Origin of the sequence: Serratia sp. CY33525 (genome assembly GCF_052169115.1) — a bacterium.
Lineage (GTDB): Bacteria > Pseudomonadota > Gammaproteobacteria > Enterobacterales > Enterobacteriaceae > Serratia > Serratia sarumanii.
In genome coordinates, this window is record NZ_JBJNLK010000001.1 from 735,430 (window position 1) to 850,047 (window position 114,618).

Below are 114,618 nucleotides of genomic sequence, written 5' to 3' on the forward strand. Positions count from 1 at the left end.
TGCTCACCTGATCGTCGCACATGGCGCTGACCGCCAACGCCAACGGCGCGCCGGTCAATTCCGCCAGCGAGCGGGCGCGCGCCAGCGTGGTTTCCAGCGTTTCGATGCAGTGCGCCGGCAGCAGTTCTCCCCCTGCCAGCGGCGCCCCTTCGCTCTGCAACTGCAGATTGATCAACCCGGCGCTGAACTGCTCGCTCAACGCCAGCTTCAGCCCTTGCTGATTCAGGCGCTGTGTCAGCGTCGCCGGCAACCCGATAGTGCCTTCAAAGATGCAGTTGTCCCCCGCCACCTCGCGCACGCGCCGCCAGGCCAGTTCCATTTCCGCACGCCGGCTTTCCGGCCCGGTCAGTTTCAGCTCGATGATCGGGCTGGAGGAACGGTAACCCAGCACCACATCCGGCGGCAGCGGCATACCGTCCAGCTCGGCGGCCAGATCGCTCTCGGAGGTGCCGAAGGTGGTCAGGCGCAGGCAGAGCGGCGGCGTCGGCAAGGTGAAGCGCTGGCGCAGACGCGGCACGATCTGCTGTTCGACCATCACTTTGAATTCCGACGGCACGCCGGGGGTGAAGAACATCTGACATCGGTTCAGCTGCAGCGCGAACCCGCAGGCGGTGCCCACCGGGTTATCCAGCATTTCCGCGTTGGCCGGGATCTGCGCCTGCTTGCGGTTGGAAGGAGCCATCGGCCGCCCGCGCTCGGCGAAATAGGCTTCCATGCGCGCCAGCCAGTCGGCCCGTTCAACCAATTCGACGCCACAGGCTTTGGCGGCGGCCAGCGCGCTGAGATCGTCGCTGGTCGGCCCCAGGCCGCCGTTGACGATCAGCACATCGGCGATATGGCTTCGTTCCTGCAGGATCTCGATCAACGCAGAGAGGCTGTCCCCGACCGTTTCCCGCCCGCTCATCGGCACTCCCTGCCGGAACAGGTAGTCCGCCAGCCAGGCGGCGTTGGTATCAATAATTTGCCCGTGCAGCACCTCATCGCCGGTGCTGAGCATCTCCACCCTTAACATTGATCTCTCCCACATTTTTTGGTCATTCCACTATAGAAGCCCGTAAATAACTTTTCACTAGCCGCCTGCGGATAATTTCAGCCATGGGTCCGTTCCTCATGTGCCATGCAGCTCGCCGCAATGTAAACATTACTGTACATCATGCGTAACGTCGGTTTGACACAAATTAGGGCTTCCACTATCCTGCCATCCTCATAAATCGTTACCTATAATTTTCAAAATCTTTCGGCTGGTAGAGAAAAAACGTGAAGAATCGCACTCTTGGCAGTGTTTTTATCGTGGCGGGCACCACCATTGGCGCCGGGATGCTGGCGATGCCGCTGGCGGCGGCCGGCGTCGGCTTCGGCGTCACGCTGGCCTTACTGGTCGGGCTGTGGCTGTTGATGTGTTACACCGCGCTGCTGCTGGTAGAGGTTTACCAGCATGAGCAGGCGGATACCGGTCTGGGCACCCTCGCCAAACGTTATCTCGGCGGCGGCGGCCAGTGGCTGACCAGCTTTAGCATGATGTTCCTGATGTACGCCCTCACCGCCGCCTACATCAGCGGCGCCGGCGAACTGCTCGCCACCAGCATCAGCCAGTGGACGTCGCAGGACTTCCCGGTGTCGCTCGGCGTTCTGCTGTTCACCCTGGTGGCCGGCGGCGTGGTATGCATCGGCACCCACTCGGTCGATTTGTTCAACCGCATCCTGTTCAGCGCCAAAGTGGTATTTCTGGTGGTGATGCTAGGCCTGATGTTGCCGAATATCCACCAAACCAACCTGATGACGCTGCCGCTGGAGCAAGGCCTGGCGCTGTCGGCTATTCCGGTGATCTTCACCTCTTTCGGCTTCCACGGCAGCGTGCCGAGCATCGTCAACTATATGGGCGGCAACATTCGCAAACTGCGCTGGGTGTTTATCATCGGCAGCGCTATCCCGCTGATGGCCTACATCTTCTGGCAGTTGGCAACGCTGGGCAGCATCAGCTCCGACACCTTCGTCGGCATTCTGGCGCAGCAGGCCGGGCTGAACGGTCTGTTGCAGGCGGTGCGCGACGCGGTGGCTTCGCCGCACGTTGAACTGGCGGTGCACCTGTTCGCCGATCTGGCGCTGGCGACCTCGTTCCTCGGCGTCGCGCTCGGGCTGTTCGATTTCCTGGCCGACCTGTTCAAGCGGCAAGACAACGTGCGTGGCCGCCTGCAAACAGGCGCCATCACCTTCTTGCCGCCGCTGGCCTTTGCGCTGTTCTACCCGCGCGGCTTCGTGCTGGCGCTAGGATTCGCCGCCATTGCCTTGTCGGTGTTGGCGCTGCTGTTGCCTTCACTGCTGGTGTGGAAAACGCGCAAAAAACATCAGGCGCAGTATCGCGTCTGGGGCGGTACGCCGGCGCTGGCGTTGGTGTTTGTCTGCGGGGTGACGGTGATCGCCATTCAACTGGGCATCGCCAGCGGCATGCTGCCGGCGGTAGGGTAAGCGGAACAGAAAGAACAAAGGGGCCTGAAGGCCCCTTTTTCACAGCGTCAGAAGCTCAGACCCACGCCGACGTAAGGGCCATCGGCCAGCGTGTTGTCGCGACGCCCGTCTTTGCCTTCCATCTGCATGTAACGGTAGCCCACGTCCACGCTCAGCGGACGGAACTTCCAGCGCAGGCCGCCGCTGGCTTCGTTATAGGCTTTCACGCCGCTGGTGAAGGATTCAGGCGCAAAGTACCCTTCGCCGTGCAGGCTGAAGTAACGGTTGATCTCCCACTCCAGGCCGCCGCCCAGCGCCACCGCCCCGCCGCTCTTCCCGTCTTTCGGGCTGAGGTACAGCGCTTTGGCACCCACGGTCGCCGTCAACGGCCCCAGCGGCACGCCGAAGTTCAGCCCCACGCTGCCGACGTTACCGTCGTGGTCGCTGCGCGCCCAGTTGCCGGTCAGGCCCAGACCAGAAGAGCCGGTGCTCATGCCAACGCCCAGGTTGGTGTAGTGCTGCCCGGCTTCGCCCGACACGCTGATGGCGTTCGCCGCGCCGGTCACCAACAGCAATCCTGCCGCGCACGCGACCCAAGTCTTTTTCATCATCTTTCCCTCTGGTTTGTCATCCGTACCGAATGATCGAATCAACGCATAATAATAACGTCACGAGTCTATACCAAAGCGCAATGAGTATTTAAGGGATAAAAGCGAAAAAATTCTTCAATAATCAAATAAATGTAAATATTTGCAAACAAGATTCTATATTCGTCAAGGCAATGCCAACGATAACCGAGACCTATTTGCCGTCGCTCGGCAATAGGGCTACAACTAGTAGTGGCTTTGACCAAGGTCAGGGGAAGAAGCCCCGCCAAAGGACTATGCTGATGAACGCTTAAACCGCCCGAGTCTTTACTTAACTGCACTACGATAAGGAGCAAGTGATGAGCAAGAAAGGACTGACCACCGCAGCCGGCGCCCCGGTTGTCGATAACAATAACGTGATCACCGCAGGCAAACGCGGCCCGATGCTGTTGCAGGACGTGTGGTTCCTGGAAAAATTGGCCCACTTCGACCGTGAAGTCATCCCCGAGCGCCGCATGCACGCCAAGGGATCCGGCGCTTACGGCACCTTTACCGTCACCCACGACATCACCCGCTACACCCGCGCCAAGATCTTCTCCGAGGTCGGCAAACAGACCGACATGTTCATCCGCTTCTCCACCGTCGCCGGTGAACGCGGCGCCGCCGACGCCGAACGCGACATTCGCGGCTTCGCCATGAAGTTCTATACCGAAGAAGGCAACTGGGATTTGGTGGGTAACGATACGCCAGTGTTCTACCTGCGCGATCCGCTGAAATTCCCCGATCTCAACCACGTGGTGAAACGCGATCCGCATACCAACCTGCGCAACCCCGTCTACAAGTGGGACTTTTTCTCCCACCTGCCGGAATCGCTACACCAGCTGACCATCGACTTCAGCGATCGCGGCATTCCGAAGTCCTATCGCCACATGCACGGCTTCGGCAGCCACACCTTCAGCTTTATCAATGCCGCCAACGAGCGTTTCTGGGTGAAATTCCACTTCCGCTGCCAGCAAGGCATTGAAAACCTGATGGATGAAGAAGCGGAAGCGATCATCGCCAAGGATCGCGAAAGCTCACAGCGCGATCTGTTCGACGCGATCAAACGCGGCGACTTCCCGCGCTGGAAGCTGCAAATTCAGATCATGCCGGAACACGAAGCCTCGCAGACGCCATACAACCCGTTCGATCTGACCAAGGTGTGGCCGCACGGCGACTATCCGCTGATCGACGTCGGCTATTTCGAGCTGAACCGCAACCCCGACAACTACTTCTCCGAGGTTGAGCAGGTGGCGATGAACCCCGCCAACGTGGTGCCGGGCATCAGTTTCTCGCCGGATAAAATGCTGCAGGGCCGTCTGTTCTCCTATGGCGATGCGCACCGCTATCGCCTGGGCGTCAACCACCACCAGATCCCGGTGAACGGCGCCAAATGCCCGTTCCACAACTACCATCGCGACGGCGCGATGCGCGTGGACGGCAACAGCGGCAACGGCGCCACCTACGAACCAAACAGCTTCGGCCTGTTCCAGGAGCAGCCGGACTTCAGCGAGCCGCCGCTGAGCATTGAGGGCGCGGCCGACCACTGGAATCATCGTGAAGACGACGATTACTACAGCCAGCCGCGCGCGCTGTTCAACCTGCTGAGCGCCGAAGAGCACCAGCGCATGTTCACCCGCATCGCCGGCGAACTGTCGCAGGTGCCGGAGCAAATCCAGCGCCGTCAGGTCGAGCTGTTCACCAAGGTGCATCCGGACTACGGCGCCGGCGTCGCCAAGGCGCTGGGGCTGCAATAACCCCCTGCCGTCATCCACTCAGCCGCCCTTTCGGGCGGCTTTTTTATGCCTGAGAGAGGCGCTGCGCCACCCATTGCTGCAACTGGCGGCGCGAAATCTTGATGCCGCCGTTTTTCAGTTCCTCAGGCAGCGGGAGCAGCGCCGCCGGGCGTTGGAAATTAGCCAGCTTGTCCTGCGACCAGGCGAGCAACGCCGCCAGCGACAGCGACGGATCGCCGTCGATTACCGCCACCGGCCGCTGGCCGAACTCGGCGTCCGCCACCGGCACCACAAACGCCTGCGAGATCTGCGGGTGCGCCGCCAACACGCGTTCGATATCCTCCGGCTGCACCCCTTCGCCGCCGCTGAAAAACAGGTTGTCCAGCCGGCCGAGAATGCGCAGTTCCCCCTCGGCCATCGCGCCGCGATCGCGGGTCGCGAACCAGCCCTGTGCATCCGCCAGCGGCTGCAGCTGGCCATGACGCCAGTAGCCGAGCGCCAGGCTGTCGGCGCGGATCCAGACCTCTTCGTCCACCAGTTTTACCTCGCGGCCGCTGAGCGGCAGGCCGACGCCCGGCCGCGCATCGGCGCGCTTGGCGCACACCGTGGAAGCCAGTTCGGTCAGCCCATAGCCGCACCAGCAGCGGATCCCCGCCGCTTCCGCCCGTTCGGTCAGCGCCACCGGGATCATGGCGCCACCGAGCAGCACCTCTTTCAGCGTCATGCCCGTCAGCGGTTGCGCCAGCAGCCGCCAGAGCTGTGTCGGCACCAGCGAGGCGTGCGTGCATCCCGCCAACGCCTCGGCCAGCGGATGCATCTCGCGCACCGCCAGCCGCGCCCCCGCCGCCAGCCAGCGCCAGACGATGCCCTGGCCGGAGACGTGAAACAGCGGCAATGACAGCAGCCAGCAATCCTCGCGCTGAAAATCCATCAGCCGCAACACCCCGGCGGCGCTGGCCAGATGATTGGCGTAGCTGTGCGCCGCCGCTTTCGGCAGGCCGCTGGAGCCCGAGGTCAGCGTCAGCGTCGCCAGACGTTGCGCATCCCACCTCGGCAGGTTCGGCCAGCGCGGCTCGGTCGAGGGCGGCGTCAATCGAATCACCTCTTCCGGCAGCGCCGGCAACGGATCCGGGCCGAAGGCAAAGGTGATGTCCAATTCGGGTAACAGCTGTGCCAGCAGCGGCGTCGGCAAGGCAGGATTGAGCGGCAACAGGCGCGCGCCGCATTGCAGCAGCGCCAGATAGGCCAACAGCAGCGGGTAGCTGTTTTTACCGCACAGTGCCACGCCACAGCCCGGCTCCACGCCCTGGTGCTGAAAATCCGCCGCCAGCTCATCCACCTGGCCTTGCAACGCCAGCCAACTCAGCGGCCGCTCGCCAAGCAGCAGCGCCGTCGCCTGCGGCTGAAGGCGCGCCCATTGTCGCCACGGCCAATCGCTTAACGGCGCCATAGGCACTCCAGCGCCGAGGCATCCAGCAGCGGCAATGCGCTACCCGGCCAAGGCCGCAGCACCTGCGCCTGCATCAACCCCAGGGTATCCAGCCCCGGCACGGTGTCCGGCGTCAGCCAGCGGGCGATGCGCGCCAGCTGGGTTAACCCCAGGCTGGACTCGATGCTGGAGCTGATCACCGCCGTCAGCCCCGCCGCGTGCGCCTGCGCCACCAGCGCCTGGCAGCGCGCCAGGCTGCCGACCAGCGTCGGCTTGATCACGATAGCCGCCACGCCCGGCTCGGCCTGCACCACAAAGTCCGCCTCGCGCACGCTCTCATCCCAGGCGATGGCGATGCCGGTCGCCCGGGCGAAATCGCGCGATTCATCACGAGTCTTGCAGGGCTCTTCCAAAAAGGCGATGCGATCGCGCCACGCCGGGTTGACGTATTTGGCGAAGCCGTCGGCTTTGGCGCGGGTCCAGCTGCGGTTGGCGTCCAGCCGCAGCCGCAGATCCGGCAGCGCCTCCAGCAGCACGTTGACGATCATGCCGTCGCGCACCGCCTCATACAGCCCCACCTTCACCTTGGCGACTTTCTCGCCCGGCAAGGCGCTCAATGTCTCGAACAGCTCATCCGGATCGCCGGTACACAGCGGCGCCTTGCGGAAATCCGCCTGCGTCGGCAAGCGCTGCTCCAGCTCGGCCTGCGCGCAGCTGAGCCCAAAGGCCACCGAAGGCAGCGCGCTGTCATCCGGTTCGTTGCCCGCCAACCAGGCCTGCAGCCAGTCCAACGCGGCCTGTTCGGCCTGCGCCAGCGTTTCCCGGCTGAATTCCGGCAGCGGCGCGATCTCGCCCCAGCCTTCACGCTCACCCTGACGCAGCTGCACCACCCATCCGTCACGCGTTTTCAACCGCTGATTGCGCAGCACCACGCCCGCCTCCATCGGCAGGCTGTAACGGTAAAGCGCCGCGCTGCGGTTTACCCCGTTCATTACGGGTTACGCTTGAATTTGCTGAAGTCCGGCTGACGCTTCTCGTTGAACGCGTTGCGCCCTTCCTGCCCTTCGTCGGTCATGTAGAACAGCATGGTGGCGTTGCCCGCCAGCTCCTGCAAACCGGCCTGGCCGTCGCAGTCGGCGTTCAGCGCCGCCTTCAGGCAGCGCAGCGCCATCGGGCTGTTCTGCAGCATTTCGCGGCACCAGCGCACCGTCTCTTTTTCCAGATCGGCCAGCGGCACCACGGTATTGACCAGCCCCATGTCCAGCGCGGCGGCGGCATCGTACTGGCGGCACAGGAACCAGATTTCGCGCGCCTTCTTCTGGCCGACGATGCGTGCCATGTAAGACGCGCCCCAACCGCCGTCGAACGAGCCCACTTTCGGGCCGGTCTGGCCGAAGATGGCGTTATCCGCCGCGATGGTCAGATCGCACATCATGTGCAGCACGTGGCCGCCGCCGATCGAATAACCGGCCACCATCGCCACCACCGGTTTCGGGCAGGTGCGGATCTGGCGCTGGAAGTCCAGCACGTTGAGGTGATGCACGCCGCTGTCGTCGCGATAGCCGCCGTAATCGCCGCGCACTTTCTGATCGCCGCCGGAGCAGAAGGCCTTATCGCCGGCGCCGGTCAGAATAATGACGCCGATGCCGTCGTCGTAACGGGCGTTGGCCAGCGCGTCGATCATCTCTTTAACCGTTTGCGGGCGAAACGCGTTGCGCACCTGCGGCCGGTTAATGGTGATTTTGGCGATGCCGTCGGCGGACTTGTGATACAGAATGTCTTCGAAATCGCCGGTGCAATCCTGCCAGGCGATAGCGGCATACAGCTGTTCTTCATTCGGATAAAGCATGTTCGGTTCCTTTAACCAAGGTTAACGAGAAAGGTCTGCAGCTCGGCGACGAAATCCTGCGGATTGGCCAGGTGCGCGTTGTGGCCGGCCTGCGGCACGATGCGCAACGGCAACCCGGCGTCGCGCGCCAGCCGTTGAAATTTGGGGTCGTTCTCACCGCACAGCACCCGCAGCGGCACGGTCAGTTGACGTAGCTGCGGCGCCAGATAGGGCTGCCGCCCGAGCGACGTGGCTTCGAGCATGTCGGCGATCGCCGGGCCGCTGTTGACCGAGCGCGCGGCGATCAGCGCCTGGCGGTGCACATGGCTAAGCTCTTTGAACACCGGCTGCTGATACCAGTCCGCCAGGACTTCGGCAATCGGCTCACTGCGAAAACGCGCCGCCCACAGCGCATCCTGCTCGCAACGATCGCGGCGCTGTTGTTCGTCCTCAAGCCCCGGATTGCCGCCCTCGACGATCACGCCTTGCAGGCCGTCATGGCGACCGTGGCAAGCGTGATACATGGCGATGCGCCCGCCGAGCGAGTAGCCCACCAGCCAATAACGTTCAATATTGCGCAGTTGCAGGGTCGCGGCGATTTGCGCGCTGATGTCGTCAAAGCCGCGGCAGCTCACCGCCACGGAATCGCCGTGGCCGGGCAGATCGATGGCCAGCGACGGCCATTCCGGGCAACGCGCGGCGATCACCCGCCATTCATTGTTGTTGCCCAGCAGGCCGTGCAGCCATACCAGCCACGGACGCCCCGCTTCGCCCTGTTGCAAAATTCGCGTCGCCAGCATCATTGCACCGCCATCTGTTGCACCAGGTATTGCAGGCTTTCGGCCCCTGCGCTCGGCGACACCTGCAGTTCTATCAGCGTGGCGCCGCCGCGCCGCCAGCCTTGCTCAACCGCCTGTTGCAGCTGGCTCCAGTTTTCCGGCCGCGCGTACTCCAGCTGGAACATCGCCGCCGCGTGGCTGAACTCGACGTTCTGCGGCATGCAGTAAAAGCGTTGGCGCTCCTCGTCCGGCGTCGGCAGCAGCGAGAAAATTTGGCCGCCGTTGTTGTTGACGACGATCAGCACCGTCGGCGCCGAACAGTGGCGTAAAAGCGCCAGCGCATTGAGGTCATACAACGCGGAAAGGTCGCCCACCACCGCCAACGTCGGCCGGGCGGTGGCGCGCTGTACGCCGGCGGCGGTGGAGATCAGGCCGTCGATGCCGCTGGCGCCGCGGTTACTGAATACCGGGTAAGCGACAGGCAGCGTGGTTAACGCGTCGATCAGTCGCACCACCAGGCTGTTGCCGAGAAACAGCTGGCCGTTCTCCGGCAGCAGCTCCGGCAGGCGGTGCGCCAGCTGCGCTTCGCCAAAGTTATCGTGCAGATGCGTGGATGCCGCCGTCAGCGCTTTATCCGCCAGCACGGCCAGCCCGGCGGCCCAAGGCTGGCGCGGCTGCGCCGGGTGCTGCGCCAACCACTGCGCCACGCCGGCGCGCAGGCGCCGCCCCCGGTGCTGGGCCGGATCGAGCCGCCCCGGCAGCTCGTCGATGATCCAATACTCTTCAGGCCGGCACTGCGCCTGCCACTGCAGCAGGCGTTTGCCGGTCAGGCTGCCGCCGAACTGCACCACCAGCTGCGCATCTTGCAGTACGCGCTGCGCCTGCGGATGAGCGAGCCACAAATCGGCGCAGGGCAGCGGTTGCCCGGTCTGCGACAGCACGTCGCCGATCAGCGGCCAGCCCAGCGTTGCGGCCCATTCGGCCACCTGCGCGCCCTCTTGCGCGCTCATGCGCCCGGCCAGCACCACGCCGCGCTTTTGCCGCCAGAAGAACCAGTCCGGCTGCGGCACCGGCGCCGTACGCGTCTCGCTTTCCTGCAGCCACGGGCGATCGCTCTGCCACCAGTCGCCCAGCGCGGCGGACCAGTCGGCATAGTGACGTTCGTCGCCGCCGTACAGCGGCTCGGCGAACGGGCAGTTGATGTGCAAAGCGCCGTGCTGCAGGCGCGCCATCGCGCTGTCGACGCTGGAGGCCAGCCACGCGGCCGGAATATCCGGCGTAGGACGCGGCAGATCGATCGCCAGCGTCGGGTGGCTGCTGTAGAGGCCGTTTTGACGGATCGCCTGATTGGCGCCGCAGTCGATCAACTCCGGCGGCCGATCGGCGGTGAGAAACACCAGCCGCTCACCGGTCAGGCCGGCTTCAATCAACGCGGGATAAAGGTTGGCCGCCGCGGTGCCGGACGTGACGATCACCGCCACCGGCTCACGCGCCGCCTTCGCCAGCCCAAGCGCCAGATGGCCGAGCCCGCGCTCATCAAAATGGGTATGACAGATAAACGATCGGTTAGCCGCGGCGGCCAGCGTCAGCGGCGTGGAGCGCGATCCCGGAGCGATACAAACATGCCGCACCCCATGGCGGGCCAGCGCCTCGAGCAGCACAGCCGCCCACCGGCGATTAAAAACACTTGTCGACATAGTTCGCTCACAAGTCAGTTAGCAGAGATCGTCTCCGGCGCAGCCGACGGACGCCGCGCCTGTAGTTACGCTCTGTATTATATGAGGTGTTATTTTCACGGCTTTTGCGCCAGCGCAAGAACGCCGTATATCCCTGGGCGTTTACACCAGATAATTATTTGATTTAGAACAAAAAATAAACAATAAAAACACAAATACTTTACACTTGCGGCGGCGCCGGCTCAATCCGTCCATACAAAAATCAGGGAAATACCCAGTGAGTTTATCCTGACGTATCTTCCCGCCACAGCAAGTCAACCTCCATGACATACCGTTGCTGATCGGGCATAGGTCAGAACGCCCCGCCTCGACAAATGTTTATTAAAATTAAACAATACGATTAAAAAACAGACACATCTCATTCTGAACAGCTATACTGGAAAGGTCTGTTCCTTCCTGCAACAAATCCACGCCATATGTTCCCGGCGCCAGATACAGGATGTTCACGCACTCCCAGCGGGTTTACCGGCTGCCCTTTTGGTCAGAAGTGAGGAGCTTTTGTGTGAAAGAAAAACTTATCAATTGGTTAAGAAGTCAACGCAAAAACAGCAAAATAAAGCCGCTCGCCGCCAGAAGCGCTAAAGGCGAACCGGAACCGCTCGGCGGCACCATCAAGGCCGAGCTGTTTTCCGTCGATCAGATGGAACGCTACGGCCAGCGTCTGGCACGCTCTCACAAACTGGCGACGCGTAAGACCCCCTACTATTTGCTGAAGCGGCTGGATCACAACGAACGGGTGCTGGCTGAGAGCTGCCGCCAGCTCAGCAACGGCAAAAAAAGCAGCATGACGCCCGCCGGGGAGTGGTTGCTCGATAATTACTATTTGATCGAAGAGCAAATCCGCGTGGTGCGACATCACTTGCCTAAGACCTTTGGCCGCGGCTTGCCGCAGCTGACTGCACCGCACAACTGCCCGCGCATTTACGACATCGCCGCCGAAGCCATCACCCACGGCGACGGGCGCTGGGACGCAGAGAGCCTGACGCGCTATATCGCCGCCTATCAAAAGGAAACCAATCTGACGCTGGGTGAACTGTGGGCGCTGCCGGGCATGCTGCGTCTGGCGCTGATAGACAACCTGCGCCGCGTCAGCGTCGAGGTAGCGCAGGCTCAGCGTGAACGCAACCTGGCCGATGACTGGGTCAATAAAATGCTCGAATCGGCGGAAAACGATCCGGCCAATTTGATCATCGTTATCGCCGACATGGCGCGATCCAATCCGCCGCGCACCAGCGCCTTCGTCGCCGAGCTGGTGCGCCGTCTGCAGGGCCACGGCACCATGCTGGCGCTGCCGCTCACCTGGGTGGAACAGCGTCTGGCGGAGGTCAGCATGACCTCCGATGAACTGATCCACCGCTTCAACCAACAGTTGGCGGTCAGCCAACTGTCGGTCAGCAACAGCATCGCCGGCCTGCGCCAGCTGAGCGAAATGGATTGGGCGGAATTTGTGGAAACCATGAGCCTGGTAGATCAAACGCTGCGTCAGGATCCGGCTGGGGTGTACCCGATGATGCACTTCGACACCCGCGATCACTATCGCCACGTGATCGAAATGCTGGCCCGCCACAGCCCGCACGACGAGGTACAGGTTGCGCGACACGTGCTCAACATGGCGCGAGTGGCGGCGGAAGATCCCGTCGGCGATGCGCGCAACCATCACATCGGCTACTACCTGATCGACGACGGCAGACCGGCGCTGGAACAGCAGTTGGCGGTACGCCTCAGCCGCATTACCCGGGTGCGCCACGCGCTGAACCAGGCGCCGCTGCTGTCCTGGCTCGGCAGCCTCAGCCTGCTCACCACCGCCAGCTGTGCGGAACTGTTGCGCCACGCGGCGGGCAGCGGCATCAGCTGGTGGGGATTGGCGCTGCTGTTTTTTCCGTTGGCGATCGTCGTCAGCCAATTCGTGCTTAACCTGCTCAGCGAAGTTACGACCCGCAGTCGGGAACCCCGACCTTTGCCGAGGCTCGATTTCTCCTGCGGCATTCCGGCCGAGTTCCGCACATTGGTGGTGATCCCCACCCTGCTCGACGAGAAAACCGGCATCGACCGGCTGCTCAACGCGCTGGAGGTCTGTTATCTGGGTAATGCGATGAAGCACCTGCATTTCGCGCTGCTCACCGACTTTAACGACGCCCCGCATCAGCGGCAGGCTGACGACGCCGCGTTGCTGGCTTACGTCAGTGAAAAAATCGGCGCGCTGAATGCACGCTATCCCTGTGAAGGGCCGGGCCACTTTTTCCTGTTCCACCGCGATCGGCAGTGGAATGACAAACAGGGCGTGTGGATGGGGCTGGAGCGCAAACGCGGCAAGCTGAATGCGCTTAACGACTGGCTACGCAACCGCGACAACGCCTTCTCCAGCCTGGTTGGCGCCGGCCTTGAGGCTCTGAAAAACGTCAAATACGTCATCACCCTCGACAGCGATACCGTATTGCCGCGCGACACCGCTCACCAGCTGATCGCCGCCATGGCGCATCCGCTCAACCAGCCGCAGTATGACGAAAACAGACAGCGCGTGGTGGAAGGCTACACCATTTTGCAGCCGCGCATGGCCGAAGAGATCCCGCGTTTTGGTCAGGGACGTTACGCCGCCTTATGCAGCAGCACGCCGGGCAACGATCCCTATACGCGCATGGCGTCGGACATTTATCAGGATCTGTTTGGCGAAGGCTCATTCATCGGCAAAGGCATTTACGACGTGGACGTGTTTGCGCGCAGCCTGCAAGGCACCTGCCCGGAGAATTTAGTGCTGAGCCACGATCTGCTGGAAGGTTGCTATGCCCGCTCGGGGCTGTTGAGCGATGTGCTGTTGTATGAGCAATATCCCAGCAACTATCTGGTCGACGTGGCGCGCCGTTCGCGCTGGATCCGCGGCGACTGGCAGTTGCTTAACTGGCTGCTGCCGCGGGTGAAAAAAGCGGACGGCTCACGCTGCGCCAACCCGCTGAGCGCGCTGTCGCAGTGGAAGCTGTTCGACAACCTGCGCCGCAGCCTGGTGGCCCCCAGCCTGTTGCTGCTTTTATTCTGCTGCCTGACAGGGTTGCCCAACACCGGTTACTGGCTGGCGGTGGTCTTTATGCTTCTGCTGCTGCCTTCCGCACTGGCGCTGCTGCAGGACATCGCGCGCAAACCGCCACGCCGCCCGTTTCTCCAGCATGTGCGGCTGGCGCTGAAGGGCACGCTGCACCGGTTGGCACAAATCGGCCTGCGCCTCGCGGCACTCCCGCACGAAGCGCTGTACAGCCTGAAAGCGATCGCCGTTACCCTATGGCGCCTGCTGTTCAGCCAACGCAATCTGCAAGAGTGGACCAGCTACGCCCAGAGCAAAACGCGCCTGCGGGTGACGCCGACCAATTTCTATCGCGCCATGTGGGTCAATCCGCTGGCCGGGGCGGGGTTGCTGCTGCTCACCGCGTGGCATAACCCGATGGCGCTCGTCGTCGCCTTGCCGCTTTCCGCGCTGTGGGTATTCGCGCCGTTCTTGCTCTACTACCTGAGCCGCGAGCCGCAGCGCAGCAAAACGGCGATCGATGAGGAGCAACGGCGTTTCCTGCGCCATACCAGCCGCCAGACCTGGGACTTTTTCAACACCTTCGTCAATGCTCAGGAGAACTGGCTGCCGCCGGACAACTATCAGGAAATACCGGAACCGGTGATAGCGCACCGCACCTCGCCGACCAATATCGGTTTGTCGCTATTGGCCAACCTCACCGCCTGCGATTTCGGCTACCTGACGCTGTGCGAGGCGCTGCGCCGCATTGAACTGACGCTCGATACGCTGGATCGCATGGAGCACTATCGCGGCCATCTGTACAACTGGTACGACACGCGCACCTTAGAGCCGTTAAACCCGCGCTATATTTCCAGCGTCGACAGCGGCAACCTGGCCGGGCATCTGCTGACGCTCTGCGCCGGGCTGCCGGCGCTGGCCCAACAGCCGGTCATCGATCCGCAGCGGATAGTGGCCGGTCTGGGAGACAGCCTGGAACTGCTGGAACAGCAGTGGGGAAACGCAGCGCCGAAAAACCTGGCCAAACTGCGCCAACATTGGCAACAGGCGCAAAACAGCCCGTACGCCGCGCTGCTGCTTGAATTGGACGCCATGCGCAACTACAGCAACGGGTTGCAGGAGCCGGCGTTAAACCACGGCGAAGAAACTAAACGCTGGGCCGGCGCGCTCCATCAGCAGCTTAATGAACTCTGTGCGGAATGGGCGCAATGGTATGGCTGGCTGAGCGATGCGCCGCCGGATCTGGCGCAGCCGCCCAGCCTGCGCTGGTTGGCCGACGCCCCGGCGAACCTGGGGCTTTCGGCCGAGCAACAAAGCCGGCTCGATGCCGCCGCCGCGCTGGCGCAACAGCGCCTGGCGCAACTCGGCAACCTGCGGCAGCGGCTGGAAAAAATGGCGCAGATGGACTTCCACTTCCTGTATGACGAATCGACCCACCTGCTGAGCGTCGGCTTCAACTGCGACCATAACCGCATGGACAGCAGCAAATACGATCTGCTGGCGTCGGAAATCCGTCTGACCAACTACGTGGCCATCGCGACCAATCAGGTGCCGCAGCGCAGCTGGTTCGCCCTTGGCCGGCTGTTCACCGTCATCGACAAGGAGCCTGCGCTGATGTCGTGGAGCGGGTCGATGTTCGAATACCTGATGCCGCAGTTGGTCATGCCCGCCTATCCCGATTCGCTGCTGGTGCAGATGTGCCGCGCGGCGGTGGCGCGCCAAATCGCCTGGGGTAAGGAGCGCGGCGTCCCCTGGGGCGTTTCCGAATCCGGCTATTTCGGCTTCGACGCGCAGCAAAATTATCAATATCACGCCTTTGGGGTGCCCGGTTTGGGGCTGCGGCGCGGCCTGGCCGACGATATGGTGATCGCCCCTTACGCGACGCTGATGGCACTGATCGTTGAGCCCGTCGCCGCTTGCAATAACCTGCTGACGCTGGAACACAACGGCGCCAAAGGGCGATACGGTTTTTACGAAGCGCTCGATTACACCACCGCACGCCTGAGCCGCGGGCAACTGTACACGATCGTCCGCTCCTACATGGCACACCACCAGGGCATGGGGTTCCTGGCGCTGTCGCACCTGCTGCTGGATGCGCCGATGGTGGCGCGTTTCGCCCGCTATCCCGCCTTCCAGTCAGCGCGCCTGCTGCTGCAGGAACGCGTGCCGGACGCAGTCGAGCTCTATAGCCCGCGTCGTCATTTCGAAACCCACGAAGGCACCATCCAGCCGGCCAGCTTCAGCGCGCGTGAATTCACCCGCGTCGATACGCCGATACCCGAAGTGCAACTGTTGTCCAACGCCAACTATCATCTGATGCTGTCGCAGGCCGGCGGCAGTTACAGCCGGTGGCAAAACCTGGCGCTGACCCGTTGGCGCGAGGACGCCACCCGTGATAACTGGGGCGCTTTCTGCTACCTGCGCGATCCGCAAACCGGCGAAGTGTGGAGCAATACCTGGCAACCGATCGGCGGCGGCGGCGCCAAAGACTATCGCGCGGTGTTCAACGACGCCGGCGCCGAATTCCAGCGCCATCTGGGCACGCTTTCGGTCAAAACGCAGGTGGTGGTTTCGCCGGAAGATGATATCGAACTGCGCCGCCTGACGCTCATCAACCGCGGTAAACAGCCGCGCATCCTTGAGATCACCAGCTATGCCGAAGTGGTGCTGGCACCGGCCGGGAACGATCTGGCGCACCCGGCCTTTAGCAATCTGTTCGTGCAAACAGAGCTACTGCCAGACCAGGAAGCGATCCTGTGTCATCGCAGACCGCGCGAGCCCAAAGAGACGTGCCCGTGGCTGCTGCACATGATGACGGTACAGGGAAACAGCGCGCAAACCTCGTTCGAAACCGATCGCGGCATATTTATCGGCCGCGGCCGCACGCCGGCCAATCCGCAGGCGTTGTACCACAATGCGCCGCTGACCAACAGCGCCGGGCCGGTTATCGATCCGATCATCGCCATCCGCCAGCGCGTGGTGCTGGAACCCAACGTTCCGCTGACGCTGGATGTGTTTTACGGCGTTTGCGAGGATCGCGCCTCCTGTCTGGCGATGCTGGAAAAGTATCGCGATCGCCACTTGGCGGATCGCGTCTTCGAACTGGCCTGGTCACACAGCCAGGTGGTGTTGCGCCAACTGAACGCCAATGAGGAAGACGCCAATCTGTTCAACCGTCTGGTCGGCGCCGTGGTGTTCCCGGCGCAGGAAATGCGCGCCGGCGGCGGTGAAATCATCAGCAACCGCCGCGGCCAGTCCGGGTTATGGGGGCATTCGATCTCAGGCGATCTGCCGATCGTGCTGCTGACGGTCAGCGACGCGGAGAATATCGCGTTGGTGCAGCAGCTGATCCAGGCACACAACTATTGGCGCCTTAAGGGGCTGCAGGTGGATCTGGTGATCCTCAACGAAGACGTCGGCGGCTACCGCCAGGATCTGCAAAATCAGATCATGGGCTTGATCGCCGCCGGCATGGAATCCACCCTGACCGACAAGCCTGGGGGCATTTTCGTGCGGACCAGCGAACATATGTCGCCGGAAGACCATCGTCTGCTGCTCAGCGTGGCGCGCATCTATCTCGACGACCGACGCGGCGGTTTGGCGGAGCAGCTCAACCAACGCCTGCAGCTGCCGCAAACCCTGCAACAGCCGCTGTCTCCGCTCACCGCGTCGTCGAAGCTGGCGACGGTAGACAACCTGCCGCGCAACCTGCATTCGCCGCAGTTGCCCGCCATCGAAGACCTGCAATTCTTTAACGGGCTGGGCGGATTCTCCAGCGACGGACGCGAATATGTCATTGCGATGAACGAGAACAAGATCACTCCGGCACCCTGGTCAAACGTTATCGCCAACCCGCTGTTTGGCACGGTTATCTCAGAAAGCGGTCAGGCCTATAGCTGGTACGAAAACGCTCACGAGTACCGGCTGACGCCGTGGGATAACGATCCCATCAGCGATCGCGGTGGCGAAGCGTTTTATCTGCGCGACGAGGAAAGCGGCCACGTCTGGTCCCCCACGCCGCTGCCGGCCCGCGGTCGCGGCCACTATTTGACGCGCCACGGCTTTGGCTACAGCGTGTTCGAGCACCGCGAAGGCGGCATCGACAGCCAGCTGACGATGCTGGTGGCGCAGGACGCGCCGGTGAAGCTGTTTTTGCTGACGCTGACCAACGGTTCAGGCCGCACGCGCAAACTCTCCGCCACCGGCTACATGGAATTCATCCTCGGCGATTTGCGCAGTAAAACCGCCATGCACGTCGTGACACAGGCCGCGACGACGACGGGCGGCTGCGGCATTCTGGCCACCAACCATTACGGCGGCAACGGTTCCGAGCGCACCGCCTTTTTCGGCGTTACCGGCGCCCACTGTTCCATCAGCGGCGATCGGCGTGAATTCCTCGGCCGCAACGGCACGCTGGCCAATCCGGCGGTGCTGAAACTGCGCCGGCTTTCCGGCAGGGTCGGCGCCGGGCTGGATCCGTGCGGCGCGGTACAGTCGGCGCTCAGCCTGATCGACGGCGATCAGCGCAGCCTGGTGTTCGTCCTGGGACTGGGACAAAACGCCGACGAGGCCGACATGCTGCTGCAGCGCTACCTGGATGAAGATCGCCTGCAAGACGAACGGCAACAGGTCGCCGCCTATTGGGACGGCATCCTGAATAAGGTGCAGATCGGCACGCCGCATCCGGCGGTCGATCTGCTGGCTAACGGCTGGCTGCTGTACCAAACTCTCTCCTGCCGCATTCAGGCACGCAGCGGCTACTACCAATCCGGCGGCGCCTTTGGCTTCCGCGATCAGCTGCAGGACACGCTGGCACTGACCCACGCCGCGCCGCAACGGCTGCGCGAACAGATCCTGCTGTGCGCCTCACGCCAGTTTATCGAGGGCGATGTGCAGCACTGGTGGCATCCGCCGCAGGGCAACGGCGTGCGCACCCGCTGTTCCGACGACTATCTGTGGCTGCCGCTGGCGATGTGTCATTATTTGGACGCCACCGGCGACGAGAGCATTTTGACCGAACAGGTGGGCTATCTGGAGGCGCGCCAGCTGGCGCCCGGCGAAGAGTCCGCCTATGAACAGCCGGCGCAGAGCGCAGTGCGGGAAAGCCTGTACCAGCACGGCGCGCGCGCGCTGAAACACGGCCTGACCTTCGGCGAGCACGGGTTGCCGCTGATGGGGGCCGGCGACTGGAACGACGGCATGAACAGGGTCGGGCTGGAAGGCCGCGGCGAAAGCGTCTGGCTCGGCTTCTTCCTGTTTTCCATCCTGCAGCGCTACGGCGATCTGGCGGAACGCCACCACGATGACGACCTGGCCGCACAGTGCCGCCGCCAGGCCGCCGCCCTGAGGGACAACCTGCACAACCATGCCTGGGATGGCGAATGGTACCGCCGCGGCTATTTCGACAACGGCGAACCGCTCGGCTCACACCTGGCCGCGGAGTGCCGCATCGACGCCATTGCGCAAAGCTGGTCGGTGCTGTCCGGCGCCGGCGATCCGCAGCGCAGTCGGCAGGCGATGCAGTCATTGGATACACATCTGGTCGACCCGCAGGCCAGGCTGATCAGACTGTTGACGCCGCCGTTCGACGGCAACGGCCCCGATCCCGGCTATATCCGCGGCTATCTGCCCGGCGTGCGGGAAAACGGCGGCCAATACACCCACGGCGCGGTATGGGCGGTGATGGCCTTCGCCGAAATGGGTGACATCGAACGCGCCTGGCAGCTGATGGCGCTGATCAACCCCATCAACCACAGCCTGGACAGCGCCGCCGCCGAACGTTACAAAGTCGAACCTTACGTGGCGACCGCTGATGTCTACGCAGTTGAGCCGCATATCGGCCGGGGTGGCTGGAGTTGGTATACCGGCTCGGCAGGCTGGATGTATCGCTTGATTCTCGAGTCGCTGCTGGGCCTGAAACGCCGCGGCGATCGGCTGACGATCGATACGCGTCTGCCGGCCGACTGGCCGCAATTCACGATCAACTACCGCGAAGGCGCCAGCGAATATCAGCTGGTCGTGCGCCAGGGAGAAGGCGAAACGCAGATCATCGTTGACGGCATCCCTCAGTCGGAGCCGACGATCGCGCTGCGGGACGACGGCAGGATCCATCAGGTGGAAGTGATTTTGGGGAAAGAAGATACGTAGCTGTCGGGCGGCGGCGCAGGCCGCCGCCCGACGTCGTTATTTTCTGGCCAGCAGCAGCCCCAGCACCAGCCCGACGGTGGCGCCGATGCCTACGCTGTGCCAGGGTTTATCCCGCACGTAGTCGTCGGTGCGGTGTACCGCTTCTTTGGCGCGCGCATAGTAGGATTCGCCGGTGTTCGCCCAGCGCGCCTTAACCTCACTCAGCGCCTGCTCGGCGTGCGACTTGATGTCGATGTAGGCCTGATCCGCGCGATCGCCGGTATATTGCAGCACTTCTTCCAGCGTCTCGGTCAGCATTCTCAGATCGTCATCCAGCGTAGTTTGCTCAGCATCCGTATGTCTTGCCATAGTGAGATCTCCGTGGTTGAAAAATTAAGCGTTCCTACACTATAGACAAGGATCGCCGCCTGCGGCCATCGGACTTTTACCCTAAAACACCAATTGCACCTTGGCGGCCTGGCGCTTATCGCCGGCAAACTCCAGCGCCTGCGCCAGTTGCCCGCTGGCGAACTCCGCCGACAGCAACGGCAGCGGATCGACCACGTCGTCGGCCAGCCACGCCACCGCCAGCGCAAACTCCGCCACGAAGCGGAAGGATCCGAGCAGGTTCAACTCCTTGGCGATCAACAACATCAGCGGAAAATCGGGGAAGCTGGCGCCCATGCCCACCTGCACCACGGTGCCTTTGGCGCGGGTGATCTCCAGGCAGCGCTGCAGCGACTGCGGATGCCCCGCCACTTCGAAGGCGACGTCGAAATATCCTTTGTCCTGCTGATAACCGCTAACATCGTCGTCCGCGGCATGCAGGCACCGATCGGCCCCCATTTGCCTGGCGATCGCCAGGCAGCGCGGGCTGAGATCGGCACAGACAATTTCGGCGGCGCCCAGCGCTTTCAGCGCCGCCACCAGCAGGCAGCCGATCGGGCCGACGCCGGACACAAAGATCTTTTTCCCCGTCACGTCGCCGGGCTGCTTCGCCGCGTGGATCGCCACCGCCAGCGGTTCAGCGAACACCATCACCCTGTCGTCGCGATCGGCGCCGTAAGGGATACACTGCGCGCTATCCACCACTTTGTATTGGGTAAAGGCCCCGTCGACGTGCGGAAAATACATCGCGCTGCCGAAAAAGCGCATCTCGACGCATTGATTGCTTTGCTGCGCCAGACAGTATTTGCACTGCCCACAGGGTTTGCTGGGATTGAGCGCCACCTTCTGCCCGACCGGCAGCTGCGGCGAATCGCTGGCGACCACTTCGCCGATCACCTCATGGCCCAGCACCATCGGCTGGCGCACCTGAAAATTGCCGACCCTGCCTTCCTGAAAGTAATGCAGATCCGAGCCGCAGATGCCGCCGCGGCTGATTTTCACCAGCGTTCCCTGCCCCCGGTAATCCACTTCTTGCGCAATCACCGCCACGTCGCGTTTGCCATTGACCACGCAGGACTGGGTTTGAATTTTCATCTCAACACTCCACGAAAAAAGGTTACACCGCCGCCGACATGCCGCCATCGACAAACAGCAGTTGCCCGTTGACGAAGGCGGAGGCGTCGGCGGCCAGGAACACCGCCGCGCCGATCAACTCCTGCGGATCGCCCCAGCGTGCGGCGGGCGTGCGTTGGGTCAGCCAGGCGGTGAAGGCCGGATCGTCGGCCAGCGCCTGCGTCATCTCGGTTTTGAAGTAGCCGGGGGCGATGCCGTTGACCTGAATGTTGTAGCGCGCCAGCTCCACGCACATGCCGCGCGTCAGCATTTTCACCGCGCCCTTGGAGGCCGCATAAGGGGTGATGGTGTCCCGCCCCAGCTCGCTTTGCATCGAGCCGATGTTGACTATCTTGCCGCGCCGGCGCGGCACCATATAACGCGCCACGGTTTGCGACACGATGAAAACCGCCTTCTGGTTGACGGCGATGATGTCGTCCCAGTCTTGCTCCGGAAACTCGGTGAACGGGTGGCGGCGCTGGATGCCGGCGTTGTTGATCAAGACGTCTATCGCGCCGATATCCGCTTCGATACGATCGATGGCAGCATGCACCGCCTGGGAATCGGTAACGTCGAACGCCGCCGCATCGGCGCGCAAGCCCTCTTCGCGCAGGCGATCGGCGGCGTGTCGGGCATGTTCGTCGGTGGTGGCGTTGACCAGAATATGCGCGCCTTGCTGCGCCAGGCCGCGCGCCAGCAGAAAACCGATGCCGCGCGAGGCGCCGGTGATCAAGACAATTTTGTTATCCAGTGAAAACAGGTTGTTCATGGTGATTCCCGGCCATCAGGCCTCCAATCGGACAGGCCTCTATCTCAGCCGATTGTTACCGGTAAAAACGTGATGGAAATCACTGAACATCATGTTACGAAACCCTGTTACCCTTAACGTGATCTCACGCAGGCAGCAAGCGGGCAAAATCAGTTATCCAATTGAAAAATAGCTATTTTCAATAGGAGCGCATTCATTGTTATCGCCAAATCGATTTGTTAACATACCGCTATCCACCCTTGCCGCGCCGCCCGTGAAGGCCACCGAATGAAACACCCTCGCGTTACGCTACAGGACATCGCACAATTGGCCGGCGTGACCAAAATGACCGTCAGCCGCTTCCTGCGCACGCCGGAAAAAGTGGCGGCCAACACCGCCGAACGCATTGCGCAGGTCATGCGGGAGCTGAACATCACTGACGCCGATACCGCACAGGCCGGCAGAAAACCGCGCATCGGCGTACTGATCCCCTCCTTCAACAACCAGATCTTCGCCGATCTGCTGGCCGGCATCGAATCCGTTACCCAAGCGCGGGGTTACCAAACGCTGGTGGTGAACTACGATTACAGCCCGCAGCGGGAAGAAGAGCAGATCGCACAGCTGTTGAGCTACCCGATCGCCGGGCTGATCCTCACCGACTCTGCGCATACCTTGCGCGCAGAGACCTACCTCGGCGCCGCCAAAATCCCCCTCGCGCAGGTGATGGATCTCGACGCGCCGCCGGGGCGGATTGCGGTGGGGTTTGATAATGAACAGGCGGGGTATGACATGACCGAAGCGCTGCTCGCCAGCGGCAAACGGCATATCGTTTACTTTGGCGCCATGTCGGACGCCCGCGACAATAAACGCTATCGGGGGTACTGCCGCGCCATGGCGGCTCAGGGGCAAACGCCGCGCCAGATCACGCCGCATCGGGTCTCTTCGGTTTCGATCGGCGCCGACATGCTGGCGATGGCGCGCGAACGCTACCCGCAGTTGGACGGTATCCTGTGCACCAACGACGATCTGGCGGTGGGCGTGTTGCAGACCTGCCTGCGTCTCGGCGTGCGCGTGCCGCAGGAGATTGCGCTATCGGGTTTTCACGGCCTGGATATTGGCCAGGCGACCACGCCGGGCATCGCCAGCGTGATCACGCCGCGCTTTGACATGGGGAAAACCGCCGCTGAAATGCTGCTGCTGCGGATCGCGGGCGAACCCTGCGCCGAGCGCCACGATCTGCACTACCGCCTCTCACTCGGCGGCACCGTTTGAGCCGGCATTCGGGCTGACCGGCTGTGCGGCACGGGCTTTTTCGCTGCGCGCCGCCCACCACAGACCGCTGTTTTTCATCGCATAGCCAAACAGCAAGCCCACCAACAGAGAAAGCGTCACCAGCGGCCAATCTCCGCCGCCGGCGAAGGTCGCACAGGCGCCGATAAAGGTGCCGGGCACAAACCCCAGCCACTGCTGTTTGGCCTGAATGCACATCAGGAACGCAACGACGCCGGTCAGCAGATACCCCAGCAGCTCCCACTGCGGCGCCAGTTCGCTGCCGTGGATGATCGCCATTGCCCAGAAGACGCCGCTGCAGCAGGTCAACACGCCGATCAACAGCCCTTTCAGCCCGCCCTGCGGGCAGGCGAAATACGCCGTGCAGCCGAGAAAACCGGCCCAACCGATCAGCCCCAGGCTGACGGCAACCCAGCCCCACACGCCGGAGAGGATCCCGGTAGTAACGGCAATGGCGAAAAGAACGTTCATAAAGTGACCCGCGGCAAAAAGAAAGCGCGCAGTTTACCCGAAAGCCGGTTATTTCATGTGATTAAAATCACAATATAAATGCAATTGAAGAATGATTAATTAAATAAAAGAGACTTAAATCACAAAATTATTAACGTGGGAACCCTACACGTACCGTCATCCATGCCAACAACAGGCATACCGTGGTGCTGCTCAGGAACAGCAGATGGGTTGCCTGCTGCAGATCGACACGGTCGACCACGATCCCCAGCAAGATCGGCACCCAGTTGGCGATATAAGCGATAACGTAAAACAGTGAAAGCAAACGCGCATGGCTGGCCGGCGGCGAAATCAGGTTTACCAGGGTCGCGCTGCCGACGAAAATGGCGCCGTAAGCATAGCCGGCCACCACCAGGCCCGCAGCCGCCAGCCACAGTGAATGCCATTGGATCGCCGCAGCGAATACCACCGCCGCCAGCACCTGCGCCAGGCAACCGAACAACAGCGAATGACGGGCGTTAAGGCGGCGGCTCAGGATCTGGCTAATACCGGCGATCAACAGATACACCGCAATCGCATAGCCAAAGACGCCCCGCTGGTGCATGCCTAACAGCGTTTCCGCCACGCTGGGGCCAATAGCCAAAATGCTGGCGGCCAGGGCCCAACAGATAAACAGCGCCCCGGCACAGACAAAGAATTTACCGCCGGTGATACGCAGGCCATCGAGCAGCGTGCTTTTTTCTGTCGCCGTCGGCGCAGCGCGGGTCGGCGCCGCGACCACGCCACGCGGCCACGAGAACATCACGCCCAACGCCGCCACGGCGGCAATGATCATGATGAAAGCGAACGGCAGCGTCGTGGGATGAAAACCGGTCTGCAAAGCGATGCCGCTGAAGATCGGGCCCAGCGCCAACCCTGTGGTAAAGGACAGCGTGGCGATCAGCGCGGCGTTTTTACCGCCGTCTTGTGGCCCAAAACGCACCAGGGCGATGTTTGCCGCCCCGGTCAATGCCCCGGTGCCCACCCCGGCCAGCAGTCGCGCCATGAGCATCATGACAAAGGTATCCGCCAGCGCAAACAGCAGCGCACCGCTCAACACCACCAGCAATGCCGGCACGATCACGCTGCGCAAATCCTTTACTTTGCCGGCCAGATTGCCGACGCCGAACAAAGAGATCAGTACGCCGGCGGCGTAGGCACCGTAAACGACGGTCAGGCTGACGGAACTCAGCGCAAACTGCTGCTGATACAGCGGATAAAGCGGCGTCGGCGCACTGCTGTTCAGCAATGCCGACATCAAAGCCAGCGCCAGGAACAATAAAATGGTCCTGCGCGACGCCTGAGCTTTTTGCGGCGCCGCGATCTGGCTGGCGGTATTTTCTGACATGTTTCAACTCCCAAAGTCGGCAGACGGCGGCCTGCCATCGACATCTTTCTCACCCGGCGGGCCGGGAACGGCGCTTATCATAGCGTTACGGCGGCGGGCGAAGTATCGTCAAGAATGAATCACCCTGATGCATTCTTGCATCACCGGAGAAATAACCGCCGATGTGCAGGCCGCTAGCCGTCTTTCTCTCCCCCAGGGCAGAGCAACGCTTTATGATATAACCCGTTATCATTCGTCCGGCCCGGCCTGTTTCCTACGGCGCCGACAAATCTGTAGAGAGGAAATGGCATGATAAATTGGGACGACGCGCGCTTCTTTTTGGCCGTCGCGCGCTGCGGCACGCTACGCAAAGCCGCCAGCCAGCTGCATGTCGATCAGGCGACCGTCGGTCGACGGCTGTCCGCTTTCGAGGATGCGCTCGGCTCCAAGCTGTTTATCCGCACGCCGAAATCCTTCGCCCTCAGCCCGCTGGGGGAGCAAATGCTGGCGGACGTGATGAAGATGGAAAATGCGGTGCAGGCGATCAACCGCAAAGCCGCCAGCGGTGACGAAAGCCTGTGTGGCAACGTGCGCATCGCCACCACCGATACCCTGGCCGAAGCCTTCGTGATGCCGGCGCTGCAAGATCTGCGGGAACGCTACCCCGCCATCACCGTCACGCTGTTGACGGCGGTCAACATCGCCGATATTTCTTACCACGGCGCGGATCTGGCGATCCGTGGCGCCCGCCCCGATGACGATGAGCTGATCATCAAACGCTTAGCCACCATCGAAATGGGTCTGTACGCCAGCCCACACTATCTGGCACGGCGCGGCATGCCGCTCAGGGGCGAGCAGCTGCGCGGCCACGATCTGCTGATGTTCCCGCGCGATCTGGTGCCGCGCCACTGGAACAATTTCTGCGGCGAGGCCCTGCACGAGCCCAACGTGGTGCTGCAATGCAATTCGCAGCTGCTGCTGCGTTCCGCCACCCGCAGCGGGCTGGGCATCGGCCTGCTCTCCGCGTTTTTGGCGGACAAAGACCCGGAACTGGTGCGCCTGTTGCCGGAGAACAAAGACTGGGTGGATATCTGGCTGGTGTTGCATCCCGATTTGCAACGCGCCGCCCGCGTGCGCGCGGTAGTGCAGGCGCTGGAAACCTCGTTTAGCGCCCATTACGGCTGAGTGCCGTTTCCCCATAAAAAAAGGCCGCCGAAGCGACCTTTTTATCGTTTGAAGCGTTGTCAGAATGTCGGCTGCGCCATCTGCACCAGCGAAATCAGCGGCTGCGGGTAGACGCCCAGCAGCAGCACCAGCGCGGCGGAGATCAGCACCACGACGCCACCGGCGGTCAACGCCCAGTTGTTCGGGGTATCGCGCTGCAGCGATTCCGGCGCGCTGAGGAACAGGCTGACGGTCACGCGCAGGTAGTAGTACAGGCCGATGGCGCTGCCTACCACAACCGCGCCGGTCAACCACCACAGGTGTGCGCTGACGCCCATCGCGATCACGAAGAACTTACCGATAAAGCCCAGCGTCATCGGGATACCGGCCAGCGACAGCATCATCACCGTCATCACCGCGGACAAGATTGGCTTATGCCAGAACAGACCGCGATAAGAGAACAGTGAATCCGCATCCGGGCCGCGGTACGGGCTGGACATCAGGCTGACCACGCCGAAGGCGCCCAGGCTGCTGAACAGGTAACCGGCCAGGTAAACGCCGGCGGTTTCCAGCGACAGCTGATGGGTTTGCACCGCAATCAGCGCCACCAGCAGGTAGCCCAGGTGAGCGATCGACGAGTAGCCCAGCAGACGCTTGATGTTGGTCTGGCTGATGGCCATCAGGTTACCGAACAAGATAGAGCAGAACGCGATGATCGACAGCACCATGCGCAGCGCTTCGTTGTCGGCGGCCGGGGCATACAGGAACAGACGCATCACGACCGCGAAGATCGCGATCTTGCTGGCGGTCGCCAGGAAGGTCGAGACCGGCGCAGGCGCGCCCTGATACACGTCCGGCGTCCACAGTTGGAACGGCACCAGCGACAGCTTGAAGCCCAGACCGACGATCATCATGCCCATACCGGCCAGGATCAGCGGTTGGTGCATCATGTTTTCCTGCAGGCTCTTGCCGAGGCCGGCCAGCGACAGATCGCCGGATTCGGCATACAGCAGCGCCATGCCGAACAGCAGGAACGACGACGCGGCGGCGGACAGCAGCATGTACTTGATGGCGGCTTCCAGCGGGCGCTTCTGGCGGTAGGCGTAGCCCACCAGGCCGAACAGCGGCAGCGAGATCAGCTCGATACCGATGAACAGCGAAGCCAGATGGTTGGCGCTCGCCAGCAGGATGCCGCCCATGGCGGCGATCAGCACCAGCAGGTAGAACTCTTCGCGGTTATCCGGATAGCCGACCAGCCACGGATAGGCGAAGGTGCAGGTCGCCAGACTCGCCAGCAGCACCAGCCCGGTGTAGAACATCGAGTAACCGTCAACCCGCAGCAGCGGGGTGACGTCCATTGGGCCTGCCTGGCCGACAAAGTACAGCGAAAGCAGCGCCAGGTTGAGACCGATCACGGTCAGGGTGGCGTTGATAAAGTGGTCGCGTCGCCACGCAATGCCTAGCATCACAACCACCACCGTCAATCCGACGATCAACAGCGGCAGCAGTGCGATCAGTTGTTGAGGAGTTATTGTCATGGCGAATTACGGCCTTGTTGTTGAAATTGCTGAAACTGACGAACCAAACCAGTGTTGCACGTTGCTCATCGCCGCGTTGGAAGTATCCAGAATCGGCTGCGGGTAAACCCCCAGCAGAACCAGCAACACCACCAGCAGCAGAATGATGAACAGTTCGCGCGCGGTCATGCCCTGCAGCGGCTGGTCGGATTTAGGCGCACCGTAGTAAGCGCGCTGCATCATGATCAGCGAGTAAACCGAAGCGAACACCAGACCGAAGGTAGAAATCACGGTGATCACCGGCACCACCTGGTAGCTGCCGAACAGAATCATGAATTCGCCGACGAAGTTACCGGTACCCGGCATCCCCAGCGTAGCCACGGCGAAGAACAGCGACAGCGCAGGGATGAACTTGATACGCCCCCACAGGCCGCCCATCTGACGCATGTCGCGGGTATGCAGGCGCTCATACAGCTGGCCGCAGATGATAAACATACCGGCGGCGGACAGGCCGTGCGCGATCATCTGGATCACCGCGCCCTGATAAGCCAACTGGCTGCCGGTGTAGATGGCGATCAGCACGAAGCCCATGTGCGAAACCGAGGTGTAGGCGATCAGACGCTTGATGTCGGTCTGCGCGAACGCCATCCAGGCGCCGTAGAAGATGCCGATCACGCCCAGCCACATGGCGATTGGCGCAAACTCGTGCGAAGCCTCAGGGAACAGCGGCAGGCTGAAACGCAGCAGGCCGTAGGCCGCGGTTTTCAGCAAGATGCCCGCCAGATCGACGGAACCTGCGGTCGGCGCCTGGCTGTGCGCGTCCGGCAACCAGCCGTGCAGCGGCACTACCGGCATTTTCACCGCGAAGGCGATGAAGAAGCCCAGCATCAACAGATATTGCACGTTGTGGGACATCGGCGTTTGCAGCAGGTCTTCGTAATCGAAGGTCCACACGCCGGTGGCGTTGTAGTGCACGAACACCAGGCCCAGGATCGCAATCAGCATCACCAGACCGCTGGCCTGGGTGTAGATGAAGAACTTGGTCGCCGCGGTGATGCGGGTTTTACCGTCCGACGCCTTGTGGCCCCACAGCGCGATCAGGAAGTACATCGGCACCAACATCATTTCCCAGAAGAAGAAGAACAGGAACATGTCGATGGCGAGGAACACGCCGATAACGCCGCCCAGGATCCACAGCAGGTTGAGGTGGAAGAAGCCCTGATACTTCTGGATTTCACGCCAGGAACAGAGGATCGCCAGCACGCCCAGCAGACCGGTCAACACCACCATCAGCAGCGACAGGCCGTCCAGCGCCAGGTGGATGGAGATACCGAAGCGCGGGATCCACGGCAGCAGGAATTCGCTCTGCCACTGCGGAATGCCTTTCGGCGTGGTCAAGGTATAGCCGCCCTGCAGCCACAGCTGCAGAGAGAGCGCCAACGTCAGCCCCATTGCGATCAGCGCTATCCAGCGCGGCACCTTAGTACCGAAGCGCTCAAGCTGCCAGCACAGCAGACCGCCGATAAAGGGGATAAGAATTAGCCAAGGTAATAGCATGGCGTTTTGTGTCCCTTATACGAATAATTTCAAACTTTGTACGTAGCGCCTGCCCGGCGCTACGCCCGAAAAATGCGTCTGTTTAAATTATTCAATTAAACCAAAATCAACAGAGCCAATACGACCACTGCACCCACACCCATAGACGCTATATACCAACGCACCTGACCATTCTCGCTCACCGTCAGACCGCGGTTCCCCCAGCGGGAGAAGACGGCCGGCAGGTTCATCAGCGAGTTCAGCGGATCGCGCTGCAGCAGCTTCGCAATGCCCAGGTACGGCTTGACGAACACTTTGTCATACAGCCAGTCGAAGCCCCAGGCATGGAACCACCAGGTCGAGAAGAAACGCCCCGGCGCGCTGTTGGCGATGCTGTTGACCAGGCTGCGTTTGCCCAGCCACAGCGCGGCCGCCAGCAGAATGCCGACGATAGCCACCACGCCGGAGGTGATTTCCAGCGTCAGCACGCTGCCGTGCGCCAGCTCGGTCGTCTCCGGCAGCACGCCCTGCAACGGCGGCACGATCATCGCGCCGACGAAGGTGGACAGCACCAGCAGAACCAGCAGCGGCAGGTGGTGAGTGATGCCTTTACCGGCATGCGCTTTGATTTTCTCTTCGCCGTGGAACACGATGAAAATCATACGGAAGGTGTACAGCGAGGTCATGAACGCGCCGACCAGGCCGGCCACCATCAGGTTGATGTGGCCATTGGCCATCGCGCCCGCCAGGATCTCGTCCTTACTGAAGAAGCCGGCCGTGACCAGCGGCAACGCAGACAGCGCCGCGCCACCCACCAGGAAGCAGACGTACACCAGCGGGATGCTCTTGCGCAGGCCGCCCATCTTGAAGATGTTTTGCTCGTGGTGGCAAGCCAGGATCACCGAACCGGACGACAGGAACAGCAGCGCCTTGAAGAACGCGTGGGTCATCAGGTGGAAGATCGCCGCGTCCCATGCCTGCACGCCCAGCGCCAGGAACATGTAACCGATCTGGCTCATGGTGGAGTAAGCGAGCACGCGCTTGATGTCGGTCTGCACCAGCGCGGCGAAGCCGGCCAGCAGCAGGGTGACCGCACCGACGATGCCCACCAGGTGCAGCACTTCCGGCGCCATCAGGAACAGGCCGTGCGTACGGGCGATCAGATAGACGCCCGCGGTCACCATGGTCGCCGCGTGGATCAGTGCGGAAACCGGGGTTGGGCCCGCCATCGCGTCCGCCAACCAGGTTTGCAACGGCAGCTGCGCCGATTTACCGACCGCGCCGCCCAGCAGCATCAGGGTTGCCCAGGTGATGGCCGTATCGCCCACCGCCAGTTTCTGCGGTGCCAGGATCATCAGCTCGCGGATGTTCAGCGTGCCCAGCTCGTTGTAGAGGATGAACAGCGCGAACGCCAGGAACACGTCGCCCACGCGGGTCACGATGAAGGCTTTCATCGCCGCCGCGCCGTTGGCCGGATCTTTGTAGTAGAAGCCGATCAACAGGTAGCTGCACAGGCCCACGCCTTCCCAACCCAGATACATCAGCAGCAGGTTGTCCGCCAGCACCAAGACCACCATGCTGGCGATAAACAGGTTGGTGTAAGCGAAGAAGCGCGAGTAGCCCTCTTCACCGCGCATGTACCAGGAGGCGAACATGTGGATGAAGAAGCCGACGCCGGTGACCACCGACAGCATGGTCAGCGACAGGCCGTCCAGCACCAGGGTCACGCCGATATTGAAGTTGCCGACGGCCATCCAGGTCCAGAGGCTTTGCTCAAACAGCTGCACGCCGGCGGCTTTCTGGGCGAAGAAATCCATCGCCACATACACCGTGACCAGCGCAGCCAGGCCGATAGAGCCCACGCCGACGGTAGCCGCCGTGTTCTCAGACCAACGACCGCGGGAAAATGCCAACAGCAGGAACCCGATCAGCGGTAGCAGAATTGTTAAATATAATAGGTTCATCCGCGCATCTCACTGACAGTATCAATATTCAGGGTATGACGACGACGGTAGAGCTGCAGCAGCAGCGCCAGGCCGATACTGGCCTCGGCTGCCGCCAGGCTGATCGCCAGGATGTACATCACCTGCCCGTCCGCCTGGCCCCAGTAGCTTCCCGCCACGATAAACGCCAACGCCGCAGCGTTGATCATCACTTCCAGGCTGATCAGCATAAACAGCAGGTTGCGGCGCACCAGCAGCCCGGTCAGCCCGAGCACAAACAGGATAGCCGCCAGGATCAGGCCGTGTTGAAGAGGGATCATGCTTGCTCCTCCGATTTTCTTCTCGCCATTTCGCCACTCGCCGGCGCGTTGCTCAGCACCTCGCCAGGCTTGTGCTCGCGGCCGATATGGAAGGCGACAACCAGACCCGCCAACAGCAGCATTGAAGCCAGCTCAACCGCCAATACGTAAGGCCCGAACAGGCTGATGCCCACCGCCTTCGCGTCGACCATCTCGCCGCTGATACCCTGGTCGGATACGCTGCGGATCGCGACGATCAATACCACCAGCAGCGCCAGCGACAACAGGCCAGGCCCGATCCACACCGTCGGCTTCATCCAGTCGCGCTCTTGCTGCTGCACGTTGCCGAGGTTCAGCATCATCACCACGAACACGAACAGCACCATGATGGCGCCCGCATAGACGATGATTTCCAACGCGGCGGCAAAGTAGGCGCCGAGCGAGAAGAAGACTGCCGAGATCGCCAATAACGAGACGATCAGATACAGCAGCGCATGCACAGGGTTGGTATGGGTGATCACGCGAATCGTCGCGGCCACCGCAATCAAACCTGCCAGGTAAAATGCAATTTCCATGCTTGCTGGCTCCTTAGGGCAACAGACCTTTGACGTCGATCGGTTTGGCTTCGTTTTCGGCTTCGCCTTTGGCTTTGCCGTCAATCGCCATACCGGCCATCCGGTAGAAGTTATATTCCGGATATTTACCCGGCCCCGAGATCAACAGATCTTCTTTTTCGTACACCAGATCCTGACGCTTGTACTCACCCAGTTCGAAATCCGGCGTCAGCTGGATAGCGGTAGTCGGGCAAGCCTCTTCGCACAGGCCACAGAAAATGCAGCGCGAGAAGTTGATGCGGAAGAACTCCGGATACCAACGGCCGTCTTTCTGCTCCGCTTTTTGCAGCGAGATACAGCCGACCGGGCAGGCCACCGCACACAGGTTACAGGCGACGCAGCGCTCTTCGCCGTCCGGATCGCGCGTCAGCACGATGCGGCCGCGGTAGCGCGGCGGCAGGTAAACCGGTTCTTCCGGATACATCTGGGTTTCGCGCTTGGCGAAGGCATGCATGCCAATCATCCAAATGCTGCGCACCTGGGTGCCGAAACCAACCACTAACTCTTTCAATGTCATGGTTTATTCACCCCTTATTGAGCGTTGTACAAAATGACCGCGGCGGTTGCCAGCAGGTTCAGCAGCGTCAGCGGCAGGCACACTTTCCAGCCGAAGGACATCACCTGGTCATAACGCGGACGCGGCAGCGCGGCACGGATCAGGATGAACATCATCATGAAGAAGGCCGTTTTCAACGCGAACCAGATGAATGGCGGCAGGAACGGACCCTGCCAGCCGCCGAAGAACAACGTCACAATCAGGGCGGACACGGTGACGATACCGATGTATTCCCCCACGAAGAACAGACCGAACTTCATGCCGGAATATTCGATGTGGTAACCGTCGGCCAGTTCCTGCTCGGCTTCCGGCTGGTCAAACGGGTGACGGTGACACACCGCCACGCCGGCGATCGCGAAGGTCACGAAGCCGAAGAACTGCGGAATGACGTTCCAGACGTGCGCCTGGGATTCAACGATGGCCTGCATGTTGAACGAATCCGCCTGCATCACCACGCCCATCAGCGACAGGCCGATGAACACTTCGTAGCTCAGGGTTTGCGCGGAGGCGCGCATCGCGCCCAACAGCGAGTATTTGTTGTTGCTCGACCATCCGGCGAACAGCACGGCGTACACCGCCAGGCCGGCCATCATCAGGAAGAACAGAATACCGATGTTGAGATCGGACACCGCCCAGGTCGGGCTGACCGGCACGATGGCAAATGCCAGCAACAGGGAAGTAAAGGCGATCATCGGCGCCAGGGTGAAGATCACCCGGTCGGAGAATCTCGGCACCCAGTCTTCCTTGAAGAACATTTTGATCATGTCGGCGACCAGCTGCAGCGAGCCGCCCCAGCCTACGCGGTTCGGTCCGTAGCGGTTCTGGAACAGGCCGAGCAGGCGGCGTTCGCCAAAGCTCATGAATGCCCCGCACGCCACGACCACCAACAGGATCACGACCGCTTTAAGAATGGCGATCAGAATGTCGATCACCTCAGGGGTAAACCAGCTCATCGTGCCGCCTCCCGCAGATTGTCTACCTTAGCACCCACCAAGATCGGCGGGATCCCTGGCAAGCCGAGCGGCAAACCAACCTGGCCCTGGGTCAGGGTTTCACTCAGACGCACCGGCAGACGCAGGGTCTGGCCCGCACAGCTGAACTCCACCAGGCTGCCCGCGTTGACGCCAAGCGTCGCCGCGTCGGCCGGGTTGACCATCACGTAGGCTTCCGGCATGCGCTGCTGGATCACGTGAGAGCGCTGCGACATTTCGTCGCTGCCGAACAGGTGGTAGTACGGCGCGACACGCCAGCCGTCGTTCGGATTGAACGCGGCAGGCACGCGGTCGAAGTAACCGAGGCTGCCCTCCCCCGCTTCGATCAGGCGCACGCCCGGATCGCCGTGGCGCAGTTTGCCGCCCACTTCGGCCTGGAACTTGTTCCATGCCTGCGGTGAGTTCCAGCCTGGCGCCCAGGCGAACGGGATCTGCTGACGATCGGCCAGCGGGCTGTTGTTCCCTTCCATCGAGAAGGCGAACATGGTGTCTTTATCCTGCGGCTGACGCGGCTCGTGCACGCTGATGTTGGCGCGCATGGCGGTACGGCCGCTGGAGCGGTGCGGCGAACGCGCCAGCTTCTGACCGCGAATGCGGAAAGTCGCGTCCGGCGCGGCGTCGACGATGCCCTGCAGCTGCGGCAACGCGGCGACGCAAGCGGCGATCACGTCATCGAGCTGGGTCCAGTCCACGTGGCGGCTGGTGTAGGTGGAGTGCAGCGAGTGCATCCAGCGCCAGCTTTCCAGCATCACGGTGAACTGATTCTTCTTGGCGTCGTCGTAGTAGGCCGGATCGTATACCTGGAAGAAGCGCTGCGCGCGGCCTTCCTGGTTGATCAGCGTACCGTCGCTCTCGGCGAAGCTGGCCGAGGAGAGGATCAGGTTGGCTTTGTCCATGATCGCGGTGCGCTGGTGGTCGGCGACGATCAGGTTGTTGACCTTGGCCAGCGCCGCATCCACCTGCGCCGCCGGCGCATGACGATAGAGATCGTTTTCCATCACGATGGCGGTATCGGCTGCGCCGCTCGCCAGCTGTTCCAGCGCCTGATCGAGCGAACCGCCGCCGATCATCGCCAGGCCCATGCTGTTGGCTGCGCCCGCCACGAAGGTGATGCCGACATCGGAACCGCGGCCCTTCAACGCTTTGGCGATGTTGGCCGCCGCTTCGATGATGGCTTCGCTGCCGGCGTTGCTGCCGGTAATAATCAGCGGTTTGCGTGCGCCGGTCAGCGCCTGCACGATGATATCGACTTTCTTGTTCAGGCCTTCAGCCAGATCGTTCACCGCCGGCGCCGCGCTGTCCAGCGCGTGAGCGATGGCGAAGCCGAAGCGCGCCTGCTCGTCCACCGGCGCGCGGTAGTTCCAGGCGGCGATGTCGTCCAGACGGGTGTTGTCGACGTTGGTGGTGAACAGCGGGTACTTGGCGTGCTGACCGATGTTCTGCACCGCCGCGATCTGCCAGTCGGCCACGCGTTGCGCCGCCGCCATCGCGCGGGCTTTACCCTTGACGGCCTGGCGCACGGACAGCGCGATACGCGCACCGGTTTGCGTCAGGTCTTCGCCCAGCACCAGCACCGCGTCGTAATCTTCGATCTCACGCAGCGCCGGCGTATGGACACCGCCGTTCTTCAGCACGTTCAGCATCAGCGCCAGGCGTGATTGCTCCGCCTGAGCGATACCGGTGTAGTAGTTCTCGGCGCCGACCAGCTCGCGCAGTGCGAAGTTGCTTTCCAGGCTGGCGCGCGGGGAGCCGATGCCGATGGTTTTCTTCGCCTGACGCAGGATGTCCGCCGCGCCCTGCATCGCCTGCTCGGCGTTCAGGGTGATCCAGTCATCGCCGCGCAGCTGCTGCGGTTGACGCGGACGATCTTTCTGGTTGACGTAGCCGTAACCGAAGCGGCCGCGGTCGCACAGGAAGTAGTGGTTCACGCTGCCGTTGTAACGGTTTTCGATACGGCGCAGCTCGCCATAGCGCTCGCCCGGGCTGGTGTTACAGCCGATGCTGCACTGCTGGCAAATGCTCGGCGCGAACTGCATGTCCCATTTACGGTTGTAGCGCTCGGAGTGCGTTTTGTCGGTGAATACGCCGGTCGGGCACACTTCCACCAGGTTGCCGGAGAACTCGCTTTCCAGCGTGCCGCTTTCCGGGCGACCGAAGTAGACGTTGTCGTGCGCGCCGTACACGCCGAAGTCAGTGCCGTCCGCATAGTCTTTGTAGTAACGCACGCAGCGGTAGCAGGCGATGCAGCGGTTCATCTCGTGCGAGATAAACGGCCCCAGCTCCTGGTTGTTGTGGGTGCGCTTGGTGAAGCGGTAGCGGCGGAAGCTGTGGCCGGTCATTACCGTCATATCCTGCAGGTGACAGTTACCGCCTTCCTCACAGACCGGGCAATCGTGCGGGTGGTTGGTCATCAACCACTCGACCACGCTTTCACGGAACTGCTTCGCTTCGCCGTCATCGATGGAGATGAAGGTGCCATCGGATGCCGGGGTCATACAGGACATCACCAAACGGCCGCGCGTATCTTCCGCGTTTTGGTATTGCTTTACCGCACATTGGCGGCAAGCGCCGACGCTTCCCAGCGCCGGATGCCAGCAAAAGTAAGGAATATCAAGGCCGAGGGAAAGACAAGCCTGCAGCAGGTTGTCCGCTCCGTCTACCTCATACTCTTTGCCGTCTACATGAATCGTAGCCATAGTCAGCATGCTTCCAAGTGGCCTGCCTTGCGGCAGGCGTTAATCAAAAATTCTGGCCGTGTTCGGGCGAGTCGGCTTACCAGCGCTGCTTCAGCAGATTGTTCGGCTGAATGCCGCCAATCGCATGGGCGTTGCCGAAGTGCTGCACGGCGATGCCCGCCTCGAACTCTTCACGGAAATATTTAATCGCGCTTTGCAGTGGCTCTACGGCACCTGGCGCGTGGGCGCAGAAGGTTTTGCCCGGGCCGAGGGAACGGCACAGCTGTTCGAGGGTTTCGATATCCCCCGGCTGCCCTTCGCCGTTTTCCAACGCACGCAGGATCTTCACGCTCCACGGCAGGCCGTCGCGGCATGGCGTACACCAGCCGCAGGACTCGCGGGCGAAGAACTCTTCCAGGTTACGCACCAGCGGCACCATGCCGATCTCGTGGTCTACCGCCATCGCCAGCGCGGTGCCGAGACGGCTGCCGGCTTTGCCGATCGCGCCGTATTCCATCGGCAGATCGAGGTGATCGGCGGTCAGGAAGTCGGTCCCCGCGCCGCCCGGCTGCCAGGCTTTGAAGCGCAGACCGTCGCGCATGCCGCCGGCGTAGTCTTCCAGGATCTCCCGCGCGGTGGTGCCGAACGGCAGCTCCCAAACGCCCGGATTTTTCACCCGGCCGGAGAAGCCCATCAGCTTGGTGCCTTTGTCTTCACTGCCGGAGATGCCGGTGTACCACTCCACGCCGTTCGCCAAAATGGCCGGCACGTTGCACAGCGTTTCGACGTTGTTGACGCAGGTCGGCTTGCCCCACACGCCGGCGCTGGCCGGGAATGGCGGCTTGGAGCGCGGGTTGGCTCGGCGGCCTTCCAGCGAGTTGATCAGCGCGGTTTCTTCGCCGCAGATGTAACGGCCGGCGCCGGTGTGCACGATCAGCTCGAAATCGAACCCGGTGCCGAGAATGTTCTTGCCCAGATAGCCGGCTTCGGTGGCTTCCGCGATGGCACGACGCAGATGCGCCGCCGCTTCGATGTACTCACCGCGCAGGAAGATGTACCCACGGTAGGCTTTCAGCGCGAACGCGGAGATCAGCATGCCTTCCACCAGCAGGTGCGGCAGCTGCTCCATCAGCAGGCGGTCTTTATAGGTGCCCGGCTCCATCTCATCGGCGTTACACAGCAGGTAACGGATGTTCATGGATTCGTCCTTCGGCATCAGGCTCCACTTCAAACCGGTGGAGAAGCCCGCGCCGCCGCGGCCCTTCAGCCCGGAGTCTTTCACCAGGCCGACGATCTCGTCCGGTGCCAGGCCTTTGAGGGCCTTTTCCGCGCCGGCATAGCCGTTTTTGCTGCGGTATTCGTCCAGCCACAGCGGCTGCTTGTCATCACGCAGCCGCCAGGTCAGCGGATGCGTTTCGGGAGTGCGTACAATGTGCTTGGTCATTGATACTGCTCCAGTAGCGTCTCGATATCTTCAGGCTTCAGCTGACTGTGAGTGTCGTCATCAATCATCATGGTCGGCCCTTTATCGCAGTTGCCCAGACAGCAGGTCGGCAGCAGCGTGAAGCGGCCATCAAAGGTGGTTTGACCCGGCTTGATGTTCAGCTTCTTCTCGATAGCGGCCTGAATGCCCTGGTAACCGGTGATGTGACAAACAACGCTGTCACAATAACGGATCACGTGACGTCCTACCGGCTGACGGAAAATCTGGCTGTAGAACGTGGCCACGCCTTCTACGTCGCTGGCGGGGATGCCCAGCACTTCCGCGATGGCGTAAATCGCACCGTCCGGAACCCAGCCGCGCTGCTTCTGCACAATTTTCAGTGCTTCGATGGAAGCGGCGCGCGGATCCTCGTAATGATGCTTTTCGTGCTCGATCGCATCACGTTCTTCCGCACTCAGTACAAATGCATCAACGCCGCTCTGAGGAGCGGCTGCGTTGATGGGCTCGAGCGCATCATTGACTGCGTGATTGTCTTTTTGAGAGTGCATAATTAGCGGTCCACATCTGACATAACAAAATCGATACTACCCAGATAGACGATCAGGTCGGAAACCAGGCTGCCACGGATGACCGATGGGATCTGCTGCAGGTGCGCAAAGCTCGGCGTACGTACCCGGGTGCGGTAGCTCATGGTGCTGCCGTCGCTGGTCAGGTAGTAGCTGTTGATCCCTTTGGTGGCTTCAATCATCTGGAATGATTCGTTGGCTGGCATCACCGGGCCCCAGGAAACCTGCAGGAAGTGGGTGATCAGCGTTTCAATGTGCTGCAGCGTGCGCTCTTTCGGCGGCGGCGTAGTCAGCGGGTGATCGGCCTTGAACGGGCCTTCCGGCATGTTGTTCAGGCACTGTTCGAGGATGCGCAGGCTCTGGCGCAGCTCTTCCACCTTCAGCATCACGCGGGTGTAGCAGTCGCTGGTGCCGTCGCCGACCGGCACTTCGAAGTCGAAGTTCTCGTAGCCGGAGTACGGACGCCATTTACGCACGTCGAACTCGACGCCAGTGGCGCGCAGGCCGGCGCCGGTCACGCCCCACTCCAGCGCTTCTTTGGCGTTGTAAGACGCTACGCCGATGGAACGGCCTTTCAGGATGCTGTTCTTCAGCGCCGCTTTCACGTAGGAGTCCAGACGCTTCGGCATCCAGTCGAGGAATTCACGCAGCAGGCGATCCCAGCCGCGCGGCAGATCGTGCGCGACGCCGCCGATGCGGAACCAGGCCGGGTGCATACGGAAACCGGTGATCGCTTCCACCAGATCGTAGATTTTCTGACGATCGGTAAAGGCGAAGAACACCGGGGTCATCGCGCCGACGTCCTGAATGAAGGTGGAGATGTACAGCAGGTGGCTGTTGATGCGGAACAGCTCGGACAGCATCACGCGGATGGTGTCGACGCGCTCCGGCACCTTGATGCCGGCCAGCTTCTCGACCGCCAGCACGTAAGGCATTTCGTTCACGCAGCCGCCGAGGTACTCGATACGGTCGGTGTACGGAATGTAGCTGTGCCAGGATTGGCGCTCGCCCATCTTCTCGGCGCCGCGGTGGTGATAGCCGATATCCGGCACGCAGTCGACGATCTCTTCGCCGTCCAGCTGCAGAATGATGCGGAACGCACCGTGCGCGGAGGGGTGGTTCGGACCGAGGTTGAGGAACATGAAGTCTTCGTTCTCGGTGCCGCGCTTCATGCCCCAGTCTTCGGGCTTGAAGGTCAGCGCTTCCATCTCCAGATCTTCTTTCTGCTTGGTCAGCACGAAAGGATCGAATTCGGTGGCGCGCGCCGGGTAGTCCTTGCGCAGCGGGTGCCCTTCCCAGGTCTGCGGCATCATGATGCGCGACAGGTGCGGGTGGCCGTCGAAGGTGATACCGAACATTTCCCAGGTTTCGCGCTCGTACCAGTTGGCGTTCGGGAACACCTTGGTCGCCGTCGGCACGTGCAGGTCTTTTTCAGACAGCGCCACCTTCAGCATGATGTCGCGGTTGCGTTCGATGGAAATCAGATGGTAGAAAACGGAGAAATCCGCAGCGGGCAGGCCATCGCGGTGGGTGCGAAGACGTTCGTCCACGCCATGCAGATCGAACAGCATGACATACGGCTTCGGCTGTTTTCTCAGGAACGTCATTACTTCCAGCAACTGGTCAGGTTTAACCCATACCACGGGCATGCCGGTACGGGTGGCCTGAACAGTAAAGGCTTCCGGCCCAAAACGGTTGCGCAGTTCGCCGATCACCGGGTCGTCAAGGTGATCTCGGGTCTGCCAGGCAGGCAAGGCGTCGTGCGTCGTCAAATCTGTCATAATTTTTTTTCACCACACTAAAGGGTTATTCGCCGCAAGTTTCACTTTTCGCTGTGTTAACCAATAGCGCACTAAGATGGACGTTAAATGAACGTCTTAAATCTCGTCAGGCGTCCGGAGGTTGGTCACCGCGATGCGCTCGCCGTGTTTACGCTCTCTTTCAGACTGCATATTGGCGCGGTAAACGCCCTGATCGCCGACAACCCACGACAGCGGGCGACGTTCTTTGCCGATGGATTCCTGCAGCAGCATCAGCGCTTGCATGTAGGCTTCCGGACGCGGCGGGCAGCCGGGAATGTACACGTCGACCGGCAGGAACTTGTCCACGCCCTGCACCACGGAATAGATGTCGTACATGCCGCCGGAGTTGGCGCAGGCGCCCATCGAGATCACCCATTTAGGTTCCAGCATCTGCTCGTACAGGCGTTGGATGACCGGGGCCATCTTGGTGAAACAGGTACCGGCCACCACCATCAGGTCAGCCTGACGCGGGGAGGCGCGCAGTACTTCCGCACCGAAACGCGCCACGTCGTGAACGGCGGTAAACGACGTCACCATCTCCACGTAACAGCACGAAAGGCCGAAGTTATACGGCCAAATAGAGTTTTTACGCCCCCAGTTCACCATGTCATGCAGCGCATGTTCGAGTTTACCCATGTAAACCGTGCGGTGGACCTGTTGTTCCAGGGGATCGGCGACGATCTCCTGTTTTTGCAGGGGATAACGGTCGTTCTCACCGTTCGGGTCTATGCGGGTGAGCGTATAGTCCATCTTAATGCCTCGCTGTTACTGCGGATGACTGTTGGTGTTAGTGATCGTGCTCGGTTTGCTGCGGCGTTGGGAACGCGCCGGAGTCCAATCCAACGCGCCGACGCGCACCAGATAAACCAGACCGGCCAATAGCACCAAAATGAAAATGGCGGCTTCGATAAAGCCTACCCAACCGCTCTCGCGAACCGAGACCGACCAGGCGTACAGGTATAAGGCTTCAACGTCGAAAATAACGAAGAACATGGCCACCAGGTAGAACTTGGCGGACAAGCGCATGCGCGCCGTGCCGACCGAGTCGATACCTGATTCAAACGGGGTGTGTTTGGCGCGCGCCCGGGCTCTCCCGCCCAAGAAGAACGCACCCAGCAGCATTAAGCCGCAAAGCCCGATAGCCACGACGAGAAATACGGCGAGCGCCCAGTGATGAGCGATAACTTCAGTGGTTGTTGACATACTCTATGCTTACTCATCAAAAGTGGCGTCGATCGCGCTGCTCTTGTCACCGGCAGTTAGTGCGCCACATCGATTTAAGGGAAGGATAAATAACCACACAAACAAACTGCTTTTACAGCGAGTTAGGCAGCGTTTTTCTGTGGGCTTTTTACTCCTTTCTATAACCTTTTGTCAACTTTGACAAAAGTATCTACACACTAGTTTACATACGTATCATTTGATTAACATTTGATGCGCCAGGGGCTGGCTAAATCGTGTCAGTTAATTTTTGTGTAGAAACAGATAGATATAAACCAACGTGCACATTTCAGTTTTACTATACCATTGTCTCAGGAATTCCCTGTTCTTCCACTCACTACCTAGGGGTATTTTTTTGATCCAGGACACGTTTTCAGCATAAATCCTCAAAAAAAGTGTGGCCCTTTAACAATTTTCCTCAAATTAAGCCGCAAAAACGGCCGCTATAAGCTAACAAAATAACCCTTCTATTACCATGCCTTTAACCCATTCAATCTTATTGCTCAAAAAACACACTCAACGTCTTAAACCCGGCCAAACTCTCTTTTCAGCAACGCTTAAAAGTTAGTAAAACAGCCAACTCATAACAAAATCGTCATTAAATCCCTATAACAGTAAAAATCGCCAAAAAAAGGACAAAAAAAACCTCCGCCGAAGCAGAGGTTTTCATCAGATCTAACGCCGCGGCGTTATTCTTCTTCGTCTACCAGGCTGGCGTCATCCTGATCGCCCTGGAGACCGGCTTCCGCGCCGTTGAAGCCATAACCGTCATTGCCGCCCTGCATGGCGCTGAAGATGGCCATCGCCAATTCGTTGCTGCACTGCGCGTTTTTGCACAGCGCATACTGGGTATCCGGCAGCGGCGGCAAACCTTCCACCGCCCCCAGCACCCGCAGGTCGGGGCTCATCATCTCGATCGGCCGCGCGGTCACGCCCAGGCCGGCCTTACAGGCCGCCCGCACCGCGGACAGCGTGGAGGCGACGTAGGCGATGCGCCACGGGATACCGGCTTCGTCCAGCTGCTTGATCGCCAGCGCGCGGAACGGGCTTGGCTCATCCATCACCACCAGCGGGATCGGTTCGCCGGCCTGATAGTGGTAATCGGCGGCGCAGTACCACAGCGTCGGCGATGTGCGCAGCACGATGTGCGGGTGCCCGGCCGGATCGGCCGTGGTCACCGCCAGATCGATCTCGCCCTCTTCCAGCAGATCGACCATCGTCGTGCTGCGCTTTACGCGCACGTCAATGGACAGCTTCGGATAGATGGCGGTCACGCGGTTCAGCAGGAAAGGCAGAATGGTATCGGCGGTGTCGTCGGAAGCGCCGATGGTCAGAACACCTTTAATATTGTTGTACATCAGCGAGGTACAGGCTTCGTCGTTAAAGCGCAGGATCTTCCTGGCATAACCGAGAAGCTGAATACCATGCTCAGTCAGGAGTTTGTTGCGCCCATGGCGGGCAAACAGTTCTTTGCCGACCAGTTGCTCTAATCGCTGCATTTGTTGACTGACGGCTGATTGAGTACGGCATACGGCGACGGCCGCCGCCGCGAAGGTATTCAAATCAGCAACCGCAACAAAGGTTCTTAGCAGATCGAGGTCGAGATTAAGTATCGGACGATTTGCAGTTGTCATAGTGTATTCTTCACTTTTTTAAATTCTAATTTACGAACTACTACCCTGGTGTGTTTCTCAGACGCCGTTGAAAAGGACGGAGCCTGTTATGACAGTACCCCACTCATAAGTGGAGGGCAAAAAAATTACTTATGATTCGTTACCTCTATCGCTTTTTAAAATGCGATCTATCGATGGTGCTTATAGAACGCGGGGGGTTGAATATCGGTGGAAAGGGAAAACCCCACCGAACCTGAGATTTTACTCATTCATACTGCCTAATTTCCACTCCATTCGTGCTACTGAGAACCCTTATCAACCGGCGACCAGACTGCATTACAGAGCAAAAAAGATAAATAATTAACGATATCGACTTCGTGTTACTACTCAATGAATTTAATAAATTCAATCAGTAAGATTTTTACTTTAAATAATAATCCTATAACCACATAAACAATGCTTAAGCTAAAATATAAAGTAAAGCTAATGTAAATATGCCATTTTCTTAGTGTGGTGCGCTAACCGACAACCCGCTATCAGACAACTCCGGTATTATCGTTCCTTTACAGTTTATTGAAGCCCATTCTCACTTTCGGCTTATCAGTTCACTGCTGCCGGCCGCGATCGCCGGCACGTCGCGTTTATCGATGCGGGATTTTACAGAACAAAACCCTAGTAAAATTATAGTTCATGAAATTATGAACCACAAAATAACTTTACCTTTGCTTATCATAACTAAAATCTCCCGTTACGACATGCATTTGCACCAAAGGCGTGCAAAACCCTTCAAAAGCAACTACGCCAGGAGTACATTGGGCGGGTTGCGGCGTCCCACGGTAGGAGCGCCCCTATCCCAGCAAAAGGCTCAACTTTTTATGTCCCCCATTGAGAAATCCAGCAAACTGGACAACGTCTGCTATGACATTCGCGGCCCGGTGCTTAAAGAAGCCAAACGTCTTGAAGAAGAAGGCAACAAAGTCCTGAAACTGAACATCGGCAACCCTGCCCCGTTCGGTTTCGACGCCCCTGACGAAATCCTGGTCGACGTGATCCGCAATCTGCCCACGGCGCAAGGCTATTCCGACTCCAAGGGCCTCTTCTCGGCGCGTAAAGCGATCATGCAGCACTATCAGGCGCGCAACATGCGTGACGTGACCGTTGAGGATATCTACATTGGCAACGGCGTCTCGGAACTGATCGTCCAATCCATGCAGGCGCTGCTCAACAGCGGCGACGAAATGCTGGTGCCGGCGCCGGACTACCCGCTGTGGACCGCCGCGGTATCGCTGTCCGGCGGCAAGGCCGTGCACTACCTGTGCGATGAGCAGGCCGGCTGGTTCCCGGATCTGGACGACATCATCAGCAAGATCACCCCGCGCACCCGCGGCATCGTGATCATCAACCCGAACAACCCGACCGGCGCGGTTTACAGCAAAGCGCTGCTGGAACAGATCGTCGAGATCGCCCGTCAACACAACCTGATCATCTTCGCCGACGAGATCTACGACAAGATCCTGTATGACGAAGCCGAGCACCATTCGATCGCCGCGCTGGCGCCGGATTTGCTGACCGTCACCTTCAACGGCCTGTCGAAAACCTACCGCGTGGCGGGCTTCCGCCAGGGCTGGATGGTGCTGAACGGGCCGAAGAAGCACGCCAAAGGCTATATCGAAGGGCTGGAGATGCTGGCTTCGATGCGCCTGTGCGCCAACGTGCCGATGCAGCACGCCATTCAGACCGCGCTGGGCGGTTATCAGAGCATCAGCGAGTTCATTCAGCCCGGCGGCCGCCTGTACGAACAGCGCAACCGCACCTGGGAGCTGCTCAACGACATCCCGGGCGTCTCTTGCGTGAAGCCGCAGGGCGCGCTGTACATGTTCCCACGCATCGACGCCAAGCGCTTCAACATCCACGACGACCAGAAGCTGGTGCTGGATCTGCTGCTGCAGGAAAAAGTGCTGCTGGTGCAGGGCACCGCGTTCAACTGGCCTTATCCGGATCACGTGCGCATCGTCACCCTGCCGCGCGTAGACGAGCTGGAAATGGCGGTCGGCAAGCTGGGCCGCTTCCTGGAAGGCTACCACCAGTAATCGCCTGGGGCGCAGCGCCTTGTTGCGCCCTTCTCTCACTGCCCGGTTGCAAAATTCGCCGTCACTGCTTCACAATGGGGCCCTCACTTGCCGTTAAAGAGAGCACCATGAGCCAGAGCCATTTCTTCGCCCATCTGTCCCGCCTGAAACTGATCAACCGCTGGCCGCTGATGCGCAACGTGCGTACCGAGAACGTTTCCGAACACAGTCTGCAGGTGGCTTTTGTCGCCCACGCGTTGGCGGTGATCAAAAACCGCAAATTCAACGGCAACCTCAACGCCGACCGCGTTGCGCTGCTGGCGATGTACCACGACGCCAGCGAAGTGATCACCGGCGACATGCCAACGCCGATCAAGTACTACAATCCGCAGATCGCCCACGAATACAAGAAGATCGAAAAGATCGCCCAGCAAAAGCTGCTGGACATGATCCCCGCGGAGCTGCGCAACGATTTCCGCACCATTCTGGATGAGCACTACTACAGCGAAGATGAAAAGCAGGTAGTGAAGCAGGCAGACGCACTGTGCGCCTACCTGAAATGCCTGGAGGAACTCTCTGCCGGCAACAACGAATTCACCCTGGCCAAGGCGCGGCTGGATAAAACCCTGGAACAGCGCCGCAGCCCGGAAATGGACTACTTCATGGACGTGTTCATCCCCAGCTTCAGCCTGTCATTGGACGAAATCAGCCTCGACAGCTCGCTGTAACTCCGCCGGCGCAGCCTCGCTGCGCCGTTAAAAGCCGTAGAGCCACGGCACCACTATCACGCTGACCGCCATCACCAGCAGGGTGAACGGCACGCCGAGACGCACGAAATCGCCGAACTTGTAATTGCCCGGCCCCAGCACCAGCGTGTTGACCGGTGAAGAAACCGGCGTCATAAAGGCGGCGGACGCGGCGATGGCGATAATCATCGCGAACGGGTATGGCGAAACGCCCATTTCGCGCGCGGCGGCGATGGCGATCGGCGCCATCAGCACCGCCGTCGCGGTGTTGGAAATAAACAGGCCGATGGTGGCGCACAAGACGAACAGGCACAGCAGCATCACGCGCGGCCCCGCACCGCCGGCGACGTCCATCAGCCCGCTGACGATCAGATCCACCCCGCCGGTCTTTTGCAGCGCCTGCGCGAACGGCATCATGCCGACGATCAAAATGATGCTCGGCCAATGGATCGATTTATAGGCGCTCTCCATATCAATACAGCGGAACTTGCCCATCAGCAGACAGGCGATCAGCGCCGCGATCGGGTTGGGGATTTCGTCGGTCAGCATCATCGCCACCATCAGCGCCAGACAAAACAGCGCGTGCGGCGCCTGGGTGATCGCCGGCGCCACTTCGTCCACTTCGGCCGGCAGATTGAGCACGATAAAGTCGTGGGTTTTGGCCTGCAGCTGACGGATCGCCTTCCAGTCGCCGATCACCAGCAAGATGTCGCCCAGCTCCAGCGGCTCGTCCACCAGCTTGCCGCCCAGCGTCTCGCCGTGGCGGCGGATGCCCACCACGTTCAGATCGTAGCGGCTGCGGAACGCCGCTTCGCGCAGGCTTTTGCCCAGCAGCGCCGAGTCCGGGATCAGCGACACTTCGGCCATGCCGACGTTGCGCGACTGTTCCGAGAAGTAATCGCCGCGCAGCACCATCGGCTCCAGCCGCTGCTCGCCGCAGAATTCGCGCAGATCGACCTGGCTGTCCGACATGTCGATCAAGAGGACGTCGCCCTCGCGCAGCTCGGTGCTGCCGGAAGCGCTGACCATCACCCGCCGGAAGCGTTTCCAGCGCTCAATGCCCACCACGTTGGCGCCATAGCGCGCGCGCAGGTGCAGCTCATCCAGCGAACGCCCGATCAGCGGCGAAGCGCTGCGGACAGCCAGCCGCCGCGCGCGGCCGGTCAGCTTGTAGTCGCGGATCAAATCGCGGAAGGTTCGGCGCTGCCAGTCATCGCCGGCTTTGCCCGTGTCACCGCTGCCCAGCCAACGCCGAGCGATCAGCATGTAACCGACGCCCAGCGCCAGCACCGCCAGACCGATGGGCGTCACGCTGAAGAAACCGAAACCATGGATGCCTTCACGCACCAGTTCGCTGTTGACCACCATGTTGGGCGGCGTGGCCACCAGCGTCATCATGCCGCTGATGAGCCCGGCGAAGCTGAGCGGCATCATCAGCCGCCCCGGCGCAATCTTCATTCTCGCCGTCACGCTGAGCACCACCGGGATAAAGATCGCCACCACGCCGGTCGAGCTCATGAACGCGCCCAGCCCGGCGACCGTCACCATCAGCAGCATCAACATTTTGGTTTCGCTGCTGCCGGCCACTTTCACCAGCCAGTCCCCCACCTGATAGGCCACGCCGGTGCGCACCAGCCCTTCACCGATCACGAACAGCGCCGCGATCAAAATCACGTTGGGATCGCTGAAACCGACCGTCGCCTCCTGCAGACTGAGCGTGCCGCTCAGCACGAAGGCGATGATCACCAACAGCGCCACCACGTCCATACGCAGCTTGTTGGTGGTAAACAGCACGATGGCAATCAGCAGTAAACTCAGCACCCACAGTAATTCGCTGTTCAAAACGGCCTCATCCGGCAAATGTCCAAGGGCCTAAAAAATAGCATAAAAAAACCCCGCCGAAGCGGGGTCTAATCAATTAGGGTGAAGATAATGCCGCTCAGGCCAGCCGGCGAACGATCGCGCCCTGCGCCGTTTTATCGACGGCGATCTGCGCCAGCGAATCCAGCCGCAGGTCGACCTGATCCAGCTTCGGCGCATCCGCCGGCGCGTTGACCGCGATCACCTGGCAGCCCGCGGCCAGGCCGGAGAGAATACCGGCCGGCGCGTCTTCAACCACCACGCACTCGTGCGGTGCCAGCCCCAGGCGCTCGGCGCCCAGCAGATAGGCGTCGGGCTGCGGCTTGCCGTGTTTAACCTGCTCGGCGGTGATGAACACCTCCGGCTGCGGCAAACCGCCGGCCTGGCGGCGAGCGCCCGCCACCGGCACCGAACCGGAGGTGACGATCGCCCAAGGGATGCCGAGCACGTTCAGGCGCTCCAGCAGCGCGATGGCGCCCGGCAGCGCGCGAACGCCGTCGGTATCCTGCGCTTCCACCTGCTCCAGCAACTCGAACTCGCGCTGAATTTCTGCTTCGCTTTCGCCCGGCATAAAGTGGCGCAGAGAAGTAATGGCCTGTTTACCGTGAATGAAGTCCAGCACCGCTTGCGGGTTGACGCCGCGGCGTTCGGCCCAGTGCGTCCAGGCGCGCTCTACCGCCGGCAGCGAATCCACCAGGGTGCCATCAAGATCGAACAGAAAACCCTTACACTCCACAGAAAACCTCTTCTTAATCAAGCATTGATGATTTGCGCTATCTCAACGGCGCTCAAGTGATACTGGCGCGGACAGGCCAACCAGATCGCCAGCATGCGCTGGTATTTTTCCCACATTTTGGTCTGGGCGTTGAAACCGTGGCTGCCGGAATCGAAGTGAGTATAGCGCCCCTCGGTGCTGACCAGGAAACGCACGTAGCTCAGGTAGCGCGCCTCGGTGGCGGCGTCGAAGCCGAGAAACGCCAGGCGGCGCTCGTCCAGATCCTGCTTCTCTTTCAGGTTGCCCCAGGAAACCTGCAGCGCATGGTGCATCTCCATCACGTTGATGATGGTGCGGCACACCTCTTCACTCAGTTCGCCGAAGTCGCGATCCAGTTCGCGCATTTGCAAACCGAAGCCGCGTTCGACGATGGTTTGCAACCGGCGATAACGGTCGCCGTTGTCCGGATCGAGCAGGGTCATCATCTTGTACTGGTTCGACAGGATCAGCCGCTGGGCGTTGGTCATTTCCATCAGGATTTCCTCATTTCTGTGTGATGGCGGGAGCATCGCACAGCGCAAGAACGCAGGAAATCACAACTCGACCGTTCTTTGATTTAAACCGGGGTTATTGGCGCTTTGACGAGAAAGGCCGCACAACGCGGCCTTTTTCATTTACAGATCGTCGAGGAAAGTTTTGTCCAGCTGCTTGAAAGCGCGCTTGAGCAGATCGGCCAACGTCTGATAGGTCGGCGTGCCTTCGAGCGGCGCCACCGCCTGCCCGGCTTCCGTCAGCTTGTTGCGCACCTCATGGAACCATTGCAGCAGCGTCGGCGGCAGCGGCGTGACCGAACGGCGCCCCAGCCACCACAGCCCCTGCATCGGCAGGCTGCAGGCGAACAGCGCGGTGGCGATCGCCGGGCCGAGCTGGCCGCCGAGCGCAATCTGCCAGGTCAGCGTGAAAATCGCCAACGGCGGCATGAAACGGATAGCGAAACGGGTGGCACGCGCAACGCGGTTCTCCGGAAAGACCGGTGCCAGACGTTTGTCCGACGGCCAGGTTTTCATATAATGCTGCCCGCGCTGGAAGACCTGAAACCAGCTTACGGAACCGGACGGTTTGCTCGTCATTGCGTACCTCAACGTCACGTAAAGAAACTAAAAGCATGCTGCCAGAGACCATACTAAAAAATTTGAAGCTTTAAATTTATTTTGTGTTTACACCGGGCTATCGGTATCCTAAGCCGGCCTTGTGGCCGGTAGAAGATGACGCAAATTTTGTCAACTTTTAGCCCTATAAAAATCAAGATTATTTAAACCGCAGAGAAATCATCGGTTTTTCCATCATCCTGTGATTTGTGCACGTCACATGATGTTAATCATAAATGTCATCGGCACTATGCGCTACGCTTGTTGTCTGATTGACGATTAATTCACCACGTGTTTTCGATTTTCTTTTAACAACACGACTATTTAAGTAGGTACTTCCATGTCGAGTAAGCTAGTACTGGTTCTTAACTGCGGCAGTTCTTCTCTGAAATTCGCCATCATCGATGCCGTTAACGGCGACGAATTCCTCTCCGGTTTGGCCGAGTGTTTCCACCTGCCTGAAGCTCGCATCAAGTGGAAAATGGACGGCGCCAAACACGAAGCTGCCCTGGGGGCCGGCGCTGCACACAGCGAAGCGCTGAACTTCATCGTTAATACTATTCTGGCACAAAAACCAGAGCTTTCCGCGCAGCTGACCGCCATCGGCCACCGCATCGTGCACGGCGGCGAGAAGTTCACCGCTTCCGCCGTGATCAACGACGAAGTTCTGCAGGGTATCAAAGATTCCGTGCCGTTTGCACCACTGCACAACCCGGCTCACCTGATCGGCATCGCGGAAGCACTGAAATCCTTCCCTCACCTGGCCGACAAGAACGTTGCCGTGTTCGACACCGCGTTCCACCAGACCATGCCGGAAGAATCTTACCTGTATGCCCTGCCGTACAGCCTGTACCGCGACCACGGCGTTCGCCGCTACGGCGCGCACGGCACCAGCCACTTCTACGTGACTCAGGAAGCCGCGAAGATGCTGAACAAGCCGGTGGAAGAAGTGAACGTGATCACTTGCCACCTGGGCAACGGCGGTTCCGTTACCGCAGTGCGCAACGGCCAGTGCGTTGACACCTCCATGGGCCTGACCCCGCTGGAAGGCCTGGTGATGGGCACCCGCAGCGGTGACATCGATCCGGCTATCATCTTCCACCTGCACGATTCTCTGGGCATGAGCGTTGACCAGATCAACAAGATGCTGACCAAAGAATCCGGCCTGCTGGGCCTGACCGAGGTCACCAGCGACTGCCGTTACGTTGAAGACAACTACGACAGCAAAGCCGACGCCAAACGCGCCATGGATGTGTTCTGCCACCGTCTGGCCAAATACGTCGGCGCATACAGCGCGCTGATGGAAGGCCGTCTGGACGCGGTGATCTTCACCGGCGGCATCGGCGAGAACGCCGGCATGGTGCGTGAGCTGACCCTGAACAAACTGGGCCTGCTGGGCTTCGAAATCGACCACGACCGCAACATGGCCGCTCGCTTCGGCAAATCCGGCGCCATCACCAAAGACGGCAGCCGCCTGGCGCTGGTGATCCCGACCAACGAAGAGTTGGTCATCGCGCAGGACGCATCCCGCCTGACCGCGTAATGCTCTCAAAACACCGTCAGCCCAGGCTGACGGTGTTGTTTTAGCCTCATGTTAATCGTGAAGAGGACTATTCTGTGTCACGTACTATTATGTTGATCCCCACCGGCACCAGCGTCGGCCTGACCAGCGTCAGCCTGGGTGTCATCCGCTCCATGGAGCAAAAAGGCGTTCGTCTGAGCGTGTTCAAGCCTATCGCTCAACCGCGCACCGGCGACAACGCGCTCGACCAGACCACCACCATCATCCGCAGCAACTCCACCATTCCGGCGGCCGAACCGCTGCGCATGGACTACGTTGAGGGCCTGCTGAGCTCCAACCAGCAAGACGTGCTGATGGAAGAGATCGTGGCGCGTTACCACGAGAACACCAAAGACGCGGAAGTGGTGCTGATCGAAGGCCTGGTGCCGACCCGCAAGCATCAGTTCGCCAACGCGCTGAACTACGAGATCGCCAAAACCCTGAACGCCGAGATCGTCTTCGTGCTGGCGCTGGGCAACGACTCCCCGGCGCAGCTGAAAGAGCGCATCGAACTGGCGCGCACCAGCTTCGGCGGCAGCAAGAACAAAAACATCACCGGCGTGATCATCAACAAGCTGAACGCACCGGTCGACGATCAGGGCCGCACCCGTCCTGACCTGTCCGAAATCTTCGACGACTCCACCAAAGCCAGCATCGCCCACGTCGATCCTGCGCAGCTGTTCGCCAACAGCCCGCTGCCAGTTCTGGGCTGCGTGCCGTGGAGCTTCGATCTGATCGCCACCCGCGCCATCGACATGGCTCGCCACCTGAAGGCCCGCGTGGTCAACGAAGGCGACATCATGACCCGCCGCGTGAAGTCCGTGACCTTCTGTGCGCGCAGCATCCCGCACATGCTGGAACACTTCCGCCCAGGCTCTCTGCTGGTGACCTCCGCAGACCGTCCTGACGTGCTGGTCTCCGCCTGCCTGGCGGCGATGAACGGCGTGGAAATCGGCGCCATCCTGCTGACCGGCGGCTACGCCATCGACGAGCCGATCAAGAAGCTGTGCGAACGCGCCTTCCAGACCGGCCTGCCGGTGTTCATGGTCGATACCAACACCTGGCAGACCTCGCTGAGCCTGCAGAGCTTCAACCTCGAAGTGCCGGCGGACGACCACCAGCGCATCGAGAAAGTGCAGAACTACGTGGCCAGCCACATCAACACCGAATGGATCGACTCGCTGACCGCCACCTCCGAGCGTTCACGCCGTCTGTCTCCACCGGCGTTCCGTTACGAGCTGACCGAGCTGGCGCGTAAAGCCGGCAAGCGCATCGTGCTGCCGGAAGGCGACGAGCCGCGCACCGTGAAAGCGGCGGCCATCTGCGCCGAACGCGGCATCGCGGAATGCGTGCTGCTCGGCAACCCGGAAGAAATCCAGCGCGTCGCGGCAGCGCAAGGCGTTGAGCTGGGCAAAGGCATCGAAATCGTCGATCCGGTCGCCGTGCGTGAAAACTACGTGCCGCGTCTGGTTGAGCTGCGCAAGAGCAAGGGCATGACCGAAGTGGTCGCGCGCGAGCAGCTGGAAGACAACGTGGTGCTCGGCACCCTGATGCTGGAACAAGGCGAAGTCGACGGTCTGGTCTCCGGCGCGGTTCACACCACCGCCAACACCATCCGCCCGCCGTTGCAGCTGATCAAAACCGCGCCGGGCAGCTCGCTGGTGTCCTCCGTGTTCTTCATGCTGCTGCCTGACCAGGTACTGGTCTACGGCGACTGCGCGATCAACCCGGATCCGACCGCCGAGCAGCTGTCTGAAATCGCCATCCAGTCTGCAGATTCCGCCGCGGCCTTCGGCATCGAGCCGCGCGTAGCGATGATCTCCTACTCCACCGGCAACTCCGGCGCGGGTAGCGACGTCGAGAAAGTGCGCGAAGCGACCCGTCTGGCACAGGAAAAACGCCCGGACCTGATCATCGACGGCCCGCTGCAGTACGACGCCGCCATCATGGCCGACGTTGCCAAGTCCAAGGCGCCGAACTCACCGGTAGCCGGCCAGGCGACCGTGTTCATCTTCCCGGATCTGAACACCGGCAACACCACCTACAAAGCGGTACAGCGTTCCGCTGACCTGGTCTCCATCGGGCCGATGCTGCAAGGCATGCGCAAGCCGGTGAACGACCTGTCGCGCGGCGCACTGGTTGACGATATCGTCTACACCGTCGCGCTGACGGCGATCCAGTCTTCCCAGGCTGACGCTGCCGCCGCCAAGGCGTAATAAACCGTAAAAAAAGCCAGTCAGGTAATCCTGACTGGCTTTTTTATGCCTGATATTCTTGGTGATTATGCTGTTTTAGACAATATCCGCCAAATCCGCTGCACCCACCATCATCGCCAGGCGCTGACGCCCCGTGCAGAAAAATCAATGGTGGGCATGATGGGTGTTTGGCTGTTCGTGGCATAGAAAAATGCCGAATTCGTAAAGGAATACACCTTGCCGGAAAAATTGATGGTGATGCGGTTTCCCTCACCACGGATAGTTGCATCAGCCCGATCCGCCGTCAAGATTGGCGCGCTTTGCCCCAGCACTTTGATAGGGTCCCCATCCAGGCTTCGGTTCAAATAGTAACGATACACATCCGTGTCGGTAGCCCCCGCATTCTGGTACTCGGTGATGTAGAGCCAAATATCGTCGGTCAACTGCTTTTTGCTATAGAGCTTATCGTCATAAGTATCGCGGGTGGTATACCAGTATCCCGCCAATCCGACGACAATAACCAACAAAATTGCCGTCAGCAGCCGATGAGCCCATCTAGTAACCATGCCGATTTGCATAATCAATTCCTTGCTTGATCCAATATTGATCCTGAGGGTCATCACCATACGGCGGGCGTTGATACCAATGACTCCATTCTGACCGAGATGTTCCTGCCCGTGACTGAGCAAATCCGGCGCCCATCAACAAAATTTCTGCGGGAATTCCAGCCGCAGTACCGGTTGCACCATAATTGAAATTACCAAAGTTAGCCAATGCGCGATTTTGCTGCTTGTAATCCCAAGGGCCCCGATTTTTTACCTGCTGGTAGAACCAATAATAAGTACCAGGCAACGCCATGTTGCGTGGTTGCCCCTGCCTGCGCGCCTCACGCAAGTTTCTGGCAAGAACAGTAAAACCGCCTGGCGGCAGTAATGGAACCACGGCCATAATCTCCTCCTTGAGAGCCGAATGTAATTTATGGTGCAGAAACCCAACGGCACTCTCTCAAGCGTTATGCCTATCGCTTCGTTTCACACACATTGCCGTCCTTGTCATTTCATTCATCCCTTCTCTCGCTTTATTACTCCGCACTGGCAATAACCTGCAAAATCTGTCCGTCGCTGATTTTCAGCGAGAAACTGCGCTGCCAGAAACGTTTGGAATCTGCATCCTGAGGATCTACGGTACTGATTGCCACGGTGTATGGCACATTGCTCTCAAATGCCTTGAACGAGTATGGGATACATTGGCCGGGCGTAATCGTCTCAACGGGCTTCGGTGGTAGAGTGGTCCTACGCCAGAGCTCATGCGTTTGGCTATCCAACCGTTGTTCAATAGCGATGCTGACCAGACTGACCCTGCCACTCTGTGTTGGGTAGGCTTGCGGTAAAGAGAAACAGAGATCATTTCCCCGCAGCGTAATATCCGCAGCGTAAAAACGTTGCTTTTCAAGCATACAGCCACTGAGCAACATCATCATGATGAGGGTATAGATTCTTCTCATTTCAGGTTTTTCCTGTCGGCAGGAGCATTAAGAAATCCTTTCAAAACATGCTCATAACGGCTTTTCAAATCTGGACCTATAATACCTTGCATCAGTTTCACCTCAAACCACCGTTCTTTGCCATAACGAGAAAGGATGAAGTAATCTGCAAGAAGGCTAGCTTGTGCCTCCATACCATAATCAGCTAAGGAGTAGTAATCAGGCAGCGAGTATTTATAAGTTACCGCCCAGCTCATTATTCCCCGCAGCCGGACGTTCATCCCCATCTGATACTGCCATACGTGGGCCATTTCATGCATGAACCACCATAGGTAGCGCGTTGTTTCTGTGGAAAAATCTTCCCTGAAGTGTTTTTCAGGCCAATAAAGTTCACCATTAGGCGTAACGGCCGTTTCCTCATTCTGCAAACCAAACGGGAAATAGCTCGCGTTATGCACTTTAACAAGACTGTAGTCGATGGCATTTTTATAGAGAAAACGGGATAGCGTGATCTCGCCTAGCGTCAGCCTTCTGAACGAGCCTCTTGCTGTTATCATTATTCACTCCATGAATATAACTTATTGTATTTATTAGACTGTTTTTATTATCTCTTTTTACCCAAGCATTGGCCATCTATTATCCATTAAAAACAAAAAGCCCCCTAAGGGGCTTCTCAGTTGATAACGCGTGAGTCATAACTCAGATACTGGGCAGGAAGGTATGTGCTTTATACATAGCACCAGACCTCATTCGTTACAGCAGTTGTGATTGACTCGAGAACTATTTTTGCAGCAGCTGCCCGGCGGCCTCCAGAATATGCTCGGCGGTCAGGCCATACTCCTGTTGCAAGAACGCTTGGGTGCCCACCTGGCCGTAACGCTCCTTCACCCCCACGCGCCGCATCGGCGTCGGGCACTCTTCCGCCAGCACCTCCGCCACCGCCGATCCCAGCCCGTTATGAATGCTGTGGTTTTCACAGGTGACGATGCGCCCGGTCTTGGCCGCGTAGGTTTTGATCAGTTCACGGTCGATAGGCTTGAGGGTGAACATATCGATCACCGCCGCGCTGACGCCCTGCTGCGCCAGCCTCTGCGCCGCCTTCAGCGCCTCCGACACCATGATGCCGTTGGCGATCAGCGTAATGTCGTCGCCGTCGCGCAGCAGGTTGCCCTTGCCGATGGTAAAGCGCGAGCCCTCCTGATAGATGCGCGTCGCCTGCTTGCGAATGGTGCGCACCCAGTAGAAGCCGCGCAGATCCATCAGCTGGCGCAGAATGTCGGCGAACATGGTGGCGTCGGTCACTTCCAGCACCACCGAATGCGCAAGCCCGCGCACGATGCCCATGTCCTCGAACGACATGTGGGTGCCGCCGTTGTGGCAGGCGCTCACCCCGGCGTCGGAGGCGATCACCTTGACGTTGTTGCGCTGATAATCCAGCGACATGAACAGCTGATCGAAACAGCGGCGGCTGGCGAAGGCGGTAAAGGTATGCACGAACGGCACCCGGCCGGTGAGCGACAGCCCGGCGGCGACGCCGATCACATTGGCCTCCATGATGCCGCAGTTGATCACGTGCTGCGGGTGATCCTTGTGTACGCCGTCCATCGCCATCGAGCTCATCAGATCCGCCTCCAGCGCGATGATCGGCGCGCCCGCCTCAATCTGCCGACGCACCGCGCCGGCGTAGACTTTGCGCATTTCGACGGCGTCGTTTTCCAACTGCGTCACTACGTTAAACATGGGCGGCCTCCAGTTCGGCGATGGCTTTTTCGATTTCCTGCTGCACGTCCGGCGTCAGGCGCAGGTGGTGAGAGTTCGACAGGTTTTCCAGATAGGCCACGCCCTGCCCTTTGATGCTGTCGAGCACGATCGCCAGCGGCCGCTGTTCGCCGCCGCGCGCCGGCGCTACCGCCGCCAGCAGCGCCGCGATGTCGTCGCCCTTGATGGTCTGCACCTCAAAGCCGAAGGTGCGGAACTTGGCGGCCAGATCGAACGGTTGGATCACCTCGTCCAGCGCGCCGTCCAGCTGTTGCTTGTTGTAATCGATGAACAGCGTCAGGTTGTTCAGATTGTGGTGGGCGATAAACTGGAACGCCTCCCAGCACTGCCCTTCATTCAGTTCCCCATCGCCGAGGATGCTGAACACCCGATTGCGGCGCCCCGCCAGCCGATGGGATAACGCCATGCCGGCGGCGATCGACACGCCCTGCCCCAGCGAACCGGTGGTGGCGTCCACGCCGCGCGTGCGCAGCCGGTCCGGGTGGCTTGGCAGACGCGTGCCGTTCTGGTTGAGGGTCTTCAGCTCCGCCAGCGGGAAGTAGCCCTTGATCGCCAGCGTGCTGTACAGCGCCGGGCCGGCGTGCCCTTTCGACAGCACGAAATCATCGCGCTCCGGCCAGTCCGGATCCGCCGGATCGATGCGCATCACGCTGCCATACAGCACCGCCAGCGTCTCCACCACCGACATGCAGCCGCCGTAGTGGCCGAAGCCCAGCCCGGTCAGCGCTTTCAGCGTTTCCAGGCGGATCGCGCGCGCCAGGGCATGCAGCTCTTCAATTTCCGTTTCGCTCGTTGTGTAGTTCATCAGTCTGCCCTCGTTATTTCTCGACGCGGTCAGCGGCCGGCGCGCCTTTGCGTTTTCCCAGGAAATTATGCGCCACCAGCAGCGCGAACACGGCGACGATCGCCAGCATGATCATCTCTTTCGACATAAAGCGCGCCATATTGCCCAGCAGGATGCCGATCGCGCCGAAGTCGGCGTCGGAGAAGGTGGTGTTGGCAAAGCCCAACGCCCCCAGCACCGGCAGCAGCAATACCGGCAGGAAGGTGATCAGCAGCCCGTTGGCGAAGGCGCCCAGCATCGCGCCGCGCCGCCCGCCGGTGGCGTTGCCGAACACCCCAGCGGTAGCGCCGGTGAAGAAGTGCGGCACCACGCCGGGCAGGATCAGCACCATCTTCAGCTGCCCCAGCAGGAACAGCCCGGCCAATCCGCCAAGGAAGCTGAACAGGAAGCCGATCAGCACCGCGTTGGGGGCATAGGGATAGACCACCGGGCAATCCAGCGCCGGCCGCGCGTTAGGCACCAGCTTTTCCGAGAAGCCGGTGAACGCCGGCACGATCTCCGCCAGAATCAAGCGCACGCCCTGCAGGATGATGAACACCCCGGCGGCGAAGGTGATGGCCTGAATGATCGAATACACCAGGTAGTTCTGGCCGCCGCTGAGCTCGCTTTCCACATAGGCCCGCCCGGCGCAGATCGCCAGGATCAGGTAGATGACGATCATGGTCATCGAGATCGAAATGGAGCTGTCGCGCAGGAAGCTGAGGTTTTTCGGCAGGTTCATCTCCTCGGTCGAGCGCGAGTTTTTACCCACCTTCGAGCCGATCCAGCCGGACAGCACGTAGCCCAGGGTGCCGAAGTGGCCGAAGGCGATATCGTCGTTGCCGGTGATGCGGCGCATATAGCGCTGGGCGATCGCCGGGAAGAACGCCATCACCAGCCCCAGGGTCAGCGCGCCGGTAAACACCAGTTGCACGCCCTCGAAGCCCGCCACCGTCAGGATGATGCCGATCATGCAGGCCATGTAGAAAGTGTGGTGGCCGGTCAGGAAGATGTATTTCAGCCGGGTGAAGCGTGCCACCACGATATTCGCCACCATGCCGAACGCCATGATCAGCGCGGTGGAGGCACCGTATTTCTCCAGCGCGATCGAGACAATGGCTTCGTTATTCGGAATGATGCCCTGAATATTGAACGCATGTTCGAACATGCCGCCCAGCGGATTGAGCGACCCGACCAATACCGTGGCGCCGCCGCCTAAAACGATAAATCCGAGAATGGTTTTTACCGTGCCTTTCACCACGTCGGAAAACGATTTCTTTTGCGCCAGCAAACCGATCAGCGCAATAAGCCCGACCAGCACCGAAGGCACCTTTAATATATCCACCACAAACTTAAGCGTTTCCTGGATAAACATATCCACCTCGCCAATCGTTTTATTCAGATGATTGAGTGGGCTTCGAAGTAAGCGCGCAGCTTGGCTTCCAGCTCATTAATGTCGATGATGTTGCTGATCACCACCAGCTGCTCGGCCGGTACGCTGGCGCTGTCGGCGATGTCTTTCGCCATCACGAACACGTCGGCGGCGCCGGGGGTGGCGGACGACAGATCGGAGTGTTCGACCTCGGCCTCCACGCCCATCTTTTTCAGCACCTTTTTAATGTTCATTTCCACCATAAAACTGCTGCCGAGACCGGAACCGCAGATCGCCATGATTTTCATAATATCCACCTGTTGAATTTAGCGTGTAGGGTAGCGCCGCCGGTCATATTCCCGGCGTTGTTAGCATTGATGGTATTCCTGGTGATTAAGCGTTAATAGCGGGCGATAATATCCTCGATTTGCCGTTTATCTTTGGCGTGAAATAACGCCGCCATGGCCTGATTGTCTGAAAATAATTCCGCCAGTTGCGAAATCAATTCGATGTGGCTGTCGCCGTCGGGCGCCGAAAGCATCACCACCACCTGAACCGGATCGTTATCTGCGGAATGAAAATTCACCCCCTGATGGATCTTCAACAGCGATAATCCCAACGCGTTGGCGCCCTCTTCGGGCCGGGCGTGCGGCATGGCGATGCCCGGTGCCAGGACGAAGTAGGGGCCGAGCTTCTCCTGCTGATGAAAGATGGCCGTCAGGTAATTCGGCGTAATCACGCCGTCTTGCAGCAGCGGCTGCGCGCTCAGCGTGACCGCCTGGCGCCAGTCCTCCACCCGTTCGCACAGCTGTATATGATCGGCGGTCAGCCACTCTTTCAGCACGTTACCCTCCTAAAGGTTGATGGTTTCGGCCGGTGATTAATTCACCGACGACGGTAAAACTTTAATCAACCCCTCCCGGCCACACAGTGATGGATATCACAAAGATAGCGCTACCAAAGCGCTATCATGCAGATCTGTGATAGCGCTATCAAAACGCCGCGCCGCGGCATGGCGTTAACCACAATTTTTTCTCGCTCTTTCGGGTAACGGGGTAGAATGTGCCGCATACGGGGATCGTCGAAGCCGCGCCGTCGGCTTCCCGCCCTCACCATTTTTATGCGCCGCGCGCGCATTTCAGTCGGGATTAGGCATGTCGATCGGTAAAAAACGACGCAGCACGGGCAGGGTGACGTTGGCTGACGTAGCGCAGCTGGCAGGCGTCGGCACCATGACGGTGTCGCGCGCGCTGCGCACGCCGGAGCAGGTTTCAGACAAACTGCGCGAGAAGATTGAAGCCGCGGTAAGCGAACTGGGGTATCTGCCCAACCTGGCCGCCAGCTCGCTGGCGTCGGCCTCGTCCTACACCATCGCCATGGTGGTGCCCAGCCTGTCCGAATCCGGCTGCGCCGAGATGTTCGCCGGCCTGCAGAAAGTGCTGCAGCCGGCCGGTTATCACATCATGCTGGCGGAATCGCAGCACCATCTGGAGCGCGAAGAGAAGCTGCTGGAGACCCTGCTTTCCTACAACCTGGCGGCGGCGGTGCTGCTCAGCGTCGAGCATTCGCAAAACGCCCGCAACGCGCTGATCGCCGCCAACATTCCGGTGGTGGAGATCGGCGCCGTACGCGCCGATCCGATCGACATGAGCATCGGCATCGACTACGTGGCGGCGATGTATCAGCTGACGCAAACGGTGATCGCCAGCGGCTATCAGAACATCGGGCTGCTGTGCGCCAACCAGGAACAGTGGATCTTCCAGCAGCACCTGCAGGGCTGGCACAAGGCGCTGCTGCGCAACCATATGTCGCCGCATCGGGTGATCAACGCCGCGCAGCCCGCCAGCTTCAGCACCGGCGCGCAGCAGCTGCCGGAATTCTTGCTGGCCTGGCCGGAGCTGGACGCGCTGGTGTGCGCCTCGGACGAACTGGCCGGCGGCGCGCTGTATGAATGCCAGCGGCGGCGCATCAAGGTGCCGGACAATCTGGCGGTGGTGGGGTTCGGCAACAGCGAGTTCAGCCGGGTGTGCCAGCCGCCGCTGACCACCATGACCATTCCGCATCGCGACATCGGCATTCAGGCCGGCCAGGCGCTGCTGGCGCGGCTGAATGAGCAGCCCTGGCAGCCGGCAGGTTCCCTGCCCGCCACGCTGTGCCGCCGCGACAGCTGCTGAATCCGCACCATAAAAAAAGCCGGTCGATGACCGGCTTTCTTACGCGTTGGCGTCTCAGTGGTTGTCGAGCGGCTTGCCGTAATCCTGTTCGTTGTTGCGCGTCAGCCACAGCGACAGCGCCTTCAGCGAATCCGGAGTAAACTCGTCGCAGCGCGCGGTGATCTCTTCCGGCGTCAGCCAGCACACCTCGGCCACTTCTTCTTCCTGCAGCGCGAACGGGCCGTGCGATACGCAGCTGAACAGCGCGCCCCACACCCGGCACTGCTCTTCTTCGAAGTAGAACAGACCGTGTTCGGCGAAAGGCACGCCGGCGATGCCCAGCTCTTCTTCCGCCTCGCGGCGCGCCGAGTCCAGCACGTTTTCACCGCTTTGCACCACGCCGCCCGCCGTCGCGTCCAGCCAGCCCGGGTAGAAGTCTTTGATCTCGGTGCGACGCTGCACCAGAATTTTTCCCATCCCATCATGCACCACAATATAGGTAGCACGATGACGCAGCCGCTCCGCCCGCATCTGTTGACGACTGGATTGCGCAATCACCTCGTTTTGCTCGTCGACGATATCAACCCATTCGGTATCTGCAGCCTGACCCTGTTCCGCCATCCTCTAAAACCTTCTATTTTGGCGCGATGCATCCCGCGCGCTGGTTAATCAATGAGTGCTTTTCAAAGATTTTTATTGTGTGTGTATAAATTAGTGCGTTTAGCGTGTTAACGCCACCTCCGCGACGACCTTGCCGTCGTCGAGCGTCAGCACGCTCAAAGTGCCCCGATCCAACATGCCGTAGCTGGCCGGAAAGCCCCCTTTGGGGATGCTGACCGAGCCCGGATTGAAGCAATAGATCTCACCCTGCCGCTCCGCCTGCGGCAGATGCGTATGGCCGTAGGCCAGGACGTCACCGCGGGATAACGGCGGCAGTGCCGAGGGATGATAAAGGTGACCGTGGGTCAAAAACAATCGTCTTTTTTGCAGTAAAACCTGTTGCCAGGGCGCCTCGATGGGAAACGTCAGCAGCATCTGATCGACCTCGCTGTCGCAATTGCCGCGAACGGCGATGATCTTGTCGCTATAGCGATTCAATCGTTCGGCAACCTGAGCGGGCTGATACCCGGCCGGCAGCGCGTTGCGCGGGCCGTGATTCAGCAAATCACCCAGAAGAATCAGCCAGTCGGCGCCGTTTTGTTCAAACAATTCCAGCACGCGTTCGGTGGCCGGCAGCGAGCCGTGGATATCCGAGGCGAACATCAGCTTCATAACCTTGTCCTATAGAGGGAAATAAGCGCCATTTTACCGCGCCGGCGCCGTGCGGCAAACCGCCGCCCGCCCCGATGGAGAATTGTGATCCAGCCGCGCAGATAGCATCGGACGAATCCCACATAGCCTGCTATCCTTAGCTGCTATTGTTGGATCTCTGATATACCTTTGTGCGCGGCGAAGACCGCAGCAACGTGTAATGAATTACAGATCACCTTACCGCAGGAGGCAACATGATTGACCTGTATTACGCGCCTACTCCCAATGGTCACAAGATCACCTTGTTTTTGGAAGAGGTCGGCTTACCCTACCGTATCCATCGCGTAAACATCAGCGCCGGCGAGCAGTTCAAACCGGACTTTCTGAGCATTTCTCCCAACAACAAAATCCCGGCGATCGTCGATCAGCAACCGGTGGATGGCGGCGAGCCGATCAGCCTGTTCGAATCCGGTGAAATCCTGCTGTATCTGGCGGAGAAGACCGGCAAACTGCTGAGCAAGGGCCTGCGCGAACGCGCCGCCACCCTGCAGTGGCTGTTCTGGCAGGTGGCCGGGTTCGGGCCGATGCTCGGGCAGAATCACCACTTCAACCACTACGCGCCGCAGCCGGTGCCCTACGCCATCGAGCGTTATCATCTGGAGACCAAGCGGCTGTACGGCGTGCTGGAAGCCGAACTGCAAAAACACCCGTACCTGGGCGGCGACAACTACAGCATCGCCGATATCGCCACCTACCCGTGGGTGGTGTCGCATCCGCGCCAGCGCATCGATCTGGCGGATTACCCGGCGGTGCGCAACTGGTTCGAACGCATCAGCAACCGCCCGGCGACCGAGCGCGCCTATAAGCTGGCCGAACAAGGCTAAGTGCCTCCCCGACTCCCCGCCACCGGGGAGTCACATCGTCCCTACGTTATCATTTCCCTACTTTCCGTGTATTCTGAACGCCAATAATCAGACCTATGGAGAATCTCTGATGTCTTTCAGTCAACCCGACGCCGTTATTCGCATTAAAAATCTGCGGCTGCGCACGTTCATCGGTATCAAGGAAGAGGAAATCAACAACCGACAGGACATTCTGATCAACGTGGTGATCCACTACCCGGCGGACAAGGCGCGCAACAGCGAAGACATCGCCGATGCGCTCAACTACCGCACCATCACCAAAGCTATCATCCGCCATGTGGAAGATAACCGTTTCGCGTTGCTGGAAAAATTAACGCAGGATGTGCTCGATATCGTAAAAGAACACGCCTGGGTGACCTATGCTGAAGTGGAGATAGATAAACTTCTGGCTCTGCGCTACGCCGATTCTGTCTCCATGACCATGAGCTATCGCAGGGACTAACTCAGGGAGGTCGACCATGCGGATCCTGATCACCGGCGCAACGGGATTGATCGGCAGCAGCCTGACGGCCAGGCTGCTGCCGCTTTCTCACCATATTACGGTACTGACGCGAGACGAACGGCGGGCCCGGGCCCGGCTCGGCGACCAGCCGAGCTATTGGCGCACGCTGGACGACCGGCAGTCGCTGGATGACTTCGATGCGGTGATCAATCTGGCGGGCGAACCTATCGCCGACAAGCGCTGGAGCGCACAGCAGAAGCAGCGGCTGTGTCATAGCCGCTGGGATCTGACCGAACGCTTGGCGCAGTTGATCAAGGCCGGCAGCACGCCGCCCGGCGTGCTGATTTCCGGTTCCGCCGTTGGCTACTACGGCGATCAGGGGCAGGCGGTGGTCACCGAAGAGGAGCCGCCGCACGACGAATTCACCCACCAGCTGTGCCAACGCTGGGAAGCGCTGGCGCTGCAGGCGCAGAGCGACGCCACCCGCGTCTGCCTGCTGCGCACCGGCGTGGTGCTGGCGCCGCAGGGCGGCGCGCTGGCCAAAATGCTGCCGCCGTTCCGCTTCGGGCTGGGCGGCCCGATCGGCGACGGCCGCCAATACCTGCCGTGGATCCATCTCGACGACATGGTCAACGGCATTATTTATCTGCTGGATCACGCCACGCTCACCGGCCCGTTCAACATGGTCGCCCCCTACCCGGTGCATAACGAGCAGTTCGCCGCCCAATTGGCCAACGTGCTCGATCGCCCGGCGTTTCTGCGGGTGCCGGCGTTCGTCATGCGTTTGTTGATGGGGGAAGCGGCGGTGCTGGTGCTCGGCGGCCAGCGGGCGGTGCCGAAGCGGCTGGAGGAGGCCGGCTTCCACTTCCGCTATCTGGAGCTGGAGCAGGCGCTGGATGACGTGATTAATCAGCGGGCCGAAGCCCGCTGATCTGAAGTTACTTCAACGCGCCGGACAGGAACTGCTGCAGGCGCGGGCTTTTGGGGTTGCCGAACAGCTCGGCCGGCGGCCCCTGTTCTTCAATCAACCCTTTGTGCAGGAAGATCACGTGGTTGGAAACGTGGCGCGCAAACTCCATTTCGTGCGTCACCACCACCATGGTTTTCCCCTCCTCCGCCAGCTTCTGCATGATGCGCAGCACCTCGCCCACCAGCTCGGGATCCAACGCTGACGTCGGTTCGTCAAACAGCAGCACTTCCGGCTCCATCGCCAACGCGCGGGCGATAGAAACGCGCTGCTGCTGGCCGCCCGACAGGTGCACCGGGTATTTGCCGCGCGCCCGCTCATCGATGCCCACCTTATCCAGATAACGCACCGCGCGCTCGTGCGCGTCGGCCTTGCTCAGCCCCAGCACCTGCACCGGCGCCTCCATCACGTTCTCCAGCACCGTCATGTGGCTCCACAGGTTGAAATGCTGGAACACCATGGTCAGGCGAGTGCGCAGCAGCTGCAGTTGCTTCTTGTCGAACACCTTCAGCTGGCCGTCTTTGTCGCGCACCATGCGGATGTCTTCGTTGTTCAGGCTGATCGAGCCCTCGCTCGGCTTCTCGAGGAAGTTGATGCAGCGCAGAAAGGTGCTTTTGCCGGAGCCGGAGGAGCCGATGATGCTGATCACATCCCCGGCGTTGGCCGCCAGCGAGACGCCCTTCAGCACTTCGTGGTCGCCATAGCGTTTGTGCAGTTCCGTGACGGCTAATTTATTCTCAGACATGGTTTTTCTTCCCGTCATTTATCAGTGACTAACGTGTGCCATCCAGCGTTTTTCAGCCTTGCGGAACAGGCTGATTAACACGTAGGAGATGATCAGGTACAGCACCGCCGCGATGCCGAAAGCGTAAAACGGCTGATAGGTCGCGGCGTTGATGTCGCGCGCAATCTTCAGCAGATCCGGCACGGTGGCGGTAAACGCCAGCGCGGTGGAGTGCAGCATCAGGATCACTTCGTTGCTGTAGGCCGGCAGCGCGGTGCGCAGCGCCGAAGGCAAAATGATGCAGCGATACATCTTGAAGCGCGAGAAACCGTAGGCGTTGGCGGCCTCGATCTCACCGTGCGGCACCGAGCGGATCGCCCCGGCGAAGATCTCGGTGGTATAGGCGCAGGTGTTGAGCGTCAGCGCCAGGATGGTGCAGTTGAGCCCGCTGCGGAAAAACGCATTGAGAAACTCGCTGCCGCGCACGACCTCGAGGCTGTACATGCCGGAGTAGAACACCAGCAGCTGCACGTACAGCGGCGTGCCGCGAAACACGTAGGTATAGAGCCACACCGGGAAACGCACCCAGCGGATGGAAGAGACACGCGCCACCGCCATCGGGATCGCCAGCAGCCCGCCCATCACCACCGAAGCGATCAGCAGCCACAGCGTTACCGCCACGCCGGTGAAACGGTAGCCGTCGCTCCACAGCAGCGACTGCCAATACTGTTGCAAAATCTCGATCATAGCTCGGCCCTCTTGACGCCCAGTGAGTAACGCCGTTCAAGCCACAGCAGCACGCCGTTGGAAACGGTCGTGAAGATCAGGTACACCACGCCGGCCACGATGGCGAAGAAGAACGGCTGATAGGTGCCTTTCCCCGCCAGCTGCGTGGCTTTCACCACGTCGTTCAGGCCGAGGATCGACACCAGCGCCGTCGCCTTCAGGATCACCTGCCAGTTGTTGCCGATGCCCGGCAAGGCGAAACGCATCATCGCCGGGAACAGAATGCGCCGGAAGATCTGCGCGCCGCTGAAGCCGTAGGCCGTCGCCGCTTCGATCTGCCCTTTCGGCACCGCCAGATAAGCGCCGCGGAAGGTCTCGGTAAAATAAGCACCGTAGATAAAACCGAGGGTAATGATGCCGGCGCCGAGCGGATCGATATCGATCTGCGAGAAGCCCAGCAGCGTAGTGATATTGTTCAGCGCGATTTGCAGACCGTAAAAGATCAGCAGCATCAGCACCAGATCGGGCACGCCGCGGATCAGCGTGGTGTAAGCGCCGAACAGGCCGGAAATAAGGGGGTTGTGGGAGAGTTTGCCGCCGGCGCCGATCAACCCGATCACCACCGCCAACAATACGGAACTGAGGGCCAACTCCAGCGTCACCAGAGCCCCCTCGAAAATCAGTTGGGAATAGCCTTGCAGCATCTACTTCACCCTGTGGTCTAGGATCCGAACCATCGGGGCCGGCACACCGGCCCCGCAGTCACAGCATGGAACGGTTAGCGGATTACCCGCCGTAGACGTCAAAGTCGAAGTACTTTTTCGCGTATTTATCGTAGGTGCCGTCTTTGCGCATTTCGGCGAAGGCTTTGTCCAGCGCGGCTTTCAGCTCGGTATCGGCTTTGCGCAGCCCCATGCCGGTGCCGACGCCGAAGAATTTGTCATCCTTCACCGATTCGCCGGCGAACGCGTAGTCTTTGCCCGGCGGCTGTTTCAGGAAGCCGTCGCTGCCCGCCACTTCATCCTGGAAGGCGGCGTCGATGCGCCCGGACGCCAGATCGGCGTAGACCAGATCCTGGTTCTGGTAAGGCACCACCGTGACGCCCTTCGGCTGCCACATGGCGTTGGCGTAGGCTTCCTGGGTGGTGCCCTGCAGCACGCCCACGCTCTTGCCTTTCAGGGCGTCCACGGTAGGCAACAGCTTGGAGCCCTTCGGCGCGATCAGACGCGCGTTGGCGGCATACAGCTTGTCGGTAAAGGCGATTTCCTGCTGGCGTTTTTCAGTGATGGACAGCGAAGAGATGATGGCGTCGATTTTCTTCGCCTTGAGGGATGGGATCAGCGCGTCAAAGTCGCTCTCCACGAAGGTGCATTGGGTATTTATGCGTTTGCACAGCTCTTTGGCCAAATCGATATCGAAGCCGACCAGCTCGCCTTTGGCGTTTTTGGATTCAAACGGCGCATAAGTCGGATCGGTGCCGATCTTCAATGTCGATGGGATAGCGGCGAATGCGCTGTTTGCGGCCGCCAAAGCCAAGACTAAAGGAAGAACCTTAACCAGCTTTTTCATAAATTACCCTCAAATTGATTTTTTTGATGCCACTACGGGCATTACTTTTCCCCACCAAATCAATTTGCAGTAATCGTGCCACATTAGGTGCTACGGGCGGAGGGAACGGCTCCGGCCTTCACAATACTGTTTCCTGGGACGATAACCGCAAAATTAAATCGGCCGCTCGGGGCCGCGCCACTGGCAGCCGCGACAAGGCGGCACCATGAAACAGTGAACGTGATGAAGTAGGATCATTATGGTGCATGCGCCGCCCTAATTCAGTGCGGTGTTGCACAAATGTGCCAATTTGGGGATGAAAATGTTAACTAACGCCCTGCCAACGGGTGAACAGATCGGCAGGCAGTTCGATATCAAACTGATCGATCACCCGATTGACGGTCTGATCGATGATGTCTTCCACGCTTTTCGGCTGGTGATAAAACGCCGGCACCGGCGGCATGATCACCGCCCCCATCTCCGCCGCCTGGGTCATCAACCGCAGGTGACCCAAATGCAGCGGCGTTTCCCGCACGCACAGCACCAAACGGCGGCGCTCTTTGAGCACCACGTCGGCGGCGCGAGTCAGCAGCCCGTCGCTGTAGCTGTTGACGATGCCGGACAGCGTTTTGACTGAGCATGGCAGTATCGCCATGCCCAGGGTTTTGAAGGAGCCGGAGGAGATGCCGGCGGCGATGTCGCGCGCATCGTGCACCACGTCGGCCAGCGCCTGCACTTCCCGCAGGCTGTACGGCGTTTCCAGCGCCAGCGTCTGTCTTGCCGCGTTGCTCATCACCAGATGGGTTTCCACCTCTGCGACGTCGCGCAGAACCTGTAACAGGCGCACGCCGTAGATGGCGCCGCTGGCGCCGGAAATGCCGATGATGAGTCGTTTCATGGAAAATGGCCTCTGCCGTAAAAAGTAAGATCAGGCAGACTTTGCCGCAATGGCGAGGGATAAGCAAGTCAGAGGAGCAAGGCGCACCGCCGCAGACGCGGCGATGCCCCCTGATGGATCAACGCAGGCGGTTAGCCTTCGTTATGCAGTTCCAGGTTTTCCGCTTCGGTTTGCACCCGCAGCGCCTTGGCGTCGTCGTTGCGCAGCGACTCCAGGTATTCCAGATAGCTTTGATCGACGTCTTTGGTCACGTAGATGCCGTTGAACACCGAGCATTCGAACTGGGTGATGTCCGGGTTCTCTTCGCGCACCGCTTCGATCAGATCGTCGAGGTCCTGGAAGATCAGCCCGTCGGCGCCGATGATTTGGCGAATTTCATCCACTTCGCGCCCGTGGGCGATCAGTTCGTTGGCGCTCGGCATGTCGATGCCGTAAACGTTCGGGAAACGCACTTCCGGCGCGGCGGAAGCCAGGTACACCCGCTTGGCGCCCGCTTCGCGCGCCATCTCGACGATCTGTTCCGACGTGGTGCCGCGCACGATGGAGTCATCCACCAGCAGCACGTTCTTGTCGCGGAACTCGGCGCGATTGGCGTTCAGCTTGCGGCGCACCGACTGACGACGCGCCTGCTGGCCCGGCATGATGAAGGTGCGGCCGACGTAGCGGTTCTTCACAAAGCCCTGGCGGTAGGGCTTCTCGAGAATGCGTGCGATCTCCAGCGCGATGTCGCAGGAGGTTTCCGGAATCGGGATCACCACGTCGATATCCAGATCTTCCCACTCGCGGGCAATCTTCTCGCCCAGCTTCTGGCCCATGCGCACGCGGGCGCTGTAGACCGAGATCTTGTCCATAAAGGAGTCCGGGCGCGCGAAATAAACGTATTCGAACAGGCACGGGTTGGTTTTCGGGTTCTCTGCGCACTGGCGGGTGAACAGCTGGCCCTTGGTGGTGATATACACCGCTTCGCCCGGCGCCACGTCGCGCAGGAACTCAAAGCCCAGGGTATCCAGCGCCACGCTTTCGGAAGCCACCATGTACTCGCTGCGGCCATCCTCCAGCGTGCGCTTGCCGATCACCAGCGGGCGAATGCCGTTCGGATCGCGGAACGCCAGCAGACCGTGGCCGATGATCATCGCCACGCAGGCGTAAGCGCCGCGCAGTTGCTGATGCATGGCGGCGACCGCGGTAAAGATGTTGTCGGCCTCCAGCGGGTAGTGCGGGAAACGGTCCAGCTCGCTGGCCAGCACGTTCAGCAGGATTTCCGAGTCGGAGGTGGTGTTGACATGGCGGCGGCCGCTTTCGAACAGCTTTTGGCGCAGCTCATGGGCGTTGGTCAGGTTACCGTTGTGGGCCAGCGTAATGCCGAACGGCGAGTTGACGTAGAAAGGCTGGGCCTCAGAGGCGCTCGAGCTGCCGGCCGTCGGGTAACGCACATGGCCAATACCCATGTTGCCCTGCAAGCGTTGCATATGGCGCGCCTCAAACACATCCTTCACCAGGCCGTTGGCTTTACGCAAACGGAACCCGTTGTGGGCGTCAATGGTGACGATGCCTGCGGCATCCTGGCCACGGTGCTGAAGCACCGTCAGCGCATCATAAATCGACTGGTTTACCGGCATGAAACCGGCGATACCGACAATACCGCACATGTTGTCTTTTCCTCATCAGCGCTACCGCCCCGGCAATTGGGTCGGCAAGAAACTCGACGTGCTCTGCAGGTAGTCAAAGAACCACCTGATGACGTAACTGAACTGGGGAATGAGCTGCGACTGTTTCCAGTCGGCACTCTGTGAAAAGCCGGTAAAGGTATCCAGGAAGAACAGGATCGCCGCGACGATCAATACTCCGCGCAGCGCGCCGAAGCAGATGCCCAGCACCCGGTCGGTGCCCGACAACCCGGTTTTCTCTACCAGTGAGCTAATCACATAGTTAACAATAGCCCCTACGATCAAGGTCGCGATGAACAAAATCGCGATCGCGATGCCGTTTCGCACCAGTTCATCTTCAAAACGAGTGAAATAGACCGCAAGGTAAGAGTAGAAATGGCTGGCAACAAAAAACGCACATCCCCATGTCACAAGTGACAATGCTTCGCGAACAAACCCTCGGATCAGGCTCACCAGAGCCGAAAATCCAATTACCGCTATAATGACGTAATCAATCCAGACCATGAACTATTCCAATGATGAATCGCCCCTGCATCCAATTCGCGGCGAATTCTAACAGAAAAAGAAAACGTTTGCGTAGGGGATTTCCTACCACGTTACAAATAAAAAGCGGCGATCAAAAAATTCTCAATCGCCGCGCCTACATAGGTGATTTCGCCTGTAAAAGGCGCGGTTTTTCTCGCTTTCTCTCCACCACTCCTTCATTCAGGGGCGCATCGTGCTGCGCCCCTGCGGGGTTTAACGGCCGTACGGCTTCACCTGCCCGCTCAGCCCGCTGATCGAGTTCAGCGACGGCAGCGCCGCCTGCAGCTTCTGCCTGGAGGCGTCCGGGCCGACGTAGATGCGGGTGATCTGCCCCTGCACCGGCGTTGATGGCACGGTGAAGGCGCGATAGCCCGAGAGGCGCAGCGAGGCGACAATCTCGTTCGCCTTGGCGGCGTTCTTCAGCGCCCCGAGCTGCACGACATAGGCTTGCCCGGCCGGCGCTTTTTCTTCCGCCGGTTTCGGCTGCGGCGCCGGCTCAGGTTTCGGCGTCGGCTCCGGCTTCGGCACCGGCTTCACTTCCACCGGCTTCGGTTGCGGTGCCGGTTTCGGTTTCACTTCCACCGGTTTGGTTTCCACCGGTTTCGGCTTGGGCTGCGGTACCGGCTGAGGACGCGTCTCGACCGGCGGCGGCGCCACCTGCGTCGGCTGCTGAGCGCTCTGCCGCACCGCCTGTTGCGCCGCCGCTTCATTGGCCGCCTGCTGCTCGACCAGCGCGCCCGCCCCTTCCGGCGGCTGCGCCGGCAGCGGTTGCGTCACCGGCGGCAGCACGTCGTTCTCTTCGACATCGCCCGGTTTCGGCACCAACGGAATGGCAGCAAATTCATCCTCGTAATGCTTCTTTTTGCCGTCCAGCAGCCCTGGCAGGATGATCACCCCCAGCGCCACCAGAATCACGGTTCCGACCAGTCGGTTCTGAAATTTACTCGCCACTCACACTCCCCGCATCTCGTCTAACGCCGCCATCACCTGCGCCACGGTGTGGAACGATCCACAGACGATCACAATATCCTGTTTATCAGCATCCTGCATAGCCTGCCGCCAGGCAGTTTCGACATCATTAAAGCGGCGCGGTTCCTTCAGATGTTGCGCTAGCTGTTCGACGCTGGCGCCGCGCGGCCCGTCGAGCGGCGCGCAGTACCATTCATCCACCTGCTCGCTCAGGCAGGCCAGCGTGCCGGCGATATCCTTGTCCGACAGCATGCCCACCACCGCGCGCACCTTGCCGCCTTCGCGCGGCAGTTTGGCCAGACGCCCGGCCAGATAGCCGGCGGCGTGCGGGTTGTGCGCCACGTCGAGGATCAGCGTCGGCTCCCGCCGCACGATCTGGAAACGCCCCGGCAGCGTCGCCTGCTGCAGCCCGGTGAAGATCGCGCGTTCGTCGATTTCCAGCGGGGAGCAGTTCAGCGCCGCCAGCGCGGTAGCGGCGTTGGCCAGCGGCACGTTCGGCGTCGGCAGATCGGTCAGCAGCGTGTCGCCGCCCTGCCACTGCCAGCGATCGCCCTGCTCGCTGAAGCTCCAGGCTTCGCCGCGGCGATACAGCGGCGCGCCCAGCGTTTCGGCAACCTGACGAATGCTCTCCGGCATGTCGGGTTCGCCCACCACCGCCGGCTTGCCGCTGCGGAAAATGCCGGCCTTCTCGCGGCCGATGCTTTCGCGATCGTTGCCCAGCCAGTCGGTGTGATCGAGCGCGATGCTGGTAATCACCGCCACGCTCGGATCGACGATGTTGGTGGCGTCGAGACGCCCGCCCAGGCCCACTTCCAGGATCACCACGTCGAGCCGCGCCTGTTTGAACAGCTGCAGCGCCGACAGGGTGCCGAATTCGAAATAGGTCAGCGACGTTTCGCCGCGGCCGGCCTCAATGGCGGCGAACGAGCGGCTGTGCTCCGCTTCGCTCAGCTCTTCCCCCTGAATGCGCACGCGTTCGGTATAGCGCACCAGATGCGGCGAACTGTAGACGCCGACGCGCAGGCCGGCGGCCAGCAGAATGGCTTCGAGGGTGCGACAGGTGGTGCCTTTGCCGTTGGTGCCGGCAACGGTGAACACCGTGGGGGCGGGGGTCAGTAAATCCAGATGCGCCGCGACGCGCTGTACGCGCTCAAGGCCGAGTTCGATCGCCTGGCTGTGCAGACGTTCCAGATAATAAAGCCACGAGCTCAATGGCGACGTGGCTTGGGGAATTTGGTGGTTTTGCATGAGTCCCATCACTGAACTTGGGTTCATTAATCCATCAGGGCACCACCCTCACCGCGGTAAAGGCGATGCGCTTCGTGACTGCCGCCAGCTTGCAAACCGCAGCGAGATAGGCCACGGCCGGCAGGGAACGGGCATCAGCCGTCACTTAGCCACAAAGTGGCGGCTGAACCCGGGCGGGATCTGTCTTTGCCTCAGGCGTCGGCCTGCGGCTCCGGCTCAATGACCGGCGCGGCCTCATCGAAATGCGGCTGCGGCTGGTTGGTCAGCTTGGACAGAATGCTCGCCAACGTTTGGCGCATTTCCGGACGGCGAACGATCATGTCGATCGCGCCTTTTTCGATCAGGAACTCGCTGCGCTGGAAGCCCGGTGGCAGTTTCTCGCGCACGGTCTGCTCGATGACGCGCGGGCCGGCAAAGCCGATCAGCGCTTTCGGCTCGGCGATGTTGATGTCGCCCAGCATCGCCAGGCTGGCGGAAACGCCGCCCATAGTCGGGTCGGTCAGCACGGAGATGTACGGCAAGCCGCGCTCCTGCATCTTGGCCAACGCCGCGCTGGTTTTCGCCATCTGCATCAGCGACATCAGCGCTTCCTGCATGCGCGCGCCGCCGCTGGCGGAGAAGCACACCAGCGGACAGTTGTCCTCCAGCGCCTGCTCAACCGCACGCACGAAACGCGCGCCGACCACGGAAGACATCGAGCCGCCGATGAAGGCAAATTCGAAGGACGCAGCGACGATCGGCATGCCGTACAGCGTGCCCTTCATCACCACCAGCGCGTCTTTCTCGCCGGTCGCTTTCTGTGCGGCGACCAGACGATCTTTATAGCGCTTGGAATCCTTGAATTTCAGAACGTCCTTCGGCTCCAGATCGCTGCCCAGCTCCACTTCGCTGCCTTCGTCCAGCAGGGTATGCAGGCGCGCGCGCGCGCCCATGCGCATGTGGTGGTCGCACTTCGGACACACTTCCAGATTACGCTCCAGCTCGGCGCGGTAGAGGACCTGGCCGCAGCTGTCGCATTTGGTCCAGACCCCTTCAGGAATGCTCGCCTTACGGGTTTGTGTGATATTGCTCTTGTTAAGAATTCGTTCAATCCAGCTCATCGATGACCTTTCTGTTTGAACCTGGCACACGCCAGTCCGCTGTTCATGCTTTAACAATCCCCCTGAAAACACCCCAATGAAAAAATGCCCGTTCGCGGCGCGGCAAGCGCGGCGACTGAGGCATCGGCTTCAGGGTTGTTCGCAGGAACAGACCATAATGTCGCTCATTAAACCATATCGGCCCGACGCTGTGGACAAAAAACTGGTCGAACCGACAGGTTAAGCGATGTTTTTACTGTTTTTGCTGGCGGGCGGCCGCGCGCTTGTGGCGCCAAATTTCAATCACGCCCGGCAGAATCGAAACGATGATGATCCCGACGATCAACAGTTTCAGGTTCTCCTGCACCACCGGCAGATCGCCGAACAGGTAGCCAGCATAAGTGAAGAGCAGCACCCAAACCAGTGCGCCAATCACGTTGTAGGCGGCGAAGTGGCGATAGGACATATGCCCCATACCGGCGACGAACGGCGCAAAAGTACGCACGATCGGCACAAATCGCGCCAGAATAATCGTTTTTCCGCCGTGCTTCTCATAGAACTGGTGCGTCTTGTCCAGGTAGCTGCGGCGGAAAATTTTCGAGTTCGGGTTGCTGAACAGCTTCTCGCCGAACAACCGCCCGATAGTGTAGTTCACCGCATCGCCGAGGATCGCCGCCACCACCATCAACGCCACCATGGTGTGCACGTTCAGATCGTTGGTCGGCAACGCCGCCAGCGCGCCGGCGACAAACAGCAAAGAATCCCCCGGCAGGAACGGCGTCACCACCAGACCGGTTTCGCAAAACAGGATCAGGAACAGAATAGCGTAGACCCACATGCCGTATTGTGCGACCAGTTCGGCCAGGTGCACATCAATATGCAGAATGAAATCAATAATAAACTTGATGATGTCCATAAATTCTCTCATTGATACCGGGTGTTTCAATCACCCGGCAGAAGCACAAGGGAGCGACGCGTTCAGGCGTGCCGGCGTTTAATCGTCGGGCAAAAACAGCGGCCCCATCGGCGGCCGCGGTAGACCAAAGTGGTCGGGATAATCCACGGCAACCAGATACAGCCCCTCGGCTCGCGCCGTCGCCGCCGCCAGATTGCGATCCTTCAACGCCAACAATTCGGCCATCCAGTTCTCATCCTGATTGCCGCAGCCGATCTCCATCAGGCTGCCGACGATGTTGCGAACCATGTGATGCACAAAGGCATTCGCTTTGATATCTACCACAATATATTCGCCGTAGCGCGTAACCTTAACGTGTTTTACGCAGCGCCACGGGGTGCGCGACTGGCACTGCACCGCGCGAAACGAAGTGAAGTCGTTCTCGCCCAGCAGCGCCTGCGCCGCCCGATGCATGCGATCGGCATCCAGCGGGTGATAAAAGTGCGTTACCCCCTGTTGCAGCACCGCCGGCCGGTAGCGATGGTTGAAAATAATATAGCGGTAGCGGCGCGCGGTGGCGCTGAAGCGCGCATGGAAATCGTCGGCGACGGGGCTCACCCAACGCACCGCGATGTCCGGCGGCAGATGGGTGTTCACCCCCATCGTCCAGGCGGCGTCCTTGCGGCGCGCGGTGGTTTCGAAATGCACCACCTGCCCGGTGGCGTGCACTCCGGCGTCGGTGCGCCCGGCGCACAGCACGCTAATCGGCGCATCCGCCACCTTGCTCAACGCCTGCTCCAGGCGTTGCTGCACGCTGGCCACTTCTTGCTGCCGCTGCCAGCCGTAGTACCGGCTGCCGTCATATTCGATGCCCAGCGCGATCTTCAGCGTCGGCTGAGCGGGCGAGACCACCTCAGACATCAGTACATCTGCTCCTGCACCAGACGCTCGGCGGTTTCGACAGCCATCAACGCGCCGCCGAAGCGCACGTTGTCCGCCACCGTCCAGAACTGCAGCAGCTCGGGGATGCCGTAATCGTTACGCAGACAACCGATGCTGAGCGCATCGCTGCCGGAGGCGTCGGTGACCTGAGTCGGGTAATCGTCCTCTTCGCTCAGCTGAATGTCCTCGACCTCTTCCAGCTCGCTGCGCGCCTCTTCGGCGGACAGCGGGCGCAGCGCTTCCAGGTGCACCACCTGCGCGTGGCCGTAAAACACCGGCGACTGAACGCAGCTCACCGAAATCGGCAGCCCTTCATCCTGCAACACCTTGCGCACCTGATCGACGATCAGGCGTTCTTCGCGCACGCTGCCCTGCTCGTCGGCAATCAGCGGCAACAGGTTGAACGCCAGCTGCTTACCGAAAACGCCTTCCTCGGCCGGGATGCCGTTCAGCAGGCGTGCGCTCTGGCCGGCCAAGTCGTCCACCGCCGCCTTGCCGCGCGACGATACCGACATCAGCGTGGTGACGTGCAGGCGCGACAGCCCCGCCTGTTCGGTCAGCGGTTTGATCGCCGTCAGCAGCTGGCTGACCATGCTGTCGGCCACCGCTACGATATTGCGGTTGCGGTAATCCGCCAGCACCTGCGGGTTAACGCCCGGCACCACCAGCGGCACATCCGGCTCCATGGCGAACAGGCCGCTGGTGTCGATCACCAGGCAGCCCATGTTGCCTGCTTCTTCGGCATAGCGCGCGGAAGCTTCGCTGCCGGCGACGAAGAAGGCCAGCTGCGCCTGCGACCAGTCGAACTCTTCGACGTTTTGCACCAAAAGAGACTTGCCGTTAAAGCGCACATTGGCGCCCGCGCTGCGTTCGCTTGCCAGAGGATAGAGCTCACCCACCGGGAACTGGCGTTCCTGCAACAATTCCAGCAACGCTTCACCTACCGCGCCAGTGGCGCCGAGCAGCGCGATATTCCAGCCGTCAGACATCGGGTTTTCTCCAGAGTATTTCATTCATAAATGCAGACGGGCAGTGCAGCCACCGCCCGATAATCTTTGCCGCTCACTGTAGCGGCGTTGGCTTAAGACAACCTTATGCGCTACGCCACGCTGAAGCCCAGCTTGCCGAGCAGCTCGGCGCTGGCGCTGTCATCGCATTGCACGGCCAGCGAAGACCACTCGCGGCGTTCCTGGTAGTGCTTGCGCAGGCGATCGAATTCGCCCGGTTGCCCGGCGACTTTGCGCAGCGGCGCATCATCGCGGCGCACATCATACACCAAGTGCATCAATCGTTTTAACCGCGCTTCATCCAGCGGCCCGTTGAGGCGGATCTGGCTGAACTCCGGTACCGGCAGCAGCGAGGCCAACGCCACCTGCTGCGGCTGCCCCAGATGGCGGCTGAACGCTTCGAACACCTGAGTGGTGCCGCGCGCCTTGCCTTCCAGCGTATACCCGGCGATGTGCGCAGTGCCGATATCCACCCGCGCCAGCAGCGGCAAGGAGAGATCCGGCTCCGGTTCCCACACGTCCAGCACCGTGCTCAGCTTTTTGCCTTTTTCCAGCGCCTGCAGCAGCGCGGCGTTGTCCACCGCCGGCCCGCGGCAGGCGTTGATCAGAATGCGGTTGTCAGGCAGCGCCGCCAACAGCTCGGCGTCCGCCAGATGCAGCGAATGGTATGGACCGGATTTATTCAGCGGCGTATGGAAGGTCAGCACGTCGGCCTCAGCCACCAGCTTCTCCAATGGCCAGAATTCCCCGGCGTCGCCGCGATCGGCGCGCGGCGGATCGCACAGCAGCGTGCGCACGCCCAGCGCCTTGAGGCGCGCGTCCAGGCGCGAACCGACGTTGCCCACGCCGACGATGCCGACGGTTTTATCCCGCAGGTGGAAGCCGTCGCGCTCGGCCAGCAACATCAAGGCTGAGAACACATACTCAACCACCGCGATGGCGTTGCAGCCCGGCGCGGCGGAAAAGCCGATGCCCTGCCGTTGCAGCCAGGCGTCATCGACGTGATCGGTGCCGGCGGTGGCGGTGCCGACAAAGCCGATGCGGCTGCCGGCCAACAAGGCTTCATTGACCTTGGTGACCGAACGTACCATCAGCGCATCGGCATCCGCCAGCGCCTCGCGCGGGATCGGGCGGCCCGGCACCGCCTGCACGTCGCCCAGGCGGCTGAACAGCTCGGCCGCGTACGGCATATTTTCATCAACCAGAATTTTCACTGCGTTCTCCGACGGTTTACGGCTATTTGTCTGCGAAATAGTGTGCCACTGAATCATGCACGGCGAAAGCGCTCAGGGGTGGTGCCGGCGATCTGCTGGAACATGACGATAAAGGCCGACGCGGAGCTGTAGCCGACGTCCAGCGCCACGTCCTGCACCGTCTTGCCCTGCTCGAGCAGCGACACGGCGTGCAGGAAACGCAGACGCTGGCGCCATTCGCTGAACGACATGCCCAGATCCTGCTGGCAGCGGCGCGACAGCGTACGCTCGGTGGTGTAGACCCGAGCCGCCCACGCCGCCAGCGAGGTGTTGTCCGCCGGGCAATGTTCCAACGCTTCCAGCACCGGCGCCAAAAACTTGTCGTCCGACGACGGCAGATAGGTTTGCTGGCGCGGCGACAGACGCAGCTGGTCGATCAGCACCTGGCACAGTCGCAAATCCTCCTCCGCCTGCGGAATGTACTGTTTGCGCGCATAGAAATCCTCGGCGATGGCGCGGAAGATTGGCGTCACGCTCACCAGGCAGGGATCGGCGGGCATGCCGGCGCACAGTGCCGGCGTGATGTCCACCATGCGGCACTGCGCCAGCCGTTGGTTGTAACAGGAGTGTTCGATGCCGGCCGGCGCCCACAGCACGAACTCCGGCGGCGCCAGAAAGCGCTGCCCGCCGATGCGCAGCACCATCACCCCGGCTTTAACCCACATCAACTGGCCCCAGGTGTGGCTGTGCGGCTGGAATTCGGTGCGCGCATTGAACTCCTCGCAGCGGAACTGCACCGGGTTGGGTGCCGGGATCAGCGACTCGGGGAAATGGCGGATTTCTGGCATGGTTTCGTCCCGTGATTTGTCTTGTTTACGCCAATTTTTGTCTGGATATCGCTATATATGATAAACCGGACACGCGTAGACTAGCCAGCATGTCGGACGTTATTGAGAATAATTATCATGAATATGCTCTTCCCGCTGTTGGCCGTGCTGATTTGGTCGATTAACGCCGTCGTCAGCAAACTCTCCGCCACCGCCATCGATCCGGCGGCCATTTCGCTCTACCGTTGGCTGCTGGCGCTGATTGCCCTGACGCCGTTCGTGCTGCCGGGCGTGCTGCGCAACTGGGCGCAGGTGCGCGCCAACTGGTGGAAACTGATGATCCTCGGCCTGCTGGGCATGGTGCTGTATCAAAGCCTGGCCTATTACGCGGCGCACAGCGTCAGCGCGCTGTTTATGGGCATCATCGTGTCGCTGATCCCGCTGCTGACCATCCTGATCAGCATCGTGCTGCTGCGCATTGCGCCGACCGTCGGCGTACTGCTCGGCAGCATACTCTCCTTCGGTGGTTTGATCTGGCTGGTCAGCGGCGGCCAGCCCGGCGTGCTGCTGCAGCACGGTATCGGCAAGGGGGAATTGATGATGCTGCTCGCCACCGCCTCTTACGCGCTGTATGGCGTGTTGACCAAACGCTGGGCCATCGCGCTGCCGAACTGGCAATCGCTGTACGTGCAGATCCTGTTCGGCGTGCTGCTGCTGCTACCTAATTTCCTGATGGCGCAGGATGTCGGCTTGAACGGCCATAACCTGCCGCTGGTGCTGTTCGCCGGCATTCCGGCTTCGATCATCGCCCCGTTCCTGTGGATCCAGGGCGTGATGCGCCTGGGCGCCAACACCGCCTCGATCTTCATGAACCTGGCGCCGGTGTTTACCGCCGCTATCGCCGTGCTGTTCCTGCATGAGCAGCTGCACGGCTACCACCTGATCGGCGGCGGCATCACCCTGCTGGGCGTTATCCTGTCGCAGCGGCTGCGCACGCCGCTGACGCGTAAAGCCAAAGCCCCGGCGGCCAACGTCGAGTCCTGCAAAGAACAGGCTTAAGGCAGCAACCTGAAGCGCACCCGCACCAACAGGCCGCCCAGCGCGGCGGAGCTCAGCAGCTCCGGGCGGGTGCCGTGATAGGCGGTGATGTCCTTCACCAGCGCCAACCCCAGGCCGGCGCCCGGCTGATCGCCCACGTTGTCCAGCCGGTGAAACGGCTGCAGCGCCAGCGCCTTATCCTGCAAGGCGATGCCGGGGCCGCTGTCTTCAATCTCCAGCACGCCTTCCCCCGCCGCCTTATCCTGAGTGAGGCGGGCGGTCACTATCCCCTGACGCGGCGTGTATTTCAGCGCATTGTCCAGCAGATTGGCGCACAGTTCGGCCAACAGCAGCGGCTCCCCCGCCACCTGACACGCCGCCTCGCCTTCGAAACCCAGATCGATCTGTTTGCTGCGCGCCTGCGGCAAGCGGGAAAAGCAGGCGTCGCGCAGCACCTGCGCCAGATTGACCGGCTGCAGCTGGCGCTCGGCCTGGTGCTCGCTGGCCTTCAGGCGTGAGAGGTGCAGCAGGCGATCGGTCAGCGCCACGGTATTATCCAGCGTCGCGCTCATCGCCTGCAGGCTTTCACGCCACTGCTGCGGCCGATCGCTGGCCAGCGCCACCCCGACCTGAGTCTTCAACACCGCCAGCGGCGTGCGCAGCTGGTGGGAGGCGTCGGCGCTGAAACGTTCCTGACGCGCCACCATCAGCCGCAGCCGTTCGATGTAACGATTGAACGCCACCAGCAGCGGCTGCATCTCCGACCACGGCAACACCCGCGGCAAGGGCGTCAGCTCGCCCGGATCGCGCCGCAGCATGATGCCGGAGAGTTTACGCATCGGTTTCAACACCCGCTTGAGCAGCGCGAACGCCAGGATCAGGGTCAACACCACCACCGTACCCTGGCTCAACAGCGCCGCGATCATCATCTGCCGCGCCAGGTAACGGCGCGACTCCAGGGTTTCCGCCACCAAAATGGTCGCCATGCCGCTCACCCCCGACTCGTTGACCGGTTGAAACAGCGCCGCCACGCGGATCGGCCGGCCGAGGTATTCCGCATCGTAAAAATGCACCAGCGCCGGGTAGAGCGTGGAGCGCGGGATATGGGGCGGCAAAGGCGGCAAATCGTCATAGCCCGAAATGCTTTTCCCCTGCGGCGAAATCACCTCGTAATACAGCTGATCGTTCATGTTGCGCTCGAAGCTGTCGAGCACCACATAGGGCACATCGACCGCCAGCTTGCCTTCGCGCACCACCAGCCGCTCCGCCACGGTGCGCGCCGACGCCAGCAGCGTGCGATCGTAAGCCAGTGTGGCGGCGCTCATGGCGCTGAAATAGTGGGTGTAGATAGAGATGCCGCCCAACGCCAGCAGCGGCAGGCCAAAAAACAGCAGCAGTTGATAGAACAGCGAACGCGGCGCGTTAAACCACCGCATTGCACAGCTCCAGGCTGTAGCCCAGGCCGCGCAGCGTGACGATCGCCACGTCGCTGCCCTGCAGCTTTTTCCGCAGGCGGTGTACGTAAAGCTCGATGCTCTCCGGGTTGGCTTCGTCGGACAGCGTGAACACCTGTTCGAACAGCTGTTGCTTGGCCACCGGACGGCCGCGCCGGTGCATCAGCGCGGTCAGCACCGCCAGTTCGCGCGGCGTCAGCGCCAGCGGTTTGCCCTCCAGCAGAAAATAGCCTTCGTCGTGATAGGTCAACGCGCCGTACTGCAACGCCGGCTGCGGGGCGCCGACGCTGCGGCGCAGCAGCGCCCGGATGCGCGCTTCCAGCTCGTCCAGTTCGAACGGCTTAGTGAGGTAATCGTCCGCCCCCAGATTCAGGCCTTTCACCCGGTCGGCCACGTCGGTGCGTGCCGTCAGCAGCAGCACCGGCAGATCCTGCCCGCGCTTGCGCAGGCGCGCCAGCAAATCCAGGCCGTTCATACGCGGCAGCGCCACATCCAGCACCGCGAGCGCATAGCGTTCGTTGAGCAGCAGGTGATCCGCCGCCACGCCGTCCGGGGCGACGTCAACGGCAAAGCCGGCGCCGGTCAGCGCCTTTTGCAACCAGTGAGACAGCTCGGGGTGATCTTCAACCAATAACAGTCGCATGTTCCCATTCCATTGATTTACCTGAACAACCTGGCGCCGACACGGCACCTGTTAACAGGCCGATAACAGAGAATGGCATGGAAAATAAGGGGATAAAAGAGCGCCGCGCCGCCAGTTTTGGGAGCTGGCACACAATTATGCGTATGGGGCGCGATCGCAGGCCGGTGTCAGATCAGCGGAATGGGGCTATCGGCAACGGCGATGTCCAGCACCGGGCGCAGTTTGTCGGCGGTAAACGGTGAAGAAACCAGCACGGAGCGGTTGTTGACGGCAAACACCAGATCGATGCCGGTCACGCAGGCGGTCATCTGGCAAGCATATTTTTCACCGTCGGCGTTGACAAAATGCAGCTCAAAAACGCCAACGTCGGCACGCAGTCGCTTTAAACGGCACTGCCCGGTTTTTCCCGTCATTTCAGCGTAAACCTCAGGCAACCGTTTAATCGCACCTACTTTGGCGCTGTCCCTGCCACCAAACAATTTCCCTAACGAAAACATATCACTGCGTCTCTATTCATTTCACCGATCGTGATTTTATCGCGAAAGCAGAACGGCAAACCTGATATTACGCAGGATTTTGCCCGGTTTTGCGCCCTGTTCTTGCCCGCTTTTCTATGGTAGCGCATCCGTTATTCGCCGGCGACAAGAGACCCTAATCACAGACTGGAAACTTTTCCGGCCACTGAAAGGTAAATGAAAGGTTGTTGTTTTAACAATCCTGCAACCGCACCCGGCGGGATTTCACAATCAGAACAATACCGAGGGCAAGTCACAATGAAAAAAATAATGACCCGTACCTTTACCGCCGCCGCCCTGCTGCTGGCAGCCAATCAGGCCTTTGCCGTGGAAGCGCCCAAACGCACCGAATGCATCGCGCCGGCCAAGCCCGGCGGCGGCTTCGATCTGACCTGCAAGCTGATTCAGGTGTCGCTGCAGGACACCAAGGCCATCGATAAACCGATGCGCGTCACCTATATGCCCGGCGGCGTCGGCGCGGTGGCCTACAACGCCATCGTCGCGCAGCGCCCGGCGGAGTTCGGCACCGTGGTGGCCTTCTCCGGCGGTTCGCTGCTCAATCTGGCCCAGGGCAAGTTCGGCCGCTACAACGTGGACGACGTGAAATGGCTGGCGGCGGTCGGTACCGACTACGGCATGATCGCGGTGCGCGCCGACTCGCCTTACAAAACCCTGAAAGACCTGATGGACGCCTTCCAAAAAGATCCCAACAGCGTGGTGTTCGGCGCCGGCGCCTCCATCGGCAGCCAGGACTGGATGAAAACCGCGCTGCTGGCGCGCGAAGTCGGCGTGGATCCGCGCAAGATGCGCTACGTGGCGTTCGAAGGCGGCGGCGAGCCGGTCACCGCGCTGCTCGGCAACCATATCCAGGCGGTCTCCGGTGACCTGAGCGAGATGGTGCCTTACCTGCAGGGCGACAAGATCCGCGTCCTGGCGGTGTATGCCGAGCAACGTTTGCCGGGCCAACTGGCCGACATTCCGACCGCCAAAGAACAGGGATACAGCCTGGTGTGGCCGATTATTCGCGGCTTCTACGTCGGGCCGAAAGTCAGCGATGAAGAGTATCAGTGGTGGATCGACACCTTCCAGAAAATGATGGCGACCGACGAATTCAAGCAGCAGCGCGATCTGCGCGGCCTGTTCGAATTCAACATGACCGGCAAAGAGCTGGACGCCTACGTGAAGAATCAGGTTGCCCAATACCGTGAGCAGGCGAAAGTGTTCGGCCTGGCCAAATAACCGCAGGGGAAAACCATGAGCGATCGTATTTTTGCCGGCTTTTGGCTGCTGCTGTGTATCGGCGGGCTGTTCATCGGCTGGGGCATCCAAAGCGAATACAGCTATGAACCGCTGGGGCCGCGCCCGTTCCCGCTGGCGATCCTCAGCCTGATGGCGCTGTGCTCGGCCCTGCTGTTGCTGCGCCGCCCGCAGGCGGTGGAGTGGCCGCACAACAAGGTGCTGCAGCGGCTGCTGGTGCTGGTGATCACCCTGGTGCTGTATGCCTGGGGCTTTGAATGGCTGGGCTTCCCGCTGGCGACCGCGCTGCTGACGTTCAGCATCGGCCTGCTGTTTCAGGCCAGCCTGCCGGCGGCGGCGATCTCCGGCGTCGTCATGGGCGCAGTGCTGTATTACGCCTTTGACCGCCTTCTTGATGTCACACTGCCGCTCGGCGCCTGGCTGAGCTAACGGGAGCGATGATGGATACCTGGATGTATTTGACCCAAGGGTTCGAAGTGGCGCTGGTGCCGCAGAACCTGATTATCGCCCTGATCGGCTGCTTCGTCGGCACCATCGTCGGCCTGCTGCCGGGCCTCGGGCCGATCAACGGCGTGGCGATCCTGCTGCCGCTGGCGTTTGCCCTCAAGCTGCCGGCCGAATCGGCGCTGATCCTGCTGGCGACGGTGTATATCGGCTGCGAATACGGCGGGCGCATCTCGTCGATTCTGCTCAACGTGCCGGGCGACGCGGCGGCGATCATGACCGCGCTGGACGGCTACCCGATGGCGCAGCAGGGGCGCGCCGGCGTGGCGCTGTCCATCTCGGCGGTCAGCTCGTTCGTTGGCTCGATGATCGCCATCGGCGGCATCATCCTGTTCGCGCCGCTGCTGGCCCGCTGGTCGCTGGCCTTCGGCCCGGCGGAGTATTTCGCCCTGATGGTGTTCGCCATCGCCTGCCTCGGCAGCATGATGAGCCAGAACCCGCTGAAATCGCTGCTGGCGGCGCTGATCGGCCTGGGGCTGGCGACGGTGGGCGTCGACGCCAATACCGGCGTTTACCGCTTTACCTTCGACAGCGTGCACCTCTCTGACGGCGTGCAGTTTATCGTGGTGGTGATCGGCCTGTTCTCGGTCAGCGAAATCCTGCTGATGCTGGAAAGCACCAGCGCCGGACAAAAGCTGGTGCGTAAAACCGGCCGGTTGCTGTTCAACCGCAAAGAGGCGGCGCAGTGCGCAGGCCCTACCCTGCGCTCGTCGGTGATCGGCTTCTTCGTCGGCATTCTGCCGGGCGCCGGCGCCACTATCGCCAGCGCGCTGACCTACATGACCGAGAAGAAAATCAGCGGCAACAGAGACACCTTCGGCAAGGGCGACATCCGCGGCGTAGCGGCGCCGGAAGCGGCCAACAACGCCTCTGCCTGCGGTTCGTTCATTCCGATGCTGACGCTGGGGGTGCCGGGTTCCGGCACCACGGCGGTGATGATGGGTGCGCTGACGCTGTACAACATCACCCCCGGCCCGGCGATGTTCACCGAACAGCCGGATATCGTCTGGGGGCTGATCGCGGCGCTGCTGATCGCCAACGTCATCCTGCTGATCATGAACCTGCCGCTGGTCGGCCTGTTCACCCGCATGCTGACCATCCCGCTGTGGTTCCTGGTGCCGGCGATCGCCGCGGTTTCGGCGGTGGGGGTTTATGCGGTGCACAGCACCACCTTCGACCTGCTGCTGATGGTCGGGTTGGGCGTGTTCGGCTACATCCTGCGGAAAATGCACTTCCCGATGTCGCCGCTGATTCTGGGCTTCGTGCTGGGTGAGATGCTGGAGCAGAATCTGCGTCGCGCGCTGTCGATCAGCAACGGCGAGTTCGGCATCCTGTGGAGCAGCAGCATCGCGCAAACGCTGCTGGTGCTGGCGGTCGCGGTACTGGCGCTGCCGCCGCTGCTGCGCCTGATGCGCAAACGCCGCCAATCGGCGATCGAGGCCAAGGCCGAGTAACGCGAAACGGGCGGGGAATCCCCGCCCGTTGCGTTTAACGGCGCAAGGCCGCAATTCCCCTTTCCAACGCATCGATATCGCCATCGGCGAGCAGGGGCTGAATCACCGTAAAGTCCGCCTCGGACAAGTCATAGAGGCGCAAGGCAAGCAACCGCGCGATGACTTCCGGCGCGAACCGCCAACGGATAAACCTCGCCGGATTACCGCCGACGATGGCATAAGGCTCAACATCGCCGGCCACCACGCTGCCGGCGGCGACGATCGCCCCCTCACCTATCGAGATTCCCGGCATCAGCATCGCCCGCATGCCGATCCAGCAACCGTCGCCCAGCCGGGTATCGCCTTTGGGGCGGTACGCCTGCTTGATGGTTGCCATAAACGGATACAGGCTCAGCCAGTCGATGCGATGGGTATGGTTGCCGCCCATCAGGATCACCGCTTCGGCCGCGATGCACACGTAATCGCCGATCAGCAGGCGGTCTATGTCGCCCAGCGGCTGCCATTGCCGGCTGACCGCGTCGCCGTGCAGATAGCGCACTACCGAGCGTTCGAAGCCGTTATCCCAACAGTCGCTGTAGTAGCTGTGGGTGCCTTTGACGATAATGTTCGGGTTGGTCACCGTCTGATGCAGCAGCTCGGTGTTGGACCAGTGTTTTTCGGACATGGCGTATTCTCTGGTTACGGGAATAAAAGCCACGGAACGGAATGTCTGTGGCCGTGTTGTCGTTCACTCAACACGGCCATTCAAGCGATAAGCGCTCGTTTCAATCTCGGGTTATTCATCATTACGGCCTCTCTTGCGAGGCGTAATGGTAGCCGATCACGCCTCGGCGGTCTTGCTTTTCAACAGCAGCACCCCGCCCATCACCAGCGCACTGCCCAGCAGCTGCAGCTGATTCATGCTCTCCCCCAGCAGGAAATAGGCGATCACCGCGGTGAACACCAGCTCCAGCGACAGGATCAGGTTGGCCACCGCCAGCGGCAGCGTTTTCAGGCTGATATTGTACAGCCCGAAGCCCAGCAGCGTCGGCCCGGCGGCCAGCGCCAGCAGCAACAGCCAGCCGCTCCATTGAATGCCCTGCGCGCCGTGCGACAGGAACCACAGAGAGCCGGCCATGCCGTGGAACGCCGCCAGAGGAAACGCCGTCAACGCCGTGTTGAACACCAGCTGGTACAGCGCCGAAAAACCAAACACGTACAGGATGGTGTTCCACACCGGATAGCCGCGTTCGCTGGCCACCCGCCCGCCGAGGGTATACAGGGTATAGCCGATGCCCGACAGCATCCCCACCAGCATCCCCAGCAGATCGAAGTGGCTGTTCCCCATACTGTCGCCGTTGCTGACCAGGAAGCAGCCGCCCAGGCTGATGGCGATCACCAGCAATTGGCGCAGCGTCAGGCGTTCGCTGTACATCACCCAGCCGAGGAACACGGTAAAACCCACCGAACAGTAGGTCAGAATGGTCGCCACCGATGCGCCGTTCAGCGCCACCGACAGCGTCCACAGGCTGTTGAACAGCGCCAGCAGCAGCCCGTAAAGCGCGTAGAATGCCACCTGTTTACGGCGCAGGCGCGCCCACTGCGGTTTCACCAGCAACAGCAGCGGCAACAGCACCAGCGCCACCAGCGCCGCGCGCCAGAACGCCAGCACGAAGGTCGGCAGGTGATAGTACTCGGTCAGCGCGCGGATGATGATGGCGGTAAAGGCCAGCAGCATGGCGCTGATAATGGCGATGACGTAACCCTGGCTGCTGCCCTGAAAGAGGCGCGCGCCGGGCAGCGCCGGCCGGGCGGAAACGCCTGACGGTAATGACATGAGATCCTCGGAAAAATGGCGACATAAATGCTCAGGCGCACAGTGTAACGCGGCCATTTTTTCTCACTATAGCCACTTTGCGGCGTTGTCATGCAGGCCACTTTTCTGCGCTTGAAGCCCTGTTGACATGGGGTATAGTAAAAACCTCTCTCCATAACCGGGCCAATTTCCCATGCACATCCCTTTGGATCGTGAGCAGGACGTTCCGCTCTATTTACAGATCGAAGAAGCGCTGCGGCGCGCCATCCTCACCGGCGTATTCGTCGATGGCGACAAACTGCCCTCGACGCGCACGCTGGCGGCCGAACTGGCGGTCAGCCGTTTGACGGTGGATAACGCCTACGCCGAACTGGCGGCCAAGGGCTTTTTGCATCAGCGGCGCGGCAGCGGCGCCTATGTCACGCACCCGCAGGCGCAAACGCGCCCGGCCCGGCCGAGCAGCGATGCCCCTTTCCCGCTGGAGAGCTTCACCACCCTCACCTCGCGGCTGGACGGCTACGCCGACGCCCCGCTGCCGGAGGGGCTGATCAACTTCGCCGCCGGCGTCGGCAGCCCTAAGGTGTTTCCGCTGGAGGCGTTTCGCAAAGTGCTGCTGTCGGTGCTCAGCCGCCACGCGGAAGAGGCCTTCAGCTACGGCGAATACTGCGGCTACTACCCGCTGCGCGATACGCTGAGCCGCATTCTCAGCGCACAGGGCATCCCCACGCAGGCGGAACAGGTGCTGATCACCAACGGCTCGCAGCACGCCATCAGCCTGGTGGTGCAAAGCCTGCTGGCGCCGGGCGATACGGCGATCGTCGAAGAGCCGACCTACGCCGAAGCGCTGGGCCTGCTGCGCCAGCACCGCGTCAATATCGTCACCGTACCGGGCGACCGACACGGCATGCGGGTGGATTTGCTGCCGGAATTGTTAGAACGCCACCGCCCCAAACTGATCTACACCATCCCCAATTTCCACAACCCGACCGGCCGCTGCCTGAGCGAGGCGCGTCGGCGACGCCTGCTGGCGATCGCTCAACAGGCCGGCGTGGTGATCCTGGAAGACGACTTCGTCGGCGATCTGCGCTATCAGGGCAAACAGCTGCCGTCGCTGCGCGCGCTGGCGCAGCCGGGCGCGGTGATCTACGTCAGCACCTTCTCCAAAATGCTGCTGCCCAGCATGCGCATCGGCTATCTGGTGGCGGACAGCGAACACTATCAGCGTTTCGCAAGGCTGAAGCACGTCGACAGCTTCACCAGTTCCAGCCTGATCCAGCGGGCGCTGGACGCTTTCGTCACCGTCGGCCGTTACGACAAGCAGCTGCGGCGCGCCGGGCGCGTCTACCGCCGCCATCTGGAGGTGATGATTGACGCCTTGCAGCGGCGGCTGCCGCCGGGGTGCCGCTTTGAAACGCCGCAGGGAGGCTTGTTTATCTGGCTGACGCTGCCGGCGTCGGTGACCACCGCCGAGCTGATGCCGGTCGCCTGGCGATACGGCGTGACCTTCGCGCGCGGCGAATGCTTTTATGCGCAGGAACATTTGGGCGCGCACGGCCTGCGGCTGAATTTCGCCGCCAACTCGCCGCCGCAGATTGAAGAAGGTATCGCCCGGCTATGCCGGGCGATTGAGGAGGTGATAACGGAGAAAAACGCCGGTTAGACGGAGGCCCACCACAGCCGCAGCTTCATCCCCCAGTAGCTGGTCCAGCCGGTGGTGGTCTGCACCACCTTGCCCTGCGAGACCACCACGAAGGTCGGCGTCACGCCAATCTGCCACTGCGCCGAGAGCGTACCGGCCGGATCGTTGACCACCGGCAGCGCCAGCCGTTTGCGCGCCAGCCATTGTTTCACCTGGGCATCGTCGCCCGAGCGCAGCGCGACGGTCAGCACGTTGCCGCCCGCCGCCTGCAAACGGGCGACGTCCGGCGTGGTGAAACGGCAGACGCCGCACCAGCTGGCCCAGAAGTAAACCAGCAGCGGCCGCTCATGGCTGAGCTGCGCCAACGACACACTCTCGCCATCCAGCGTGGTCAGGGTCTGGGCATCGAAGGCCGGCGGCGCCTGCGGCGCGTTCAGCCAATCCATCACCGTCACCACCGCCAGCGCGATCAGCGCCAACAACAGCAACTCGCGCCCCCAGCGCTTGAGCTTAGCCATTGTTGGCCTTCGCCAACTGCTGTTTCACCATCGCTTCCAGCTCTTCATAGGATACCGCCCCCGGCAGCATCCGATCGCCGATCAGCGTCGCCGGCGTCCCCTGCACGCCCAGTTGCTCCGCCAATTCCATGTTGGTGCGCAGCGTGGTCATGCTCTGTTCGCTGGGCGCCACCGCCTTGACGCCGGTTTTCTCTTGCGCGGCGGCGATGCTGGCGTTGTCGTGGAAGCCCTTTTTCGCCATTAGCCGCTGGTGCAGGGCCCAGAATTGATCCGGGTGCTGTTGCCAGGTGGTGAGCGCCACGCGCGCCGAACTGACCGAGCTTTCGCCCTTGAACGGCAGCAGTTTCACCACCAGCGCCACGTCCGGGTATTGCTTGACGATCTTCTCCAGCATCGGATCGAAACGCTTGCAGTACGGGCAGTTATAGTCGGTAAAGGTCACCAGCGTCAGTTTGGGGTTGGCGGCGCCGAGGCGCGGGCTGGCCGGATCCTGATACAGCGTTTTGGCGTTCTGCTTGATAGCCTGGCTGATCTGCTGGCCGGCGGTTTGCTGCTGCCAGGCGTCCACCGCCTGCGCCAGAATGTCCGGGTTAGACACCAACGTTTCGCGGATCATCTCTTTGATACGCGCCTCTTGTGCCGGAGTGAAAGGCTCGGCGGCCCACACCGGGGCGGCGATGATCATCAGTAAAATCAGTAGCTTTTTCATTGTTCGGTTCCTTTGGCATGGGAAAGGGATTGCAGCACGGCGTCACGGGTCAACAGCGGGGATAACACCTCGCCCTCCGGGCTGCCGGGGCCATAGATTTGGTTGAAAGGCACGGCGACGCTGCCGCGCTTTTGCAGGAAGGCGCTGATGTCGGCCGACGGGCGGCTCCAGTCGCCGCGCAGCGCGACCACGTCGTCGGCGCTCAGCGCGCGCTGCACGTCATCGCGCAACAGCACATTGAATTTGTTGGCTTTACAGGTCACACACCAGTCGGCGGTCACGTCGACGAACACCCGCTTATGCTGGGCCAGCGCTTCGGTAATCGCCTGTTCGCTCAGCGGTTGCCACTGCACCCGATCCTGCAACGGCTGGCGCCACAGGCCGGCGGTCAGCGATCCGGCCAGCAAGGCCACGCCCGCCAGCACCAACGTGCCCGCCGCCAGCTTGGCCGCCAACCGTGCGCCCTGTTGACGCCACACCGCCAGCAGCAACGCCAGCAGCGCCAACGCCCCCAGCCACAGCGTGGCCTGCACGCCGATATGGTTGCTCAGCAGGCTCAGCAGCCACAGCGACGACGCCAGCATCAGCAGCCCCATCGCCAGCTTGACGGTATTCATCCAGCGGCCGGGGCGCGGCAAGCGCAGCGCCAGCGAGGGCCAGGCGGCGATCAGCAGCCACGGCAGGCTCATGCCGATGCCGAGCGCGATGAACATGCCCCACAGCACCGGCAGCGACGCCGCCAGCGCGAAGGCCACCGCCGTGCCGAGAAACGGCGCCGAGCACGGCGTCGCCAACAGCGTGGCGAACGCGCCCTGCCAGAAATGGCCGCTCAGCCCCTGCCCGTTATGGGTGGCCAGCGACGTGTTTAGATCGGACGAGAGGCGCAGGTGGAACAGGCCAAACAGGTTGGCGCTGAACAGCAGCGTCACCAGCACCATAAAACCGATAAACCACGGATTCTGGAACTGAATGCCCCAGCCGAGCGCATGGTTGCCGAGCCGCAGCAGCGTCATCAACAGGGCCAGCGCCATAAACGAGGCGACGATACCCAGCGACGACGCCAGGAACTGCAAACGCACGCTGCGCCGATCGCGATGCTCCACCTGCAGGATGGAGCCGAGCTTGATGCCCAGCACCGGCAGCACGCACGGCATCAGGTTGAGGATCAACCCGCCCGCCAGCGCCATCAATACCGCCTGCCACAGCGGGAACGCCGCACCGACGGGCGCGGCCAACGGATCGCCAATCGGCAGCGTAATCTGCTGCGCCATGCCGCCGTCGTCGATCACCAGCGTCAGCGTTTTGCCGCGCAGATCCGGCGCCGCATCGCCCCAACCGTCGCTGACCGGCACCCGCGCCAACAGCTGAGCGCCGTCGGTCTCGACTTGAGGTTTACCGAGATCGGCATCCGCCAGCGTATCGAAGAACAGCGCGGGCTGCTGCCAGCCGGCGGCGCGTTCGGCGGCAATCTGCAGCTCGCCGTTGCGGTAACCGGCCTTGACGCTCTCCGCCACCCCGGCGGCGATCGGCACCTGCCCCATCGCCTGCGCGAAGTCGTGGTTAAACTGCGGATCGTTCGGCGTCGTCAGATCCAGACTGAACGGGTAGTCGGTCAGAATGCAGACGTTGCTGCAGGTGGACAGCGTCAGGGTGCCCGCCAGCGGGCCGGATACCGGGCCTGACATCACGATCGGCAGCGTGACCCGATCGTGATAGCCCTGGGTGGAAATGCCGGCCACTTCGAAACGCTGCGGCGTCGGCCAGTGCCAGGTCGCCGGCGGCGGGTTGCCCTGCCAGACGATAGCCGGCGCGATGCCGCCTTCGCCAGGGGAACGCCAGTAGGTTTTCCAGCCCTTTTGCAGCTCGACCGACAGCAGCAGGCGGGTCTCCCCCGGCTGTGACGTGTCGGCGCGCAGCCGCACCTTGGCATGATCGTTGGCCGGATTTTGCAGCCAGCCGCTGTCCGCCGCCTGCAAGGCAGGTAGCCACAGCATAAACAGGCAAGCGCAGGCCAGCCTGATAATTTTCAACATGTTAATTCTCCATAAATGATTAAATCACCGCGAAAAACGGGCGATTAACTCATTCACGGAAGACGCATAATCGAAGGTGCACCCTGAGGGTGGGGGGTGAAATGGCGCGGGGAGGAGGAATGCGCAGGCGCGCGGCGATGGTCGGCGCCAACAGCGCCAGCAGCAGACCCAGCCCGAACAGCACGGTTTCGAACATCACCGGCGGCGCGGCCAGCAATGACTTGGCGCTCAGCTCACAGGGCGTCGGCTGCGCTTCGGCGGCGGTATCACCGGACTGAACGGCAGTGGCCGCCGGGATCCCCAGCGTTTGCTGCAGCGCATGCAGGCCCGCCATGCGCTGGGTCATGCACGTCAGCACCACCAGGCAAGCCAGGCATAAAAACCATTTTGCAATCCGCTGCCGTTTAACCATGCCATCCTCACGTTCGGGTCTGGGGCTATCTTAGCGGCGCGGGCGCGATTAGCAACGTTTTGTCGGTAAAGAAATGTCTGAGCGGCGGTATTGATGGCGGCGATTTACAGGTATCATAGTGGGTAAGCCTGCGCTTTTCGCCGGGTACGATGATGATTCTCTCCTCCAGGCATTCTGCGGGGATACACAGCGAAGGACTGGTGATATGCAACCTTTGAGTGGGCCGGGCACCCCAATCGCCGGCGAACGCCCTCCCTCCCCGGACAAAACGGCGGCCACTGACGATCAACCCCTCTCTCCGGCGCAGCGCACGACGCTGGAAAAGCTGATCGTGAAAATCATGACGCTCAGCCCGGCAAAGCCGGCGGAGATCTGGGCGACTCTGCGTCACGATCTCGGCGCCGATAACGGCGGTGAACTGCTGGCGCGTCATTTTCAACCGGCGGAACAGCTGCTGCAAACGCGCCTGACGCAGGCGCAGCAAAACCATGCCGGGCGCCAGCTGTTGCAACAGCTGGCCGAATTGCTGCCGCAGGGCAACAATCGCCAGGCGGTCAGCGACTTTATTCGCCAGCAGTTCGGCCACACGGTACTGAGCCAGCTGAGCCCACCACAGCTGCAGCAGGTGCTGAATCTGTTGCAGACCGGCGGCCTGGCCATTCCCCAGCCGCAGCAAACCGCCACCAGCGATCGCCCGCTGCTGCCCGCAGAGCATCAAAGCCTGCAGCAGCAGGTCACCAAACTTAGCGCGGCCACCGGTGAAGCGCCGGCTAAAATCTGGCAAACGCTGTTTGATCTGGCGGGCGTGAAAACCAACGATCCGCTGCCGGCGCGCCACTTCCAGCTGTTAAACCAATTCTTGCAAGTAAAGGTGGCCCTCAGCCCGCAGAGCGCGCCGACGCTGAACAATCTGCTGGCGGCGCTCAAGCAGCCGGCGGACGAGCAAGAGCTGCAGCAGATGAACGACTATTGCCAGACGCGCTTCAACTGCGGCGCCAATGCGCCTCTGACGCATCCGCAAATGAGCGACGCCATTCATCAGCTGTTTGCCCGCCGCCTGGAGAAGGCCGGCCAGGCGCAGCCGATCGTCAGCCAGCCCGTCGAGCCGCAGCCGCTGCTCAACCCGCTGATCGCCGCCCTGCCGCTGCCGCTGCAAAAAGCGCTCAGCAAGCCTGCCGCGGCGCTGATCCTGCTGCTGGTGGCGCTGGCGATCGTACTGGCGCTGGTGTTTTAACACCTCAGGCGCAGCCGCAGTCCTCAGCCGCCGCCCGATCGCGCAGCGATCCCGGCTGTTCGCCGATGGCCAACGGATGGCCGTCGCGCAGCCAGAAATCCAGCCCGCCGATCAGCTCCTTCACCCTGAATCCCAGCTTCGCCAGCTTATAGGCGCCTTTGGTGGAACCGTTGCAGCCGATGCCGTCGCAGTAGGTCACATACACCTTTTGGCGATCCAGCTGCGCCGTGCCGGCTTCATCCATCAGGCGATGCGGCAAGCTGATCGCCCCGGGGATATGCCCGGCGGCGTACAGCGCCTCTGCGCGGGTGTCGATCACCACTATCCCGTCCACGCCGTTGCGCAGATCTTCCGCCACGTCCCAGGCATCCGCATAACGGCTCAGCTTGGCCGCCAGGTAAGCCAGGCTCTCTTCCGGCGCCGCCGGTGGAAAAGCCAGCACCAATGATTCTTTCGACATACCACTCACTCCCGTGCATCAAGACAGATGACAATAGTGCCTCATTTTGGTCTTATGATTGATACCAATTTCCCATAAACCATAAGGCCAATTATGCGGCACTCGCTGGTCACGCTGTTTCAGCAATCGCCCCACACCGCCGGCACGCTGCGCGATCGCCTGTGCGGCGCACTGCGGCAGGCCATCCATCAAGAGGCATTGAACGTTGGGCAACGCCTGCCTTCCAGCCGGGTGCTGGCCAGCGATCTGGGCCTCTCGCGAGTGACCGTCGAAGCGGCCTACGGTCAGTTGGAGACGGAGGGATATCTGCAGCGCCGCGTCGGCCAGGGCACCTTTGTGGCGATTACCATCGCCAAATCGCCGCCGCCGGCAGCCGGCTCCGGCATGCCGCGCCTTTCGCAGCGCGGCCAACAGATCGTGCAAACCGGCGGCTGCCGCGATCCGCAGCAGCCACAGGCGTTCGCCGCCGGTTCACCGGACCTGCGCGCGTTTCCGCTGGCCTTGTGGAAGCAGCTGACCGCACAGCGCCTGCGGCTACAGGGAGAAAGCCTGCTGCGCTACGGCGACCCGCAGGGCTATTTACCGCTGCGTGAGGCGATTGCCGCCCACGTCAACCAAACGCGCGGCGTGGTCTGCGATGCGCGGCAGATCATCGTGCTGACCAGTTCGCAGCAGGCGCTGCAGCTGATCGCCACGTTGCTGCTGGACAGCGGCGACAGCGTCTGGATGGAAGAGCCGGGTTACACCGGGGCAAGAAACGCCTTTATCAGCGCCGGCGCCGCCCTGACGCCGGTCGCGGTGGACGGCGACGGCCTGCGTGCTGAATCCTCCTTGCCGGACCCACGTTTGATTTATCTGACCCCCTCGCACCAATACCCTACCGGCGCCGCGCTCAGCCTGGCGCGCCGATTGGCGTTGCTGGCGCTGGCAGAGCGGCAACAGGCCTGGATCATCGAGGACGATTACGACAGCGAGTTTCATTACGACGGCCTGCCGATACCGGCGATGCAGGGCCTGGATCGCCGTGGCCGGGTGCTGTACCTCGGCACCTTCTCCAAGTCGCTGTTCCCTTCACTGCGGTTGGCGTATCTGATCGCCCCGCCCGCGCTGGTTGAAGCGTTCGTCACCGCGCGTACGGTGTATGACGGCCACAGCGCGCAGCTGATGCAGGCGGTCACCGCCGAATTCATCCACCAGGGGCACTTCGCCGCGCATATCCGCTACATGCGCCAGCTCTACCGCAGCCGGCGCGATGTGTTGCTGGCGGAAGTACGCGAAAAACTCGGCCACTTCGCCACGCCCGCTCCCGCCACCGGCGGCCTGCAGCTCAGCGTCTGGCTGCCGCCCGGCCAGGAGGCGGCGCTCAGCCGACAGGCGCGGCGGCTCGGCATCCTCACGCCCGGGCTGAAGGCGCAATACCAGACGGCGCAGGCGCAGCGCGACGGCTGGCTGCTGGGCTTTTCGGCCCTGACGCCGGGCGAGATCCGCACCGCCGTCGAGCGGCTGGCACGGATCGCCGTGGCTTAGCGCGGCCCCAATGGAATGCCCCCCGTTTATTGCTCGGTCAGGCGCATCTCCGCCACCAGCGGCAGGTGGTCGCTCACCGCCGGCCAATGCACGCCGTTCCAGTCGCCGCTGGCGTTCGGCACCGTCAGGCTGTCCAGATGCCAGCGCTGCGCGTTACCGGTGAAGATGTAATCCACCTTGATCTCGGCGTTTTCCGCCGGCCAACTGCGGCCGTCCTGCCCGTCAGGCATGATGTCGTTCCAATAGCGGCTCAGCTCCAGCCAGGTCACGCTGCCCGGCACATCGTTCATATCGCCGAACAGCAGCTTGATACCGCGTACTTCGATGGCGCGATCGTTCAGCTCCCGCACCTGATCCAGGCGCATCGTCGGATCTTCCTTGGTATCGAGGTGGGCGTTGAACAGCGTGATCGGCGCCGGGAACTCCGGCACGTCAACCTTGGCGCTGAAGGCGATGCGCTGTTCGCGCTGGCCGGACGGCAGCGGATAGATCACGGCATCGTGCAGCGGATACTTCGAGAGAAACGCCAGGCCATATTCGCCGCCGTCGTGATCGATCGCCCGGCCAAACACCGCCTGCATGCCGGTCAGCTTCGCCAGCTCCGCCGCCTGATCGACCCGGCCGCTGCGGGCGGTGAGTTTATCCACCTCTTGCAGCGCCACCACGTCGACGTTCATCGCGCGAATTGCCTTGGCGATGGCGGTCATGTCGCTGACCTTGCCGGCGGCGATATTGAAGCTGGCGACGCGGATCTTCGGCGCCTGCTCCAGTTCATAGGTTTTATTTTTCAGGCCACCCAACGCGCTGGCCACTTCGCGGCTGTTGGCGTTGCTGTTGGCATGGCCGGCATCGGCAGAGGCCCAGGCGCTGTGAGAGATGCCCAGGGACAGTAAGGTGATAAGCAGAGCGTGACCGGTGTGCATGAATTCTCCTTGAGGGACAGATAAGTGTTATGTAGGCGCTTCCCGGCCCACAGCTAACACCGATTTTGCCGCAGAAACCTGCGACTATTTCCTAGTTGCACCGCTATTTTTCGTTTCTGCGCGATGCTTCGCATTCTGGCGGTTTACGCATTGCACCGTTGGACAAACGGCTGATTTCGTTTTAAAACCGGTAGATTGCCAACCGCGAGGAGTTCCGATGACCAGCCCGATTGCCGAACAGCTTACCGAACGTTTCTTCCGCTACCTGGCGGTCACCAGCCAGAGCAACGCCGCCGCAACCGCCCTGCCCAGCACGCCGGGGCAGCATGAAATGGCGCAGCTGCTGGCGGAAGAGCTGCGTCGGCTCGGCCTGGCCGACGTGCAGATAGACGAGCACGCCACCGTCACCGCCCGCAAGCCCGGCACCCAGCCCGGCGCGCCGCGCATCGGCTTCATCACCCATATCGACACCGTGGACGTCGGCCTGTCGCCCGAAATTCGCCCGCAGCGCCTGCGCTTCACCGGCGAAGATGTATGCCTGAACGCCGAGCAAGACATCTGGCTGCGGGTCGCCGAACACCCGGAGATCCTGCCCTACCGCAACGAAGAGATCCTGTTCAGCGACGGCACCAGCGTGCTGGGTGCCGACAACAAGGCGGCGGTCACCGTGGTGATGACGCTGCTGGCCAACCTGGCCGCCGCCGATCGCCACGGCGATATCGTGGTGGCGTTCGTGCCGGATGAAGAGATCGGCCTGCGCGGCGCCAAGGCGCTGGATCTGCAGCGTTTCCCCGTCGATTTCGCCTACACCATCGACTGCTGCGAACTGGGTGAAGTGGTTTACGAGAATTTCAACGCGGCGGCGGCGGAAATCCGCATCGAGGGGGTGACCGCGCACCCGATGTCGGCGAAAAACGTGTTAATCAACCCGATACGCATCGCCAACGACATCATCAACCGCTTCGACGTGCAGGATACCCCGGAACACACCGACGGGCGCGAGGGCTATTTCTGGTTCACCGATCTGGCCGCCAATGCCAATCAGGCGACGCTGAAGGTGTCGATTCGCGACTTCGATAGCGCGGCGTTCGAGGCGCGCAAAGCCCGCCTTGAGGAGACGGTTCGTCAGGTGGCGGCCGGCTATCCGCGCGCCAACGTCAGCTGCAGCATCAGCGACATCTACAGCAACATCAGCAACGCCATCGGCGAAGATCGGCGCGCCATCGATCTGATCTTCGGCGCCCTTGCCGCCCACGGCATCCCGCCGAAGGTGATCCCGATGCGCGGCGGCACCGACGGCGCGGCGCTCTCGAGCCGCGGCATCCTGACGCCCAATTACTTCACCGGCGCGCATAACTTCCACTCGCGCTTCGAGTTTTTACCCGTCAGCGCCTTCGTGAAATCCTACCAGGTGACCCGCAGCATTTGCCTGCTGGCCGCCCGGCAGAGCGGTAATCAGAGTTAGCTCAATAGCCAGCCGACCAGCGCGGCCCACGCCAGCAGCGGCAGCGAGTAATAGTGGAAGCGCAACCAGATCTTGCGCTCCCCCGCCATGCGCAGCGCAATCAGGTTGGCGAGCGATCCGATCGCCAACCCGAAGCCGCCGGCATTGACCGCATAGGCCAGTTGCGTGCTGGAGGGCGCATAGTTGAGCAGCAAAATGGTGGCCGGCACGTTGCTGACGATCTGCGACAGCCCAATGCCCAACGCATACACCCCACCGTCGCTCAGCCCGGCGATGGCGGCAAACGCCGGCTGAAGCGGCGGCAGGCGGGTAAACAGGCCAACATCGATAAACATGGCGGCGAACACGAAAATCAGGCTCCAGTCGATCTGCAACAGCACCCGGCGCGCCAGCAACAAAAAGCCGGCGAACACCGCCAGCAGCCCATACAGCGGCAGGCCGATATCGAGGCACAGCAGGAAGATCGCATACAGCCCCACGCAGCTCAGCAACAGCGGCCGTTGATAGGGGTAGCCCTCGGTATTCGGTGTTTTCACGATGTCGCGCGCCGGGAAGCTGAACCAGGTCAACGCCAGCAGGCTCAGCATCATCGCGGCGCCAAACGGCGCCATCTGGCCGATGAAGCCGAGGAAAGAAAGGCCGGAGCGGCTCCACAGCAGGATATTTTGCGGGTTGCCGATCGGCGTCAGCAGCGAACCGGCGTTCACCGCCAGCGCCTGAAAGATGATCAAACGGCCAACCGGCAGCGCCGACAGCTTTTTCAGCGTGATGGTGAGCGGAATGACGATAAACAGCGCCACGTCGTTGGTCAGAAACGACGACAGCAGCGCGGCGGAAAACACCAGGAACAGTGCCAGCCGCCGTTCGCTGTGCAACCGGTTGATAATCTTGCGGCCAACGAAGTCGAAGTAGCCGCTGACCTCGACGCCTTTGGTCAGCAGCATCAGCCCCAGCAGAGTAATGAGGGTGCGGCCGTCGATGAACCCGCCCAGCGCCGCCAGCGGCTGCGGATCAAAGGCGAACATCGCTGCGCCGGCCAGCAACAGCACGTGCAGGAAACGGTCTTTGACAAAGGGGTGGATAAGCCGGGAAATGGCGGTTGAACTCATGGTGGCAGCTTGAAACCTCAGCGAAAAGCATGAGCGAGACGTTAGCTCAGGCGCGGCATCTACGCCAGCAAAATGCTATTTTACCTTTATCCGCTTTCCATTTGCCGCGCTTTACTTTATTTGTAGCGGCTTTCTCGTTTTCAAAGGACATGTTATGGCTTCCCTGTTCGCCAAAGGGGCGTTGCTCAGCGCCTTATGCGCCCTGCTCGCCGCCTGCGACGATGCCACCTCCCGCCCGCAAATCGATATCGACGGCAAGACCATGGGCACTTTCTACAGCGTTAAAGTCAGCGGTGACGTCGCGATCGGCAAGCAAGAACTGCAGCGGCAGATCGACGCGGTGCTCGAACGGGCCAACGACGATATCTCCACCTACCGCGCCGGATCGGTGCTGTCGCGGTTTAACCGCAGCGCCGGCCTCGAACCGCAGCCGATCCCGCGCGGCATGGCAGACATCGTGCTGATGGCCCAGCGCATCGGCCGCGATACCGGCGGCGCCATGGACATCACCGTCGGCCCACTGGTGAACCTGTGGGGGTTCGGCCCCGACAAGCACCCGGTCAAAGTGCCGGAACAGGCGCAGATCGACGCGGCGAAGCAGCTCACCGGCCTGCAGCACCTGAAGCTGATCAGCGACAATCGCGGGGAGTGGCTGCAAAAAGATCTGCCGGATATGTATGTCGATCTCTCGACGCTGGGCGAAGGCTACGGCGCCGATGAACTGGTGCGCCTGATGAACCGCAACGGCATTACCAACTACCTGGTATCGGTCGGCGGCGCGGTCTCTTCACGCGGCGTCAACGGCCAGGGCAAACCCTGGCGGGTGGCAATCCAAAAGCCGACCGACCGTGAAAATGCGGTGCAGGCGCTGGTGGATCTGCACGGTTACGGCATCAGCACCGCCGGCAGCTACCGCAACTACTTCGAACAAAACGGCCAGCGCTACTCCCATGTCATCGATCCGACCACCGGCAGGCCGATCAACCACCGCCTGGTTTCCGCCACGGTGATCGCCCCCACCGCGCTCGAGGCCGACGGCTGGGATACCGGCCTGATGGTGCTGGGCACGGAGAAGGCGTTGAAACTTGCCGAAGAGAAAGGGCTGGCGGTCTACCTGATCAGCAAAACCGACGACGGTTTCAGCGCCGTGATGACGCCGCAGTTCAAGGCGTTTTTGGTGCAGTGAAATAAAAAAGCCCGGCGCGCGATGGCCGGGCTGGTTGCATGCGCCCGCAGGCGCCGCGCCGATCACTTGGTCAGCGCGATGATGCCGAGAGTCAGGCCGGCAACCGCCGCCGCGCCGCCGGCGATCGCACCCGCGGTTTCCCAGTTATCCTGAGTGGTGCCCTTCATGCAGGTATTGGTGTGCACCAGGCGCCCCTGGTCATCGTAGACCGGCACGCAGGGAGAATCGGTGGCGCATCCGGCCAACACGGCCGACAGTAACCCAACCGCAATTAACTTTTTCATACTTCGTGCCTCAATGTTCGATCACTTTGGAAAACTACGCCGAGCGATAATCACGCTACCCGGCTATTGTATGCCCAACGCGTGTAATGGCGAGGTAATGATGTGTCAGGGGATGTGATTTGGGAAAACTCCGAACGCCCGGCCGGCGGGCTTCGGCCAGTAAAAAGCCCGCGAAAACGCGGGCTTGATAGCGAGGTGAGACTCAGGCGGGATTATTTCGCCAGTTTGCGCATCACCAGGGTGGCGTTGGTGCCGCCGAAGCCGAAGCTGTTGGACATCACGGTGGTCAGCTCGCGCTGAGTCGGCTGAGTCACGATGTTCATGCCGGCCGCCTGCTCATCCAGGGTTTCGATGTTGATGCTCGGCGCGATAAAGCCGTGCTCCAGCATCAGCAGGCTGTAGATCGCTTCCTGCACGCCTGCGGCGCCCAGCGAGTGACCGGTCATCGCCTTGGTGGAGGAGATAGCCGGGGTATTGTCGCCGAACACTTCGCGAATCGCGCCCAGCTCTTTCACGTCGCCCACCGGCGTGGAGGTGCCGTGCACGTTGATGTAGTCGATCGGCGCATCCAGATCCTGCATCGCCATCTTCATGCAGCGCACCGCGCCTTCGCCCGATGGCGCTACCATGTCGGCGCCGTCAGACGTTGCGCCGTAGCCAACGATTTCCGCGTAGATGTGCGCACCGCGCGCCAGCGCGTGTTCCAGTTCTTCAACCACCACCATACCGCCGCCGCCGGCGATGACGAAACCGTCACGATCGGCGTCGTAAGTACGGGAGGCTTTTTCCGGCGTGTCGTTGTACTTGGTGGACAGCGCGCCCATCGCGTCGAACTCGCAGGCCATTTCCCAGCACAGCTCTTCGCCGCCGCCGGCGAACACGATGTCCTGTTTGCCCAGCTGGATTTGCTCAACCGCGTTACCGATGCAGTGTGCGGAGGTCGCGCAAGCGGAGCTGATGGAGTAGTTCACGCCGTGGATTTTGAACGGCGTCGCCAGGCAGGCGGATACGCCGGAAGCCATGGCTTTGGTGACCACGTACGGGCCAACCGCTTTCAGGCCGCGCGGGCTGCGCATCGCATCGGCGCCGAACACCTGGAAGCGCGGAGAACCGCCGCCGGAACCGGCGATCAGGCCCACGCGCGGGTTGTTTTGATACTCTTCTTCCTTCAGGCCGGAAGAAGCGATCGCTTCTTGCATCGCCAGGAAAGCATAGATGGAAGCATCGCTCATGAAACGCACCGCCTTGCGGTCGATCAGGCCGGTCGTGTCGAGCTTAACTTGCCCCCATACGTGACTACGCATGCCGGAATCTTTCAGTTCCTGGGAGAAAGTGATCCCAGAACGTCCTTCCTGCAGGCTCGCCAGGACCTCCTGCTGGTTATTACCAATGCTGGAGACAACTCCCAGGCCAGTAATCACTGCACGTTTCATTCAATACCTCTTCCACTATTTACCTACGGGATTTTGCATCGCACTTTAGCGTACAGATGTAAGCCGAACAAGTCCGATCAGCGTTTTTCAGCTTTATTGTTGTCCAGTTTGCGCCAGGGCGCCAGCGCCGTTAGAATTCGCGGCATCCCTTGAATTTCGAGCTATTGACCGTGAACCACGCCCCCATCCAAACCGCAACGCTAACCTGGAACGAACAGGGTACACCTGTTTCGAAACAGTTTGATGACGTCTATTTTTCCAATCAGGATGGGCTGGAAGAAACCCGCTATGTCTTTCTGCACGGCAACCGGCTGCCGCAGCGTTTCGCCACTCACCCGTGCCCGCTGCTGGTGGTGGCGGAAACCGGCTTCGGCACCGGGCTCAATTTCCTTACGCTGTGGCAGGCCTTCGCGGGCTTCCGCCAGGCCGAGCCGGACGCCGCGCTGCAACGCCTGCACTTTATCAGCTTCGAGAAATTCCCCCTGCAGCAGGCCGATCTGGCGGCGGCGCATGCGCGCTGGCCGGAGCTGGCTCCCTATGCCGATGAGCTGCGCGCCCAATGGCCGCTGCCGCTGCCGGGCTGCCATCGCCTGCTGTTGGCCGAAGGCCGCATTACGCTCGATCTGTGGTTCGGCGACGTTAACGAACTGCTGCCGCAGTTCGACGCCAGCATGAATAACCAGGTCGACGCCTGGTTCCTCGACGGCTTCGCACCGGCCAAAAATCCCGACATGTGGACCGAGCAACTGTTCGCCGCCATGGCGCGTTTCGCCCGGCCGGAAGGCAGCTTCGCCACCTTTACCGCCGCCGGCTTCGTGCGCCGCGGCTTGCAGCAGGCCGGTTTTCAGGTCAACCGTTGCAAAGGCTTCGGCCAAAAGCGTGAGATGCTCGCCGGTTGTCTGCCGGCCGATGCGCAGCCCACGCCCCACCCGGCGCCCTGGTATCGGCGTCCGGCGGCGGACAACACCGCCGACATCGCTCTGATCGGCGGCGGCGTCGCCAGCGCGCTCACCGCGTTGGCCCTATTGCGGCGCGGCGCCACCGTCACGCTGTACTGCGCCGACGAGCAGCCGGCCGAGGGCGCATCCGGCAATCGTCAGGGGGCGATTTACCCCCTGCTGAACGGCAGCGGCGACGCGCTGGAGAGTTTCTTCAGCGCCGCGTTTCCTTTCGCCCGCCGCCAATACGACGCCCTGTTGCAACAAGGCGTCGCCTTTGATCACCAGTGGTGCGGCGTCAGCCAGCTGGCCTACGACGAAAAGAGCGGCGCCAAGATCGCCAATATGCTGAAAACAGACTGGCCGCCAGCGCTGGCGGCGGCAGCCGACCGCGAGACGCTCAGCGAACTGTGCGGCGTCGATACCGGCTTTGGCGGCATCACCTACCCGCTAGGCGGCTGGCTCTGCCCGGCCGAGCTGACGCGCGGCGCTATCGCGCTGGCGCAGCGTCAGGGCCTGGTCTGCCAATACCGGCACGATGCACAGAGGCTGACGCAGGAAGAAAACGGCTGGCGCATCGATTTCGCCCACGGCGAAAGCCGCCGCCATGCGACGGTGATCCTGGCCAACGGCCACCGGTTGGCCGAGCTGGCGCCGACGCAAGCCCTGCCGCTGTATGCGGTGCGCGGGCAGGTGTCGCACATCCCAACCTCGCCGGCCCTCGGTCAACTGAAGCAGGTGTTGTGCTACGACGGCTACCTGACGCCGGTCAACGCCAACAACGGCCAGCACTGCATCGGCGCCAGCTACCAGCGCGGCGACACCGCCACCGACTACCGCGAGCAGGAGCAACAAGAGAACCGCGAGCGCCTGCTGCGCTGCCTGCCGGAGCAGGCCTGGCCGCAGCAGGTGGACGTCAGCGCTCATCAGGCGCGCTGCGGCGTGCGCAGCGCCACCCGCGATCATCTGCCGATGGTCGGCGCGCTGCCGGACTATCAGGCCACGGTGACGCAGTATCAGGATTTGCAGCGGCGAAACCAGCGCGGCGAAACCGTCGCCGATGCGCCGGTTTATCCCGGCCTGTTCGCTATCGGCGGGTTGGGATCGCGCGGGCTGTGCTCGGCGCCGCTGGCGGCGGAAATTCTGGCGGCACAGCTGTTCGGCGAACCGCTGCCGGGCGATGCGCGCCTGCTGGCGGCGTTGAATCCAAATCGGATGTGGGTGCGGAAGCTGCTGAAAGGACGTGCGGTTTAATTCATGAACGAGGGGCGCGGCGGCGCGCCCCGGCATGGCGGTCAGGCGGCAGGGGTAGCGGCCTGATAAAGGCTTTCCCACATGCCGCGCACCAGGATCTGATCCGGCGGCGAGAGTTCCCCGGCGGCGATCGCTTTGTGCAGGCTCTCTTCCACCCGCGCTTTCAGCGCTTCGGCAGTGTGCTCGCCCTGCTCTTCCGCTTCGGCCACCGCCAGCGTCAGATGACCGCGCAGGTAGCCACCGGCAAACAGTTCATCATCGCTGGCGTGCTCTACCATGTCATCAATCAGCGCCAAAATGCGCGCTTCGAATTCTGCGATCATCAAATTTCCTCATTAAATAACGGGCTGTGGCGTCAGTTGAGATCTTCCGGATACGGAAAATGCTCGGCCGCCAACGGTGGCGTATTGTAGAACGATTGCAACGCCTGAATAAAGCGCGCAGGCCGTGTGGGTATTCCCTGCTCCAGCAGCGCCAATACCCGGTCGCGCACCTTGCGCTGGAACGCGATGCGATCCGGCTCGCAGTCGCCGTTCAGGTTGTCGCAGCTGACGTTAAACGGGAAACCGGCCGCCACGCAGAACATCCACTCCAGCGCCTGCGGTTTGATCTCTACCGCTTCGAATTCACTCTGGGTTTGCGCGTCGCGCCCGTCCGGGCAATACCAGTAACCGAAGTCCACCAGCTGGCGGCGCGCTTCGCCGGCGATGCACCAGTGCGAGATTTCGTGCAGGCCGCTGGCGTAGAAGCCGTGGGCGAATACGATGCGGTGATACGGCAGTTCGTCGTCGGCCGGCAGGTAGATCGGCTCGTCGTCGCCCTTCACCAGGCGGGTGTTGTAGTCATCGCTGAAGCATTGATTGAAGATCTCGATCAGTTGCTCATAGTGATGGCGGGTCTGTGTGTCTGACATAAAAACTCTATAACCACAAAAATAAAGAGGCCATTATACTCGATAAGACAGGGCGCGTAAGCAGCACCCTCTCTCCATCTTTAACCGTGCACCAGGGCTCTCAACCACTGCTGAATTTCCGCGCCGTGATTGTCGTACAGCAGCTTGAGGCTCATCACCAGCGAGACGATCACGATCATCGGCCGAATCAGCTTCTGCCCGCGGGTCAGCACCATGTGGGCGCCCAAACGCGCCCCCAGCACCTGCCCCACCAGCATCACCAGACCGATGCTCCACACCACCTTGCCGCCGATGATGAACAGCGCCAACCCGCCGACGTTGGAGGTGAAGTTAAGCACCTTGGCGTGCGCCGTGGACTTGGCAAGGTTGAAACCGCACAGCGTCACATAGGCCAGCGCGTAAAACGATCCGGCGCCGGGGCCGAAGAAGCCGTCGTAAAACCCGACGCAGCCGCCGGCCACCAGCCCGAACGGCAAGGCGCCGAGACGGCGTTGACGATCTTCCTCACCCAGCCGCGGCATCAGCAGGAAGTAGAGGCCGATGCCGATCACCAGCAGCGGCAACATCTGCCGCAGCAAATCGGCGCGCATATGCTGCACCAGAATGGCGCCGGCGATCGAACCGATCAGCGTCAGAAAGATCGTCAGCTTCTGGTCGTTGAGGTTCACCGCCCGCCGACGAATAAAGTACAGGCTGGCGGAGAAGGAACCGCCGACCGACTGCAGTTTGTTGGTCGCCAACGCCTGGGCCGGGGGAACCCCCACCGCCAGCAGGGCCGGCACCGTCAGCAGCCCGCCGCCGCCGGCGATGGAGTCGATAAACCCCGCCAGCAGCGCTACCGCAAACAACACCCCGAGCATCTCGGGGCCGATGACAAACCAGTCCATGTGTTATTCCGCTGAGAAATGGTGATCCAGCAATGCCTGACAGGTCGGCGGTAACGGCGGCGGCACCGGTTTACCCGGTTTGGCGTTCGGTTGATGCGGCACGAACCAGCTCGCCAGTTCGGCGCCGCAGCCGTCGCCCGGCGGCGGCGTATCCTGCTCTTTACATTCAAGGCTGCTCGCCGGGCAACGCAGGCGCACGTGCATGTGCGCGCGGTGACCGAACCACGGCCGCACCTTGTGCAACCAGGCGCGATCGGCGCCGGCGTCCAGACACAGACGCTGTTTGATGGCCGGATTGACGAAGATGCGCGTCACGTCCGCATCCTGCGCCGCCAGCTTGATCAGCGACTCAATCTGCGGCTGCCATTGGCGCGCCACTACCTGCTTGCCGTCACTTGACACCAGATCGATAGGCTGCGGCTTCAGCAATTGCTGCGCGCTCCAGCGTTGGCGCGGCAGCTGCAGCCAGATGTCGACGTCGAGCCCCGACTGGTGGCTGGCGTGGCCGCTGCTGAAGCGCCCGCCGGCCGGCATCGCCATATCGCCGATCAGCACCGTGCCCAGCGCTTTCTGATTCGCCTGGCTGCTGAGGCGCTGAATGAACGCCAACAGATCCGGGTGGCCGAAATAACGGCGCTGGTCGGTACGCATCACCTGGTAGTTCGGTGAGTTCAGCGGCAACGGCTGGGCGCCGATGACGCAGCCGTTGGCGAAACCGCCCACCGCCTGCGGCGCGCCGGCCACCGGATGATCGATTTTCTGCCACGGCGTCAGCGCCATGGCGGAGGCGGAGGCCGTCAGGGCCACCAGGCCCAACATCCAGTTTTTCATGGCGATTACCAGCGCGGCACGTCGGAAACCACATCACCGTTTTGCGCACGCTGGCGCAGCAGGTGATCCATCAGCACGATCGCCATCATCGCTTCGGCGATCGGCACGGCTCGGATACCCACGCACGGATCGTGGCGGCCGCGGGTGACCATTTCCACCGCTTCGCCCTGGCGATTGATGGTGCGGCCCGGCACCATGATGCTGGAGGTCGGCTTCAGCGCCAGATGCGCGATCACCGGTTGGCCGCTGCTGATGCCGCCGAGAATGCCGCCGGCATGGTTGCTCTGGAAACCTTCCGGGGTGATTTCATCGCGGTTTTCGCTGCCGCGCTTGGTCACCACGGCAAACCCGTCGCCGATCTCCACGCCTTTCACCGCGTTGATGCTCATCAGCGCGTGCGCCAGATCGGCGTCGAGGCGGTCAAACACCGGCTCGCCCAGGCCAACCGGCACATTTTCAGCAATCACGCTGACCTTGGCGCCGATGGAGTCGCCCTCTTTTTTCAGCGCGCGCATCAGTTCGTCCAGCGCTTCCAGCTTGTCCGGATCCGGGCAGAAGAACGGATTCTGCTCAACCTGATTCCAATCTTTCAGCTCGCAGGTCACGTCACCGATCTGCGCCAGATAGCCGCGCACCTGCACGCCGAACTTCTGCTGCAGGTATTTCTTGGCGATAGCGCCCGCCGCAACGCGCATGGCGGTTTCACGCGCCGAAGAGCGGCCGCCGCCGCGGTAATCGCGCAGGCCGTATTTCTGTTCGTAGGTGTAGTCGGCATGCCCCGGGCGGAACACGTCTTTGATGGCGCTGTAGTCTTGCGAACGCTGATCGGTGTTCTCAATGATCAAGCCGATGCTGGTGCCGGTGGTCACGCCTTCGAATACGCCGGAGAGAATGCGCACCTGATCCGGTTCGCGACGCTGGGTGGTGTAACGCGAGGTGCCCGGACGACGGCGATCCAGATCGTGTTGCAAATCGGCTTCGGTGAGCGGGATGCCGGGCGGCACGCCGTCGACAATACAACCCAGCGCCACCCCGTGAGATTCACCGAAGGTGGTGACGCGGAAAATCTGCCCAATACTGTTTCCTGCCATCACGGCTCCTTACCGTTAGTCTTTTATCGTTATGAGGCCCGCCGTGCGGGCCTTGAAAATGCGGCTTAGCTGCGATAGAGGCTGAAGTGTTCCTTGCAATCCACCAGTTGCTGCTTGGTCAGCATGAACACGCCGTCACCGCCGTTTTCGAACTCCAGCCAGGTGAACGGAATATCCGGATATTGTTCCATCAGGTGTACCATGCTGTTGCCCACTTCACAAATCAGCACGCCGTCGTCGGTCAGGTAGTCCGGCGCGCAGGCCAGGATGCGGCGCACCAGCTTCAGGCCGTCGCTGCCCGCCGCCAGGCCCAGCTCCGGCTCAAAGCGGAACTCCTGCGGCAGATCGGACATGTCTTCCGCATCGACGTACGGCGGGTTGGTGACGATCAGATCGTACTGGATCGCGGGAACATCGCGGAACAGATCGGAACGGATCGGGATCACCTGGTGTTCGACGCCGTGCGCCTGAATGTTGCGCTCGGTCACCGCCAGCACCTCGCTGGAGATGTCCACCGCGTCCACTTCCGCTTCCGGGAAAGCGTAGCCGCAGGCGATGGCGATACAGCCGCTGCCGGTGCACATGTCGAGGATATGGCGTGGCGGGTGCGGGATCAGCGCGCTGAAGCGATCGTTGATCAGCTCGCCGATCGGCGAACGCGGCACCAGCACGCGCTCGTCGACGTAGAATTCCATGCCGCAGAACCAGGCCTTGTTGGTCAGGTAGGCGACCGGGATGCGCTCGTTGACGCGGCGGATCACACGCTCAACGATGCGATGGCGCTCGCTGGAGGTCAGACGGGCGGTGTGCATGTCCTCCGGAATGTCCAACGGCAGGAACAGGCTTGGCAGCACCAATTGCACCGCTTCGTCCCACGGATTATCGGTTCCGTGACCATAATAGATATTGGCGGCGTTGAAGCGGCTTACCGTCCAGCGCAGCATATCTTGAATGGTGTGCAGTTCGTTCACTGCTTCGTCGACGAAAATTTTGTCCAATTTGCCCTCCGGCAGGCGCTGTGTTTCATGATTTAGCCGCATAGTTTGCCATGAAGCCCGCGACAAATCACGCTTGCCCCTCGCGCTTTTCACTCTGGCCCGAGTTTTGCGTCGACAGCGCTCATTCACAAGGTAAACTAGCGAAATAAACGATTTCCGGTGAATGAAGCATGAAGAACAAGCCCCCTCTGAGCCAAGACGAACAACAGCTCTTCAGAGAGTCGGTGGCGGGCGCGAAAAAGCTGCGCCAGGACACCATCGTCCACCGCCCGCCGAAACCCAAGGTCAAACAGATTGCCCCGCAGCGGCTGCTGCAGGAGCAGGTCGATGCCAGCTATTATTTTTCAGATGAATACCAGCCGCAGCTGGAAGAAGAAGGCCCGACGCGCTACGTGCGCCCCGGCAGCAGCCCGTATGAGCTGAAGAAGCTGCGACGCGGCGATTACTCGCCGGAGCTGTTTCTCGATTTGCACGGCCTGACCCAGCTGCAGGCCAAGCAGGAACTGGGGGCGCTGATCGCCGCCTGCAAACGCGAACACGTGCACTGCGCCTGCGTGATGCACGGGCACGGCAAGCACATTCTCAAACAGCAAACGCCGCTGTGGCTGGCGCAGCATCCCGACGTGCTGGCGTTTCATCAGGCGCCGAAGGAATGGGGCGGCAACGCCGCCATCCTGCTGTTGGTGGAGCTGGCCGAGTAGCCCCCGCCGCAGAAACGACTCAGGGCGATGTCAGACATCGCCCTGAGTTTATTCCGCACCGCATCCGCGGTTCACACTTTGGCCATCACCTGCGACGGGCTGACCTGCCATTCAAACTTGCCGTAGCTGCCGTCCGCCGGCAGATCGACGTTGGCAATCGCCGAGGTCGCGAACATCGGCGGGCACTCGCCCGGGCACAGTTCGGCCACCAGATAGCCCACCAGCGGCAGGTGCGACACGATCAGCACCGAGCTCACCCCTTGCATCGCCAGCGCCTGCAGATAGCTGCCGACCTGTTCAGCGTTGCCGCCCGGCGTCAGCTCGGGCAACACTTCTTCGCCCTCCGGTAGCGTCAAGGCTTCACGCACCGTCGCCAGCGTCTGTTCGGCCCGCAGATAGGGGCTGACCAGCACGCGTTCAATATCCACAGACTTGGTGTTCAACCAGGCCGCCATCTGACGGGACTCGTCGCGGCCGCACAGGGTAAGGGGCCTTACCGCATCGCTGGCTGCCTCGAGCGCCGCCTCTCCGTGACGCATAATCAAAACTTGCATATTGCACCGCTGTTGTTGACAAAGTAACGCTATACAGAAACGCCGTGCGTGCTGTACCGCCGAGTTTTACAACCCAAAGCCAAAGCTTTAAAACGATAACGCGCCGTCTCTTTATGGCGGCCGGGCATTTTGCCTGAAAGTTTGCCTAAAGAAAACGCTGTTTTTTACAGCAATCCTCCCCGGGCAAACCTCGATTGCTCACAGAACAATCAATTCAACGGGTTAAATTTTAACCTTTCCGCCATGAAATTTATTGATGGCGGTCAAGCTAACTTACCGCTGCCGCAGCCTCGCTGTACAGCCTCACCGGCTGACGCTGTCGCAAGGAGTGATGGCGATCACAACGCGACCCTGTTGCAACTATAGTGCAAATCGGGCCGCCCTGCGTTCAGCTCCCCAGCGGGTAAAAGCGCTCGCCCTGCTGCGCCATGCGCTGCAGGCGTTCGCACGGGGCGAAATGCTCGCCGTGCTGCTGACGCAGGTAGTCCAGCGTCTTCACCACTTTCTCGGCGCCGAGCTCGTCCATATAGCGGAACGGGCCGCCGAGGAACGGCGGGAAGCCGATGCCGAACACCGCGCCGATGTCGCCGTCGCGCGCGCTGCGGATCACGCCTTCGTCCAGGCAGCGCGCCGCTTCGTTCAGCATCATCATCACGCAGCGTTGAGCGACGGTCGCCGGCAGCATGTGCGCCTTCGGCGTGACGCCGAGCAGCGTATACAATGAGGTATCCGCACGTTTGCGCCGCTGCCGCTGCTGCCCTTCGCTCGGGTAGAGATAGAAGCCGCGGCCGTTCTTGCGCCCTTTGCGCCCGTCTTTCAGCACCGCATCGAACGCGGCAGGCGCGGCGAAGCGCGGCCCCAGCGCCTCGACCAGCACGGGAATGATCTTGGTGCCGACGTCGATGCCCACTTCATCCAGCAGGGTGATCGGGCCGACCGGGAAACCGAAGTCCACCAGCGCCTTGTCCAGCGACTCAATCGGCTCGCCTTCCAGCAGGCAGCGCGCCGCTTCGTTGATGTACGGTGCCAGGATGCGGTTGACATAAAAACCGGCGCTGTCGCCCACCACGATGGCGGTTTTGCCCTGCTTGTGCGCCAGCGCCACGGTGGTGGCGATGGTCTCTTCGCTGGTGCCGGCGTGCGGGATCACTTCCACCAGCGGCATCTTGTCCACCGGGCTGAAGTAGTGCAGGCCGATCACCTGCTGCGGCCGCTGGGCCTTTTCGGCGATGCGGCCGATAGGCAGCGAAGAAGTATTGGAGGCGAACACGGTATGCGGCGCGCAGTTGGCTTCTACCTCGGCCACCATCTGCTGCTTCAGCGCCAGATCTTCGAACACCGCCTCGACCACGATATCCACCTGTTCAAAGCCGGTGTAATCGGTAGAGCCGGAGATCAGCATCATCTGCTTTTGCCGTTCCGCCGGGCGCATGCGCCTGCGGCGCACCCGCTTGCCGAGCACGTCCCAGCTGTATTTCAGCGCATGGTTGATACCGGTTTCATTGATGTCTTTGATGCGAACCGGCAATCCGCCGCGGGTGGCGGTGACGCAGGCGATGCCGCCGCCCATCAGGCCGCCGCCGAGAATGCCGACGCGATGCAGGGCGTGCGGCTGGGCATTGCCGCCCCGCTCCTTTTTCAGCGCGGTGGAAGCGAAGAACAGGCTGCGAAGCGCCGCCGACTGCGGCGTCATCGCCAGCTCGCCAAAGGCGCGCGCTTCGGCCTCATAGCCGCTGGCGCTGCCGTGATCCAGCCCGGTGCGCACCACCTGAATGATGCGCTCCGCCGCCGGGTAGTTGCCGTGGGTTTTCGCCAACGTTTTCTTGCGCACGATGCTGAACAGCAGACTTCTGCCCAGCGGGCCGTTGAGCAGGCGATCCTGCCACGGCAGCTCGCGCTGATGCTTCCAGCCCTGCTTCACCCGCTCGATGGCGGTCTGCAACAGAATCGACTGCGGCACGGCGTCGTCCACCAACCCCATGCGCAGCGCCTGGCGGGCGCGAATGTGCTTGCCGGTCAGGATCATGTCCAGCGCCTTGGCGGCGCCGACCAGGCGCGGCAGGCGCTGCGTGCCGCCGGAGCCCGGCAGCAGGCCCAGCTGCACTTCCGGCAGCCCGAGCGCGGTTTTATCATCCAGCGAACAGACGCGGCCGTGGCAGGCCAGCGCCAGCTCCAGGCCGCCGCCCAGGCAGGCGCCGTGAATGGCCGCCACTACCGGCACCGGGAACGCGGCGATCTGCGCCAGCGTGCTCTGCCCTTTCCTGGCCAGCGTTTCCGCCTCTTTGGCGCTGGTGCAGGCGGCAATCATAGTGATGTCGGCGCCGGCGATAAACGAGTCCGGCTTGCCGGAAACGATCACCAGCCCTTCCAGCGCGCTATGCTGCTGCGCCCGGATCAGCACGTCGTTGACCTGTTCGACGAACTCGGCCTTGAGCGTGTTCACCTTGTCGCCCGGCACGTCGATGGTGAGCACGCCGATGTTGTCGGGGCGAATCGTCAGCTGAAAGGCCGACGGTTTGGCGCGCTGTTCATGCAATGCGTTTTCGAAGCTCATCATTCCACCTCCACGATCATCGCGGCCCCTAACCCGCCGGCGGCGCAGGCGGTGGTCAGGCCCAGCCCGCCGCCGCGGCGTTTCAGCTCATGCAGCGTCTGGGTGATCATGCGCGCGCCGGTGGCGGCGAACGGGTGGCCATAGGCGATGGAACCGCCCAAGACGTTGAATTTGTCCATGTCCACCTCGCCGATCGCCTGGCTGCGGCCAAGCTTCTCGCGGGCGAACTCTTCGCTGGCGAACATCTTCAGGTTAGCCAGCGTTTGCGCGGCGAAGGCTTCATGCATGTCGATGAGCGTCAGATCGGCCAGGCCGATACCGGCGCGATCCAGCGCCAGCGGCGTGGCGTAGGAAGGCCCCAGCAGCATGTCTTCCCACACGTCGATGGCGGCGAAGGCGAAGCTGCGCAAATAGCCCAGCGGCTGCAGCCCCAGCTCTTTGGCGCGCGACTCGCTCATCATCAACACCGCCGCCGCGCCGTCAGTCAACGGTGTGCTGTTGGCCGCGGTGACGCTGCCGTGCTTGCGATCGAACGCCGGTTTCAGCTTGGCGTAGGACGCCAGGCTGGAGTCTTTGCGGATGTTATTGTCTTCAGAAAGCTGCGCGCGGTAAGGCGGCACGTAGGCGGTCATCACCTCGTCGCGCAGCCACCCCTGCTGCCAGGCCTTGGCCGCCAGCTCGTGGGAACGGTGCGCCAGCGCATCCTGCGCCTCGCGGGTGATGCCGTGGCTCTTCGCCATCTGCTCGGCGGTATCGCCCATGCGCAGCCCGGTGGAATACTCCGCCACCGCCGGTGGCACCGGCATCAGATCGCGGAATTTCAGCCGGCTGAACAGTTTGAGACGCTGCGACAGCGTACGCGCCTTGTTGACGTCCACCAGCGTGCGTGCCAGCGCCTTGCTGACGCCGATCGGCAAAACGGAAGAAGAGTCCGCCCCGCCGGCGATGCCAACGCTGATGCTGCCGGCCATGATGCTCTCCGCCACGTTGGCGATCGCCTGGAAGCTGGTGGCACAGGCGCGCGACACGCTGTAGGCGTCGGTATGGACGCTCATGCCGGTGCCCAGCACGATTTCACGCGCGATGTTCGGCGCCTCGGGCATTTGCACCACCTGGCCGAACACCAGCTGTTCGATAAGCTGCGGATCGATACCGCTGCGCGCCAACAGCTCGCTCACCGCCGTTTTCCCTAAATCCACCGCCGGAATGCCGTGATAGGCAGTCGCCTGTTTGGCAAAGGGGGTACGCAGTCCATTCACAATCGCAATGCGGTCACCATGACGGGTCACCAACGGCAGTGCCTTACTCATAAATGCTCCTGAAGAAAATAACGTCAGCGCAATGGGCAGAAAGAGGTCTGACCTGATGAGGTCATTGTTAACCAAACGGTTACATTTGGCAAACCGGCAGAGATCAAAACTGCGAGCAGGCGCACTTTCTATCGGGGGCGGTGTGGGGAAAGGCAATCCCCGGCACGCAGCACGCGGCGCCGGGGTAAAACGGGGATTAACGCAGGCCGAGCTGGAAGATCAGGGTTTCCGCCTGACAGGCGAAGG

104 protein-coding genes (2 of these 104 cut by a window edge) are annotated in these 114,618 nt (G+C 61.4%); 24 read left to right on the forward strand and 80 right to left on the reverse strand.

The window, feature by feature from the left end:
* Nucleotides 1-1,012 carry the 5' portion of a nicotinamide mononucleotide deamidase-related protein YfaY gene (locus ACJ8IM_RS03505; RefSeq protein WP_033653777.1) on the reverse strand. It extends 185 nt beyond the left edge of the window, so the window shows 1,012 of its 1,197 coding nt (coding positions 1-1,012); it begins with the start codon at nt 1,010-1,012; its stop codon lies beyond the left edge, outside the window.
* A 245-nt stretch (nt 1,013-1,257) separates the two neighbouring features.
* On the opposite strand from ACJ8IM_RS03505, the gene tyrP reads away from it, so the two are divergent.
* A complete protein-coding gene (gene tyrP / locus ACJ8IM_RS03510) occupies nt 1,258-2,466 on the forward strand; it encodes a tyrosine transporter TyrP (protein ID WP_033653776.1) in 1,209 nt (402 codons plus the stop codon).
* A gap of 47 nt (nt 2,467-2,513) precedes the next feature.
* Here the strand turns inward: tyrP and ACJ8IM_RS03515 are convergent, their stop codons facing one another.
* Nucleotides 2,514-3,053 (reverse strand): YfaZ family outer membrane protein, encoded by a 540-nt coding sequence (locus ACJ8IM_RS03515; RefSeq protein WP_004935943.1) that lies wholly within the window; start codon nt 3,051-3,053, stop codon nt 2,514-2,516.
* 338 nt (nt 3,054-3,391) lie between these two features.
* Between ACJ8IM_RS03515 and katA the strand changes: the two genes are divergently transcribed.
* Nucleotides 3,392-4,828, forward strand: a complete 1,437-nt coding sequence (katA, locus tag ACJ8IM_RS03520; protein ID WP_033653775.1) for a catalase KatA — start codon at nt 3,392-3,394, stop codon at nt 4,826-4,828.
* Nucleotides 4,829-4,871: 43 nt separating this feature from the next.
* On the opposite strand, the gene menE is transcribed toward katA, so the two are convergent.
* Genes menE through menD form a run of 5 tightly spaced genes read right to left on the reverse strand, consistent with a single transcriptional unit; the run spans nt 4,872 to nt 10,540 of the window.
* The gene (gene menE / locus ACJ8IM_RS03525; protein WP_033653774.1) at nt 4,872-6,257 is read right to left on the reverse strand and encodes an o-succinylbenzoate--CoA ligase; all 1,386 of its coding nucleotides are present in this window, start codon (nt 6,255-6,257) and stop codon (nt 4,872-4,874) included.
* Nucleotides 6,245-7,228: an o-succinylbenzoate synthase gene (menC, locus tag ACJ8IM_RS03530; RefSeq protein WP_033653773.1), complete on the reverse strand. Its 984-nt coding sequence runs from the start codon at nt 7,226-7,228 to the stop codon at nt 6,245-6,247. Before menC ends, menE begins: the two co-directional genes overlap by 13 nt.
* Complete coding sequence (gene menB, locus ACJ8IM_RS03535; protein ID WP_033635308.1) at nt 7,228-8,085, reverse strand: 1,4-dihydroxy-2-naphthoyl-CoA synthase; 858 nt, start codon at nt 8,083-8,085, stop codon at nt 7,228-7,230. The genes menC and menB overlap by 1 nt, the downstream gene beginning before the upstream one ends.
* Before the next feature lie 11 nt (nt 8,086-8,096).
* The gene (gene menH, locus ACJ8IM_RS03540) at nt 8,097-8,867 is read right to left on the reverse strand and encodes a 2-succinyl-6-hydroxy-2,4-cyclohexadiene-1-carboxylate synthase (protein WP_033653772.1); all 771 of its coding nucleotides are present in this window, start codon (nt 8,865-8,867) and stop codon (nt 8,097-8,099) included.
* A complete protein-coding gene (gene menD, locus ACJ8IM_RS03545) occupies nt 8,864-10,540 on the reverse strand; it encodes a 2-succinyl-5-enolpyruvyl-6-hydroxy-3-cyclohexene-1-carboxylic-acid synthase (protein ID WP_033653771.1) in 1,677 nt (558 codons plus the stop codon). The genes menH and menD overlap by 4 nt, the downstream gene beginning before the upstream one ends.
* A gap of 541 nt (nt 10,541-11,081) precedes the next feature.
* Between menD and ACJ8IM_RS03550 the strand changes: the two genes are divergently transcribed.
* On the forward strand, nt 11,082-19,739 hold the full coding sequence (locus tag ACJ8IM_RS03550; RefSeq protein ID WP_033653770.1) for a glycoside hydrolase family 94 protein: 8,658 nt from the start codon (nt 11,082-11,084) through the stop codon (nt 19,737-19,739).
* A gap of 36 nt (nt 19,740-19,775) precedes the next feature.
* Here ACJ8IM_RS03550 and elaB read toward each other — a convergent pair whose 3' ends face one another.
* The 3 genes from elaB to idnO form a co-directional block, all read right to left on the reverse strand.
* Nucleotides 19,776-20,087: a stress response protein ElaB gene (gene elaB, locus ACJ8IM_RS03555; protein ID WP_025303653.1), complete on the reverse strand. Its 312-nt coding sequence runs from the start codon at nt 20,085-20,087 to the stop codon at nt 19,776-19,778.
* Between the two features lie 81 nt (nt 20,088-20,168).
* Entirely contained in the window at nt 20,169-21,200 is a 1,032-nt protein-coding gene (idnD, locus tag ACJ8IM_RS03560; protein ID WP_033653769.1) for an L-idonate 5-dehydrogenase, read from the reverse strand.
* A gap of 22 nt (nt 21,201-21,222) precedes the next feature.
* Nucleotides 21,223-21,987 carry a gluconate 5-dehydrogenase gene (idnO, locus tag ACJ8IM_RS03565; RefSeq protein WP_033648038.1) on the reverse strand — a complete coding sequence of 255 codons (765 nt, stop codon included), beginning with the start codon at nt 21,985-21,987 and terminating at the stop codon, nt 21,223-21,225.
* A gap of 267 nt (nt 21,988-22,254) precedes the next feature.
* Here idnO and ACJ8IM_RS03570 point away from each other — a divergent pair, with 267 nt between their 5' ends.
* The gene (locus tag ACJ8IM_RS03570) at nt 22,255-23,238 is read left to right on the forward strand and encodes a LacI family DNA-binding transcriptional regulator (protein ID WP_033653767.1); all 984 of its coding nucleotides are present in this window, start codon (nt 22,255-22,257) and stop codon (nt 23,236-23,238) included.
* Here ACJ8IM_RS03570 and ACJ8IM_RS03575 read toward each other — a convergent pair.
* Together ACJ8IM_RS03575 and ACJ8IM_RS03580 are read right to left on the reverse strand one after the other, a co-directional pair.
* The gene (locus ACJ8IM_RS03575; protein WP_033653766.1) at nt 23,218-23,727 is read right to left on the reverse strand and encodes a DUF1097 domain-containing protein; all 510 of its coding nucleotides are present in this window, start codon (nt 23,725-23,727) and stop codon (nt 23,218-23,220) included. The genes ACJ8IM_RS03570 and ACJ8IM_RS03575 overlap by 21 nt on opposite strands.
* Before the next feature lie 130 nt (nt 23,728-23,857).
* Entirely contained in the window at nt 23,858-25,093 is a 1,236-nt protein-coding gene (locus ACJ8IM_RS03580) for an MFS transporter (protein WP_033653765.1), read from the reverse strand.
* 288 nt (nt 25,094-25,381) lie between these two features.
* Between ACJ8IM_RS03580 and ACJ8IM_RS03585 the strand changes: the two genes are divergently transcribed.
* The gene (locus ACJ8IM_RS03585) at nt 25,382-26,257 is read left to right on the forward strand and encodes a LysR family transcriptional regulator (protein WP_033653764.1); all 876 of its coding nucleotides are present in this window, start codon (nt 25,382-25,384) and stop codon (nt 26,255-26,257) included.
* A gap of 59 nt (nt 26,258-26,316) precedes the next feature.
* Here ACJ8IM_RS03585 and nuoN read toward each other — a convergent pair whose 3' ends face one another.
* The 14 genes from nuoN to lrhA form a co-directional block, all read right to left on the reverse strand.
* Nucleotides 26,317-27,774 carry an NADH-quinone oxidoreductase subunit NuoN gene (gene nuoN, locus ACJ8IM_RS03590; RefSeq protein ID WP_033635324.1) on the reverse strand — a complete coding sequence of 486 codons (1,458 nt, stop codon included), beginning with the start codon at nt 27,772-27,774 and terminating at the stop codon, nt 26,317-26,319.
* A 6-nt stretch (nt 27,775-27,780) separates the two neighbouring features.
* On the reverse strand, nt 27,781-29,310 hold the full coding sequence (gene nuoM, locus ACJ8IM_RS03595; protein ID WP_033648043.1) for an NADH-quinone oxidoreductase subunit M: 1,530 nt from the start codon (nt 29,308-29,310) through the stop codon (nt 27,781-27,783).
* A 95-nt stretch (nt 29,311-29,405) separates the two neighbouring features.
* Entirely contained in the window at nt 29,406-31,253 is a 1,848-nt protein-coding gene (gene nuoL, locus ACJ8IM_RS03600; RefSeq protein WP_015378577.1) for an NADH-quinone oxidoreductase subunit L, read from the reverse strand.
* Nucleotides 31,250-31,552, reverse strand: coding sequence for an NADH-quinone oxidoreductase subunit NuoK (gene nuoK / locus ACJ8IM_RS03605; RefSeq protein ID WP_004936014.1), 303 nt, complete (start codon nt 31,550-31,552; stop codon nt 31,250-31,252). Before nuoK ends, nuoL begins: the two co-directional genes overlap by 4 nt.
* Nucleotides 31,549-32,106, reverse strand: coding sequence for an NADH-quinone oxidoreductase subunit J (gene nuoJ, locus ACJ8IM_RS03610; protein WP_019453717.1), 558 nt, complete (start codon nt 32,104-32,106; stop codon nt 31,549-31,551). The genes nuoK and nuoJ overlap by 4 nt, the downstream gene beginning before the upstream one ends.
* Before the next feature lie 13 nt (nt 32,107-32,119).
* Complete coding sequence (nuoI, locus tag ACJ8IM_RS03615; RefSeq protein WP_025160170.1) at nt 32,120-32,662, reverse strand: NADH-quinone oxidoreductase subunit NuoI; 543 nt, start codon at nt 32,660-32,662, stop codon at nt 32,120-32,122.
* A 14-nt stretch (nt 32,663-32,676) separates the two neighbouring features.
* Nucleotides 32,677-33,654, reverse strand: a complete 978-nt coding sequence (gene nuoH / locus ACJ8IM_RS03620; RefSeq protein ID WP_004936022.1) for an NADH-quinone oxidoreductase subunit NuoH — start codon at nt 33,652-33,654, stop codon at nt 32,677-32,679.
* Nucleotides 33,651-36,389, reverse strand: a complete 2,739-nt coding sequence (gene nuoG / locus ACJ8IM_RS03625; RefSeq protein ID WP_049234003.1) for an NADH-quinone oxidoreductase subunit NuoG — start codon at nt 36,387-36,389, stop codon at nt 33,651-33,653. The genes nuoH and nuoG overlap by 4 nt, the downstream gene beginning before the upstream one ends.
* 76 nt (nt 36,390-36,465) lie before the next feature.
* Nucleotides 36,466-37,812, reverse strand: coding sequence for an NADH-quinone oxidoreductase subunit NuoF (gene nuoF / locus ACJ8IM_RS03630; RefSeq protein WP_015378579.1), 1,347 nt, complete (start codon nt 37,810-37,812; stop codon nt 36,466-36,468).
* Nucleotides 37,809-38,360, reverse strand: coding sequence for an NADH-quinone oxidoreductase subunit NuoE (nuoE, locus tag ACJ8IM_RS03635; RefSeq protein ID WP_033635327.1), 552 nt, complete (start codon nt 38,358-38,360; stop codon nt 37,809-37,811). The genes nuoF and nuoE overlap by 4 nt, the downstream gene beginning before the upstream one ends.
* A 2-nt stretch (nt 38,361-38,362) precedes the next feature.
* Complete coding sequence (nuoC, locus tag ACJ8IM_RS03640) at nt 38,363-40,159, reverse strand: NADH-quinone oxidoreductase subunit C/D (RefSeq protein ID WP_004936036.1); 1,797 nt, start codon at nt 40,157-40,159, stop codon at nt 38,363-38,365.
* A gap of 96 nt (nt 40,160-40,255) precedes the next feature.
* Nucleotides 40,256-40,930: a NuoB/complex I 20 kDa subunit family protein gene (locus tag ACJ8IM_RS03645; protein ID WP_004936039.1), complete on the reverse strand. Its 675-nt coding sequence runs from the start codon at nt 40,928-40,930 to the stop codon at nt 40,256-40,258.
* Nucleotides 40,931-40,945: 15 nt separating this feature from the next.
* On the reverse strand, nt 40,946-41,383 hold the full coding sequence (nuoA, locus tag ACJ8IM_RS03650; protein WP_033648046.1) for an NADH-quinone oxidoreductase subunit NuoA: 438 nt from the start codon (nt 41,381-41,383) through the stop codon (nt 40,946-40,948).
* A 707-nt stretch (nt 41,384-42,090) separates the two neighbouring features.
* A complete protein-coding gene (gene lrhA, locus ACJ8IM_RS03655) occupies nt 42,091-43,035 on the reverse strand; it encodes a transcriptional regulator LrhA (protein WP_033653761.1) in 945 nt (314 codons plus the stop codon).
* An 854-nt stretch (nt 43,036-43,889) separates the two neighbouring features.
* Between lrhA and ACJ8IM_RS03660 the strand changes: the two genes are divergently transcribed.
* Entirely contained in the window at nt 43,890-45,104 is a 1,215-nt protein-coding gene (locus ACJ8IM_RS03660; protein WP_004936047.1) for a pyridoxal phosphate-dependent aminotransferase, read from the forward strand.
* Nucleotides 45,105-45,211: 107 nt separating this feature from the next.
* Nucleotides 45,212-45,811 carry a 5'-deoxynucleotidase gene (gene yfbR, locus ACJ8IM_RS03665; protein ID WP_025303666.1) on the forward strand — a complete coding sequence of 200 codons (600 nt, stop codon included), beginning with the start codon at nt 45,212-45,214 and terminating at the stop codon, nt 45,809-45,811.
* Nucleotides 45,812-45,838: 27 nt separating this feature from the next.
* Here yfbR and ACJ8IM_RS03670 read toward each other — a convergent pair whose 3' ends face one another.
* The 4 genes from ACJ8IM_RS03670 to yfbV all read right to left on the reverse strand — a co-directional run bounded on the left by ACJ8IM_RS03670 (nt 45,839) and on the right by yfbV (nt 49,534).
* Nucleotides 45,839-47,689 carry an SLC13 family permease gene (locus tag ACJ8IM_RS03670; RefSeq protein ID WP_071883829.1) on the reverse strand — a complete coding sequence of 617 codons (1,851 nt, stop codon included), beginning with the start codon at nt 47,687-47,689 and terminating at the stop codon, nt 45,839-45,841.
* 79 nt (nt 47,690-47,768) lie between these two features.
* Nucleotides 47,769-48,425 (reverse strand): sugar phosphatase, encoded by a 657-nt coding sequence (locus ACJ8IM_RS03675; protein WP_033653760.1) that lies wholly within the window; start codon nt 48,423-48,425, stop codon nt 47,769-47,771.
* 17 nt (nt 48,426-48,442) lie between these two features.
* Nucleotides 48,443-48,937: a YfbU family protein gene (locus ACJ8IM_RS03680; protein WP_016926898.1), complete on the reverse strand. Its 495-nt coding sequence runs from the start codon at nt 48,935-48,937 to the stop codon at nt 48,443-48,445.
* A gap of 141 nt (nt 48,938-49,078) precedes the next feature.
* Nucleotides 49,079-49,534, reverse strand: a complete 456-nt coding sequence (gene yfbV / locus ACJ8IM_RS03685) for a terminus macrodomain insulation protein YfbV (RefSeq protein ID WP_004936061.1) — start codon at nt 49,532-49,534, stop codon at nt 49,079-49,081.
* Between the two features lie 358 nt (nt 49,535-49,892).
* On the opposite strand from yfbV, the gene ackA reads away from it, so the two are divergent.
* On the forward strand, nt 49,893-51,095 hold the full coding sequence (gene ackA, locus ACJ8IM_RS03690) for an acetate kinase (protein WP_004936063.1): 1,203 nt from the start codon (nt 49,893-49,895) through the stop codon (nt 51,093-51,095).
* Nucleotides 51,096-51,169: 74 nt separating this feature from the next.
* Entirely contained in the window at nt 51,170-53,329 is a 2,160-nt protein-coding gene (gene pta, locus ACJ8IM_RS03695; RefSeq protein ID WP_033653759.1) for a phosphate acetyltransferase, read from the forward strand.
* Between the two features lie 110 nt (nt 53,330-53,439).
* Here pta and ACJ8IM_RS03700 read toward each other — a convergent pair whose 3' ends face one another.
* From ACJ8IM_RS03700 to ACJ8IM_RS03740, 9 genes are all read right to left on the reverse strand, one after another.
* Nucleotides 53,440-53,886, reverse strand: a complete 447-nt coding sequence (locus ACJ8IM_RS03700; RefSeq protein WP_033653823.1) for a hypothetical protein — start codon at nt 53,884-53,886, stop codon at nt 53,440-53,442.
* Nucleotides 53,864-54,256 carry a polymorphic toxin type 44 domain-containing protein gene (locus tag ACJ8IM_RS03705; protein WP_072008404.1) on the reverse strand — a complete coding sequence of 131 codons (393 nt, stop codon included), beginning with the start codon at nt 54,254-54,256 and terminating at the stop codon, nt 53,864-53,866. The genes ACJ8IM_RS03700 and ACJ8IM_RS03705 overlap by 23 nt, the downstream gene beginning before the upstream one ends.
* 133 nt (nt 54,257-54,389) lie before the next feature.
* A complete protein-coding gene (locus ACJ8IM_RS03710) occupies nt 54,390-54,812 on the reverse strand; it encodes a putative T6SS immunity periplasmic lipoprotein (protein WP_041036067.1) in 423 nt (140 codons plus the stop codon).
* Nucleotides 54,809-55,348 (reverse strand): hypothetical protein, encoded by a 540-nt coding sequence (locus ACJ8IM_RS03715; protein WP_033635334.1) that lies wholly within the window; start codon nt 55,346-55,348, stop codon nt 54,809-54,811. The genes ACJ8IM_RS03710 and ACJ8IM_RS03715 overlap by 4 nt, the downstream gene beginning before the upstream one ends.
* A gap of 223 nt (nt 55,349-55,571) precedes the next feature.
* Entirely contained in the window at nt 55,572-56,531 is a 960-nt protein-coding gene (locus ACJ8IM_RS03720; protein ID WP_101455539.1) for a transketolase family protein, read from the reverse strand.
* A complete protein-coding gene (locus ACJ8IM_RS03725; RefSeq protein ID WP_101455540.1) occupies nt 56,524-57,375 on the reverse strand; it encodes a transketolase in 852 nt (283 codons plus the stop codon). Before ACJ8IM_RS03725 ends, ACJ8IM_RS03720 begins: the two co-directional genes overlap by 8 nt.
* 13 nt (nt 57,376-57,388) lie before the next feature.
* The gene (locus tag ACJ8IM_RS03730) at nt 57,389-58,768 is read right to left on the reverse strand and encodes a PTS ascorbate transporter subunit IIC (protein ID WP_004936074.1); all 1,380 of its coding nucleotides are present in this window, start codon (nt 58,766-58,768) and stop codon (nt 57,389-57,391) included.
* A 23-nt stretch (nt 58,769-58,791) separates the two neighbouring features.
* A complete protein-coding gene (locus ACJ8IM_RS03735) occupies nt 58,792-59,073 on the reverse strand; it encodes a PTS sugar transporter subunit IIB (RefSeq protein WP_025303676.1) in 282 nt (93 codons plus the stop codon).
* Between the two features lie 92 nt (nt 59,074-59,165).
* Nucleotides 59,166-59,609 (reverse strand): PTS sugar transporter subunit IIA, encoded by a 444-nt coding sequence (locus ACJ8IM_RS03740; RefSeq protein ID WP_033653756.1) that lies wholly within the window; start codon nt 59,607-59,609, stop codon nt 59,166-59,168.
* A gap of 310 nt (nt 59,610-59,919) precedes the next feature.
* Between ACJ8IM_RS03740 and ACJ8IM_RS03745 the strand changes: the two genes are divergently transcribed.
* The gene (locus ACJ8IM_RS03745) at nt 59,920-60,939 is read left to right on the forward strand and encodes a LacI family DNA-binding transcriptional regulator (RefSeq protein WP_004936083.1); all 1,020 of its coding nucleotides are present in this window, start codon (nt 59,920-59,922) and stop codon (nt 60,937-60,939) included.
* Between the two features lie 54 nt (nt 60,940-60,993).
* On the opposite strand, the gene yfcD is transcribed toward ACJ8IM_RS03745, so the two are convergent.
* Both yfcD and yfcE read right to left on the reverse strand, forming a co-directional pair.
* Nucleotides 60,994-61,539, reverse strand: coding sequence for an NUDIX hydrolase YfcD (yfcD, locus tag ACJ8IM_RS03750; protein ID WP_004936086.1), 546 nt, complete (start codon nt 61,537-61,539; stop codon nt 60,994-60,996).
* Between the two features lie 99 nt (nt 61,540-61,638).
* Nucleotides 61,639-62,190, reverse strand: coding sequence for a phosphodiesterase (yfcE, locus tag ACJ8IM_RS03755; RefSeq protein ID WP_047571196.1), 552 nt, complete (start codon nt 62,188-62,190; stop codon nt 61,639-61,641).
* A gap of 233 nt (nt 62,191-62,423) precedes the next feature.
* Here yfcE and yfcG point away from each other — a divergent pair, with 233 nt between their 5' ends.
* The 3 genes from yfcG to ACJ8IM_RS03770 all read left to right on the forward strand — a co-directional run bounded on the left by yfcG (nt 62,424) and on the right by ACJ8IM_RS03770 (nt 64,465).
* Complete coding sequence (yfcG, locus tag ACJ8IM_RS03760) at nt 62,424-63,053, forward strand: GSH-dependent disulfide bond oxidoreductase (protein ID WP_033635339.1); 630 nt, start codon at nt 62,424-62,426, stop codon at nt 63,051-63,053.
* Nucleotides 63,054-63,162: 109 nt separating this feature from the next.
* The gene (folX, locus tag ACJ8IM_RS03765) at nt 63,163-63,534 is read left to right on the forward strand and encodes a dihydroneopterin triphosphate 2'-epimerase (protein WP_033635340.1); all 372 of its coding nucleotides are present in this window, start codon (nt 63,163-63,165) and stop codon (nt 63,532-63,534) included.
* 16 nt (nt 63,535-63,550) lie between these two features.
* Nucleotides 63,551-64,465 (forward strand): TIGR01777 family oxidoreductase, encoded by a 915-nt coding sequence (locus ACJ8IM_RS03770; RefSeq protein ID WP_033653753.1) that lies wholly within the window; start codon nt 63,551-63,553, stop codon nt 64,463-64,465.
* A 7-nt stretch (nt 64,466-64,472) separates the two neighbouring features.
* Here ACJ8IM_RS03770 and hisP read toward each other — a convergent pair whose 3' ends face one another.
* The 15 genes from hisP to ACJ8IM_RS03845 form a co-directional block, all read right to left on the reverse strand.
* Nucleotides 64,473-65,246, reverse strand: a complete 774-nt coding sequence (gene hisP, locus ACJ8IM_RS03775; protein WP_004936098.1) for a histidine ABC transporter ATP-binding protein HisP — start codon at nt 65,244-65,246, stop codon at nt 64,473-64,475.
* Nucleotides 65,247-65,267: 21 nt separating this feature from the next.
* Entirely contained in the window at nt 65,268-65,972 is a 705-nt protein-coding gene (locus ACJ8IM_RS03780; protein WP_033653752.1) for an ABC transporter permease, read from the reverse strand.
* Nucleotides 65,969-66,655: a histidine ABC transporter permease HisQ gene (locus ACJ8IM_RS03785; RefSeq protein WP_033635345.1), complete on the reverse strand. Its 687-nt coding sequence runs from the start codon at nt 66,653-66,655 to the stop codon at nt 65,969-65,971. The genes ACJ8IM_RS03780 and ACJ8IM_RS03785 overlap by 4 nt, the downstream gene beginning before the upstream one ends.
* 82 nt (nt 66,656-66,737) lie before the next feature.
* Entirely contained in the window at nt 66,738-67,520 is a 783-nt protein-coding gene (gene hisJ / locus ACJ8IM_RS03790) for a histidine ABC transporter substrate-binding protein HisJ (protein ID WP_033635346.1), read from the reverse strand.
* A gap of 304 nt (nt 67,521-67,824) precedes the next feature.
* Nucleotides 67,825-68,397 carry a UbiX family flavin prenyltransferase gene (locus tag ACJ8IM_RS03795; protein ID WP_033635347.1) on the reverse strand — a complete coding sequence of 191 codons (573 nt, stop codon included), beginning with the start codon at nt 68,395-68,397 and terminating at the stop codon, nt 67,825-67,827.
* Between the two features lie 131 nt (nt 68,398-68,528).
* Entirely contained in the window at nt 68,529-70,046 is a 1,518-nt protein-coding gene (purF, locus tag ACJ8IM_RS03800; RefSeq protein ID WP_033653751.1) for an amidophosphoribosyltransferase, read from the reverse strand.
* Nucleotides 70,047-70,067: 21 nt separating this feature from the next.
* On the reverse strand, nt 70,068-70,568 hold the full coding sequence (cvpA, locus tag ACJ8IM_RS03805; protein ID WP_004936119.1) for a colicin V production protein: 501 nt from the start codon (nt 70,566-70,568) through the stop codon (nt 70,068-70,070).
* 234 nt (nt 70,569-70,802) lie between these two features.
* Complete coding sequence (gene dedD / locus ACJ8IM_RS03810; RefSeq protein ID WP_033648058.1) at nt 70,803-71,540, reverse strand: cell division protein DedD; 738 nt, start codon at nt 71,538-71,540, stop codon at nt 70,803-70,805.
* Nucleotides 71,541-72,806 (reverse strand): bifunctional tetrahydrofolate synthase/dihydrofolate synthase, encoded by a 1,266-nt coding sequence (gene folC, locus ACJ8IM_RS03815; protein WP_033653750.1) that lies wholly within the window; start codon nt 72,804-72,806, stop codon nt 71,541-71,543.
* A 191-nt stretch (nt 72,807-72,997) separates the two neighbouring features.
* Nucleotides 72,998-73,906, reverse strand: coding sequence for an acetyl-CoA carboxylase, carboxyltransferase subunit beta (gene accD, locus ACJ8IM_RS03820; RefSeq protein ID WP_025303691.1), 909 nt, complete (start codon nt 73,904-73,906; stop codon nt 72,998-73,000).
* A gap of 232 nt (nt 73,907-74,138) precedes the next feature.
* A complete protein-coding gene (locus ACJ8IM_RS03825) occupies nt 74,139-74,801 on the reverse strand; it encodes a DedA family protein (protein ID WP_019453745.1) in 663 nt (220 codons plus the stop codon).
* Between the two features lie 78 nt (nt 74,802-74,879).
* Complete coding sequence (gene truA, locus ACJ8IM_RS03830) at nt 74,880-75,701, reverse strand: tRNA pseudouridine(38-40) synthase TruA (protein WP_033635351.1); 822 nt, start codon at nt 75,699-75,701, stop codon at nt 74,880-74,882.
* On the reverse strand, nt 75,701-76,711 hold the full coding sequence (locus ACJ8IM_RS03835; protein WP_033653749.1) for an aspartate-semialdehyde dehydrogenase: 1,011 nt from the start codon (nt 76,709-76,711) through the stop codon (nt 75,701-75,703). Before ACJ8IM_RS03835 ends, truA begins: the two co-directional genes overlap by 1 nt.
* A gap of 110 nt (nt 76,712-76,821) precedes the next feature.
* Nucleotides 76,822-77,943 (reverse strand): 4-phosphoerythronate dehydrogenase PdxB, encoded by a 1,122-nt coding sequence (gene pdxB / locus ACJ8IM_RS03840; protein WP_033653748.1) that lies wholly within the window; start codon nt 77,941-77,943, stop codon nt 76,822-76,824.
* 53 nt (nt 77,944-77,996) lie between these two features.
* Nucleotides 77,997-78,770 (reverse strand): AraC family transcriptional regulator, encoded by a 774-nt coding sequence (locus tag ACJ8IM_RS03845; RefSeq protein ID WP_033635354.1) that lies wholly within the window; start codon nt 78,768-78,770, stop codon nt 77,997-77,999.
* A gap of 117 nt (nt 78,771-78,887) precedes the next feature.
* On the opposite strand from ACJ8IM_RS03845, the gene ACJ8IM_RS03850 reads away from it, so the two are divergent.
* A complete protein-coding gene (locus ACJ8IM_RS03850; RefSeq protein ID WP_033648062.1) occupies nt 78,888-79,808 on the forward strand; it encodes a DMT family transporter in 921 nt (306 codons plus the stop codon).
* On the opposite strand, the gene ACJ8IM_RS03855 is transcribed toward ACJ8IM_RS03850, so the two are convergent.
* The 3 genes from ACJ8IM_RS03855 to ACJ8IM_RS03865 all read right to left on the reverse strand — a co-directional run bounded on the left by ACJ8IM_RS03855 (nt 79,805) and on the right by ACJ8IM_RS03865 (nt 82,297).
* Nucleotides 79,805-81,223 (reverse strand): sensor histidine kinase, encoded by a 1,419-nt coding sequence (locus ACJ8IM_RS03855; protein ID WP_033635356.1) that lies wholly within the window; start codon nt 81,221-81,223, stop codon nt 79,805-79,807. The genes ACJ8IM_RS03850 and ACJ8IM_RS03855 overlap by 4 nt on opposite strands.
* Nucleotides 81,210-81,884, reverse strand: coding sequence for a transcriptional regulator TctD (tctD, locus tag ACJ8IM_RS03860; protein WP_033648064.1), 675 nt, complete (start codon nt 81,882-81,884; stop codon nt 81,210-81,212). The genes ACJ8IM_RS03855 and tctD overlap by 14 nt, the downstream gene beginning before the upstream one ends.
* A gap of 167 nt (nt 81,885-82,051) precedes the next feature.
* Nucleotides 82,052-82,297: a hypothetical protein gene (locus tag ACJ8IM_RS03865; RefSeq protein ID WP_223307145.1), complete on the reverse strand. Its 246-nt coding sequence runs from the start codon at nt 82,295-82,297 to the stop codon at nt 82,052-82,054.
* A gap of 360 nt (nt 82,298-82,657) precedes the next feature.
* Between ACJ8IM_RS03865 and ACJ8IM_RS03870 the strand changes: the two genes are divergently transcribed.
* Genes ACJ8IM_RS03870 through ACJ8IM_RS03880 form a run of 3 tightly spaced genes read left to right on the forward strand, consistent with a single transcriptional unit; the run spans nt 82,658 to nt 85,614 of the window.
* Nucleotides 82,658-83,638: a Bug family tripartite tricarboxylate transporter substrate binding protein gene (locus ACJ8IM_RS03870; protein ID WP_033635359.1), complete on the forward strand. Its 981-nt coding sequence runs from the start codon at nt 82,658-82,660 to the stop codon at nt 83,636-83,638.
* A gap of 15 nt (nt 83,639-83,653) precedes the next feature.
* Nucleotides 83,654-84,085, forward strand: coding sequence for a tripartite tricarboxylate transporter TctB family protein (locus ACJ8IM_RS03875; RefSeq protein WP_033635360.1), 432 nt, complete (start codon nt 83,654-83,656; stop codon nt 84,083-84,085).
* 11 nt (nt 84,086-84,096) lie between these two features.
* Entirely contained in the window at nt 84,097-85,614 is a 1,518-nt protein-coding gene (locus ACJ8IM_RS03880; RefSeq protein WP_033653747.1) for a tripartite tricarboxylate transporter permease, read from the forward strand.
* Nucleotides 85,615-85,648: 34 nt separating this feature from the next.
* On the opposite strand, the gene ACJ8IM_RS03885 is transcribed toward ACJ8IM_RS03880, so the two are convergent.
* Both ACJ8IM_RS03885 and ACJ8IM_RS03890 read right to left on the reverse strand, forming a co-directional pair.
* Nucleotides 85,649-86,278, reverse strand: a complete 630-nt coding sequence (locus ACJ8IM_RS03885) for a CatB-related O-acetyltransferase (RefSeq protein ID WP_033653746.1) — start codon at nt 86,276-86,278, stop codon at nt 85,649-85,651.
* Nucleotides 86,279-86,434: 156 nt separating this feature from the next.
* Nucleotides 86,435-87,430 carry a DMT family transporter gene (locus ACJ8IM_RS03890; RefSeq protein ID WP_033653745.1) on the reverse strand — a complete coding sequence of 332 codons (996 nt, stop codon included), beginning with the start codon at nt 87,428-87,430 and terminating at the stop codon, nt 86,435-86,437.
* 172 nt (nt 87,431-87,602) lie between these two features.
* Here ACJ8IM_RS03890 and pdxR (ACJ8IM_RS03895) point away from each other — a divergent pair, with 172 nt between their 5' ends.
* Nucleotides 87,603-89,069: a MocR-like pyridoxine biosynthesis transcription factor PdxR gene (gene pdxR / locus ACJ8IM_RS03895; protein ID WP_033653744.1), complete on the forward strand. Its 1,467-nt coding sequence runs from the start codon at nt 87,603-87,605 to the stop codon at nt 89,067-89,069.
* Here the strand turns inward: pdxR (ACJ8IM_RS03895) and ACJ8IM_RS03900 are convergent.
* The 4 genes from ACJ8IM_RS03900 to ACJ8IM_RS03915 are packed head-to-tail and all read right to left on the reverse strand — an operon-like array spanning nt 89,066 to nt 92,720.
* Nucleotides 89,066-89,566: a protein disulfide oxidoreductase gene (locus ACJ8IM_RS03900; RefSeq protein ID WP_033653743.1), complete on the reverse strand. Its 501-nt coding sequence runs from the start codon at nt 89,564-89,566 to the stop codon at nt 89,066-89,068. The genes pdxR (ACJ8IM_RS03895) and ACJ8IM_RS03900 overlap by 4 nt on opposite strands.
* Complete coding sequence (locus ACJ8IM_RS03905; protein ID WP_033648072.1) at nt 89,559-90,275, reverse strand: DsbA family protein; 717 nt, start codon at nt 90,273-90,275, stop codon at nt 89,559-89,561. Before ACJ8IM_RS03905 ends, ACJ8IM_RS03900 begins: the two co-directional genes overlap by 8 nt.
* Nucleotides 90,272-92,308 (reverse strand): protein-disulfide reductase DsbD family protein, encoded by a 2,037-nt coding sequence (locus tag ACJ8IM_RS03910; protein ID WP_033653742.1) that lies wholly within the window; start codon nt 92,306-92,308, stop codon nt 90,272-90,274. Before ACJ8IM_RS03910 ends, ACJ8IM_RS03905 begins: the two co-directional genes overlap by 4 nt.
* A 49-nt stretch (nt 92,309-92,357) precedes the next feature.
* Nucleotides 92,358-92,720, reverse strand: a complete 363-nt coding sequence (locus ACJ8IM_RS03915) for a hypothetical protein (protein WP_033635372.1) — start codon at nt 92,718-92,720, stop codon at nt 92,358-92,360.
* A gap of 205 nt (nt 92,721-92,925) precedes the next feature.
* On the opposite strand from ACJ8IM_RS03915, the gene flk reads away from it, so the two are divergent.
* On the forward strand, nt 92,926-93,954 hold the full coding sequence (flk, locus tag ACJ8IM_RS03920) for a flagella biosynthesis regulator Flk (protein WP_033653741.1): 1,029 nt from the start codon (nt 92,926-92,928) through the stop codon (nt 93,952-93,954).
* Nucleotides 93,955-93,958: 4 nt separating this feature from the next.
* Here the strand turns inward: flk and ACJ8IM_RS03925 are convergent, their stop codons facing one another.
* Nucleotides 93,959-94,414 carry a rhodanese-like domain-containing protein gene (locus ACJ8IM_RS03925; protein WP_033635375.1) on the reverse strand — a complete coding sequence of 152 codons (456 nt, stop codon included), beginning with the start codon at nt 94,412-94,414 and terminating at the stop codon, nt 93,959-93,961.
* A 93-nt stretch (nt 94,415-94,507) separates the two neighbouring features.
* Between ACJ8IM_RS03925 and pdxR (ACJ8IM_RS03930) the strand changes: the two genes are divergently transcribed.
* On the forward strand, nt 94,508-95,941 hold the full coding sequence (gene pdxR / locus ACJ8IM_RS03930) for a MocR-like pyridoxine biosynthesis transcription factor PdxR (protein ID WP_033653740.1): 1,434 nt from the start codon (nt 94,508-94,510) through the stop codon (nt 95,939-95,941).
* Nucleotides 95,942-95,967: 26 nt separating this feature from the next.
* Here the strand turns inward: pdxR (ACJ8IM_RS03930) and ACJ8IM_RS03935 are convergent, their stop codons facing one another.
* Nucleotides 95,968-96,864: an endonuclease/exonuclease/phosphatase family protein gene (locus tag ACJ8IM_RS03935; RefSeq protein ID WP_033653739.1), complete on the reverse strand. Its 897-nt coding sequence runs from the start codon at nt 96,862-96,864 to the stop codon at nt 95,968-95,970.
* 217 nt (nt 96,865-97,081) lie between these two features.
* Here ACJ8IM_RS03935 and pepT point away from each other — a divergent pair, with 217 nt between their 5' ends.
* Nucleotides 97,082-98,329, forward strand: coding sequence for a peptidase T (pepT, locus tag ACJ8IM_RS03940; RefSeq protein WP_033653738.1), 1,248 nt, complete (start codon nt 97,082-97,084; stop codon nt 98,327-98,329).
* Here pepT and ACJ8IM_RS03945 read toward each other — a convergent pair.
* Entirely contained in the window at nt 98,326-99,438 is a 1,113-nt protein-coding gene (locus ACJ8IM_RS03945; protein WP_033653737.1) for an SLC13 family permease, read from the reverse strand. The two genes, pepT and ACJ8IM_RS03945, sit on opposite strands and share 4 nt — an antisense overlap.
* Before the next feature lie 154 nt (nt 99,439-99,592).
* On the opposite strand from ACJ8IM_RS03945, the gene apbE reads away from it, so the two are divergent.
* Nucleotides 99,593-100,624, forward strand: coding sequence for an FAD:protein FMN transferase ApbE (gene apbE, locus ACJ8IM_RS03950; protein WP_033653736.1), 1,032 nt, complete (start codon nt 99,593-99,595; stop codon nt 100,622-100,624).
* A 62-nt stretch (nt 100,625-100,686) separates the two neighbouring features.
* Here the strand turns inward: apbE and ACJ8IM_RS03955 are convergent, their stop codons facing one another.
* Nucleotides 100,687-100,908, reverse strand: coding sequence for a hypothetical protein (locus ACJ8IM_RS03955; protein ID WP_004936201.1), 222 nt, complete (start codon nt 100,906-100,908; stop codon nt 100,687-100,689).
* Nucleotides 100,909-101,120: 212 nt separating this feature from the next.
* Entirely contained in the window at nt 101,121-102,341 is a 1,221-nt protein-coding gene (fabB, locus tag ACJ8IM_RS03960) for a beta-ketoacyl-ACP synthase I (RefSeq protein WP_016926857.1), read from the reverse strand.
* Between the two features lie 170 nt (nt 102,342-102,511).
* On the opposite strand from fabB, the gene mnmC reads away from it, so the two are divergent.
* Nucleotides 102,512-104,533: a bifunctional tRNA (5-methylaminomethyl-2-thiouridine)(34)-methyltransferase MnmD/FAD-dependent 5-carboxymethylaminomethyl-2-thiouridine(34) oxidoreductase MnmC gene (mnmC, locus tag ACJ8IM_RS03965; protein WP_033653822.1), complete on the forward strand. Its 2,022-nt coding sequence runs from the start codon at nt 102,512-102,514 to the stop codon at nt 104,531-104,533.
* Nucleotides 104,534-104,574: 41 nt separating this feature from the next.
* On the opposite strand, the gene ACJ8IM_RS03970 is transcribed toward mnmC, so the two are convergent.
* The 6 genes from ACJ8IM_RS03970 to prmB form a co-directional block, all read right to left on the reverse strand.
* Nucleotides 104,575-104,856 (reverse strand): YfcL family protein, encoded by a 282-nt coding sequence (locus tag ACJ8IM_RS03970; protein WP_033653735.1) that lies wholly within the window; start codon nt 104,854-104,856, stop codon nt 104,575-104,577.
* Between the two features lie 32 nt (nt 104,857-104,888).
* Entirely contained in the window at nt 104,889-105,446 is a 558-nt protein-coding gene (locus tag ACJ8IM_RS03975) for an elongation factor P hydroxylase (protein ID WP_033653734.1), read from the reverse strand.
* A gap of 80 nt (nt 105,447-105,526) precedes the next feature.
* Entirely contained in the window at nt 105,527-106,333 is an 807-nt protein-coding gene (locus ACJ8IM_RS03980) for a sulfite exporter TauE/SafE family protein (protein ID WP_033653733.1), read from the reverse strand.
* A 3-nt stretch (nt 106,334-106,336) separates the two neighbouring features.
* The gene (gene mepA, locus ACJ8IM_RS03985; protein WP_033653732.1) at nt 106,337-107,164 is read right to left on the reverse strand and encodes a penicillin-insensitive murein endopeptidase; all 828 of its coding nucleotides are present in this window, start codon (nt 107,162-107,164) and stop codon (nt 106,337-106,339) included.
* Nucleotides 107,165-107,169: 5 nt separating this feature from the next.
* Nucleotides 107,170-108,255, reverse strand: a complete 1,086-nt coding sequence (aroC, locus tag ACJ8IM_RS03990) for a chorismate synthase (RefSeq protein ID WP_033653730.1) — start codon at nt 108,253-108,255, stop codon at nt 107,170-107,172.
* Nucleotides 108,256-108,320: 65 nt separating this feature from the next.
* Nucleotides 108,321-109,253, reverse strand: coding sequence for a 50S ribosomal protein L3 N(5)-glutamine methyltransferase (gene prmB, locus ACJ8IM_RS03995; protein WP_028127753.1), 933 nt, complete (start codon nt 109,251-109,253; stop codon nt 108,321-108,323).
* A 170-nt stretch (nt 109,254-109,423) separates the two neighbouring features.
* Between prmB and smrB the strand changes: the two genes are divergently transcribed.
* Complete coding sequence (gene smrB, locus ACJ8IM_RS04000) at nt 109,424-109,954, forward strand: endonuclease SmrB (RefSeq protein WP_033635388.1); 531 nt, start codon at nt 109,424-109,426, stop codon at nt 109,952-109,954.
* 71 nt (nt 109,955-110,025) lie between these two features.
* Here smrB and sixA read toward each other — a convergent pair whose 3' ends face one another.
* The 4 genes from sixA to ACJ8IM_RS04020 all read right to left on the reverse strand — a co-directional run.
* Nucleotides 110,026-110,508 (reverse strand): phosphohistidine phosphatase SixA, encoded by a 483-nt coding sequence (gene sixA / locus ACJ8IM_RS04005; RefSeq protein ID WP_004936230.1) that lies wholly within the window; start codon nt 110,506-110,508, stop codon nt 110,026-110,028.
* 388 nt (nt 110,509-110,896) lie between these two features.
* Nucleotides 110,897-113,062: a fatty acid oxidation complex subunit alpha FadJ gene (fadJ, locus tag ACJ8IM_RS04010; RefSeq protein ID WP_033653821.1), complete on the reverse strand. Its 2,166-nt coding sequence runs from the start codon at nt 113,060-113,062 to the stop codon at nt 110,897-110,899.
* Nucleotides 113,062-114,372 (reverse strand): acetyl-CoA C-acyltransferase FadI, encoded by a 1,311-nt coding sequence (fadI, locus tag ACJ8IM_RS04015; protein WP_033653729.1) that lies wholly within the window; start codon nt 114,370-114,372, stop codon nt 113,062-113,064. Before fadI ends, fadJ begins: the two co-directional genes overlap by 1 nt.
* A 196-nt stretch (nt 114,373-114,568) precedes the next feature.
* Nucleotides 114,569-114,618, reverse strand: the 3' portion of a protein-coding gene (locus tag ACJ8IM_RS04020; protein ID WP_072145088.1) for a YfcZ/YiiS family protein. Its footprint extends 247 nt past the window's final position; 50 of the gene's 297 nt are visible here — the last part of the coding sequence; its start codon lies off the right edge, out of view; it ends in the stop codon at nt 114,569-114,571.

Bases quoted from the DNA above. Each gene is read 5' to 3' on its own strand.
- ACJ8IM_RS03515 (WP_004935943.1), bottom strand. From the start codon at position 3,053: ATGAAAAAGACTTGGGTCGCGTGCGCGGCAGGATTGCTGTTGGTGACC.
- katA (WP_033653775.1), top strand. From the start codon at position 3,392: ATGAGCAAGAAAGGACTGACCACCGCAGCCGGCGCCCCGGTTGTCGAT.
- menE (WP_033653774.1), bottom strand. From the start codon at position 6,257: ATGGCGCCGTTAAGCGATTGGCCGTGGCGACAATGGGCGCGCCTTCAG.
- menC (WP_033653773.1), bottom strand. From the start codon at position 7,228: ATGAACGGGGTAAACCGCAGCGCGGCGCTTTACCGTTACAGCCTGCCG.
- menB (WP_033635308.1), bottom strand. From the start codon at position 8,085: ATGCTTTATCCGAATGAAGAACAGCTGTATGCCGCTATCGCCTGGCAG.
- menH (WP_033653772.1), bottom strand. From the start codon at position 8,867: ATGATGCTGGCGACGCGAATTTTGCAACAGGGCGAAGCGGGGCGTCCG.
- menD (WP_033653771.1), bottom strand. From the start codon at position 10,540: ATGTCGACAAGTGTTTTTAATCGCCGGTGGGCGGCTGTGCTGCTCGAG.
- elaB (WP_025303653.1), bottom strand. From the start codon at position 20,087: ATGGCAAGACATACGGATGCTGAGCAAACTACGCTGGATGACGATCTG.
- idnD (WP_033653769.1), bottom strand. From the start codon at position 21,200: ATGAAAATTCAAACCCAGTCCTGCGTGGTCAATGGCAAACGCGACGTG.
- idnO (WP_033648038.1), bottom strand. From the start codon at position 21,987: ATGAACAACCTGTTTTCACTGGATAACAAAATTGTCTTGATCACCGGC.
- ACJ8IM_RS03570 (WP_033653767.1), top strand. From the start codon at position 22,255: ATGAAACACCCTCGCGTTACGCTACAGGACATCGCACAATTGGCCGGC.
- ACJ8IM_RS03575 (WP_033653766.1), bottom strand. From the start codon at position 23,727: ATGAACGTTCTTTTCGCCATTGCCGTTACTACCGGGATCCTCTCCGGC.
- ACJ8IM_RS03580 (WP_033653765.1), bottom strand. From the start codon at position 25,093: ATGTCAGAAAATACCGCCAGCCAGATCGCGGCGCCGCAAAAAGCTCAG.
- ACJ8IM_RS03585 (WP_033653764.1), top strand. From the start codon at position 25,382: ATGATAAATTGGGACGACGCGCGCTTCTTTTTGGCCGTCGCGCGCTGC.
- nuoN (WP_033635324.1), bottom strand. From the start codon at position 27,774: ATGACAATAACTCCTCAACAACTGATCGCACTGCTGCCGCTGTTGATC.
- nuoM (WP_033648043.1), bottom strand. From the start codon at position 29,310: ATGCTATTACCTTGGCTAATTCTTATCCCCTTTATCGGCGGTCTGCTG.
- nuoL (WP_015378577.1), bottom strand. From the start codon at position 31,253: ATGAACCTATTATATTTAACAATTCTGCTACCGCTGATCGGGTTCCTG.
- nuoK (WP_004936014.1), bottom strand. From the start codon at position 31,552: ATGATCCCTCTTCAACACGGCCTGATCCTGGCGGCTATCCTGTTTGTG.
- nuoJ (WP_019453717.1), bottom strand. From the start codon at position 32,106: ATGGAAATTGCATTTTACCTGGCAGGTTTGATTGCGGTGGCCGCGACG.
- nuoI (WP_025160170.1), bottom strand. From the start codon at position 32,662: ATGACATTGAAAGAGTTAGTGGTTGGTTTCGGCACCCAGGTGCGCAGC.
- nuoH (WP_004936022.1), bottom strand. From the start codon at position 33,654: ATGAGCTGGTTTACCCCTGAGGTGATCGACATTCTGATCGCCATTCTT.
- nuoG (WP_049234003.1), bottom strand. From the start codon at position 36,389: ATGGCTACGATTCATGTAGACGGCAAAGAGTATGAGGTAGACGGAGCG.
- nuoF (WP_015378579.1), bottom strand. From the start codon at position 37,812: ATGACCAAGCACATTGTACGCACTCCCGAAACGCATCCGCTGACCTGG.
- nuoE (WP_033635327.1), bottom strand. From the start codon at position 38,360: ATGCACTCTCAAAAAGACAATCACGCAGTCAATGATGCGCTCGAGCCC.
- nuoC (WP_004936036.1), bottom strand. From the start codon at position 40,159: ATGACAGATTTGACGACGCACGACGCCTTGCCTGCCTGGCAGACCCGA.
- ACJ8IM_RS03645 (WP_004936039.1), bottom strand. From the start codon at position 40,930: ATGGACTATACGCTCACCCGCATAGACCCGAACGGTGAGAACGACCGT.
- nuoA (WP_033648046.1), bottom strand. From the start codon at position 41,383: ATGTCAACAACCACTGAAGTTATCGCTCATCACTGGGCGCTCGCCGTA.
- lrhA (WP_033653761.1), bottom strand. From the start codon at position 43,035: ATGACAACTGCAAATCGTCCGATACTTAATCTCGACCTCGATCTGCTA.
- ACJ8IM_RS03660 (WP_004936047.1), top strand. From the start codon at position 43,890: ATGTCCCCCATTGAGAAATCCAGCAAACTGGACAACGTCTGCTATGAC.
- yfbR (WP_025303666.1), top strand. From the start codon at position 45,212: ATGAGCCAGAGCCATTTCTTCGCCCATCTGTCCCGCCTGAAACTGATC.
- ACJ8IM_RS03680 (WP_016926898.1), bottom strand. From the start codon at position 48,937: ATGGAAATGACCAACGCCCAGCGGCTGATCCTGTCGAACCAGTACAAG.
- yfbV (WP_004936061.1), bottom strand. From the start codon at position 49,534: ATGACGAGCAAACCGTCCGGTTCCGTAAGCTGGTTTCAGGTCTTCCAG.
- ackA (WP_004936063.1), top strand. From the start codon at position 49,893: ATGTCGAGTAAGCTAGTACTGGTTCTTAACTGCGGCAGTTCTTCTCTG.
- ACJ8IM_RS03700 (WP_033653823.1), bottom strand. From the start codon at position 53,886: ATGCAAATCGGCATGGTTACTAGATGGGCTCATCGGCTGCTGACGGCA.
- ACJ8IM_RS03705 (WP_072008404.1), bottom strand. From the start codon at position 54,256: ATGGCCGTGGTTCCATTACTGCCGCCAGGCGGTTTTACTGTTCTTGCC.
- ACJ8IM_RS03710 (WP_041036067.1), bottom strand. From the start codon at position 54,812: ATGAGAAGAATCTATACCCTCATCATGATGATGTTGCTCAGTGGCTGT.
- ACJ8IM_RS03715 (WP_033635334.1), bottom strand. From the start codon at position 55,348: ATGATAACAGCAAGAGGCTCGTTCAGAAGGCTGACGCTAGGCGAGATC.
- ACJ8IM_RS03720 (WP_101455539.1), bottom strand. From the start codon at position 56,531: ATGTTTAACGTAGTGACGCAGTTGGAAAACGACGCCGTCGAAATGCGC.
- ACJ8IM_RS03725 (WP_101455540.1), bottom strand. From the start codon at position 57,375: ATGAACTACACAACGAGCGAAACGGAAATTGAAGAGCTGCATGCCCTG.
- ACJ8IM_RS03730 (WP_004936074.1), bottom strand. From the start codon at position 58,768: ATGTTTATCCAGGAAACGCTTAAGTTTGTGGTGGATATATTAAAGGTG.
- ACJ8IM_RS03735 (WP_025303676.1), bottom strand. From the start codon at position 59,073: ATGAAAATCATGGCGATCTGCGGTTCCGGTCTCGGCAGCAGTTTTATG.
- ACJ8IM_RS03745 (WP_004936083.1), top strand. From the start codon at position 59,920: ATGTCGATCGGTAAAAAACGACGCAGCACGGGCAGGGTGACGTTGGCT.
- yfcD (WP_004936086.1), bottom strand. From the start codon at position 61,539: ATGGCGGAACAGGGTCAGGCTGCAGATACCGAATGGGTTGATATCGTC.
- yfcE (WP_047571196.1), bottom strand. From the start codon at position 62,190: ATGAAGCTGATGTTCGCCTCGGATATCCACGGCTCGCTGCCGGCCACC.
- yfcG (WP_033635339.1), top strand. From the start codon at position 62,424: ATGATTGACCTGTATTACGCGCCTACTCCCAATGGTCACAAGATCACC.
- folX (WP_033635340.1), top strand. From the start codon at position 63,163: ATGTCTTTCAGTCAACCCGACGCCGTTATTCGCATTAAAAATCTGCGG.
- ACJ8IM_RS03770 (WP_033653753.1), top strand. From the start codon at position 63,551: ATGCGGATCCTGATCACCGGCGCAACGGGATTGATCGGCAGCAGCCTG.
- hisP (WP_004936098.1), bottom strand. From the start codon at position 65,246: ATGTCTGAGAATAAATTAGCCGTCACGGAACTGCACAAACGCTATGGC.
- ACJ8IM_RS03780 (WP_033653752.1), bottom strand. From the start codon at position 65,972: ATGATCGAGATTTTGCAACAGTATTGGCAGTCGCTGCTGTGGAGCGAC.
- ACJ8IM_RS03785 (WP_033635345.1), bottom strand. From the start codon at position 66,655: ATGCTGCAAGGCTATTCCCAACTGATTTTCGAGGGGGCTCTGGTGACG.
- hisJ (WP_033635346.1), bottom strand. From the start codon at position 67,520: ATGAAAAAGCTGGTTAAGGTTCTTCCTTTAGTCTTGGCTTTGGCGGCC.
- ACJ8IM_RS03795 (WP_033635347.1), bottom strand. From the start codon at position 68,397: ATGAAACGACTCATCATCGGCATTTCCGGCGCCAGCGGCGCCATCTAC.
- purF (WP_033653751.1), bottom strand. From the start codon at position 70,046: ATGTGCGGTATTGTCGGTATCGCCGGTTTCATGCCGGTAAACCAGTCG.
- cvpA (WP_004936119.1), bottom strand. From the start codon at position 70,568: ATGGTCTGGATTGATTACGTCATTATAGCGGTAATTGGATTTTCGGCT.
- folC (WP_033653750.1), bottom strand. From the start codon at position 72,806: ATGCAAAACCACCAAATTCCCCAAGCCACGTCGCCATTGAGCTCGTGG.
- accD (WP_025303691.1), bottom strand. From the start codon at position 73,906: ATGAGCTGGATTGAACGAATTCTTAACAAGAGCAATATCACACAAACC.
- ACJ8IM_RS03825 (WP_019453745.1), bottom strand. From the start codon at position 74,801: ATGGACATCATCAAGTTTATTATTGATTTCATTCTGCATATTGATGTG.
- truA (WP_033635351.1), bottom strand. From the start codon at position 75,701: ATGTCTGAGGTGGTCTCGCCCGCTCAGCCGACGCTGAAGATCGCGCTG.
- ACJ8IM_RS03835 (WP_033653749.1), bottom strand. From the start codon at position 76,711: ATGTCTGACGGCTGGAATATCGCGCTGCTCGGCGCCACTGGCGCGGTA.
- ACJ8IM_RS03845 (WP_033635354.1), bottom strand. From the start codon at position 78,770: ATGCCAGAAATCCGCCATTTCCCCGAGTCGCTGATCCCGGCACCCAAC.
- ACJ8IM_RS03850 (WP_033648062.1), top strand. From the start codon at position 78,888: ATGAATATGCTCTTCCCGCTGTTGGCCGTGCTGATTTGGTCGATTAAC.
- ACJ8IM_RS03855 (WP_033635356.1), bottom strand. From the start codon at position 81,223: ATGCGGTGGTTTAACGCGCCGCGTTCGCTGTTCTATCAACTGCTGCTG.
- tctD (WP_033648064.1), bottom strand. From the start codon at position 81,884: ATGCGACTGTTATTGGTTGAAGATCACCCCGAGCTGTCTCACTGGTTG.
- ACJ8IM_RS03865 (WP_223307145.1), bottom strand. From the start codon at position 82,297: ATGACGGGAAAAACCGGGCAGTGCCGTTTAAAGCGACTGCGTGCCGAC.
- ACJ8IM_RS03870 (WP_033635359.1), top strand. From the start codon at position 82,658: ATGAAAAAAATAATGACCCGTACCTTTACCGCCGCCGCCCTGCTGCTG.
- ACJ8IM_RS03875 (WP_033635360.1), top strand. From the start codon at position 83,654: ATGAGCGATCGTATTTTTGCCGGCTTTTGGCTGCTGCTGTGTATCGGC.
- ACJ8IM_RS03880 (WP_033653747.1), top strand. From the start codon at position 84,097: ATGGATACCTGGATGTATTTGACCCAAGGGTTCGAAGTGGCGCTGGTG.
- ACJ8IM_RS03885 (WP_033653746.1), bottom strand. From the start codon at position 86,278: ATGTCCGAAAAACACTGGTCCAACACCGAGCTGCTGCATCAGACGGTG.
- ACJ8IM_RS03890 (WP_033653745.1), bottom strand. From the start codon at position 87,430: ATGTCATTACCGTCAGGCGTTTCCGCCCGGCCGGCGCTGCCCGGCGCG.
- pdxR (WP_033653744.1), top strand. From the start codon at position 87,603: ATGCACATCCCTTTGGATCGTGAGCAGGACGTTCCGCTCTATTTACAG.
- ACJ8IM_RS03900 (WP_033653743.1), bottom strand. From the start codon at position 89,566: ATGGCTAAGCTCAAGCGCTGGGGGCGCGAGTTGCTGTTGTTGGCGCTG.
- ACJ8IM_RS03905 (WP_033648072.1), bottom strand. From the start codon at position 90,275: ATGAAAAAGCTACTGATTTTACTGATGATCATCGCCGCCCCGGTGTGG.
- ACJ8IM_RS03910 (WP_033653742.1), bottom strand. From the start codon at position 92,308: ATGTTGAAAATTATCAGGCTGGCCTGCGCTTGCCTGTTTATGCTGTGG.
- ACJ8IM_RS03915 (WP_033635372.1), bottom strand. From the start codon at position 92,720: ATGGTTAAACGGCAGCGGATTGCAAAATGGTTTTTATGCCTGGCTTGC.
- flk (WP_033653741.1), top strand. From the start codon at position 92,926: ATGCAACCTTTGAGTGGGCCGGGCACCCCAATCGCCGGCGAACGCCCT.
- ACJ8IM_RS03925 (WP_033635375.1), bottom strand. From the start codon at position 94,414: ATGTCGAAAGAATCATTGGTGCTGGCTTTTCCACCGGCGGCGCCGGAA.
- pdxR (WP_033653740.1), top strand. From the start codon at position 94,508: ATGCGGCACTCGCTGGTCACGCTGTTTCAGCAATCGCCCCACACCGCC.
- ACJ8IM_RS03935 (WP_033653739.1), bottom strand. From the start codon at position 96,864: ATGCACACCGGTCACGCTCTGCTTATCACCTTACTGTCCCTGGGCATC.
- pepT (WP_033653738.1), top strand. From the start codon at position 97,082: ATGACCAGCCCGATTGCCGAACAGCTTACCGAACGTTTCTTCCGCTAC.
- ACJ8IM_RS03945 (WP_033653737.1), bottom strand. From the start codon at position 99,438: ATGAGTTCAACCGCCATTTCCCGGCTTATCCACCCCTTTGTCAAAGAC.
- apbE (WP_033653736.1), top strand. From the start codon at position 99,593: ATGGCTTCCCTGTTCGCCAAAGGGGCGTTGCTCAGCGCCTTATGCGCC.
- ACJ8IM_RS03955 (WP_004936201.1), bottom strand. From the start codon at position 100,908: ATGAAAAAGTTAATTGCGGTTGGGTTACTGTCGGCCGTGTTGGCCGGA.
- fabB (WP_016926857.1), bottom strand. From the start codon at position 102,341: ATGAAACGTGCAGTGATTACTGGCCTGGGAGTTGTCTCCAGCATTGGT.
- ACJ8IM_RS03970 (WP_033653735.1), bottom strand. From the start codon at position 104,856: ATGATCGCAGAATTCGAAGCGCGCATTTTGGCGCTGATTGATGACATG.
- ACJ8IM_RS03975 (WP_033653734.1), bottom strand. From the start codon at position 105,446: ATGTCAGACACACAGACCCGCCATCACTATGAGCAACTGATCGAGATC.
- ACJ8IM_RS03980 (WP_033653733.1), bottom strand. From the start codon at position 106,333: ATGGACTGGTTTGTCATCGGCCCCGAGATGCTCGGGGTGTTGTTTGCG.
- mepA (WP_033653732.1), bottom strand. From the start codon at position 107,164: ATGAAAAACTGGATGTTGGGCCTGGTGGCCCTGACGGCCTCCGCCTCC.
- aroC (WP_033653730.1), bottom strand. From the start codon at position 108,255: ATGGCAGGAAACAGTATTGGGCAGATTTTCCGCGTCACCACCTTCGGT.
- smrB (WP_033635388.1), top strand. From the start codon at position 109,424: ATGAAGAACAAGCCCCCTCTGAGCCAAGACGAACAACAGCTCTTCAGA.
- sixA (WP_004936230.1), bottom strand. From the start codon at position 110,508: ATGCAAGTTTTGATTATGCGTCACGGAGAGGCGGCGCTCGAGGCAGCC.
- fadJ (WP_033653821.1), bottom strand. From the start codon at position 113,062: ATGAGCTTCGAAAACGCATTGCATGAACAGCGCGCCAAACCGTCGGCC.
- fadI (WP_033653729.1), bottom strand. From the start codon at position 114,372: ATGAGTAAGGCACTGCCGTTGGTGACCCGTCATGGTGACCGCATTGCG.